The organism is Streptomyces sp. NPDC056480, from assembly GCF_042795405.1.
Taxonomy (GTDB): Bacteria; Actinomycetota; Actinomycetes; order Streptomycetales; family Streptomycetaceae; genus Streptomyces.
In genome coordinates this window covers 1-100,597 of sequence record NZ_JBHTSA010000016.1, presented here as the reverse complement: position 1 = coordinate 100,597, position 100,597 = coordinate 1, and the positions used below count along the sequence as shown (strand labels likewise).

General features: G+C 72.4%; 70 protein-coding genes, 1 pseudogene and 1 riboswitch. Of the genes and pseudogenes, 19 read left to right on the top strand and 52 right to left on the bottom strand.

Features of this window, described 5'->3' with window-relative positions; genetic code table 11:
* The 6 genes from ACFQ79_RS10435 to ACFQ79_RS10410 form a co-directional block, all read right to left on the bottom strand.
* Nucleotides 1–4,376 (bottom strand): amino acid adenylation domain-containing protein (locus ACFQ79_RS10435; protein ID WP_383581114.1); only part of this gene is annotated, 4,376 nt, incomplete at its 3' end.
* Nucleotides 4,373–12,586: an amino acid adenylation domain-containing protein gene (locus ACFQ79_RS10430; protein WP_383581111.1), complete on the bottom strand. Its 8,214-nt coding sequence runs from the start codon at nt 12,584–12,586 to the stop codon at nt 4,373–4,375. The genes ACFQ79_RS10435 and ACFQ79_RS10430, both read right to left, overlap by 4 nt.
* Nucleotides 12,587–12,692: 106 nt before the next feature.
* Complete coding sequence (locus tag ACFQ79_RS10425; RefSeq protein ID WP_383581108.1) at nt 12,693–13,988, bottom strand: glutamate synthase-related protein; 1,296 nt, start codon at nt 13,986–13,988, stop codon at nt 12,693–12,695.
* Nucleotides 13,985–15,007, bottom strand: a complete 1,023-nt coding sequence (locus tag ACFQ79_RS10420; protein WP_383581105.1) for an asparagine synthetase A — start codon at nt 15,005–15,007, stop codon at nt 13,985–13,987. Before ACFQ79_RS10420 ends, ACFQ79_RS10425 begins: the two co-directional genes overlap by 4 nt.
* A complete protein-coding gene (locus ACFQ79_RS10415; RefSeq protein WP_383581102.1) occupies nt 15,004–16,311 on the bottom strand; it encodes a methylaspartate mutase in 1,308 nt (435 codons plus the stop codon). Before ACFQ79_RS10415 ends, ACFQ79_RS10420 begins: the two co-directional genes overlap by 4 nt.
* Complete coding sequence (locus ACFQ79_RS10410; RefSeq protein ID WP_383581100.1) at nt 16,308–16,946, bottom strand: cobalamin-dependent protein; 639 nt, start codon at nt 16,944–16,946, stop codon at nt 16,308–16,310. The genes ACFQ79_RS10415 and ACFQ79_RS10410 overlap by 4 nt, the downstream gene beginning before the upstream one ends.
* A 258-nt stretch (nt 16,947–17,204) precedes the next feature.
* On the opposite strand from ACFQ79_RS10410, the gene ACFQ79_RS10405 reads away from it, so the two are divergent.
* Nucleotides 17,205–17,474, top strand: coding sequence for a hypothetical protein (locus ACFQ79_RS10405; RefSeq protein WP_383581097.1), 270 nt, complete (start codon nt 17,205–17,207; stop codon nt 17,472–17,474).
* A gap of 157 nt (nt 17,475–17,631) precedes the next feature.
* Nucleotides 17,632–17,844 (top strand): MbtH family protein, encoded by a 213-nt coding sequence (locus ACFQ79_RS10400; protein ID WP_383581094.1) that lies wholly within the window; start codon nt 17,632–17,634, stop codon nt 17,842–17,844.
* 90 nt (nt 17,845–17,934) lie between these two features.
* Here ACFQ79_RS10400 and ACFQ79_RS10395 read toward each other — a convergent pair whose 3' ends face one another.
* Both ACFQ79_RS10395 and ACFQ79_RS10390 read right to left on the bottom strand, forming a co-directional pair.
* Nucleotides 17,935–18,858, bottom strand: coding sequence for an ornithine carbamoyltransferase (locus tag ACFQ79_RS10395; RefSeq protein ID WP_073906345.1), 924 nt, complete (start codon nt 18,856–18,858; stop codon nt 17,935–17,937).
* 147 nt (nt 18,859–19,005) lie between these two features.
* Nucleotides 19,006–20,394 carry a helix-turn-helix domain-containing protein gene (locus tag ACFQ79_RS10390; protein ID WP_383581092.1) on the bottom strand — a complete coding sequence of 463 codons (1,389 nt, stop codon included), beginning with the start codon at nt 20,392–20,394 and terminating at the stop codon, nt 19,006–19,008.
* Nucleotides 20,395–20,588: 194 nt separating this feature from the next.
* Between ACFQ79_RS10390 and ACFQ79_RS10385 the strand changes: the two genes are divergently transcribed.
* On the top strand, nt 20,589–23,636 hold the full coding sequence (locus ACFQ79_RS10385) for a BTAD domain-containing putative transcriptional regulator (protein WP_383581089.1): 3,048 nt from the start codon (nt 20,589–20,591) through the stop codon (nt 23,634–23,636).
* A gap of 155 nt (nt 23,637–23,791) precedes the next feature.
* Here the strand turns inward: ACFQ79_RS10385 and ACFQ79_RS10380 are convergent, their stop codons facing one another.
* The 6 genes from ACFQ79_RS10380 to ACFQ79_RS10355 all read right to left on the bottom strand — a co-directional run bounded on the left by ACFQ79_RS10380 (nt 23,792) and on the right by ACFQ79_RS10355 (nt 30,765).
* A complete protein-coding gene (locus ACFQ79_RS10380) occupies nt 23,792–24,265 on the bottom strand; it encodes a hypothetical protein (RefSeq protein ID WP_383581086.1) in 474 nt (157 codons plus the stop codon).
* Between the two features lie 170 nt (nt 24,266–24,435).
* A complete protein-coding gene (locus ACFQ79_RS10375) occupies nt 24,436–24,870 on the bottom strand; it encodes a hypothetical protein (protein WP_383581083.1) in 435 nt (144 codons plus the stop codon).
* A 103-nt stretch (nt 24,871–24,973) separates the two neighbouring features.
* Nucleotides 24,974–25,621, bottom strand: coding sequence for a thymidine kinase (locus tag ACFQ79_RS10370; protein WP_383581080.1), 648 nt, complete (start codon nt 25,619–25,621; stop codon nt 24,974–24,976).
* A 68-nt stretch (nt 25,622–25,689) separates the two neighbouring features.
* Entirely contained in the window at nt 25,690–26,895 is a 1,206-nt protein-coding gene (locus ACFQ79_RS10365; RefSeq protein WP_383581076.1) for an alkaline phosphatase family protein, read from the bottom strand.
* Nucleotides 26,895–27,491, bottom strand: coding sequence for a DUF5998 family protein (locus ACFQ79_RS10360; RefSeq protein WP_030325407.1), 597 nt, complete (start codon nt 27,489–27,491; stop codon nt 26,895–26,897). The genes ACFQ79_RS10365 and ACFQ79_RS10360 overlap by 1 nt, the downstream gene beginning before the upstream one ends.
* 40 nt (nt 27,492–27,531) lie before the next feature.
* On the bottom strand, nt 27,532–30,765 hold the full coding sequence (locus ACFQ79_RS10355) for a GNAT family N-acetyltransferase (RefSeq protein ID WP_383581073.1): 3,234 nt from the start codon (nt 30,763–30,765) through the stop codon (nt 27,532–27,534).
* A 243-nt stretch (nt 30,766–31,008) separates the two neighbouring features.
* On the opposite strand from ACFQ79_RS10355, the gene ACFQ79_RS10350 reads away from it, so the two are divergent.
* Entirely contained in the window at nt 31,009–31,290 is a 282-nt protein-coding gene (locus ACFQ79_RS10350; protein WP_015036698.1) for an HPr family phosphocarrier protein, read from the top strand.
* Nucleotides 31,291–31,433: 143 nt separating this feature from the next.
* On the opposite strand, the gene ACFQ79_RS10345 is transcribed toward ACFQ79_RS10350, so the two are convergent.
* From ACFQ79_RS10345 to ACFQ79_RS10330, 4 genes are all read right to left on the bottom strand, one after another.
* A complete protein-coding gene (locus ACFQ79_RS10345; RefSeq protein ID WP_383581070.1) occupies nt 31,434–32,117 on the bottom strand; it encodes a GntR family transcriptional regulator in 684 nt (227 codons plus the stop codon).
* Nucleotides 32,118–32,346: 229 nt separating this feature from the next.
* Complete coding sequence (locus tag ACFQ79_RS10340) at nt 32,347–33,117, bottom strand: M23 family metallopeptidase (protein ID WP_383581067.1); 771 nt, start codon at nt 33,115–33,117, stop codon at nt 32,347–32,349.
* A gap of 12 nt (nt 33,118–33,129) precedes the next feature.
* A riboswitch (cyclic di-AMP (ydaO/yuaA leader) is annotated at nt 33,130–33,295 on the bottom strand.
* A gap of 200 nt (nt 33,296–33,495) precedes the next feature.
* Nucleotides 33,496–34,863 (bottom strand): M16 family metallopeptidase, encoded by a 1,368-nt coding sequence (locus ACFQ79_RS10335; protein WP_383581129.1) that lies wholly within the window; start codon nt 34,861–34,863, stop codon nt 33,496–33,498.
* A gap of 26 nt (nt 34,864–34,889) precedes the next feature.
* Nucleotides 34,890–36,248, bottom strand: a complete 1,359-nt coding sequence (locus ACFQ79_RS10330; protein ID WP_383581065.1) for a M16 family metallopeptidase — start codon at nt 36,246–36,248, stop codon at nt 34,890–34,892.
* Nucleotides 36,249–36,429: 181 nt separating this feature from the next.
* On the opposite strand from ACFQ79_RS10330, the gene ACFQ79_RS10325 reads away from it, so the two are divergent.
* Entirely contained in the window at nt 36,430–38,889 is a 2,460-nt protein-coding gene (locus tag ACFQ79_RS10325; protein WP_383581062.1) for a DNA topoisomerase (ATP-hydrolyzing) subunit A, read from the top strand.
* A 19-nt stretch (nt 38,890–38,908) separates the two neighbouring features.
* Here ACFQ79_RS10325 and ACFQ79_RS10320 read toward each other — a convergent pair whose 3' ends face one another.
* The gene (locus ACFQ79_RS10320) at nt 38,909–39,970 is read right to left on the bottom strand and encodes a CobW family GTP-binding protein (protein ID WP_383581060.1); all 1,062 of its coding nucleotides are present in this window, start codon (nt 39,968–39,970) and stop codon (nt 38,909–38,911) included.
* A 121-nt stretch (nt 39,971–40,091) separates the two neighbouring features.
* Between ACFQ79_RS10320 and ACFQ79_RS10315 the strand changes: the two genes are divergently transcribed.
* Nucleotides 40,092–41,900, top strand: a complete 1,809-nt coding sequence (locus ACFQ79_RS10315; protein WP_383581058.1) for an ATP-binding protein — start codon at nt 40,092–40,094, stop codon at nt 41,898–41,900.
* Nucleotides 41,897–42,586: a response regulator gene (locus ACFQ79_RS10310; RefSeq protein WP_383581056.1), complete on the top strand. Its 690-nt coding sequence runs from the start codon at nt 41,897–41,899 to the stop codon at nt 42,584–42,586. The genes ACFQ79_RS10315 and ACFQ79_RS10310 overlap by 4 nt, the downstream gene beginning before the upstream one ends.
* A gap of 41 nt (nt 42,587–42,627) precedes the next feature.
* Here ACFQ79_RS10310 and ACFQ79_RS10305 read toward each other — a convergent pair whose 3' ends face one another.
* The 5 genes from ACFQ79_RS10305 to ACFQ79_RS10285 all read right to left on the bottom strand — a co-directional run bounded on the left by ACFQ79_RS10305 (nt 42,628) and on the right by ACFQ79_RS10285 (nt 49,040).
* A complete protein-coding gene (locus ACFQ79_RS10305) occupies nt 42,628–44,220 on the bottom strand; it encodes a cation acetate symporter (protein ID WP_383581055.1) in 1,593 nt (530 codons plus the stop codon).
* Nucleotides 44,217–44,702, bottom strand: a complete 486-nt coding sequence (locus ACFQ79_RS10300) for a DUF485 domain-containing protein (protein WP_383581053.1) — start codon at nt 44,700–44,702, stop codon at nt 44,217–44,219. Before ACFQ79_RS10300 ends, ACFQ79_RS10305 begins: the two co-directional genes overlap by 4 nt.
* Nucleotides 44,703–44,801: 99 nt before the next feature.
* Complete coding sequence (locus ACFQ79_RS10295) at nt 44,802–45,605, bottom strand: response regulator (protein WP_383581051.1); 804 nt, start codon at nt 45,603–45,605, stop codon at nt 44,802–44,804.
* Nucleotides 45,602–46,825, bottom strand: a complete 1,224-nt coding sequence (locus tag ACFQ79_RS10290; RefSeq protein ID WP_383581049.1) for a sensor histidine kinase — start codon at nt 46,823–46,825, stop codon at nt 45,602–45,604. Before ACFQ79_RS10290 ends, ACFQ79_RS10295 begins: the two co-directional genes overlap by 4 nt.
* Nucleotides 46,826–46,922: 97 nt before the next feature.
* Entirely contained in the window at nt 46,923–49,040 is a 2,118-nt protein-coding gene (locus ACFQ79_RS10285; RefSeq protein ID WP_383581046.1) for a type IIA DNA topoisomerase subunit B, read from the bottom strand.
* A gap of 432 nt (nt 49,041–49,472) precedes the next feature.
* Here ACFQ79_RS10285 and ACFQ79_RS10280 point away from each other — a divergent pair, with 432 nt between their 5' ends.
* A complete protein-coding gene (locus ACFQ79_RS10280; RefSeq protein ID WP_015036683.1) occupies nt 49,473–49,703 on the top strand; it encodes a hypothetical protein in 231 nt (76 codons plus the stop codon).
* Between the two features lie 114 nt (nt 49,704–49,817).
* On the opposite strand, the gene ACFQ79_RS10275 is transcribed toward ACFQ79_RS10280, so the two are convergent.
* The 7 genes from ACFQ79_RS10275 to ACFQ79_RS10245 form a co-directional block, all read right to left on the bottom strand.
* Complete coding sequence (locus ACFQ79_RS10275) at nt 49,818–50,636, bottom strand: serine protease (RefSeq protein ID WP_383581043.1); 819 nt, start codon at nt 50,634–50,636, stop codon at nt 49,818–49,820.
* Nucleotides 50,637–50,805: 169 nt separating this feature from the next.
* Nucleotides 50,806–52,353: an RNA polymerase sigma factor gene (locus tag ACFQ79_RS10270; protein WP_383581041.1), complete on the bottom strand. Its 1,548-nt coding sequence runs from the start codon at nt 52,351–52,353 to the stop codon at nt 50,806–50,808.
* A gap of 379 nt (nt 52,354–52,732) precedes the next feature.
* Nucleotides 52,733–53,620: a FadR/GntR family transcriptional regulator gene (locus ACFQ79_RS10265; RefSeq protein WP_383581039.1), complete on the bottom strand. Its 888-nt coding sequence runs from the start codon at nt 53,618–53,620 to the stop codon at nt 52,733–52,735.
* 160 nt (nt 53,621–53,780) lie between these two features.
* The gene (locus ACFQ79_RS10260; RefSeq protein ID WP_383581037.1) at nt 53,781–55,619 is read right to left on the bottom strand and encodes an ATP-binding cassette domain-containing protein; all 1,839 of its coding nucleotides are present in this window, start codon (nt 55,617–55,619) and stop codon (nt 53,781–53,783) included.
* A gap of 122 nt (nt 55,620–55,741) precedes the next feature.
* The gene (locus ACFQ79_RS10255) at nt 55,742–56,590 is read right to left on the bottom strand and encodes an NUDIX domain-containing protein (protein ID WP_383581034.1); all 849 of its coding nucleotides are present in this window, start codon (nt 56,588–56,590) and stop codon (nt 55,742–55,744) included.
* Nucleotides 56,591–56,699: 109 nt separating this feature from the next.
* Nucleotides 56,700–58,796 (bottom strand): glycogen debranching N-terminal domain-containing protein, encoded by a 2,097-nt coding sequence (locus ACFQ79_RS10250; RefSeq protein ID WP_383581031.1) that lies wholly within the window; start codon nt 58,794–58,796, stop codon nt 56,700–56,702.
* A gap of 115 nt (nt 58,797–58,911) precedes the next feature.
* Complete coding sequence (locus tag ACFQ79_RS10245) at nt 58,912–60,342, bottom strand: DUF4192 domain-containing protein (protein WP_383581028.1); 1,431 nt, start codon at nt 60,340–60,342, stop codon at nt 58,912–58,914.
* A 141-nt stretch (nt 60,343–60,483) separates the two neighbouring features.
* Here ACFQ79_RS10245 and ACFQ79_RS10240 point away from each other — a divergent pair, with 141 nt between their 5' ends.
* Both ACFQ79_RS10240 and ACFQ79_RS10235 read left to right on the top strand, forming a co-directional pair.
* The gene (locus tag ACFQ79_RS10240) at nt 60,484–62,667 is read left to right on the top strand and encodes a RecQ family ATP-dependent DNA helicase (RefSeq protein ID WP_383581026.1); all 2,184 of its coding nucleotides are present in this window, start codon (nt 60,484–60,486) and stop codon (nt 62,665–62,667) included.
* Between the two features lie 228 nt (nt 62,668–62,895).
* A complete protein-coding gene (locus ACFQ79_RS10235; RefSeq protein WP_383581023.1) occupies nt 62,896–63,525 on the top strand; it encodes a hypothetical protein in 630 nt (209 codons plus the stop codon).
* A gap of 57 nt (nt 63,526–63,582) precedes the next feature.
* Here the strand turns inward: ACFQ79_RS10235 and ACFQ79_RS10230 are convergent, their stop codons facing one another.
* The 3 genes from ACFQ79_RS10230 to ACFQ79_RS10220 all read right to left on the bottom strand — a co-directional run bounded on the left by ACFQ79_RS10230 (nt 63,583) and on the right by ACFQ79_RS10220 (nt 65,777).
* Nucleotides 63,583–64,215 (bottom strand): hypothetical protein, encoded by a 633-nt coding sequence (locus ACFQ79_RS10230; RefSeq protein WP_383581021.1) that lies wholly within the window; start codon nt 64,213–64,215, stop codon nt 63,583–63,585.
* Nucleotides 64,216–64,321: 106 nt separating this feature from the next.
* The gene (locus ACFQ79_RS10225) at nt 64,322–65,032 is read right to left on the bottom strand and encodes a ribonuclease HII (protein ID WP_383581019.1); all 711 of its coding nucleotides are present in this window, start codon (nt 65,030–65,032) and stop codon (nt 64,322–64,324) included.
* A gap of 127 nt (nt 65,033–65,159) precedes the next feature.
* Nucleotides 65,160–65,777 carry a TetR/AcrR family transcriptional regulator gene (locus tag ACFQ79_RS10220; RefSeq protein WP_383581017.1) on the bottom strand — a complete coding sequence of 206 codons (618 nt, stop codon included), beginning with the start codon at nt 65,775–65,777 and terminating at the stop codon, nt 65,160–65,162.
* Between the two features lie 133 nt (nt 65,778–65,910).
* Here ACFQ79_RS10220 and ACFQ79_RS10215 point away from each other — a divergent pair, with 133 nt between their 5' ends.
* The gene (locus ACFQ79_RS10215; protein WP_383581015.1) at nt 65,911–67,464 is read left to right on the top strand and encodes an MFS transporter; all 1,554 of its coding nucleotides are present in this window, start codon (nt 65,911–65,913) and stop codon (nt 67,462–67,464) included.
* 55 nt (nt 67,465–67,519) lie between these two features.
* On the opposite strand, the gene ACFQ79_RS10210 is transcribed toward ACFQ79_RS10215, so the two are convergent.
* The 3 genes from ACFQ79_RS10210 to ACFQ79_RS10200 are packed head-to-tail and all read right to left on the bottom strand — an operon-like array spanning nt 67,520 to nt 70,744.
* Nucleotides 67,520–68,428 (bottom strand): ADP-ribosylglycohydrolase family protein, encoded by a 909-nt coding sequence (locus ACFQ79_RS10210; protein ID WP_383581013.1) that lies wholly within the window; start codon nt 68,426–68,428, stop codon nt 67,520–67,522.
* A gap of 12 nt (nt 68,429–68,440) precedes the next feature.
* Nucleotides 68,441–69,100 (bottom strand): histidine phosphatase family protein, encoded by a 660-nt coding sequence (locus tag ACFQ79_RS10205; RefSeq protein WP_055601683.1) that lies wholly within the window; start codon nt 69,098–69,100, stop codon nt 68,441–68,443.
* A 33-nt stretch (nt 69,101–69,133) separates the two neighbouring features.
* The gene (locus ACFQ79_RS10200) at nt 69,134–70,744 is read right to left on the bottom strand and encodes an ABC-F family ATP-binding cassette domain-containing protein (RefSeq protein ID WP_383581011.1); all 1,611 of its coding nucleotides are present in this window, start codon (nt 70,742–70,744) and stop codon (nt 69,134–69,136) included.
* Nucleotides 70,745–70,836: 92 nt separating this feature from the next.
* Here ACFQ79_RS10200 and ACFQ79_RS10195 point away from each other — a divergent pair, with 92 nt between their 5' ends.
* Complete coding sequence (locus tag ACFQ79_RS10195) at nt 70,837–71,466, top strand: TetR/AcrR family transcriptional regulator (RefSeq protein WP_383581008.1); 630 nt, start codon at nt 70,837–70,839, stop codon at nt 71,464–71,466.
* Nucleotides 71,467–71,660: 194 nt separating this feature from the next.
* On the opposite strand, the gene ACFQ79_RS10190 is transcribed toward ACFQ79_RS10195, so the two are convergent.
* Nucleotides 71,661–72,266, bottom strand: a complete 606-nt coding sequence (locus ACFQ79_RS10190; protein WP_383581005.1) for a YdbC family protein — start codon at nt 72,264–72,266, stop codon at nt 71,661–71,663.
* A gap of 42 nt (nt 72,267–72,308) precedes the next feature.
* On the bottom strand, nt 72,309–73,169 hold the full coding sequence (locus tag ACFQ79_RS10185) for an arylamine N-acetyltransferase (protein ID WP_383581003.1): 861 nt from the start codon (nt 73,167–73,169) through the stop codon (nt 72,309–72,311).
* Nucleotides 73,170–73,281: 112 nt separating this feature from the next.
* On the opposite strand from ACFQ79_RS10185, the gene ACFQ79_RS10180 reads away from it, so the two are divergent.
* Nucleotides 73,282–73,812: a TerD family protein gene (locus ACFQ79_RS10180; RefSeq protein WP_383581001.1), complete on the top strand. Its 531-nt coding sequence runs from the start codon at nt 73,282–73,284 to the stop codon at nt 73,810–73,812.
* A 115-nt stretch (nt 73,813–73,927) separates the two neighbouring features.
* On the opposite strand, the gene ACFQ79_RS10175 is transcribed toward ACFQ79_RS10180, so the two are convergent.
* Together ACFQ79_RS10175 and nrdR are read right to left on the bottom strand one after the other, a co-directional pair.
* Complete coding sequence (locus ACFQ79_RS10175; protein ID WP_383580999.1) at nt 73,928–76,822, bottom strand: vitamin B12-dependent ribonucleotide reductase; 2,895 nt, start codon at nt 76,820–76,822, stop codon at nt 73,928–73,930.
* A 170-nt stretch (nt 76,823–76,992) separates the two neighbouring features.
* Complete coding sequence (nrdR, locus tag ACFQ79_RS10170; protein ID WP_383580997.1) at nt 76,993–77,502, bottom strand: transcriptional regulator NrdR; 510 nt, start codon at nt 77,500–77,502, stop codon at nt 76,993–76,995.
* Nucleotides 77,503–77,936: 434 nt separating this feature from the next.
* Between nrdR and lexA the strand changes: the two genes are divergently transcribed.
* A complete protein-coding gene (gene lexA, locus ACFQ79_RS10165; RefSeq protein WP_209497163.1) occupies nt 77,937–78,725 on the top strand; it encodes a transcriptional repressor LexA in 789 nt (262 codons plus the stop codon).
* A gap of 110 nt (nt 78,726–78,835) precedes the next feature.
* On the opposite strand, the gene ACFQ79_RS10160 is transcribed toward lexA, so the two are convergent.
* The 5 genes from ACFQ79_RS10160 to ACFQ79_RS10140 form a co-directional block, all read right to left on the bottom strand.
* The gene (locus ACFQ79_RS10160; RefSeq protein ID WP_383580995.1) at nt 78,836–80,809 is read right to left on the bottom strand and encodes an ATP-dependent DNA helicase; all 1,974 of its coding nucleotides are present in this window, start codon (nt 80,807–80,809) and stop codon (nt 78,836–78,838) included.
* A gap of 50 nt (nt 80,810–80,859) precedes the next feature.
* Nucleotides 80,860–82,764 carry an IucA/IucC family protein gene (locus ACFQ79_RS10155; protein WP_383580993.1) on the bottom strand — a complete coding sequence of 635 codons (1,905 nt, stop codon included), beginning with the start codon at nt 82,762–82,764 and terminating at the stop codon, nt 80,860–80,862.
* Nucleotides 82,765–82,831: 67 nt separating this feature from the next.
* Entirely contained in the window at nt 82,832–83,518 is a 687-nt protein-coding gene (locus ACFQ79_RS10150; RefSeq protein ID WP_383580990.1) for a GNAT family N-acetyltransferase, read from the bottom strand.
* Between the two features lie 55 nt (nt 83,519–83,573).
* The gene (locus ACFQ79_RS10145) at nt 83,574–85,577 is read right to left on the bottom strand and encodes an IucA/IucC family protein (protein WP_383581126.1); all 2,004 of its coding nucleotides are present in this window, start codon (nt 85,575–85,577) and stop codon (nt 83,574–83,576) included.
* A gap of 395 nt (nt 85,578–85,972) precedes the next feature.
* Nucleotides 85,973–87,331, bottom strand: coding sequence for a diaminobutyrate--2-oxoglutarate transaminase family protein (locus ACFQ79_RS10140; protein ID WP_383581123.1), 1,359 nt, complete (start codon nt 87,329–87,331; stop codon nt 85,973–85,975).
* On the opposite strand from ACFQ79_RS10140, the gene ACFQ79_RS10135 reads away from it, so the two are divergent.
* From ACFQ79_RS10135 to ACFQ79_RS10125, 3 genes and pseudogenes are all read left to right on the top strand, one after another.
* Nucleotides 87,317–87,769: a pentapeptide repeat-containing protein gene (locus ACFQ79_RS10135; protein WP_383581120.1), complete on the top strand. Its 453-nt coding sequence runs from the start codon at nt 87,317–87,319 to the stop codon at nt 87,767–87,769. The two genes, ACFQ79_RS10140 and ACFQ79_RS10135, sit on opposite strands and share 15 nt — an antisense overlap.
* Nucleotides 87,770–88,100: 331 nt before the next feature.
* On the top strand, nt 88,101–89,279 hold the full coding sequence (locus ACFQ79_RS10130) for a trypsin-like serine peptidase (RefSeq protein ID WP_383580988.1): 1,179 nt from the start codon (nt 88,101–88,103) through the stop codon (nt 89,277–89,279).
* 233 nt (nt 89,280–89,512) lie between these two features.
* Nucleotides 89,513–90,692, top strand: a pseudogene (locus tag ACFQ79_RS10125) (trypsin-like serine peptidase).
* A 194-nt stretch (nt 90,693–90,886) separates the two neighbouring features.
* Here ACFQ79_RS10125 and hflX read toward each other — a convergent pair.
* From hflX to miaA, 6 genes are all read right to left on the bottom strand, one after another.
* The gene (hflX, locus tag ACFQ79_RS10120) at nt 90,887–92,380 is read right to left on the bottom strand and encodes a GTPase HflX (protein WP_383580986.1); all 1,494 of its coding nucleotides are present in this window, start codon (nt 92,378–92,380) and stop codon (nt 90,887–90,889) included.
* Nucleotides 92,381–92,669: 289 nt separating this feature from the next.
* Complete coding sequence (locus tag ACFQ79_RS10115) at nt 92,670–94,160, bottom strand: M1 family metallopeptidase (protein WP_383580984.1); 1,491 nt, start codon at nt 94,158–94,160, stop codon at nt 92,670–92,672.
* Nucleotides 94,161–94,327: 167 nt separating this feature from the next.
* Nucleotides 94,328–96,739 carry a RelA/SpoT family protein gene (locus ACFQ79_RS10110; protein WP_383580982.1) on the bottom strand — a complete coding sequence of 804 codons (2,412 nt, stop codon included), beginning with the start codon at nt 96,737–96,739 and terminating at the stop codon, nt 94,328–94,330.
* 205 nt (nt 96,740–96,944) lie between these two features.
* A complete protein-coding gene (dapF, locus tag ACFQ79_RS10105) occupies nt 96,945–97,823 on the bottom strand; it encodes a diaminopimelate epimerase (protein WP_383580980.1) in 879 nt (292 codons plus the stop codon).
* A gap of 286 nt (nt 97,824–98,109) precedes the next feature.
* Entirely contained in the window at nt 98,110–98,610 is a 501-nt protein-coding gene (locus ACFQ79_RS10100) for a hypothetical protein (protein ID WP_383581117.1), read from the bottom strand.
* A gap of 108 nt (nt 98,611–98,718) precedes the next feature.
* A complete protein-coding gene (miaA, locus tag ACFQ79_RS10095) occupies nt 98,719–99,657 on the bottom strand; it encodes a tRNA (adenosine(37)-N6)-dimethylallyltransferase MiaA (RefSeq protein ID WP_383580978.1) in 939 nt (312 codons plus the stop codon).
* Nucleotides 99,658–99,796: 139 nt separating this feature from the next.
* On the opposite strand from miaA, the gene ACFQ79_RS10090 reads away from it, so the two are divergent.
* Complete coding sequence (locus tag ACFQ79_RS10090) at nt 99,797–100,132, top strand: hypothetical protein (protein ID WP_383580976.1); 336 nt, start codon at nt 99,797–99,799, stop codon at nt 100,130–100,132.
* A 51-nt stretch (nt 100,133–100,183) separates the two neighbouring features.
* Nucleotides 100,184–100,543, top strand: coding sequence for an antitoxin (locus tag ACFQ79_RS10085; protein ID WP_383580974.1), 360 nt, complete (start codon nt 100,184–100,186; stop codon nt 100,541–100,543).
* The last annotated feature ends 54 nt before the right edge of the window (nt 100,544–100,597 follow it).

The window sequence follows — 100,597 nt, the reverse complement described above, 5'->3', positions numbered from 1 at the left end:
ACATCCGTACGCAGAACCAACGTATTGACGAAGAAGCCCACGAGATCGTCGAGAGCCTGATCCGTCCGCCCCGCGACCGGCGAACCGATCGGGACATCTGTGCCGGCACCGCACCGCGAGAGCACGGTGGCCACGGCGGCCTGGGCCACCATGAAGGCGGTGGTGCCGGTCTCCCGTGCGAGCCCGGTCAGCGCCCGGTGGACCGGGGCCGGGCAGGACACGGTGAGGGTGGCGCCCTGGTAGGAGGCGACGGCGGGCCGGGGCCGGTCCGCCGGCAGGGTGGCCTCCTCGGGGAGGTCGGCCAACGCCTGTCGCCAGTGGTCGAGTTGGGGAAGCTGCTCGGCGCCGAGCAGATCGCGCTGCCACAGCGTGTAGTCGGCGTACTGGACGGGGAGCGGAGCCCAGTCGGGGGCGGCGCCCGCGCCGCGCGCCTGGTAGGCGCGGCCGAGGTCGGCGAAGAAGGGGGCGTTCGACCAGCCGTCGGAGGCGATGTGGTGGGTGACGACCATGAGGACGTGCTCCTCGGTCGCCAGCGCGAACAGGGCGGCCCTGATGGGCAGTTCGGTGGTGAGGTCGAAGACCTCGGCGCTCTCGTCGGCGAGCAGTCCCGGGAGGTTCTCTTCCGTCGCCTGCGCCGTCCTCAGGGGTACGGCGATCCCGTCGGCGGCCAGGATGTGCTGGTGGGCCTCGCCGTCGGCGGTCCGGAAGACGGTCCGCAGGGACTCGTGGCGCACGGCGACGTCGGTGAGGGCGAGGCTCAGGGCCTCGGTGTCGAGGGCGCCGGTGAGCCGTACGGCCAGCGGGATGTTGTAGGTGGCCGACGGGCCTTCCATTTGGTCGAGGAACCAGAGGCGTTGCTGGGCCGACGACAGCGGCACCCGTGCGGGCCGGTCCTGGACCGTCAGGGCGGGACGGGCCGGCTCGCCGCTTCCGGCCGCGACCAGCTCGGCGAGCTGGGCCACGGTCGGGTGCTGGAAGATGTCGCGCACGGTGATCCGCGCGCCGAGGGCGGCGCGGATCCGGCTGACCAGCCGGGTGGCGAGCAGGGAGTGCCCGCCGAGGCGCAGGAAGTGGTCGTCGACGGTGACGGACGCCCGGCCGAGCACGTCGGCGAAGAGGCCGCACAGCACCTCCTCGACGGGGTTGCGCGGTGCCCGTCCGTCGCTCTCGCCGGTCAGCACGGGCTGGGGCAGGGCGCGGCGGTCGAGCTTGCCGTTGCCGGTCAGCGGCAGGGCGTCCAGGACGACGAAGGCGGACGGCACCATGTATTCGGGCAGGGCGTCGACGGCGTGCCGGCGCAGGGCGGCGGTGTCGACCTCGCCGCTCGGGGTTCCGGCGTCACCGCCGTCACCGCTGCTGCCTCCGGACCCGACGTTGCCGCGGGCCCATCCGGCCCCTCCGGCCCCTCCGGCCCCTCCAGTGCTTCCGGTGCCTCCGGTGCCTCCGGTGCCTCCGGTGCCTCCGGTGCCTCCGGTGCCGACGACGTAGGCGACGAGTCGCTTGTCCCCCGGCCGGTCCTCGCGGACGATCACGGCGGCCTGGGCCACGGAGTCGTGGGCGACGAGGGCCGACTCGATCTCGCCCGGCTCGATGCGGAAACCGCGCAGCTTCACCTGTTGGTCCGCACGCCCCAGGTACTCGATCTCACCCTCCCTCGACCAGCGCACCAGGTCCCCGGTCCGGTACATCCGCGAGCCCGCGGCGCCGTTCGGGTCGGCGACGAACCGCTCGGCGGTCTGGGCCGGGCGGCCCAGATAGCCGCGGGCGAGCCCGGCGCCCGCGATGTACAGCTCGCCGGGGACCCCGGGCGCGACCAGACCGAGGTGGTCGTCGAGGACGTACAGGCGGGTGTTGTCGAGGGGGCGGCCGATGGGCAGCGCGCCGTCGTAGTCGAAGGGCCGGCGGAGCGGGTGGGAGGTAGCGAACGTCGTGGTCTCCGTCGGGCCGTAGCCGTTGACCACGGTCAGGTCCGGGCAGGCCTCCATCACCCGGCGCACCGCCTCCGGCGGCACCACGTCGCCGCCCGTCCACACCTCCCCGAGCCCCGCGAACGCACCCGGGTCCTCCTCCGCCACCAGCCGGAACAGACCCACGGTCAGCCACAGACCGGTGATCGACTCCTCGGCGAGCACGGCCGCCATGGCGGCCGTGTCGAGGACGCCGGGCGGGGCGACCGCCACGGTGCCGCCGGTCAGCAAGGGCGCCCACAGTTCGTAGGTCGTGGCGTCGAAGGTGTGCGGGGAGTGGAAGAGCACGCGCCCGTGGGCGGGCCTGGTCCAGCGGTGGTCCAGGGCGAGTTCGGCGACGTTGCGGTGGGTGATGGCGACGCCCTTGGGCACGCCCGTCGAGCCCGAGGTGAACATCACGTACAGCCACTGGTCGGGGTGCGTGGCGACGTCGGGGGCGGTCTCCGGGTGGGCGTCGAGCTCCGGGTCCCGGTCGAGCCCGTCGACGAGGACGATCCGTACGCCGGTCGCCTCGGTGAGGATCTCGTGATCGGCGAGGGCCGGGTCGACGAGCAGGACCGGTGCGGCGGTGTCGGCGAGGATGCGGGAGAGCCGGGAGGCCGGGTCGACGGCGTTGAGCGGGGCGTACACACCGCCGGCCTTGGTGATGGCGAGCAGGGACAGGACCAGGTCGACCGAGCGTTCCATGAGCACGGCGACGACGGTCTCGGGTCCCACGCCGAGCGAGCCGAGGCGGTGCGCGAACCGGTTGGCGAGGGCGTCGACCTCGGCGTAGGTGTAGCCGCGGCCGGCCTGGGTGAGCGCCACCGCGTCCGGGGTGCGTACGGCCTGCTCGGCGAAGAGGGCGGCGAGGGAGGCGTCCGGCACGGGGGTGGCGCGGCCCGTCCAGGTGTCCAGGAGCAGGGTGCGCTCGGCCGCGTCGAGCAGGTCGAGCCCGGAGAGGGGCGTGTCGGGGTGGGCGACGGCCTCGGCGAGCAGTCGGCCGAGCCGGGCGAGCAGCGCCTCGACGGTCTCGGGGTCGTACAGGTCGGTGGCGTACTCGGCGGTGATGTCGAGCCCGCCGGGGCGGCCGTCGTCGGTGAGGTGCTCGTCGAATCCGACGGTGAGGTCGAACTTGGCGGTGCTGGTGGGCGAGTACTCGGCGCGCGTCCTGAGGCCGGGGAAGTCGGCGCCCGCGGGCGAGTCGCCCGATGCGGTCGCTCCCGCCTGCACCAGCGTCAGCATCACCTGGAAGAGCGGGTGCCGGTCGCCGGTGCGCTCGGGGTTGAGCGCCTCGACGAGCCGGTCGAAGGGCAGGTCCTGGTGCGCCCAGGCCGCCAGGTCGGTTGTCCGGACCCGCTCCAGGAGCTCCCGGAAGGTCGGGTCGCCGCTCACGTCGGTGCGCAGCACCAGGGTGTTGACGAAGAAGCCCACGAGGTCGTCGAGCGCCTCGTCGGTGCGGCCCGCGACCGGGGAGCCGACGGGGACGTCGGTCCCGGCGCCGGACGCGGCGAGGACGGTCGCGAGTGCCGCCTGTGCCGCCATGAAGAGGGTGGCGCCGCTCCCCCGGGCCAGCTCGACGAGCGCCGCGTGGGTCGTGGGCGGGCAGTGGAGGGTGCGGGTGTCGCCGCGGTAGGAGGCGACGGCCGGGCGCGGCCGGTCCGCCGGGAGGGTGGCCTCGGCGGGGAGTCCGGCCAGCCGCTCGCGCCAGTAGGCGATCTGCTGCGCCATGACGCTGTCCTCGGCGTCGGCCTCGCCGAGCAGTTCGTGCTGCCAGAGGGTGTAGTCGGCGTACTGGATCTCCAGGGGGTCCTGCTCGGGGGCGCGGCCGGCGACGCGGGCCCGGTAGGCGAGGGCGAGGTCGCGGAGCAGCGGGGCGATGGACCAGCCGTCGGAGGCGATGTGGTGCATGACGACGAGGAGGACGTGCTCGTCGATGACCGCGTCGCCGGGCAGGGCTCGGTCGCCGATGACCGCGCCGCCGGGCAGGACGCGCCCGTCGACCGCGTCGCCCTGCCCGGCGTCCAGCCCGGCGTCCAGCCCGGCATCCAGCCCGGCATCCCGCCCGGCATCCTTCGCGAGGCGGATCAGCCGTGCCTCCACCGGCAGGTCGACGGCCAGGTCGAAGACATGGGCCGACTCGGTGGCGAGGACGTCCGCGAGGGTCTCCTCCGTCGCCGTGAGGACGGGCAGGTCGAGCCGTACGTCCCCGGCCTCGCGTATCTCCTGGTACGGCGTGCCGTCGCGCTCCGGGTAGACGGTGCGCAGGCTCTCGTGCCGGGCGATCACGTCGCCGAGGGCCAGGGTCAGCGCCTCGGTGTCGAGGGCGCCGGTGAGGCGGAGGGCCAGCGGGATGTTGTAGGTCGCCGACGGGCCCTCGAGCTGGGCGAGGAACCACAGGCGCTGCTGGGCGTATGACAGGGGAATCACTGGGAGGCTCCCATCCGGCGCATCGGCCGCAGCTTGGGTCGCGCGGTCTCGGCGCGGTCGAGTCGCTCGGCCAGGGCGGCCACGTTCGGGTTCTCGAAGAGGGTGGGGACCGGGAGTTCGGCCCCGAGGGCGGTGCGGATCCGGCTGATCAGCCGGGTGGCGAGCAGCGAGTGCCCGCCGAGGCGGAAGAAGTCGTCGTCGATGGTGACGGCGGGGACGCCGAGGACGTCGGCGAAGAGCCCGCACAGGACCTCCTCGCGCGGGTTGCGCGGCTGCCGTCCGCTGCTGACGGGTGTGGCGGCGGGTTCCGGCAGGGCGCGGCGGTCCAGCTTGCCGTTGGAGGTCAGCGGCAGGGCGTCCAGGACGACGAAGGCGGACGGGACCATGTAGTCGGGCAGGAGGCCGTCGGCGTGGGCGCGGAGCGCGTCAGGGTCCGGGGCGGTGCCGCCGTGGCCGACGAGGTAGGCGACGAGCCGCTTGTCGCCGGGGCGGTCCTCGCGGACGATCACGGCGGCCTGGGCCACGGAGTCGTGGGTGACGAGGGCCGACTCGATCTCGCCCGGCTCGATGCGGAAACCGCGCAGCTTGACCTGCTGGTCCGCACGTCCCTGGTACTCGATCTCGCCCTCCCGCGACCAGCGCACCAGGTCGCCGGTCCGGTACATCCGTGAGCCCGGCGGTCCGTACGGGTCGGCCACGAACCGCTCGGCGGTGAGCGCCGGCCGGTCGAGGTAGCCCTGGGCGAGTCCCGTGCCCGCGATGTACAGCTCGCCCTGGACGCCGGCGGGCAGCAGGCCGAGGTGCTCGTCGAGCACGTAGAGGCGGGTGTTGTCGATGGGGCGGCCGATGGGCAGCGCGCCGTCGTAGTCGAAGGGCCGGTGGATCTCGTGGGAGGTCGCGAACGTCGTCGTCTCCGTCGGGCCGTACGCGTTGACCACGGTCAGGTTCGGGCAGGCCTCCATCACCCGGCGCACCGCCTCCGGCGGCACCACGTCGCCGCCCGTCCACACCTCCCCGAGCCCCGCGAACGCACCCGGGTCCTCCTCCGCCACCAGCCGGAACAGACCCACGGTCAGCCACAGACCGGTGATCGACTCCGTCGCGAGGACCGAGGCCAGCGCCGCCGTGTCGAGCAGGCCGGGCGGTGCCACCACGAGGGTGCCGCCGGACAGCAGGGGCGCCCACAGCTCGTACGTCGTGGCGTCGAAGGCGAGCGGCGAGTGCAGCAGCACACGGCGGTGGGCATCGCCCGTGAACCGGGTGTCGGCGGCCAGCTCGGTGATGTTGCGGTGGGTGACGGCGACGCCCTTCGGCACACCGGTCGAGCCGGAGGTGAACATCGCGTAGGCGAGCTGCTCGGGGTGGACGTCGACCTCGGGGGCGGTGTCGGGCAGGTCCGCCGGGTCCGCCTGAGCGAGCGTCATGATGCGTGCGTCCGAAGGGAGTTCGAGGTCCACGAGGTCGCGGTCGGTGAGGAACAGGGTCCCGCCGGACATCCGCACGATCAGCTCGATGCGGTCCGCCGGGTAGCGGGTGTCCAGCGGTACGTACACCCCGCCCGCCTTCACCACGGCGAGGATCGCCACGACGGCTTCGAGGGAGCGTTCCAGGAAGAGGATCACGCGCGATCCGGGCCGTACGCCCTCGGCGATCAGCCGGTGGGCCAGCCGGTTGGCGCGCCGGTCGAGTTCCGCGTACGTCAGCCGCTCTCCGCCGAGCGTGACGGCGACGGCGTCCGGTGTACGGGCGACCTGCGCGGCGAACAGCTGCGGCAGCGAGGCGGCGGGACGGGACCGCGCGGTGCCGTGCCAGGTGTCGAGGAGCTGGACGCGTTCGTCGGCCGCCAGGACATCGAGGTCTCCGATCGGGACGTCGGGGGCGCCGGCCGCCGCTTCGAGGAGCCGGACCAGCCGTGCGGTGACGGCCGAGACACTGGCCGCCTCGTAGAGGTCGGTGGCGTACTCGACGGTGATGCCCAGGCCGGCCGGGCCGCCGTCGGCCGCCCGGTGCTCGTGGAAGGTGAACGTCAGGTCGAACTTGGCGATGTCCAGCGCCGTGAACTCCGACTCGGCGCGCAGACCGAGGAGTTCGGGCACGGGACCGGCCGCGTCGGTGACCGAGAGCATGACCTGGAAGAGCGGGTGGCGGGCGGCGGAGCGCTCGGGGTTGAGGGTCTCCACGAGCCGGTCGAAGGGCACGTCCTGGTGTGCCCAGGCGGCCAGGTCGGTGGCCCGGACCCGCTCCAGGAGCTCCCGGAAGGTCGGGTTGCCGCTGACGTCGGTGCGCAGCACCAGCGTGTTCACGAAGAAGCCGACCAGGTCTTCGAGGGCCTCGTCGGCCCGTCCGGCGACCGGCGAGCCGAGCGGGATGTCCGCGCCGGCGCCGGAACGCGACAGGAGGACCGCGGTGGCCGCCTGCGCCACCATGAAGAGCGTCGTGCCGTTCTCGCGGGCCAGCCGGGTGAGCGCGGTGTGCAGGTCCGCGGGGCACTGGACCGTGAGGGAGGCGCCCCGGTACGAGGCGGTGGCCGGCCGGGCCCGGTCGGCGGGCAGTGTCACCTCCTCCGGGAGCCGGTCGAGCGCCTTGCGCCAGTGGTCGAGCTGCCGCTCCTCGTCGGCGGCGAGCAGGGCCTGCTGCCAGAGGGCGTAGTCGGCGTACTGGACGGGCAGCGGCTCCCACCCGGGCGCCGCGCCCTGGACGCGGGCGGTGTAGGCGGCGCCGAGGTCCCGCATGAGGGGCGTGTTGGACCAGCCGTCGGAGGCGATGTGGTGGGTCACGAGGAGCAGCACGTGCTCGTCGTCCGCGATCCTCACCAGGTCGGCGCGGACGGGCAGTTCGCGGGCCAGGTCGAAGGTCGTGGCGGACAGGTCGCGCAGCACCGCGGGCAGTGCGTCGCGCGTCGCCGGGATGACCGGCAGGTCGAGCTGTGCCCCGGCGGCCGGCACGACCACCTGGTGGGGGGTGCCCTGATCGGCGGGGAAGACCGTGCGCAGCGCCTCGTGCCGCCCGACGACGTCGGACAGGGCGAGCCGCAGCGCGTCGGCGTCGAGGACGCCGGTGAGGCGTACGGCGAGGGGGATGTTGTACGTGGCCGACGCGCCCTCCATCTGGGCCAGGAACCAGAGCCTGCGCTGGGCGGCGGACAGCGGCACCCGTTCGGGTCGCTCGCCCGCCACGAGGGCCGGCCGCCTCCCCTGCCCGTCGGCACCGGGGTCGGCGAGGAACTCGGCGAATCCGGCGACGGAGGGGCAGCGGAAGAGGTCGCGTACGGACACCTGCGCACCCAGCGTGTGCCGGATGCGGCTGACCAGCCGCGTACCGAGCAGGGAGTGTCCGCCGAGGCGGAAGAAGTCGTCGTCGATGGAGACGGCGGGCAGTCCGAGCGCGTCGGCGAAGAGCCCGCACAGCACCTCCTCGACGGGGGTACGGCCCTGCCTGCCGCCGGGCCCGGTGCCGAGCCTGGGCGCGGGCAGGGCACGGCGGTCGAGCTTGCCGTTGGCGGTCAGGGGGAGGACGTCGAGCTCGACGAGGGCGGAGGGGACCATGTACTCGGCGAGGCGCTGCGCGCAGTGGCGGCGCAGGCCGTCGGTGTCGATGCGGGTGGCCGGGGTGGGGACGACGTAGGCGACGAGGCGCTTGTCGCCGGGCCGGTCCTCCCTGACGATCACCGCGGCCTGCGCCACCGCGTCATGGGCGAGGAGCGCGGTCTCGATCTCACCGAGCTCGATGCGGAAACCACGCAGCTTCACCTGCTGGTCCGCACGCCCCTCGAAGACCACCTCACCGAACTCGTTCCACCGCGCCAGGTCACCCGTCCGGTACATCCGCTCACCGGCGGGACCGAAGGGATCCGCCACGAACCGCTCGGCCGACAGCGCGGACCGGCCCACATAACCCCGGGCCAGATGACTCCCGGCGACGTACAGCTCTCCGACCACCCCGGGCACGACCGGCCGCAGCCCCTCGTCCAGCACGTACATCCGGGTGTTGGCCATCGGCACCCCGAGGTGCAGCCGCTCCACCACCCGCTCACCACCCGGCTCGAAGGCCTGGTAGCTGCAGAACACCGTCGACTCCGTCGGACCGTAGGCGTGCACCACCGACGTGTCCGGGCAGGTGTCGAGCACCCTGCGCAGGGCGGGGGCGGAGAGGACGTCGCCTCCGGTCCAGATCTCCCGCAGACCGGACAGGGACTCCACCGCCTCCGAGGCCATCGCGTCGAAGAGGGCCGTCGTGAAGTACACCGCCGAGATCCGCTGCTCCACGATCGCCCGGGCCAGCTCGCCGATGTCCACCTTCGGCGCGCTCAGCACCACAGCAGTCCCACCGCTCAGGAGCGGCACCCACAGCTCGTACGTGGAGGAGTCGAACGCCAGCGGCGAGTACGCGAGCACCCGACGGTGCCGCTCCCCCGAACCCGACGCCCACCACGGATCGAGCGCCAACTCCACAACGTTCCGATGGGTGTTCGCCACCCCCTTCGGCACACCGCTCGAACCCGACGTGTACATCACGTACGCCGACTGGTCCGGATGCACGGACAGTTCGGGTGCGGCGACATCGGGCTCGGCGAGCAGGGCCCGTACGTCGGGAGCCGGCAGCGTGTCCACGCCCCGGGCGAACCCGACGTCCTGGGCCACGCGATCGGTGACGAGGAGCGGCGCGCCCGTGTCGGCGAGGATGAACGCGAGCCGCTCCTCCGGCTGACGCGGGTCCAGCGGCACGTAGGCGCCACCCGCCTTGAGGACGGCGAGGGCCGCGACCACGAACTCCGCGGAGCGGTCGAGGAAGAGGCCCACGGCGCCACCCGGCCGGACCCCGTGCGCGGCGAGGCGGGCGGCGAAGGCGTCCGACGCGCGGTCGAGTTCGCGGTACGTCGTCTTGTGTGCCCCGCACACCAGCGCCACGGCGTCCGGCGTCCGCGCGGCCTGCGCGGCGAACAGCTCGTGCAGCGCGCCCCCGGGGAGCGGCACGGCGGTGTCGTTGTAGTCGGCGAGCAGCGCGTGACGCTGGGCGTCGGAGAGCAGCTCGATGTCGGCGACCTTGACGTCCGGGTCGGCGATGACGGCATCCAGGACCCGGGTCAGCCGCTCGCCGGCCGCCTCGACGGTGTCGGGGTCGTACAGGTCGGTGGCGTACTCGAGGACGATGTCGAGGCCGTTGGGGTGGCCGACCCGGTCACGGTGCTCGTAGAAGTTGACGGTGAGGTCGAACTTGGCGATGCCAGCGCTCAGTTGCCGGGTCTCGGCGCGGACGCCCGGCAGCCGGGGCGTGGCCTCGGCGGCCTCGGCGAGGGTGAGCATGACCTGGAAGAGGGGGTGGCGGGCGGCGGAGCGCTCGGGGTTGAGGGTCTCCACGAGCCGGTCGAAGGGCAGGTCCTGGTGGGCCCAGGCGCCGAGGTCGGTCTCCCGGACCCGGTCGAGGAGTTCACGGAAGGTCGGGTCGCCGGAGGCGTCGGTGCGCAGGACGAGGGTGTTGACGAAGAACCCGACCAGGTCCTCCAGGGCCTCGTCGGTCCGCCCGGCGACGAGTGAGCCGAGGGGAATGTCGGTGCCCGCCCCGGAACGGGACAGCAGGGCCACGGTGGCCGCCTGCGCCACCATGAACAGGGTCACGCCGTGCTCCCTGGCCAGGGTGCTGAGCGCCTGGTGGGTCTCCGCCGGGCAGTGCACGGTGTGGGTGGCGCCGCGGTAGGAGGCCACGACCGGACGGGGCCGGCTGGTGGGCAGGGTGACCTCGGTGGGCAGCTGGGCGAGCGCCTCCCGCCAGTGGGCGAGCTGGCTCTCCTCGTGGTCGGCGAGCAGGTCCCGCTGCCAGAGGGAGTAGTCGGCGTACTGGGCGGGCAGCGGCTCCCAGTCGGGCGCCGTTCCCAGGGCGCGGGCGGTGTAGGCGGCGCCGAGGTCCCGCATGAGGGGCGTGTGGGACCAGCCGTCGGAGGCGATGTGGTGCACGACCAGGACGAGCACGCTCCGGGTCGGTGCCAGTTCGAGGAGCACCGCGTGCAGGGGGAGTTCGGCGGCGAGGTCGAAGAGGTGCGCGGTCTCCTCCGCGAGCCGGCCGGGCAGCTCGTCCTCGGAGACGGTGGCGACGGTGAGCGGCACGGTGACCTGCTCGGGGTCGGCGATGTGCTGGCGCGGTTCGCCCTCGTGCACCGGATAGCTGGTCCTGAGGACCTCCTGGCGGGCGATCACGTCACCGAGCGCCTGCCGCAGCACCTCCGGGTCGACGGCGCCGGTGAGGTGTACGGCGAGGGGGATGTTGTACGTGGCGGAGGGGCCCTCCATCTGGTCGAGGAACCAGAGGCGGCGCTGGGCGGCGGAGAGCGGGAGGTCGTCGTCGGACCGGCCGGCGGCGGTGAGCGCGGGGCGCGGGGCCTGCCCTGCGCCGGCGGTGATCAGCCGGGCGAGTCCGGCGACGGTCGGGTACAGGAAGAAGTCGCGGAGGGAGAGTTCGGTGGCGAGGGCGGTGCGGACGCGGCCGACGAGGCGGGTGGCGAGGAGCGAGTGTCCGCCGAGGCGGAAGAAGTCGTCGTCGATGGAGACGGCGGGCTCACCGAGTGCGTCGGCGAACAGGCCGCACAGCACCTCCTCGACGGGGTTGCGCGGGGCCCGTCCGTCGCTCTCGCCGTTGAGCACGGGCTGCGGAAGGGCGCGGCGGTCGAGCTTGCCGTTGGCGGTCAGGGGGAGGACGTCGAGTGCGACGAACGCGGAGGGGACCATGTACTCGGCGAGGCGGTCGGCGCTGTGGCCGTGGAGGGCCTCGGTGTCGATGCGGGTGTCGAAGGCGGGGACGACGTAGGCGACGAGACGCTTGTCGCCGGGCCGGTCCTCCCGCACGATCACCGCCGCCTGCGCCACCGCGTCATGGGCGAGCAGCGCGGTCTCGATCTCACCGAGCTCGATGCGGAAACCACGTAGCTTCACCTGCTGGTCCGCACGCCCCTCGAAGACCACCTCACCGAACTCGTTCCACCGCGCCAGGTCACCCGTCCGGTACATCCGCTCACCGGCGGGACCGAACGGGTCCGCCACGAACCGCTCGGCCGACAGCGCGGACCTGCCCACGTACCCCCGGGCCAGATGACTGCCGGCGACGTACAGCTCTCCCACGGTCCCGGGGAGGACATGCCGCAGCTCCTCGTCCAGTACGTACATCCGGGTGTTGGCCATCGGCACCCCGAGGTGCAGCCGCTCCACCACCCGCTCACCACCCGGCTCGAAGGCCTGGTAACTGCAGAACACCGTCGACTCCGTCGGACCGTAGGCGTGCACCACCGACGTGTCCGGGCAGGTGTCCAGGACCCGCTGGAGGGCCGGCGCGGAGAGGACGTCGCCACCCGTCCAGATCTCGGAGAGCCCGGCGAGCGACTCGACCGCCTCCGAGGCCATCGCGTCGAAGAGGGCCGTCGTGAAGTACACCGCGGTGATGCCCTGTCGGGTGATCACCCGGGCCAGCTCGCCGATGTCCACCTTCGGCGCGCTCAGCACCACCGCAGTCCCACCGCTCAGGAGCGGCACCCACAGCTCGTACGTGGAGGAGTCGAACGCCAGCGGCGAGTACGCGAGCACCCGACGGTGCCGCTCCCCCGAACCCGACGCCCACCACGGATCGAGCGCCAACTCCACAACGTTCCGATGGGTGTTCGCCACCCCCTTCGGCACACCACTCGAACCCGACGTGTACATCACGTACGCCGACTGGTCCGGGTGCACGGTCACATCGAGGGCGGCCGCGTCGTCCCGCTCCGGAACCGTCACGTCCTCCGTCAGGCGCAGCACCGGCAGGTCGCCGGCGAAGGCCACGTCCCGCTCGTCGCGGTCGGTGAGGAGGAGTACGGCCCCGGTGTCGGCGAGGATGAACGCCCGCCGCTCCTCCGGCTGACGCGGATCGAGCGGCACGTAGGCGCCGCCCGCCTTGAGGACGGCGAGCATCGCGACGACGTAGGCGAGGGAGCGGTCCTGGAAGAGACCGACGCCGTCGCCGGGCCGGACGCCCCGGTCACGCAGACCGTGCGCCAGGGCCGTGGCGGCCGAGTCCAGCTCGCGGTAGGTGAGTTCGCGTTCCCCGCACACCAGCGCCACGGCGTCCGGCGTCCGTGCGGCCTGGGCGGCGAACAACTCGTGCAGGGCGCCCTCGGGGAGCCGCACGGCGGTGCTGTTGTACGCGTCGATGTCGACGGCGGGAGCCTGGACGGAGTGCTGGTGAGACATCTTCTCGACACCATTCTCGAAGGTTCGGGCGGGTACGGGTCTCGCGGCGTGCCGGACATCCCGTACGGCCACGACTGGGAATCGCGTAGGTGGTGCTGAGGCGGATCTAGGCGGCGCCGGGGGCGGCGGGCGGCCGCTCCCACCGGTCCGGCAGGAGCAGGTCCTCCGGGTCCAGGGCGTTCACGTGGTACTTGCCGACGGCGCTGGTCAGCATCCGCAGTTCGAGGGCGAGGGCCTCGACGAGCCGGGTGAGGCCCGCCTCGCGGTCCTCGTCGACGGCGAGCAGTGCGGCGCGGCCGAGGCCGACGGCGCGGGCGCCGAGGGCGAGGGCCTTGACGGCGCGGGTGCCCTCCCACATGCGTCCGCTGGCGAGGAGGCAGTGGTCGGTGGGTCCGACCCGACGCAGGCAGTCGGCGAGCGGCAGGCCGACGTGGCCGAGGAAGCCGGTGGGGGCCCAGGCGGTGCCGCCCTCCGCGCCGTCGACGGTGACGGAGTCCGCGCCGGCCGCCCAGGCGGTGGCCGCGGCGTGGGCCACGTCCCGGCCGGGGTGGAGCTTCACCCACACCCGGGCGCGGGGGAAGTTGTTGCGCATGAGGCGGATCTGCTGGCGCAGGATCTCCTCGGTGAAGGTGCCGGGGCTGGCGACCCGGAGCACCTGGTCGCTGCCCGCGCCGAACACCTCGTCGAGGGAGTACTGCTCCGCGACCTGGCCGGCGGTCTGCCGGTCGAGCAGGGTGAGCCCGCCGAGGCCGGGCTTGGCGCCCTGGCCGACCTTGAGCTCGAAGGCGAGCCGGCCGGTGGCGAGCAGGGGTTCCGTGACGGGGTCGCTGTAGACGAGGTTCCACACCTCGGCGTCGGCGTCCTCGGTGGACTGCTGGACGACGACGCCGCCGTGCTCGCCGTCGGCCGCCTCTGCGTAGGCGGCGATCCGGCCGAGCAGCGGGGAGGCGCCGGCCTCGCCGGCGCTGCGGTAGCCGTTGACGGGGACGACGTTCTCGCCGATGACCAGCGGGATGCCGAGTGCTCCGGCCTGCCGTCCGGCGACCTCGCCGAGGTCGTGGCTGGCGGCCCGGGTGGACCCGAAGGCCGACACGTACAGCGGCAGCCTGCTGGTGAACCCGCCGATGACGGTGGTGAGTTCGACGTCGCTGTAGAGCGGCTCGCGGGCGAGGTCGATGAGCTTCTTCAGCCGCTCGGGCATGAAGACGGGCGGCACGATCCGGATCCGCTCCAGCACGTCCTCCGGGTCGTACCCGGTCCGTTCCGGGGACGGGGCGGGAAGGGCGCCGAGCAGTCCGGTGCCGTAGCCCGCCTCGGCGGGGAAGACCGCCCCGGCGCCGTGCCGGGCGCGCTGCCGGACCTGCTCCTCGGGGAAGCCGTCCGCGACGAGTGCGGTGCTCACGCCGACACCACCCCGGGGAGCTTCGGGTAGGCGCTGGCCTGCCAGGCGGCCTGCCGTCCGGTGACGTAGCGGGTGAAGCGCTCGAGGCCGATGCCGAAGCCGGAGCTGGCGGGGATGCCGCGGCGGGCCAGATCCAGGTACCAGCCGTACTTGGCGGGGTTCTCGCCGGTCTCCCGCATGCGGGTGACGAGGGTGGCGTAGTCGTGCTCCCGCTCGCTGCCGCTGGCGAGCTCGCCGTAGCCCTCGGGGGCGATGAGGTCGAAGTTCCTCAGGACGCCGGGCTGTTCGGCGTTCTCCTTGTCGTAGAAGCCGCGGGAGCCCTTGGGGTAGTCGGTGATGAAGAAGGGGCGGTCCGCGCGGGCGGAGACGATCTCCTCGCCCTGCCAGTCGATCTCGGCGGCGGGGTCCTGGGGGTGGCCGAGGCCGATCAGCTCCGCGGTGGCCTGCTGGTGGCCGACGCGTCCGAAGGCAGCCGCGAAGATCTCGCGCAGGGCGTCGGTGTCCCGGCCCAGCAGGTCGAGTTCGGCCGGCATGTGGGAGACGACCTCGGCGACGACATGGGTGACGAGCTGCTCGGCGAGGTCCATGGCGTCCTCGCGGCGGGCGTCGCGGATCTCGACGTCGATCTGGTGGAACTCGGCGAGGTGGCGGTGCGTGACGGCCGTCTCGAGGGGTTCGAGCCGGACGTTGGGCGCGATGTAGAAGATCTTGTCGAAGGCGAGGAGCGAGGCCTGCTTGTAGAGGATCGCGCTCGTCATCATCTTGTACTTGTGGCCGTAGAAGTCGACGTCCACCTGCTTGGAGCCGCGGATGCCGGGGTCGGTGACCGGGCCGATGATGGGCGGCAGCAGCTCCTGGAAGCCGCGGGCGGTCAGGAAGGCGCGGGTGGCGGTGAGCATGTGGCTCTGCACGCGCAGGGTGGCCCGGGTGAGCGGATCGGTCAGATGCGCGTCGGGCGAGGACGGGAACGGCAGGAGCGCCTCGTCCACGGCCTCGGCGATGGTGACGGTCATGGTCATACCTCCTGGAGGAGCGGGGCGTCGACGGGGGTGGGGTCGACGTCCTCGGTGCGGGTGTCGAGGTGGTCGTATCGGCGCTGTACGAAGGTCAGCGCGTCGTGGAGTCCGGTCGCGGTGAGCCGGGCGCCGCTGCGTCCGGCGACCCGCCCGATGGGCATGGCCCCGATGTTCGACCAGGTCAGGCGGCCCGCCGCGTCGATGTGGCTGCGGGAGCGGCCGGCGTTGTCGGGGTGCAGGCAGTAGGGGACGTCCAGGTAGCCGCGCTCGAAGGCCTTCAGGAGCGCGCTGCCGAGGTCGGAGTGCAGGTCGAGCACGGCGTCCACGAGGGCGCGGGCCTCCGCGTAGACGGGGTTGCCGGCCTCGTCGTCCCCGTCCTCGGCGCCCGGGGTCGCGGCGGCCCGGCGGGCCGCCTCCGTCGCGATGCGCAGCGCCCGGACGTTCTCGGCGACGGTCGGGATGCGGTGGGCCTCGGCGGCGGTCTTCACGATGAGCCGCTGCCCGCCGGCCCGGACCGCGAGCTCGGCGGAGTCCGCCAGGAGGGCGTGGGCTCCGCGTGTGGTCCTGGGGTAGACGCCCATGTAGGTGTAGACGACGACGTGCCAGTCGGTGTCCGGCAGGAGTTCGGCGGCGAGCCGGCGCAGCGCGCGCACCGCCTGCCGGTCCTGCTCGGGGTTGGTCTGCTGGGCGTAGCTGAGCGAGACGGACCGCAGTCCGGCCCGGTGGAAGAAGACCCCCTCCAGGGCGCTGATGGCCACGAGCAGTCCCGGCGGGCAGAGCTGGCCGAGCATGCAGCCGCCGAAGCTCTCCAGGTGGGGTTCCGCGCCGTCGGCGCGCAGGGCGGCCAACTGCAGGCAGGTCTCCCGCCAGTTGCGGACGGAGTCCTCCAGCGGGGTACGGCCGTAGGGCAGGCAGTACGAGACGGGTCCGCCCTCGGTCGCGGTGAGGCCGAGCCGGGCGAGCGCGGCGACGATCCGCTGGGGCCGTGCCGAGCCGTGCCGGACCTGGACGGGGAAGGTCTCGTCCGCGAGTCCGTCCAGGACCCAGTGCGAGGTGCTCGGGCTGTAGGAGGTGATGGGGTAGCCGTTGAGCGGGATGCCGTCGCCCAGGGCGCGGACGGCCGAGGGCTCGTCGCAGACCCGGGTGTAGCTGTCGATGGTGAGGGTGCCGGCGACGGCGTCCGTGGCGGCCTTGGTGGCCGCCAGCCCGGTCCTCATGCGGGCGGGCTGGGAGAAGCCCATGCGGGGCTGGACCACGAGGGCGCCCCTCGCGTGGGCCGCGGACACGAACCGGCCGAAGGAGGTCACCCTGCCACCCCTTCGAGGGGGGCGGCGGAGGCCACCGGGGCGCGGCCGGCGGGGAAGCGGTCGGTGACCGCGGCGCCGTCGCCCGGGAGCCGGGCGGCCGGTGCGCCGTCGGCCGGGAGCGGGGCGGCCGGGGCGCCGTCGCCGGGGAGCGCGGCGGCCGGGCCTCGCTCTGCGTCCAGTCGGGCGATGAACGCCTCGAAGGCGCCGAGGCCCGCGTCCTGCCCCTGCTCCGGGTCGTCCTGGAACACCGCGTCGAAGCCGGCCTCACGGAGCCGGCGGCCGTGCCCGGCCCGCTGCTCGGCGCCGAGGACGCCCAGCTTGCCGCCGATGACGGCGGGCAGGCCGGCCAGCTCCCAGCGCGAGCGGATCGCCCGGATGAGCTGGTCGGCGTCCTGGAAGCCGTGGCCGTTGACGGTGCTGACCACGAGCAGGTCGGGCTGGTACTTGCCGCAGGATTCGACGATCTCGTCCTGGGGGACGCACGGGCCCAGGTTGATGACGTGGTGTCCCAGGTCCTCGATCAGCAGCTGGATGAATACGAGGTTCCAGGTGTGCGCATCGGACGGCAGTCCGGTGACAACGACGTCCAGCGGCCCGGATCGCTCTCGGGACGCCCATTCCGCAGTCTGCATCATCACTTCTTCGTCCACATCGTGGGATGACAAGTGGGAGAAGGAGGTCCTGGATCGCTCGGAACATCCCTTCGGCATCGATCGTAGGAACGCGGAACACCGTCGACCGGCGCCCCGGGCGGCAGCCGGGCGGCAGTTGCCGGTGCCTGTCGCCGCCGCCCTCCCGGCCCGCCCTACAGTCGAAATCCGCCGCTCCGGAGCCCCGTCGGCCGGAGCGGAACGCGGGAGCACGCGCGTCCGAGAACCCTGAGGAGTGGACCCATGTCCCAGATCGCCCCCGCCGCGGAACTGGCCGCGGCCCTGCGCGACGTCATGACCGATGCCGACCGCCACGAGCCCCTGGGCGAGGCCACGTTCGCCGTACTGGAGGCGGCGGTGCAGTTGATCGACGCCGACCGGCCGGAGCTGGCGGACCAGCCCCAGCTGCGCACGGAGCTGCTGCGCGAGGCGCTCGGCTCGGTGCGGGCCGCCGCGGTGGCCACCGGCATCGCCGTCACACGCGCCAACGACGTGTCCCGCGTCCTCGTATAGGACCCCGCGCGCGGGGCCGGCCGCCGCGCACGAGGCTCGGGCGGGCTGCCGCCCAACTGCCGCCCCGGCTGCCCGAACCGGCGGACACCGTCTCGTAGCGTCGAGGCACCGGTGCGGCACCGGATCCCCGTTCCACGGAACCCACAGAGGTGAAGCCATGGCAACCAATCCGTTCGACGACGCCGACGGCCGTTTCGTCGTCCTGGCCAACGACGAGGGCCAGCACTCGCTGTGGCCCGCCCTGATCCGCCGCCCGGAGGGCTGGCAGCTGGTCCGCGAGGAGGGCAGCAAGCAGGAGTGCGCCGAGTACATCGAGGCCAACTGGACGGATCTGCGGCCTCGTTCGGTGGTCGCCGCGATGGGCGGCTGACGAACGTCGCACAGACGCGGGGGCGGCGTCGGTACCGGGTTCCACGAACCCGTGCCGACGCCGCCCCCGTCCGTTTCAGATCTGTGCCGCTCAGTTCTCGCCGACCACGCACCACTCCAGTACGGCCATCGCCGCGGTCATCTTGTGGTGGGCCTGCCGCCAGGCGAGGCTGCGCTCACCGTCGAGGACCTCGTCGGTGACCTCCTGGCCGCGCACGGCGGGCAGGTCGTGCAGGAAGACGGTGTCCGGGCCGCTGTACCGCTCGAAGAACGCGCGGTCGATGGCGAAGCCCTCGAACGCCGTCAGCCAGTCGGGGTCCGCCTTCGGCACGCCCATGGTCTGCCAGCGGCTCGTGTAGACCGCGTCGACGGGGCCCTCGACCTCGGCCGGATCGGTGATGCGGCGCACCTGGTGGTCGCCGCCGCTGAGTTCGTCGACGAGGTCCATGGTGCTCTTGGGCACCTCGTACCCCTCGGGGCTCAGCAGGGTGATCCGCAGCCCGGGGGTGAGCGCGCCGGCCAGTGCGAGCGCCGCGCCGGAGCTGTTGCCCTCGCCGACGACGAGCACATGGAGCCCGGCGAGCTTCCCGAAGTGCTCGGCGAGCGTGGTCAGGTCGGCGATCGCCTGCGTCGGGTGCTCGTCGAGGCTGAGGGCGTTCACCACGGCGAGGTCGGGGCTGCCGCCGAGGCGGCGCATCTCCGCGACGTCGCCGTTGGTGCGGACGACGAGCGCGTCGAGGTACTGGCCGAGGACGCGGCTGGTGTCCTCGACGGTCTCACCGGTGGTCAGCTGGAGTTCGTCGGGGCCGAAGGTGATGACGTCGGCGCCCAGCCGGGTGGCGCCGCTCCAGAACGAGGTCCGGGTCCGGGTGGACGACTTGCGGAAGTAGACACCGACCTGGCGGCCGGCCAGCGGCTTGTCGTCGACGCCGCCGGTGCCGAACTCGACGGCGCGGGCGACGATACGGGCGAGCTGCTCGGGCTTCAGGTCGGCGAGCGAGATCAGGTTGCGCATGGCGGACGGGCCTTTCTTCGAGGAGGAGGAAGGGAGGGGAAGAGGACAGGAGGGGGAAGGGAAGGGAAGGGAAGGGAAGGGAGCGAACGGAAGGGAACGGGAGGGACGAGGAGCGGGAAGAGGAATCGGGGGGAGCTCGGGGTCCGTTCAGGAGGAGACGAGGGCCGTCGTCGGTACGAGCGAGGCGGCGCGTTCGGCGGCGAGCTGCCGCACCAGGTTGAGCACCCCGAACCGCGGGGCGCCGTCCTCCTCGCCGGGAAGGCGTCGTACGAGGCCGCGCAGCATCAGCGCGTGGACGTCGCGCACCACGGCGGCCGGGGTCGCCGACAGACCGGCGGCGGCCTGGTCGGCGCTCCAGCCGTCGGGAAGGAGACTCAGGTCGCCCAGCAGCGCCGCGGGCCCGTCGTCGAGCCGGGCCACGGCCGCCGCGAGCAGCGCGGCGAGTCCCTCGCCGCCCCCGTCGCCGCCGGTGTCCCCCGCGGTCACGTCGTCCACGACGTCGAGCGGCGTGGTCCGCGCGATCCGCAGCAGCTCCGCGGGCGAACGCAGCAGCAGCCAGGAGGCTGCCGCCTCCATCGCCCGCGGCACGCCGTCGAGGGCCCGGCTGAGCCCCGCCACCGTGCGCACCAGCGAGTCGCCGGGCATCAGGTCGGGGCGCATGTGACCGACGTACGACAGCATGAGCTCGACGGCGGGCCGGCCGGCGGTCAGGGAGGCGCCGAGGGCTTCGGCGCCGTTCGGGGACTCTCCGTGCTCCGGGTCGGGTACCGGCAGCGGGCCGAGCGGCAGCATCCGGTTGCCCGGGGTGCGGTGCGGCTCGCGCGTGGTGATCAGTACCTTGAGCCGCTCGCAGACGTGCAGCAGTTCGAGGAGCGGGGGTGTGAGGTGGGGGCCGGTGTCGTGGCCGTCGAGGACGAGCAGGGTGGCCCGGCCGCGTATCACGGAGGCGAGTTCGTCCAGGCCCCGGCCGCCGAGGGCCAGGGAGCGGGCCCAGCCCGTCAGCGCGGACCGCGGGCTGCGGGTCCCGGCGGGCCCGGCCGCCGGCGGCGCGGTCTCCGCCATGTCGACCCAGACGACGGGCATACGGTCGCGGCCGTGGAGCAACAGGGCCGCCTCCTGGGCCAGTCGGGTCTTGCCCACCCCGGCCAGGCCCACCACGCTGAGGAGCCGCTCGTGCTCGGTGGCCAACAGACCGGTCAGGACGCGGAGTTCCTCGGCGCGGCCGACGAGTCTGCGCAAGGGCTTGGGCGGCGGGGCCAGTTCGGCGCCGTACGCCTCCCGCATCACCGTGCCGGCCTCCGCCCCTTCGACGGCCAGCTCGAGGGCGGCGCGGCGGGCGTCGCTCAGCCGCATGGCACCGGCGAGCAGCCGGAGCGTCTCCCGGCGCGGGTGCCGCACCCGTCCCTGCTCCAGGTCCCGGATGGCGCGCACGCTGACGGTCGACAGGCCGGCCAGCTGCTCCTGGGTGATGCCGGCCCACTGCCGTGCCGCCCGCAGCTGCTCGGCGAGCCCGTCCGGCGATGCCTGTTCGGTCATGACCAGTCTCCTTGCTGCATGGGGGGTCCTCAGTCGCGAGGGCCGTGAAGGAGTCGGCCTCGTGGGTCATACGGTGGCGGGACCGCTTACCGATCCCGTACCGCCTCGTTCCCGGGGGTCACGGGAACGGGCTAGGATCCGCAATCACCGGCGCCGAGGGCGTGGACGGGAGACCTGGGGGGGTGCTCGCGGCAATGACCGCTGCCGAGGAGCAATCGCTGAGATTCAACGTGCTGGGCCCCCTCGAGGGCTGGGCCGACGGTTCCCGGCTGAGGCTGGGGGGTCTCATCCAGGAACGCGTGCTCGGTACGCTGCTCCTGGAGCCGGGACGGGTGCTGACGATCGGCCGGCTGGTGGAGTCGGCCTGGGCCGAGGACCCGCCGGCGACCGCCTCGCACCAGGTCCGCAAGGCGGTCGCGGATCTGCGCCGGCGCATCCCCGCGGGCAGCGAGGTCATCGTCACCGACGGCCCCGGATACCGGGTGGTGCTCGCTCCGGAGCAGCTCGACCTGACGGAGTTCGGGAATCTTGTGAAATCGGCCCGGGACGCCCCGGGCGAGGGCCGGGCGGCCGACGCGGTGGAATCCCTGCGCCGTGCCCTCGGCCTCTGGCGGGGACCGATCCTGTCGGGGGCGGGCGGCCCGGTGATCGAGGCGGCGGCCACCGCGCTCGAGGAGCGCAGGCTCGCCGCCGCGGAGCAGCTCTTCGATCTCCGCCTCGGTCTGGGCGAGACGGCGGAACTCGTCGTCGATCTGCGGGATCTGGTGCAGGCGCATCCCCTGCACGAGTCGCTGCGCGCCCAGTTGATGCTCGCCCTGTACCGCTCGGGGCGGCAGGCCGAGGCGCTCGAGGAGTACAGCCGGGTCCGCGAACTCCTGGTGGAGGAGCTGGGCGTCGACCCGGGCCCCCGGCTCACCAGGGTGTACGAGGGGATCCTCCGCGACAGTCCGGAGCTGGCCGCCCCCGCTCCCCCGCCCGTCGCTGCCCCGGTCGCCGTGCCGGAGGCCGCGCCCGCCGAGGCACCGTGCACCCTGCCGTACGACCTGGCGGACTTCACCGGCCGCGGCGACGAACTGCGGGAGCTGCTCGACTCGGCCGGGCGGGACTGCGCGCGGCATTCCCGGATCGTGGCCCTGGACGGCATGGGCGGCAGCGGCAAGACCTCGCTCGCCGTGCACGCGGCGCACTCGCTGGCCGCCGAGTTCCCCGACGGCCAGCTCTACATCGACCTGCGCGGCTACACGCCCGGCGAGCAGCCGGTGACCGCCGGCGGAGCGCTCGACAGTCTGTTACGCGCCCTGGGCGTGCCGGGCGCGCGCATCCCGGAGGACCTCGCGGGCCGTACGGCACTGTGGCGGTCGACCGTCACCGGGAAGCGGCTGCTGCTGCTCCTCGACAACGCCGCCGACGCCGACGGCGTACGCCCGCTGCTGCCGACCACACCGGGCTGCCTGGTCCTCGTCACCAGCCGGGCCCGGCTGGTGGACCTCGACTCGGCGCAGTGGATCTCGATCGACGTGATGTCGCCGGCGGAGTGCGCGGCCCTGATGGCGGAGACGCTGGGCGAGCGGCGGTACGCGGCGGAGCCGGAGGCGGCGGCCGAGCTGGCCCGGCTGTGCGGCCGTCTTCCCCTGGCGCTGCGGATCGCGACCGCCCGGCTGCGCAACAGGCCCCGCTGGACGCTTCGTTACCTGGCCGACCGGTTGCGGGACGAGACGCGCCGGCTGGACGAGCTGAGTTCGGGGCAGCGCAGCGTCGCCGCCACCCTGCGTCTGTCGTACCAGGCCCTGGAGCAGGACTGCCGTACCGCGTTCCGCAGCCTGGCCCTGCATCCCGGCGGCGACCTCGACGTGTACGCGGCGGCCGCTCTCCTGGAGACCGATCCGGCCGACGCCGAGGACATCCTCGAACTCCTGCTGGACGTCCATCTGTTGCAGCAGCCCGAGATCGGTCTGTACACCTTCCACGATCTGGTGCGCAGCTTCGCGCAGAGCCTCAGGTCGACGGCGACGGAGGAGGACGACTCCGCGTCGACGCGCCGGCTGCTCGACTACTACCTGGCGGCGACGGAGTCGGCCTGTCAGGTGATGTTCCCGGGCCGGCGCCGCATTCCCACCGAGGTGGCGGAGGTGGAGGACGCGGACGCGTGGCTCGCGCGGCTGCCGCGGTTCCCGGGGAGCGAGCAGGCCGAGCAGTGGTTCGCGCGGGAGCAGGGGTCGCTCCTCGGCGCGGTGGGCCTGGCCGACCGGCTCGGACATGATCGCCACACCGTGTTCCTGAGCCGCAACCTGGCCTTCCAGCTCAGCGCGCGGGGCCAGTTGGAGGAGTTCCGCTCGATGGGGCTCCTGGCGGTGGCCGCCGCGCGTCGCCTCGGCGAACTGCCGCTGCTGGGGGTGAGCCTGTCCAATCTGGGCGTGGCGTGCTGGAAGCTGGGCCGCTTCGCCGAGGGCATCGAGGTGGCCACGGAGGGCCGGGACGTCGCCGAACGGCTCGGGGACGTCCAGACGCTGGCCCACAGCGAGGGCGCCCTCGGCCAGCTCAACAGTCTCCTCGGCCGGTTCCCGCAGGCGCTGTCCCATCTGGAGAAGTCGATCGCGCACCAGCGGGAGCTGGGCGCCAGCCGGGCGGAGGCCGAGAGCCTCACCCTGCTCAGCACCCTCTACGAGCAGTGGGGGCGGCACGAGGAGGCGGCGTCGGCGGCCCGTCGGGCGATCGCGCTCTGCGACGAACTGGGGCAGCACGAGAACAAGTTGGTGGCCTTCACGGACCTGGCGTTCGCCCATGCCTGCCTCGGTGACAACGAGGCCGCCGACACGTGTCTCGCACGGGCCAGGGCGCTCTGCACCGAGAACAGCGACCCGGGGCAGGTGGCCCTCGCCCTCGCGCTGCTCGCGGAGGTCGCCCAGCGTCTCGGCCGGGACGATCAGGCCGTCCGGTACGCGGACCGGGCCATGGAAACCATCGGGCCAAACGTTTCTCCACTGCGCCGGGCCAAGGTCGAGAACACCGTCGGCCGCTACCTCTACAAGCGCAAGGAGTACGTGGCGGCGCTCGGTCTGCACGAGAGCGCCCACGTGGTGGCGCACTCCCTCGACTTCCGCATCGAGATGGCCTACGCCCTGTCCGGCATGGCCCGCGCCCAGGCCGCCCTCGGCCTCTCGGAGGAGGCGGCGCGCAACGAACGCTCGGCGGAGGAGCTGTTCGGCGAGATGGGCGTTCCGGCGGAACGCCGTCGTAGCTGACGTCACCGAGCCGGCCGGCAGGGCCGAGGCCGAGACGTGGCCGGCGTACCGGGGGAGTCAGGCACACCGTGGCCTGCGTACCGGCGGGAATCTGGCCGACGTGGCCTGTGTACCGGCGGGAATCGGGCGCGACGTGGCCTGCGTACCGGCGGGAATCAGGCGGCGAGGACGCTCTGACCGCCGGCGACGGGCGCGCCCTTGCCGATCACCGTGGGGCCCTGGTCGTCGGTGGCACCGGCCTGGACGATCCGGGACCCGATGACGGTCGGACCCTGGTCGTCGGTCGCACCGGCCTGGACCACTCCGCCCTTGCCGATGACCGTCGGGCCCTGGTCGTCCGTGGCACCGGCCTGGACGACGCCGCCCTTCCCGATGACGGTCGGCCCCTGGTCGTCGGTGGCACCGGCCCGGACGATCCGGGACCCGATGACGGTCGGCCCCTGGTCGTCGGTCGCACCGGCCCGGACCACCCCGCCCTTGCCGATCACCGTCGGGCCCTGGTCGTCGGCCTGGACCTGCACGCCGACCGGCCGGCTCTGCTCGTGACCCGCCTCGACCGTGACCCCGAGCCCGAGGGCGAGAGCGGCGGCGACGACGATCCCGGCGAATCCAGTCGACTTGCGTCCCATGGCCATATCCCCTTTACGTGGTTTTCTCCGGTTCTGCTTCCCGACACCACGTACTCTCCGGTGACCCGTTCCCGGACCGTTCCCGAGCCGATACCGCCTTCCGGCACGGCACGGGAACGCACCCGGGAACGCCAGGTCAGCCCGGGTACAGCCGTTCTGAGGAATCCCGCTCAGCCAGGCGCCCCCGCCCCCGGCTCCCTTGCGAACACGGTCGCGCCGCCGCCCAGCCGGCAACTGACCACCCGTGGCCCCCGCCGCGTGAGGACCACGGTGGTACACACCCGCCCGGATCCGATGTCCGCCAGATCGAGCAGCGCGCGCACGGTCGCGCGCAGCGCGGCGACCTCTTCCTCGTCGGGCCCGGCACGGTCGGGCGGAGGCTGGCCGGGGCCGCGCAGCGCCCTGATGTCCACCACGGTGTGCATGCTGTTGTCGCTGACGGTCTCGACGGTGAACTCGGGCCCGTCCCAGGACCCCTCTCCGTCCGTACGGGCATCCGGCAGGCCCGCGCGTTCACCCTCGACCGACCGCTCGATGGCGGACAGCTCCTGAAGGATGTGGCGCAGCCCCTCGGCCACGTCGATCCGGTCCGGGGGATGTTTCATCGAAAGACTCCTCCTGCAGAGAACTACTCCGCCAGAGTCGAGCGCCCCGATACCGTTTCTCTCCCGCTCCGGTCCCGCCGTACGGACCGGGCCCCGCGAGGGCTCAGCCGTTGACCGGCAGCACGTCCGGGGAGAGGGCCCCGGCCTGGGCCGAGGCGGAGGTCATCCGGCGCCGGTGATGGCGTCGGCACAGCACCTCGTAACCGATCTCCTCGGCCGGGCGGTTCACGTCGCCGACGACGACCTGCTCGCCCTCCACGACCATCTCGCCGCCCACCGTGCGGGCGTTGTGCGTGGCGCGGGCGCCGCACCAGCACAGCGCCTCGACCTGGAGCTGCTCGAGGCGGTCCGCCAGCTCGATGAGCCGCTGCGAGCCGGGGAAGAGCTTGGTCCTGAAGTCGGTGGTGATGCCGAAGGCGAAGACGTCGAGCCCGAGGTCGTCGACGACCCGGGCGAGCTGGTCGATCTGCTCCGGTGCGAGGAACTGGGCCTCGTCGACGATCACGTAGTCGGCCTTGCCGCCCTGGGAGAGCTGGGTGACGAGGTACGCGTACAGGTCCATGCCCTCCGGCGCCTCGACCGCCTCCGTCACCAGGCCGAGCCGGGAGGAGAGCTTGCCCTCGCCCGCCCGGTCGTCACGGGTGAAGATCACGCCCTGCAGCCCTCGCGCGTCACGGTTGTGGGCGATCTGGAGTGCCAGGGTGCTCTTCCCGCAGTCCATGGTTCCGGAGAAGAAGACCAGCTCGGGCATGACGGGACGGGGACCTTTCAGGGCGTGGAGGGGGGAAGGGTGTCCGGGGGGCCGGAGTTCCGGAGGGTTCAGGAGCGGACTTCGAGCAGCGGGACGAGCTGCTCCGCAGGGGTCATGGACCCGTGCATGCCGGCCATCGCGGACTCGTGGGGCTCGTTCACGGAGGCGGTGATCGCCACGTCGTCGTGGGCCGCGGCGACGACGTCGCCGATCCGCCCGTACACGCGCTCGTCGATCTCGTCCCCGAACCAGCCGAGCGAGATCGCCTCGTCGCGGCTCGCGACCCAGAACTGCTCGCCGATCACCTCGCGCCAGCAGGTGAGGACGTCCGCCTCGGCGCCGGGCACGGCGTAGACGTGCCGGGCGCGCCCCTCGCCGCCGAGGAGGGCGACGCCCGCGCGGAGCTCCCAGTCCTCGTCGAAGTCGATGCGGTGCTGCTCGTCGAAGGGGATGTCGACCATGCCGTGGTCGGCCGTGACGTACAGCGCCGAGCGGGGCGGCAGCTGCTCGGCGAGCCGCTGTACGAGCCGGTCGACGAACATCAGCTGGCCGCGCCAGGCGTCGGAGTCGATGCCGAAGCGGTGTCCGGCGCCGTCGAGCTCGCTGTAGTACGTGTAGACGAGCGAGCGGTCGCCCGCGGCGAGCTGCTCGGCGGCGAAGTCCATCCGCTCCTCGCCGGAGAGCCGGCCGTGGAACGTGCCGCCGCTGAGCGCGACCTTGGTGAGCGGGGTCTGCTCGAAGATCGGGGAGGACACCTGGGCGGTGTGGATCCCGGCCTCGTGGGCGAGCCGGAAGACGGTGGGGTACGGCTGCCAGACGTGCGGCGCGGTCCACGGCTTCCAGCGGAGCTGGTTCATCAGCTCGCCGGTGTCGGGGTTGCGCACGGTGTAGCCGGGCAGCCCGTGCGTACCGGGGTAGCGGCCGGTGCCGACGGAGGCGAGCGAGGTCGCCGTGGTGGCGGGGAAGCCGGCGGTGATCGGGCGGCCGGTGCCGCCGCGCGAGGAGCCGAGGAGCGAGGTCAGATAGGGGGCCTCGTCCGGGTGGGCCTTGATCTGCTCCCAGCCGAGCCCGTCGATGAGGAAGACGCAGTTCCGGTCGGCCGGGGAGAGCTCGGCGATCCGGGCCTCGCACCCGGGCACGCCCTGACCTGCGACGAGCGTGGGCAGCACGTCGCCGAGGGAGCCGAAGGTGTACTCGGGGACCGGCGCGGTGTCCGGGGCGAGCGGAACCGGGTCGTCGGGCCAGCCGTGGGCCACGGCGGTCGGCTGCACCATCAGCGCGTGGGGGCGGCGGTGGCCGCGATGGCTTCGGACAGGGCCTGGGCGAAGACGAGGGTCTGCCGGACGGTGTCCGGGCCGTCCCCGGCCTCGCTCACCCGGAGGCTGAGGTCGTCCGCGGTGGCGTTGCCCGTGTAGCCGTGGTCGGCGTCGCAGTTGGCGTCGCCGCAGGCGGCGGGCTCCAGGTCGATGCGGGAGACGGCACCCCAGCCGATGGTGAGGACCACCTCGCGGGGCAGCGTGCCCGGGGTGTACGACTCCGGGTTGGCGACGACACGACTGACGACGACCGACGAGATCCGGTCGAGCTTCACGGACTCGGTGGACGTCGTGGCGTACGGCGTCGGGGAGCTGGTGTCGGCGGCCTGCTCGTCGGTGTGGCTGACGATGAAGCGGTGCGGCGTCAGGACGAGGACGGTGACGTGGCGCCGGACCTCGTTGGCGTCGAACGTGGTCTCCTGGTGCACGACGTACGACGCGACGGCCTCGCCGCCGACAGCGGCCTCCACCGCCTCGGCCACGAGGGCCGGGTAGTAGCCGCTGCGCTCGATCGCCGCGCGCAGCCCCTGGGTCGTCGTACCGGTCTTCGCCATGGACTCCATCCTACGGGGCTGTGGGCCCCTCTCAGGCCCTTCAGTAGCTCGGCAGGCTGCGCGGGCCGAGGTCGGTGCGGGGCGGCGGCGGGGCCAGCCGGACGGTGGCGCCGAGGACGGACAGTCCGCGCGGTGCCACGACCACCGGCTCCAGGGAGACGGCGACCACCTCGGGGTGGTCGTCGACCAGCCGGGAGACCCGGAGCAGGACCTCTTCGAGGGCCGGGGTGTCCACGGGGGCGGAGCCGCGCCAGCCGAAGAGCAGCGGGGCGGTGCGGAGGGAACGGACCAGCTCGGCGACGTCCCGGTCGGTGGCCGGTACCAGCCGGTGGGCCGTGTCGCCGAGCAGCTCGGACGCGGCGCCCGCGAGGCCGAAGGAGAGGACGGCGCCGACGGCCGGGTCGATCGCGGAACGGACGACGGTGTCGACCCCGCGGGGCACCATCGCCTGGACGACCGGCTGGAGCTCCTCGGGCTTGCCGAGGACCTCGGTCAGCTCGGCGTAGGCCGTGCGGAGCTGTTCCTCGGACGCCAGATCGAGCCGTACGCCCCCGAGGTCGGGGCGGTGGCGGAGGTGGGGCGCGGTCGTCTTGAGGGCGACCGGGTAGCCGAGCCGGCCGGCGGCCTCGACGGCGGCGTCGGGGGTGGGCGCGGGCAGCGTGGGCAGCACGGCGATGCCGTAGCGGGCGAGCAGCTCTCCGGCCTGCGCGGTGTCGAGGGTCACACCGCGCGGGTCGGCGTCGTCGCCGCCGAGCACCCGCTCGATGAGCGCGGCGGCCCCCGGCTCGTCGATGTCCTCGTACTCGGGCACCCGCCCGGGTTCGGCGGCCTGCCGCCGCCACTGCCCGTACCGCACGGCCTCGGCCAGCGCCCGCACCGCCCGCTCGGCGGCGGGGTAGGAGGGGATGGTGGCGGGCGGGACGGGTCCGGGCGAGGGCGCGGGCGCCGGGTCGCCGTCTCCGGCGACGATCCCGGTTCCGGTTCCGGTCCCGGTCCCGGCCCCGACCTCGGCCCCGGTCCCGTACGCGGGGGCCGGTGCCGCCGCGGACGGGGACGCTCCCGGAACGCCGGGGGCGGACACGGCGGGCGCGGACACGGCGCCGCTCGTCCCCGGGCCGGCCGTCCCGTGGCCTGCTGCGCCGGGCTCGGGCCGACGGCCGGCGGCGCCGGACTCGCGCCCGGTCCCGGGGACGGGGGGCTCGGTCCCGGAGACGGCCGCGCGGGTCCCGGGCCGGAGGCCGGTGGGCTCGGCCCCGGGGCCGGTCCCGGGGACGGTCCCAGGGCCGAAGGGCATGGCGGACACGGCGGGCTCGGCCCCCGGTGCGGCCGGGAGTCCGGTCGGCCGGGGTCCCGGGGCGGCGGCCGCGCCCCGTCCCGGTGCCGTCGGGCGCGTGCTCGTGGCCACCGCGAGGGCCTCCGCGAGGCCGCCCATCTCCACGTGGACGACGACGACCGGCTTCGTCGGGGCCTGCGCGGAGGCGACGGCCTCGCGGAGGGAGGCCGCGAGGACCTCTCCGTCGCCGAACTCGGTGGCGCCGTTCTCCCCGACCCACGGGATCGCGTTCACGACGACCGCGTCGGAGGTCTCGTCCGCGAGCGCCGCCACGAGGGCGTCCCGGAAGTCCGCAGGTTCCGCCGCCGTGGTGAGGTCGAGCGGCCGCAGCGGGCGCAGCCCCTCCGTCAGGCAGGCGTCGTACGTGAGGAGGCCGAGGGACTCGGAGTTGCCGAGGATCGCGACCCGGGGCCCGGCGGGCAGCGGCTGGGCGGCGAGCAGCACTCCGGCGTCCACCAGCTCGGTGACGGTGTCGACGCGGATGACGCCGGCCTGGCGGAGCAGCGCGGAGACCGTGGCGTGCGGGATGCGGGTGACCGGCACGCGGTGGCCGGGCGGCGCGCTGCCGCTGTGCCGGGCGCCCTTGACGACGACGACCGGCTTGACGGCGGCGGTGCGGCGCGCGAGCCGGGTGAACTTCCGGGGGTTGCCGATCGACTCCAGGTAGAGCAGGACGACGTCGGTACCGGGATCGTCGTACCAGTGCTGGAGGAAGTCGTTGCCGGAGACGTCGGCGCGGTTGCCCGCCGAGATGAAGGAGGAGAGCCCGGCGCCCCGCCGGTGCAGACCGGCGAGGAGGGCGATGCCGATGGCGCCGGACTGGGTGAAGAGCCCGATCCGCCCGGCGGCCGGCATCTGCGGGGCGAGGGAGGCGTTGAGCCGGACGTCGGCGGCGGTGTTGATGATCCCGAAGGCGTTGGGCCCGATGATCCTCATGCCGTACGAGCGGGCCTGCCGGACCAGCTGGCGCTGCCGCTCGCGCCCGTCGGCCCCGCTCTCGGCGTATCCGGCGGAGAGGACGACCAGGCCCTGGACGCCGTGCTCGCCGCAGTCGGCGACGACTTCCGGCACCCGTTCGGCGGGGACGGCGACGATCGCGAGGTCGACGGGTTCACCGATGGCCGCGACGGAGGCGTGGGCGGGGACGCCGTCGAACTCGGCGGGCCCGTCGCTCCCGGCGAGCGCGGCGTTGACCGCGTACACACGTCCGGTGTACCCGGCCCCGAGGAGGTTGCGGAGAACGGTCCTGCCGACACCGCCGGGTGCCCGCCCCGCGCCCACGACGGCCACGGACCGGGGGGTGAGGAGGCGCTGCACGGAGCGGGCCTCGGCCCGCTGCTCCCGCGCGCGCTGCACGGCGAGGGAGCGGTCGGTGGGTTCGAGGTCGAGGTGGAGCCGTACGGACCCGTCCTCGAAGCTGCGCTTCTGGGTGTAGCCCGCATCCGTGAACACCTTGATCATCTTGGTGTTGGCGGGGAGCACCTCGGCGGCGAAACGCCGGATGTCCCGCTCGCGCGCGACGGCCGCGATGTGTTCGAGCAGGGCGGAGGCGACGCCGCGTCCCTGGTGGGCGTCCTGGACGAGGAAGGCGACCTCGGCCTCGTCGGCCGGGGCGGAGGCGGGCAGGCCACGGTCGTTGATGCGGTCGTAGCGCACGGTGGCGATGAACTCGCCGCCCACCGTCGCCGCGAGGCCGACCCGGTCCACGAAGTCGTGGTGGGTGAAGCGGTGCACGTCCTTGGCGGACAGCCGCGGGTAGGGGGCGAAGAAGCGGTAGTACTTCGACTCGTCCGAGACCTGTTCGTAGAAGCTGACGAGGCGGTCCGCGTCGTCGGCCGTGATGGGCCGGATGCGCGCGGTGCCGCCGTCGCGGAGCACCACGTCCGCTTCCCAGTGGTCGGGGTAGTCGTGCTCCGGCAGCTGGTCCGACGCGCTCTGCATGGGGTCAGCCTACGGCCGCGGCACGGTGGTGGCACGGGTCGCGACACGGTGATGACACCGGCCGCGACACGGCCGCGACACCGCTCGCGCGGCGGGGGTCCGCCGTGCAAGGTAGGGAGCGCACCGCGCACGGTGAGGGAGGGCCGAACGGCGGTCCGATCCGGGCCGAAGGTCGGCGCGAGCACGCAGCATCCCGTGAGAGACTGGTCTAGACAACCCGCTTGAGACTTGAAGGGCAACACCATGGCTGAGCGCCGCGTCAACGTCGGCTGGGCCGAGGGCCTCCACGCCCGCCCCGCGTCCATCTTCGTCCGTGCCGCCACGGCTTCCGGCGTTCCGGTGACGATCGCCAAGTCCGACGGCACCCCGGTGAACGCCGCCTCCATGCTCGCGGTGCTCGGCCTGGGCGCGCAGGGCGGCGAGGAGATCGTGCTCGCTTCGGAGGCCGACGGCGCCGAGGCCGCTCTGGACCGTCTGGCGAAGCTGGTCGCCGAGGGTCTGGACGAGCTTCCCGAGACCGTCTGATCCGGGTCGCCCCCTCTGTACGACGAAAGGCCGCCATCGCCGGAATTCCGGCGGTGGCGGCCTTTCGCTTTTACACTGCCCCTCTTTTCGGGCAGCACGAAGCAGCGGCGCCGAATTGCTATTCCATGTATACGATGCGCGCGTTAATTCCGGGAACTCGCCGTGTTGACTGCATGTTGCGAAACCCTCACACGGCCGCGGTCCGGCCTCTTGAGACGGTGCAACGACTGCGAGCGCTCCGCGTGCAGCGCGGTCAGCGTCCGCGCCCGCTCGGCGTCGCCGCGCGCCACCGCGTCCACGATCGCACCGTGCTCGGCCCAGGCGTCCACCGGCCGCTCGGGCTGCTCGACCGCGTACATCCAGGCGATCTTGTGCCGCAGCTGGGTCAACAGCGCCGTCAGGGCCGGGCTGCCGGAGGCCTGCGCGAGGGTCTCGTGGAACCAGCCGCCGAGTGAGCGCAGATCCTCGCCCTGCCCGCGCCTGGCCCGCTCCTGCCCCAGCCTGACCAGGCCGCGCAGCACCTTGAGATGGGCCTCCGTGCGCCGCTGGGCGGCGCGGGCCGCCCCCAGCGGTTCGAGCAGCGCCCGCATGTCGAGCAGATCGGCGGCCTCCTGGTCGGTGGGCTCGGCGACATGCGCCCCGGCGTGGCGGCGGGAGACGACGAAGCCCTCGGACTCCAGGGTGCGCAGGGCCTCGCGGACCGGGACGCGGGACACCCCGTACCGGCGGGCCAGCTGGTCCTCGGTCAGCCGGCTGCCCCGCTCGAAGACGCCGGAGACGATGTCGTCCCGGATCGCCGTGCATACCGAGTGCGCGGGAATGCGCATGTCCGACCTCCGCCTTTGGTCTGCGCGAGTCAATTCCGACGGCGCCTGTTCTGCGCCCGATCTGCGACTCTATTGCAGCACGCCGGAATTTCCGATGCCCCGGCGGAATATCGATGTCCCGCGGCCGACGAAAAGCCCCGGCTCTGTACGAGCCGGGGCTTTTGCGATGCGGGGGGGGGCGGCGGCGGAACCGCCGGCCCCGCGCGAGGGCGTCCTGGACCGTCCTGGATCAGACGTTGACGCCGCGGGCGCGCAGGTACGAGACCGGGTTGATGTCGGAGCCGTACTCGGACGTCGTCCGCGCCTCGAAGTGGAGGTGCGGGCCGGTCGAGTTCCCGGTCGAGCCCGAGATGCCTATCCGCTCACCCGGCTCGACGGTCTGGCCGACGGAGACCCCGATGGAGGAGAGGTGCCCGTACTGGGTGTACGTGCCGTCGTTCATCCGGATGACGATGTTGTTGCCGTACGCGCCGCCCCAGCCGGCCTCGACGACGGTGCCCGAGCCGACGGAGACGACGCTGCTGCCGTAGGAGGCGTGGAAGTCGATGCCGGAGTGGCTGCCGGAGGACCACAGCGAGCCGCCGGTCTGGTAGCCGGTGGACACGTACGTGCCCTCGACGGGCAGCTGGAAGGAGGCCAGACGACGACGCTCGGCCTCACGGGCCGCACGCTGCTCGGCCTCGCGGATCTCCTTGGCGCGGGCCTCGGCCTTGCGCTTCGCCTCGGCCTTGGCCTTCGCCTTGGCGGCGACCTCGAAGGCCTCCTGCTCCTGGGCGGCGGCCTGGGCGTCGATCCGCTCGGCGAGGGAGTCCTCGGTGATCACCTTGATGAGACCGGTGTCCTCGAGCGAGCGGTTGTCCGTGTCGGCGGCGAGCGCCGGGGAAGCGAGGGTTCCGATGACGCCGGTGGTGGCGAGCGTCGCCGCGCCGGCGATGCCCACGCCGCGGCGCGCCATCCGGCTCGGAGCACGATGCTTCCCGGTGGCACGGGTGAACGCCATGTAGGGGCTGATCCTTTCCTTCCCTCTCGCCTACCGGGTTAGCTGACGGGTTCGGAGCAGGAAGGTCTCCTACGAGCCCCTCCGTACGAGACGAAGGCGCCCGATTCACCCCAGGGACTACGCGTGGGTCCCCGGCTCCCCAGGCTCGCGCCTGACGGGGACTCGGCGATGTCTGTCCGATGCCGCGGGTGCGGCACGTGCAACTGACGAACAGACGCACCGACGCTATGCGGATCGTCTTTCAATCACCAACCGGACACGCATTTTGTAAGACATGCCACAGGGCATACAGCCACCCTTAACCTCAATACGGACAAAGGGGAGGACCCCGACGAACTGCGCCGTCGGGGCCCTCTCTTGCCGTGTCCGCGGTGTGAATCAGCCGGTCACGACGGTCACTTCGCCGATCCCGAGCGCGCGCACCGGCTCCGCGATCTGCGCCGCGTCGCCGACGAGCACGGTGACGAGCCGGTCCACGGGGAAGGCGCTGACCACGGCCGCGGTCGCCTCGACCGTGCCGGTCTCGGCCAGCCGGGCGTACAACTGGGCCTGGTAGTCGTCCGGGAGGTGCTGCTCGACCTGGTCGGAGAGCGTCCCGGCGACGGAGGCGGCGGTCTCGTACTTGAGCGGCGCGACCCCCACCAGGTTCTGCACGGCCGTCTCCCGCTCGGCGTCGGTGAGCCCCTCCGCGGCCAGCTTCCGCAGCACCTTCCACAGGTCGTCAAGAGCGGGACCGGTGTTGGGCGTGTCGACGGAACCGCTGATGGCGAGCATCGAGGCGCCGTTCCCCCGGCCGTCCGAGCGGAGCACCTGCCCGAAGGCGCGCACGCCGTACGTGTAGCCCTTCTCCTCCCGCAGGACCCGGTCGAGCCGCGAGGTGAGCGTGCCGCCGAGGCAGTACGTGCCCAGGACCTGGGCCGGCCAGACGCTGTCGTGGCGGTCGGGTCCGACCCGGCCGATCAGCAACTGGGTCTGGACGGCGCCGGGACGGTCCACGATGACGACCCGTCCGGTGTCGTCGGCGGTGATCGGCGGCATCGGGAGCGGCTCGGCCGGCTCGCCGGTCCAGGCGCCCAGGGTCTCGGCGAGGACCTTGTCCAGGTCGACACCAATGAGGTCGCCGACGACCACGGCGGTGGCCGTGGCCGGCCGGACGTACGCCTCGTAGAAGGCGCGGACCGCGGCGGCGTCGATCGCCTCGACGGTCTCCTCGGTGCCCTGGCGCGGCCGGGACATCCGGGCCTCGGCCGGGAAGAGCTCCTTGGAGAGCTGCTTGGCGGCGCGGCGGGCCGGGTTGGCCGTCTCGTGCGGGATCTCGTCGAGGCGGTTGCGCACCAGGCGCTCGACCTCGGTCTCGAGGAACGCCGGCGCGATCAGGGCCTCGGAGACGAGACCGAGCGCCTTGGGCAGCCGGGAGACGGGAACCTCCAGGGAGACCCGTACGCCCGGGTGGTCGGCGTGCGCGTCGAGCGTGGCGCCGCAGCGCTCCAGCTCGGCCGCGAACTCCTCGGCGCTCTGCTGGTCCGTGCCCTCGAAGAGCGCGCGGGCCATGATGGTGGCGACACCGTCGAGACCGGCGGGCTCGGCGTCCAGCGGGGCCGGCAGGAAGATCTCCACGGCCACGACCTGCTGGCCGGGGCGGTGACTGGTGAGCACCGTCAGGCCGTTGTCCAGGGCGCCGCGGTCCGGGGCCGGGAAGGCCCAGGGCCGGGCGGTGCCGGGCCTCGGCTGCGGGTGGAAGTCCATGCTCGTCAAAGACGCGGCGGCGTCGCTCACTGGTCCGCTCCCTCTTCCTCGTCGTCGCCGTCGGCGTTCTCGCTCTGCTCGGTCGCCAGCGGCTCGTAGACCAGCACCGCGCGGTTGTCGGGGCGCAGCGTGGCCGCGGCGACGTCCCGCACCTCGTCGGCGGTGATCGCCAGGACGCGGTCGACGGCGGTCAGCGCGAGCTGCGGGTCGCCGAACAGCACGGCGAACCGGCACAGTTCGTCGGCGCGGCCCGCGACGGTGCCGAGCCGGTCGAGCCACTCGCGCTCCAACTGGGCCTGCGCGCGCTCCATCTCCTCGGGCGTGGGGCCCTCGGCGGCGAACCGGGCGAGTTCCTCGTCGACGGCCGCCTCGATCTGCGGGACCTCGACCCCGCCGGAGGTCTTGACGTCCAGCCAGCCGAGCGAGGGCGCGCCCGCGAGCCGCAGCATGCCGAAGCCGGCGGCGACGGCCGTGCGGTCGCGGCGGACCAGGCGGTTGTGCAGCCGGGAGGACTCGCCGCCGCCGAGGACCGTCAGGGCCAGGTCGGCGGCGTCGCACGCGCGCGTGCCGTCGTGCGGCAGCCGGTAGGCGGCCATCAGCGCGCGGGCCGGGACCTCCTCCTCGACGACCTCGCGCAGCTGCTCGCCGATGACCTCGGGCAGGTCGCCGGAGCGCGGTGCGGGCTTGCCGTCGTGGCCCGGGATGGATCCGAAGTACTTCTCGACCCAGGCGAGGGTCGTCTCCGGGTCGATGTCCCCGACGACCGAGAGCACGGCGTTGTTCGGGGCGTAGTACGTGCGGAAGAAGTTCCGCGCGTCCTCCAGGGTGGCCGCGTCCAGGTCGGCCATCGACCCGATCGGCGTGTGGTGGTACGGGTGCCCCTCCGGGTAGGCCAGGGCGGTCAGCTTCTCGAAGGCCGTGCCGTACGGCACGTTGTCGTAGCGCTGGCGGCGCTCGTTCTTGACGACGTCCCGCTGGTTCTCCATGGACTCGTCGTCCAGGGCGGCGAGCAGCGAGCCCATGCGGTCGGCCTCCAGCCAGAGCGCGAGCTCCAGCTGGTGCGTGGGCATGGTCTCGAAGTAGTTGGTGCGCTCGAAGCTCGTCGTGCCGTTGAGCGAGCCGCCGGCGCCCTGCACGAGCTCGAAGTGCCCGTTCCCCTGGACCTGCTTCGAGCCCTGGAACATCAGGTGCTCGAAGAGGTGAGCGAGGCCCGTGCGGCCCGGGACCTCGTGCCGCGAGCCGACGTCGTACCAGAGGCAGACCGCGGCGACCGGGGTCAGGTGGTCCTCCGAGAGCACCACGCGCAGGCCGTTCGCCAACCGGTGCTCGGTCGCTGTCAGGCCGCCGGAGCCGGCCTCGGCCGTGGCCGTGTGACCCATGGGCATGTACGTCCCTTCGATCGCGATGTGAAAAAGTCCTGCCACTGTATGCAAGCGCGCCGACACCTGGCGAAGTTCCCGCCCCCGGGAGATGTCCCTCTTCCGGGTCGCGGTCGGCGTTGTCGGTGGCACGGTCCACAATGGTCCGCGTCAGATCAACCTTGTTGGTGAAGGAGCCGCAGCCGCGATGGCCCGCCGCAGCACGAAGACACCGCCGCCGGACGACGCGTTCGAGGAGCGAATCCTCGACATCGACGTTGTCGACGAGATGCAGGGCTCCTTCCTCGAGTACGCGTACTCGGTGATCTATTCGCGTGCCCTCCCGGACGCCCGTGACGGCATGAAGCCCGTCCAGCGACGCATCGTTTTCCAGATGAACGAGATGGGGCTCCGGCCGGACCGGGGCTTCGTCAAGTGCGCCCGTGTCGTCGGCGAGGTGATGGGCAAGCTCCACCCGCACGGCGACGCCTCGATCTACGACGCCATGGTCCGCATGGCACAGCCCTTCTCCATGCGGCTCCCCCTGGTCGACGGCCACGGCAACTTCGGTTCCCTGGGCAACGACGACCCGCCGGCCGCCATGCGGTACACCGAGTCCCGGATGGCCCCGGCCGCCCTGCTCATGACCGAGTCCATCGACGAGGACACGGTCGACTTCTCGCCGAACTACGACGGCCAGGAGCGGGAGCCGGTGGCGCTGCCCGCCGCCTACCCGAACCTGCTGGTCAACGGCGCGTCGGGCATCGCGGTCGGCATGGCGACCAACATGCCCCCGCACAACCTCGGCGAGGTGATCGCGGCCGCCCGCCACCTGATCCGCCACCCGGGCGCCGACCTCGAGACGCTGATGCGTTTCGTGCCCGGCCCCGACCTGCCGACCGGCGGCCGGATCGTCGGCCTCTCCGGCATCAAGGACGCGTACGAGTCGGGTCGCGGCTCGTTCAAGATCCGCGCCACGACGAGCGTGGAGACGGTGACGGCGCGCCGCAAGGGCATCGTCGTGACCGAGCTGCCGTTCACGGTCGGCCCCGAGAAGGTCATCTCCAAGATCAAGGACCTGGTCGGCTCCAAGAAGCTCCAGGGCATCGCGGACGTCAAGGACCTCACCGACCGCAGCCACGGTCTGCGCCTGGTCATCGAGATCAAGAACGGCTTCGTGCCCGAGGCCGTCCTGGAGCAGCTCTACAAGCTGACGCCGATGGAGGAGTCCTTCGGCATCAACAACGTGGCGCTGGTGGACGGCCAGCCGCTGACGCTCGGCCTCAAGGAGCTCCTGGAGGTCTACCTCGACCACCGCTTCGAGGTTGTCCGGCGCCGCTCCGAGTTCCGCCGCACCAAGAAGCGCGACCGGCTCCACCTGGTGGAGGGCCTGCTCGTCGCCCTGCTCGACATCGACGAGGTCATCCGGCTGATCCGGGAGAGCGAGAACTCGGCGCAGGCCAAGGAGCGCCTGATCGAGCGCTTCTCGCTCAGCGAGATCCAGACGCAGTACATCCTGGACACCCCGCTGCGCCGCCTCACCAAGTTCGACCGGATCGAGCTGGAGACCGAGCAGGACCGGCTCAACGGCGAGATCGACGAGCTGACCGGGATCCTCGACTCCGACGCGGAGCTGCGGAAGCTGGTCTCGGCGGAACTGGCCGCGGTCGCGAAGAAGTTCGCCACGGACCGGCGTACGGTCCTGCTGGAGTCGGCGGGCGCGCCCGTCGCGGCCGTCTCCCTGGAGGTCGCGGACGACCCGTGCCGCGTGCTGTTCTCCTCGACCGGACTGCTCGCCCGTACGGCGACGGCGGAGCTGCCCCCGGTCGACCCGGACGCCACCCGCGTCAAGCACGACGTGATCCTGTCGTCGGTGGCCGCCACCCAGCGCGGTGACATCGGCGCGGTGACCTCGGCCGGCCGGCTGCTCCGGATCGCGGTGATCGACCTGCCGCAGCTCCCGGACACCGCGTCCGCGCCGAACCTGGCGGGCGGCGCGCCGCTGTCCGAGTTCCTGTCCCTGGAGGCGGACGAGACCGTGGTCTGCCTGACCACGCTCGACGAGGCCTCGCCGGGGCTCGCCCTGGGCACGCTCCAGGGCGTGGTGAAGCGCGTGGTCCCGGACTACCCGGCGAACAAGGACGAGCTGGAGGTCATCAGCCTCAAGGAGGGCGACCGGATCGTCGGCGCGACCGAGCTGCGGACGGGCGAGGAGGACCTGGTCTTCATCACCTCCGACGCCCAGCTCCTGCGCTACCCGGCCGCGCAGGTACGGCCCCAGGGCCGGCCGGCCGGCGGTATGGCGGGCGTCAAGCTGGCGGACGGGGCGGACGTGATCTCGTTCACGGCGGTCGACCCGGCGGCGGACGCCGTCGTCTTCACCGTCGCGGGCTCCACGGGCACGCTCGACTCCGCGGCGGGTACGTCGGCGAAGCTGACGCCCTTCGACCAGTACCCGCGCAAGGGCCGCGCGACCGGCGGCGTCCGCTGCCAGCGCTTCCTGAAGGGCGAGGACGTCCTGATCCTGGCCTGGGCGGGAACCACCCCGGCCCGCGCCGCCCAGAAGACCGGCACCCCGGTGGAACTCCCGGAGATCGACCCCCGCCGCGACGGCTCGGGCACCCCGCTCGCCCACCCGGTGGACGTGGTGGCGAGCCCGGCGGTCTAGCCGGAGCCCCGGAGGCGCCCTACGGCGCCTCCGGCTCCTCCTCCGTCTGCTGTACGTACCGCAGGACGCCCCACATGCTGTGCTCGTCGGGGGCGTCCTGCGGGCCGTTCTGCTCGCACTCCGCCAGCTCCTTGCGCAGACCGGCCGCGTCGACGCCGGATCCGATCAGGACGAGCTGGGTGAGCCGCTCCTCGCCCTCGGGCCACCGCTCGGGGTAGAAGCGCAGGAAACGGCCGACCGCGTGCACGGCGTAGCGGTTGTCCGGGTCGGCGACGCCGAAGTCGACGAAGCCCTTGATCCGGTAGAGCCCCTCGGGCCGCGCGTCCAGGAAGGCCATCAGCCGACGCGGGTGCAGCGGGGTGGCGGCGGTCAGGGAGACGGTCTCGTACGACGTGTGGGTGTGGGCCCGCGGGTCACCGTCGCCGTCCTCCTCCCCGTACAGGATGTCCTCGATCGACATCTGCCCCTCGATCTCGCCTTCGGGGACCACCCGATCGAAGAGCAGCTCCGGGTCGATCCGCCCATGGGTCGCGTCGACGACCACGGCCTTCCCCGCGAGAGCCCCGACCGTCGCGTGGACGGCGTCCAGCTCGGCCGCGGAGACCCGGTCGGTCTTGTTCACGACCACGAGGTCGGCGATCGGCAGGTGCCGGTCGGTCTCGGGGTGCCGCTCCCGGGTCGCGGAGAACTCGGCCGCGTCGACGACCTGGACGAGCCCGCCGTACACGATCCGCTCGTTCTCGCTGGCGAGGACCATCCGGACCAGCTCCTGCGGCTCGGCCAGGCCGCTCGCCTCGATCACGATCACGTCGAGCCGCGACTCGGGGCGGGTGAGCACCTCCAGGTACTCGTCGAGCTCGCTCGCGTCGACGGCGCAGCACAGGCAGCCGTTGCCGAGGGAGACGGTGGAGCCGACCTGTCCTGCGATTCTCATGGCGTCGATGCCGATGTCGCCGAAGTCGTTGACCATGACGCCGATCCGGGTCCCCCGGGCGCCGCGCAGCAGATGGTTGAGGAGCGTGGTCTTCCCCGCCCCGAGAAACCCGGCCAGGACGACGACTGGGATCTGCTGCGTGGTCAAGGGACGTGCCTCCGGTTCCTTCGGGTCCCACGGCTGTGGGACGTCCAGGATAGGTTTCCGCACGGACACCCCTGCGGGCGCCATTTCCGGTCCCGGGGCGTGGCCCCTTACCGTTTCCGGCATGAGCCCCGCACAGACCAGCCCCCCGCGCCCGCGTGCGCGCCGTCGGCGGTTCGGCTGGCCGCAGCGGGTGTTCTCGCAGGTCCTGCTGATGCAGCTGGCCATCGCGACCGGTGTCACGGTCCTCGCCACCGGGCTCTTCCTGGCCCCGCTCAGCGCCCAGCTGGACGACCAGGCGATGCGGCGCGCCCTGGCCATCGCGGGGACGACGGCGTCGCCCCGGCTGGCCGCCGACCTCACCGGTACGCGGCCGTCGGCGCGGGGGCCGGTGCAGACGGAGGCCGAACGGATCCGGACCTCCACGGGCGCCGAGTACGTCGTCGTCATGGACACGCGGGGGGTGCGCTGGTCGCACACCGATCCCGCCGCGATCGGCGAGCGCGTCTCCACCGATCCGACCGACGTCCTCGCCGGGCGCGAGGTGATGGAGATCGACAGCGGCACCCTGGGCCGCTCGGCGCGCGGCAAGATGCCGCTGCGGGACGCGGACGGGCGGATCGTCGGCGCGGTCTCGGTCGGCATCGAGTACGACAGCGTCCGCGACCGGCTCCTCGCCGCGATTCCCGGCCTCCTCGCCTACGCGGGCGGCGCGCTCGCGGCCGGCGCCCTGGCCGCGTACCTGATCTCCCGGCGTCTTCAGCGGCAGACCCACGACCTGGCCTTCTCCGACATCTCGGCGCTGCTCGCCGAACGCGAGGCCATGCTGCACGGCATCCGCGAGGGGGTCGTGGCCCTGGACCGCAACGGCTCCGTCCGGCTCATGAACGACGAGGCGCAGCGGCTCCTGGGCCTCGGCCCCGAGGCGGCGGGCCAGCCTCTCGACGAGGTCCTCGGCCGGGGCCGTACCGCCGACGTCCTGGCGGGCCGGGTGACGGGCGAGGACCTGCTCACCGTCCGCGGGCACCGGGTGCTCATCGCCAACCGGATGCCGACGGACGACGGCGGCGCCGTGGCGACCCTCCGCGACCGCACCGAGCTGGAGCGGCTCGGGCGCGAGCTGGACTCCACCCGGGGCCTGATCGACGCCCTGCGCGCCCAGGACCACGAGCACGCCAACCGGATGCACACCCTCCTGGGGCTCCTGGAGCTGGAGATGCACGAGGAGGCGGTGGAGTTCGTCACAGAGGTGGTCGGCGTGCACCGGGCCACCGCCGAGCAGGTCACGGAGAAGGTCCACGATCCGCTCCTCGCGGCGCTCCTGGTCGGCAAGGCGACCGTCGCCGCCGAGCGGGGCGCCTCGCTGCGGCTCGCCCCCGACTCGCTGCTGCCGGACCTGCTCGTCGACCCGCGCGAGCTGGTCACCGTCGTCGGCAACCTGGTCGACAACGCCCTGGACGCCGTCGCGGGCACCCCGGGCGCCCGCATCGACGTCTCGTTCCGCACCGAGGGGCGTACGGTCGTGCTGCGGGTCGCGGACAGCGGCCCGGGGGTTCCCGAGGAGCGCCGCGAGCTGATCTTCACCGAGGGCTGGTCGACGAAGGCGCTTCCGTCGCACGGGAAGCGCGGCCTCGGTCTCGCCCTGGTGCGCCGGCTCGCCGAGCGGCGGGGCGGCACCGCGCGGGTGACCGACGGGCTCGACGGGGGCGCGGAGTTCACGGTCGTCCTCCCGGACGCCCTGACCGAGCCGCAGCCGGACGCGGCGGTCCGGGGGCCGGAAACTGACTCGGACGCGGCGGTCCGCGGGGCGGAATCCGAACCGGACGCGGCAATCCGGGGGCCGGAATCCGAACCGGGCACGGTCCGGGGGGCGGAATCCGAACCGGGCACGGTCCGGGGGGCGGTTCCGGGGCCCGTCGAGGAGGCCCGATGATCGACGTCCTGGTCGTCGACGACGACGTGCTGGTCGCCCGGATCAACGCCGCCTACGTCGCCAAGGTGCCCGGCTTCCGTGTCGTCGCCACCGCCCACTCGACCGCCGAGGCGCTCGCCGCCCTGGACGAGCAGCCGGTGGACCTGATCCTCCTGGACCACTACCTGCCCGACGAGAACGGGCTGGCCGCCGTACGGCAGCTCCGCGCGCGCGGCCACCAGTGCGACGTGATCATGGTGACGGCGGCCCGGGACGTGGCCACCGTGCAGGCCGCGATGCGACACGGCGCCCTCCAGTACCTGGTCAAGCCGTTCAACTTCGCCGGGCTGCGCGCCAAGCTGGAGGCCTACGCGACGCTCCGCCACACCCTGGAGAACGGCGGCGAGGCGGAGCAGGCCGAGGTGGACCGGATCTTCGGGGTCCTCTCGGCGGGCTCCGTGGCCCCGGACCTGCCGAAGGGGCACTCCCCCACGACGGCCGAGCTGGTCCGCCAGGTGCTGCTCGCCGCCGCTGGGCCGCTGTCCGCCCAGGAGATCGCCGAGCGGGCCGGCGTCAGCCGCCAGACCGCCCAGCGCTACCTCAAACTCCTCGAACGGACCGGCAGGGTCCGCCTCTCGCTCCGGTACGGCGAGACGGGCCGCCCGGAACACCGCTACGCCTGGGCGACCTCGCCCTCCCCCGGCTGAGACCCGTCCCGCCGGGTGAAGGCCTGGTTTCCCCGGGCGCGTCAGGCGGCCCCGGCGCCGGTCAGGGACCGGACCTCGGCCTCGGCGTGCCGCGCCTCGTCCGGCGGCTCCGTCGACGTCACGGTCCCGATCCACCCGGCGAGGAAGCCCAGCGGAATGGAGACCGCTCCCGGGTTCTGCAGCGGGAAGAGGTGGAAGTCGACACCGGGGAACAGCGATTCGGGACTGCCGGAGACCACCGGCGAGACCAGGACGAGCACCACCGCAGGAATCAGACCGCCGTACACCGACCAGACCGCACCCCGAGTGGTGAACCTCCGCCAGAACAGCGAGTAGAGCAGCACCGGCAGATTGGCGGAGGCCGCGACCGCGAAGGCCAGCCCGACGAGGAAGGCCACGTTGAGGTCGCGGGCGAGCAGCCCCAGACCGATCGCGGCCGCGCCGATCCCCGCCGCCGCGATCCGGGCCACGGTCACCTCGCTGTACTGCTTCGCGTGCCGGCGGCGCAGCGAGGCGTACAGGTCGTGGGCGACGGAGGCCGAGGAGGCGAGGGTGATGCCCGCGACGACGGCGAGGATGGTCGCGAAGGCGACGGCTGCGACGATCGCGAAGAGCACGGTGCCGCCGGTGGAGCCCGCGCCGCCGCCGAGATCGAGGGCGAGCAGCGGTACGGCGGTGTTCCCCGACGCGTTGGACGCACGGACCTCGTCGGGACCGATCAGGGCGGCCGCGCCGAAGCCCAGCACGATGGTCATCAGGTAGAAGCTGCCGATGAGCCCGATGGACCAGACGACCGAGCGGCGGGCGGCCCGGGCGGTCGGCACCGTGTAGAAGCGCGACAGGATGTGGGGCAGTCCTGCCGTGCCGAGCACCAGGGCGAGGCCGAGGCTGATGAAGTCGAGGCGGGCCGTCCAGTCGCCGCCGTAGCGGAGCCCGGGGGCAAGGAAGTCCAGGCCGTGGCCACTGCGTTCGGCCGCCGTGGAGAGCAGGCTGTTGACATCGCCGTGGAACCGCAGCAGGACCAGGACGGTGAGCGCGATCGTGCCCGCCATGAGCAGGACCGCCTTGACGATCTGGATCCAGGTGGTGGCCCGCATGCCGCCGAGCGACACGTAGATCACCATCAGCGCACCGACGCCGATCACCGTCCAGGAGCGGGCCGCCTCGCTGGTACCGCCGAGGAGCAGCGCGACCAGGCTTCCGGCTCCCACCATCTGGGCCACGAGGTACAGCACGGAGACGGCCACCGAGGACGTACCGGCGGCGATCCGCACCGGGCGCTCGGCCATCCGCGCGGCGACGACGTCGGCGAGGGTGAAGCGCCCGCAGTTGCGGACCAGTTCGGCGACGAGCAGCAGCACGACCAGCCAGGCGACCAGGAATCCGACGGAGTACAGCATGCCGTCGTAGCCGTAGAGGGCGATCAGCCCGGAGATGCCGAGGAACGAGGCCGCGGACATGTAGTCGCCTGCGATGGCGAAGCCGTTCTCCAGCGGCGAGAAGAGCCGGCCCCCGGCGTAGAACTCCTCGGCCGAACCACGCCGGTTGCGGCTCACCCAGGTGGTGATCCCCAGGGTGACGGCGATGAAGACGCTGAACAGCACGAGCGCCAGGATCTGGTGGTCGGCGGTCACGACTGCGCCACCCCTCGGGTCATCTCCTGGGTGTCCCAGCGCAGGTCGAGCGCGGCCCGGTCCCTGCGCAGCCGCGCGTGGCGCGCGTACGCCCAGGTCAGCAGGAAGGTGGTGAGGAACTGCCCGAGCCCCGCCACCATCGCCACGTTCACCACCCCGACGACCGGCCGCGCCATGAGTCCGGGAGCGGCGGTCGCCGCCACGACGTAGGCGAGGTACCAGAGGAGGAACGCGAGGGCTGCCGGGAAGACGAACCGGCGGTAGCGGCTGCGCACCTCCTGGAACGCAGGGCTCCGCTGCACTTCCAGATAGATCTCCGCCGCGCTGTGGACCCGCTGTCGCGGCACCGCGTCGGGGCGGCCGCCACCGGGAGCCCCGACCCCCGTCCGCTCGTCCCGGCCGGAGGCCGTCGCGTCGTACCAGGGGTCGTCGAAGGGCTCCGCCGAAGCCTCGAGCCCCTCCTGCTTGTCCACCTGCTCCACCGGCCAACTCTCCTTGTCAAGCGAACCGTTTCGGCCGCGTGCCCAAGGATGGACAGAGCGGGAAGATCCCGGACTCTTCTCCTCCCGCTGTTCACCCCATCAGGTGACTCTCCGCCCAGGTGCCCTGACCAGACCGTGCTGATATGCGTACCGCACGGCCTGCGCCCGGTCGCGCACCCCCGTCTTGGCGAAGAGGTTGTTGATATGGGTCTTCACGGTGGCCGTGGAGATCCGCAGCCGCCCGGCGATCTCCTGGTTGGAGAGCCCGTCGGCCACGAGCACGAGCACCTCCGTCTCCCGCTCGGTGAGCCCGTCGGCCCCCGGAACCACCGGCCCCGCGGTCGCAGCGGTCGCCGGATCCGCCGCCCCCGGTCCGGGCCCGCCCGACGACCCCGCCCCCTCGGGTCCCTCTCCCCGGTCCAACAGCTGCTCCAGCAACCGCCGCTGCACCGCGGGGGCAAGTCCCGCCCGCCCGTCGGTCACGTCCCGCAGCGCCCGTACGATCTCCTCCCCGCTCGCGTCCTTGGTCAGGTACCCACGCGCCCCGGCCCGCAGCGCCGGGAACAGCGAGTCGTCGTCGGCGTAGGTGGTGAGCACCACGACCTCCGTCCCGGGGTGCCGCTCACGGATCCGGCGGGTGGCCTCGACACCGTCGCAGCGCGGCATGCGCAGGTCCATCAGGACCACGTCGGGAGCGAGTTCGGCGGCCAGCGCGACCGCCTCCTCCCCGTCCCGGGCGGACCCGACGACCTCGACCCCGGCAAGCAGCCCGAGCAGCATCACGATCCCCTCACGCACCACGGCCTGATCGTCGGCGACCACCACCGGCACCGCCCGAGCCCCTTCCCAGGAATCGACGTCCTCCGGCCGGGGCAGCCCCTCGGCCCTCTCGTCGGCGTTCATGCCGGCACCCTCAGCCGCACGGCGAACCCCGGCCCGTCCGGCCCCGCGTCCAGACTGCCGCCGAGCAGTTCGGCCCGCTCCCTCATCCCGAGCAGTCCGTACCCGGAGCCGGACGAACCGAGCTCCTGCTCCGCTCCCCCGCCCCCGCCCTCGGCCGTCGGCGGAGGCCCGGAGTCACGTATCTCCAGAGAGATCTCATCGACCTCGTAGGCCAGCCGGATCCGGGTCCGGGCCCCGGGGGCATGCTTGCGCACATTCGTCAGAGCCTCCTGCGCGACCCGTCGCACCGCCTGGGAGGCCTCGGCCGGCAGGTTCCGACGCTCTCCGCTGACATCCACCTCGGCACGGTCCTCCCGGGCCAGCTCCCGTAGGTACTCCTCGACGGGCAGCATGTCGCCGCGCAGCGCCGACAGCGCGTGCCGGGTCTCCGCGAGCCCCTCTCTGGCCATGGAGCGGGCCGAGGTGACGAGCTTGAGGACCTCGCTCCGGTCCGCTCCCGCCTCGATCTGGAGCCGCGCGACCTCCAGGTGCACCATCTGGGCGGAGAGGCTGTGGGCGAGCACGTCATGTATCTCGCGGGCGATCCTGGCTCTCTCGGCGAGCGCGGCCGACTCCGCCTCGGCCTCACGGGCGAGCCGCTCCTGGGCGAGCAGCTGGAAACCGGCCCCGCGGGCGTGGGCGTCCAGCCGGAGCGAGTAGCCGGCGAGCAGCACGGCCCCGGTCGTGAGGCCGGCGCCCAGGATCCCGGTCTCGTCCGCCTCCACGAAACCGGGGACGACCACGGCCACGGTGGCCAGGCCGAGGGGCAGCGGCAGCCGTTCCATCGCCATGATGCAGACGACTATCCACAGGACGGTCGCGGGCGTCGGCGCCCCGGCCGCGTAGGCCCCGAGGCCGCCCAGGGCTATCACCCCGAGCAGCCCCAGCGAGGCCGCGGGCCGGTGGTCGAGGGTCGTGTGGTGGTAGCCGAGCGCCGCCGCCACGCAGAGCCCGTAGCCGAGGGGAGGCAGCGGCGCGTACCAGCCTTCGAACCCTCCCGACGTGTAGCAGCCGGCGAGCACCCAGACACTCAGGGCCGTGATCATGCTGTAGTCCAGGACGATCCGGCCCCGGGGCACCCCCAGGCGGGTGAGCGCCCCCCGCGAGGGCCAGGAACGCCAGGAGCCTTCCCGGACCGTGCCGGTCCCCGTGTGCGCCGCCCGCTCGCGCTTCTCGATCATGCCCGTCCCCCTCCGTCACAAGAATGCTACGGAGGGTCGAAGGCCGTGTGATCAGCCCGCGGGTGGAGCGTGTGGCTCCACCCACGGGTGGAGCGCCTCAGGCGTCGATGCGCGAGCGGTCGAGGGTCGCCGCGGAGCCGGTGATGAACTCCTTGCGGGGCGCCACGTCGTTGCCCATGAGGAGGTCGAAGACCTGCTCCGCCGCGTCCAGGTCGCCGATGTTGATCCGGCGCAGGGTGCGGTGGCGCGGGTCCATCGTGGTCTCCGCCAGCTGGTCGGCGTCCATCTCGCCCAGACCCTTGTAGCGCTGGATGGAGTCCTTGTAGCGGACGCCCTTGCGCTGGTACTCCAGCAGGGTCTGGCGCAGCTCGCTGTCCGAGTACGTGTAGACGTACTTGTCCTGGCCCTTCTTGGGCTGGACGAGTTCGATCCGGTGCAGCGGGGGAACGGCGGCGAAGACCCGCCCCGCCTCGACCATCGGCCGCATGTAGCGCTGGAAGAGCGTCAGCAGCAGGCAGCGGATGTGGGCGCCGTCGACGTCGGCGTCGACCAGGAGGACGATCTTCCCGTAGCGGGCCGCGTCGATGTCGAACGTGCGGCCCGAGCCCGCTCCTATGACCTGGATGATCGCCCCGCACTCGGCGTTCTTCAGCATGTCCGAGACGGACGACTTCTGGACGTTGAGGATCTTGCCGCGGATCGGCAGCAGGGCCTGGAACTCGCTGTTGCGGGCGAGCTTGGCCGTACCGAGGGCCGAGTCGCCCTCGACGATGAAGAGCTCGCTGCGCTCCACGTCGTCGCTGCGGCAGTCGGCCAGCTTCGCCGGCAGCGAGGAGGACTCCAGCGCGGTCTTCCTGCGCTGCGCCTCCTTGTGCTGGCGGGCGGCGATGCGGGTGCGGGCGGCGGCGACGGCCTTGTCGAGGACGGCACGGGCCTGCGCCTTGGCGTCCCGCTTGGTCGAGGTGAGGAAGGCCTTGAGCTCCTTGGCGACCACGTTCGCCACGATCCGGCGGGCCGCGGACGTGCCGAGGACCTCCTTGGTCTGGCCCTCGAACTGCGGCTCGGCGAGGCGGACCGTCACGACGGCCGTGAGCCCCTCCAGGGCGTCGTCCTTGACGATGTCGTCCTCGGCGACGCGCAGCATCTTCGAGGAGCGCAGCACCTCGTTCACCGTCTTGGTGACGGCCTGCTCGAAGCCCGAGACGTGGGTGCCGCCCTTGGGCGTGGCGATGATGTTGACGAAGGACTTGACCGTGCTGTCGTAGCCGGTGCCCCAGCGCAGGGCGACGTCGACGGCGAGCTCACGGGTGACCTCGGTCGGGGTCATGTGGCCGCGCTCGTCGAGGACCGGCACGGTCTCCTTGAAGGTGCCCTGCCCGGTGAGGCGCTGGATGTCGCAGACGGCCTTGTCCTGCGCGAGGTACTCGCAGAACTCGCTGATGCCTCCGTCGAAGCGGAAGGTCTCCTCGCTCTTGCCGATCCCCGCCAGGTCCCGCTCGTCGCGGACGACGATGGTGAGACCGGGCACGAGGAAGGCGGTCTGCCGGGCGCGCTGGTGCAGCGTCTCCAGGGAGAGCTTGGCGTCCTTGAGGAAGATCTGCCGGTCCGCCCAGTAGCGCACGCGGGTGCCGGTGCGGGTCTTGGGGACGCGCTTGCCCTTGCGCAGGCCGTTGCCCGGGTCGAAGGGGCTGTCGGGGCCCTGCTCCGTGAAGATGCCCGGCACACCCCGGCGGAAGCTGATGGTGTGCGTGGCGCTGTTCCGGTCGACCTCGACGTCGAGGCGGGCCGACAGGGCGTTGACCACGGAGGCGCCGACGCCGTGCAGACCGCCGGACGCGGCGTACGATCCGCCGCCGAACTTTCCGCCGGCGTGCAGCTTGGTCATGACGACCTCGACTCCGGAGAGTCCGGTCTTCGGCTCCACGTCGACCGGGATGCCCCGGCCGTTGTCCTGGACCTCGACGGAGCCGTCGTCGTGGAGGACGACCTCGATGTGGTCGCAGTAGCCCCCGAGGGCCTCGTCGACGGAGTTGTCGATGATCTCCCAGATGCAGTGCATCAGGCCGCGGCTGTCGGTGGACCCGATGTACATACCGGGGCGCTTGCGGACCGCTTCGAGCCCTTCGAGTACGAGCAGGTGCCGCGCGGTGTAGTTGGAAGCGTCACGGTCTGCGGTCAGCAGCGCACTGGACGGCACGGACGTTTCGGCGGTCACGCGGTTCGCTCCTCGCTGAATTTGAAATCTGGCCCAGTGGGGTAAGGCCCGGCGTCGGTCACCCGTCAGAGGGTACCGATGCCTGGTAGAGCCGTTGTTACGCCACCCTCCCCGATTCCTCATGCTAGTCCAGGGCCGTATGGATGTTCGATCCCTCGATGGGGTGACGCGAACATCACGTTCCCTTCCGCGCATGAACCATTTAGGCTCCGGGCACGTCCTCATGAACAACCGGCAACCACGCCGGGAGGACTGACCGACACAAGCAACGCGAAATCCGTAGAGCGACGCAATACGGCTCATTCGCCGCCAACCGGCAGCAGACAGCCACCTGCGAAGAAGTTTGAAGGAAAAGCCGCGAGCGGGAACGTTTTCGGCCTGGTTGGATGTTGACCCTGGTACGACAGCTCGTCGAGCTAGAGAAGAGGCGACGTGACTACTGTTCTGACCCCCGCGAGCCCCCTGACGGCCGCTGACCGTTGCGACCGCTGCGGCGCCCAGGCTTACCTGCGTGTCGTCCTGACCAGCGGAGGTGACTTGCTCTTCTGCGCCCACCACGGACGTAAGTTCGAGCCGGAACTCAAGAAGATCGCCGTTGAGATACAGGATGAGACGGACCGCCTGACGGACGTGCCGGCCCGCACGCAGGGCGACGACCACTGACGCCTCGCATCCACGACGAGCACAGATCCGGCCAATGACCGGACGACGGGCGGCCACCCCCGCATTCCCAGGGGGGTGGCCGCTCGTTCTCGTACCGCCACTGTCCGCGGTGGCTCAGAAACTCTCCGGCAGCACCGCCGAGACGCGGGTGTAGACCCCCGGGTTCTCCGCCTGCCCGCAGCCGCTGCCCCAGGACACCAGACCGACGAGCAGCCCCTTCGCCACGAGCGGGCCTCCGCTGTCGCCCTGGCACGCGTCCCTGCCACCACGCGGGTCGCCCGCGCACAGCATCGTGTCGCGCCGGTAGGGGACGCCGAACCCTCCCGGGTACGCCCGCTCGCACGAGCTGTCCGGCAGCACCTGGACCCGTGCCGTCCGCAGCGTGGAGGCATAGCTCCCGCCGCCGGTCGTGTCGCCCCAGCCGAAGACGTCCGCCTCCGTGCCCGGCGCGTACGCCGCGTCTCCCGTGCGGGCGACGCCGATCACGTACGACTGCGGCAGCGCGCTCACCAGCGTCAGCACCGCGAGGTCGCCCGAGTTCGTCGTCGGGTCGTAGTCGGGATTGACCCAGGTGTCCGAGATCCGCACCTCCTGCCCGCCCTGCCCCAGCAGCGCGGCGCGGCCCGCGATGACCACGAAGTCGCGCAGCTCCCACGGTTCGCCCCCGAGGACCTCACGGCCCAGGCAGTGGGCCGCCGTGAGGACCTTGGTCGGCGCCACGAGCACGCCCCCGCAGAACTGCCCCGCGCGCGTACCCCCGAACCGGTCACGGCTGGACAACGCCACGACCCAGGGCGCGTCCGTGATCTGGGCCTGCCGGCCGCCCACCACGACGCTGTCGGCGGCCACGGGTGCGGCCGTGGCCAGCTGCCCCGCCGCCGCCGCGATCAGGCCCAGAGCACCGGTCAATGCTCGGGTGAGGGAACCACGCATGGAGCCTCCTGACTCTCCGGTGATGTCGCTTCACCCAGAGTCCAGCACAGGACCGCACGGTGCACCCCGCGCACAGCCGGAGGGCCCGGCTCCCCCTGGGGGAACCGGGCCCTTCCGCGTACCGCTCCTGTCTCGCGTCCGTCGCTCTCACGGACTGGCGAGACACGGATCAGTCGAGGTAGTCGCGCAGCACCTGCGAGCGCGACGGGTGACGCAGCTTCGACATGGTCTTCGACTCGATCTGACGGATCCGCTCGCGGGTCACGCCGTAGACCTTGCCGATCTCGTCCAGCGTCTTCGGCTGGCCGTCGGTGAGACCGAAGCGCATCGAGACGACGCCGGCCTCACGCTCGGAGAGCGTGTCGAGCACGGAGTGCAGCTGCTCCTGGAGGAGCGTGAAGCTCACCGCGTCGGCCGGAACGACCGCCTCGGAGTCCTCGATCAGGTCGCCGAACTCGCTGTCGCCGTCCTCACCCAGCGGGGTGTGGAGGGAGATCGGCTCACGGCCGTACTTCTGGACCTCGATGACCTTCTCAGGGGTCATGTCGAGCTCCTTCGCCAGCTCCTCCGGGGTGGGCTCGCGGCCCAGGTCCTGGAGCATCTGTCGCTGCACGCGCGCGAGCTTGTTGATGACCTCGACCATGTGCACCGGGATACGGATGGTGCGGGCCTGGTCGGCCATGGCGCGGGTGATCGCCTGACGGATCCACCAGGTGGCGTACGTGGAGAACTTGTAGCCCTTGGTGTAGTCGAACTTCTCGACCGCGCGGATCAGACCCAGGTTGCCCTCCTGGATCAGGTCCAGGAAGAGCATGCCGCGGCCAGTGTAGCGCTTGGCCAGCGAGACCACCAGACGGAGGTTGGCCTCCAGGAGGTGGTTCTTGGCCCGACGGCCGTCCTCGGCGATGATCTCCAGCTCGCGCTTGAGCTTCGGCGCGAGCTTGTCCGAGTTCGCGAGCTTGTCCTCGGCGAACAGGCCGGCCTCGATGCGCTTGGCGAGCTCGACCTCCTGCTCGGCGTTGAGGAGCGGGACCTTGCCGATCTGCTTCAGGTAGTCCTTGACCGGGTCGGCGGTGGCACCGGCGACGGCGACCTGCTGCGCCGGAGCGTCGTCCTCGTCCTCGTCGGACAGGACGAAGCCCTTGCTCTCGCCCTCGGTCTCCTCCTCCTCGCCCTTGCCGGGCGCGACGTCATCGAGCAGCTCTTCGCCCTCGACGGCTTCGTCGGCGTCCTTCTTGGACGTGGTCTTCTTGGCCGCCGTCTTCTTGGCGACGGTCTTCTTGGCCACCGTCTTCTTCGCGACGGTCTTCTTCGCGGCCGCCTTCTTGGCGGCGGATCCGGCCTCGTCGGCCGGGTCGTCGCCCTCTGCCGCGGAGGCCGTGGCGGCCGTGACGGTCGTCTTCGTCACGGTCGTCCTGGCGGTGACGGTCTTGGTGGCGGTGCGCTTGGCCGGGCTCTTCGCGGCGACGCTCTTGCGGGCGCGCTTCGGCGACTCCGCTGCACTGACCATCAGCGTCACACCCTCTTCCTCGAGGATCTGATTGAGGCTGCGCAGAACATTCTTCCACTGGGTTGGCGGAATCTGGTCAGCCTCGAAGGCCCGACGCACGTCATCGCCGGCGATCTGCCCATCAGCCTTTCCCCGCTCGATGAGCGCCATCACAGACTCGGACTCGGCGATCTCCGGCGGGAGCGTACGGGATGTGCTGGCCGACACGAACAACCTCTCGGAACGATGGAAACGGCTTCCGGCCCCGCCCTGGATCGGGCTGGAGCCGACGACCGTCGACGGGGAATGTGCCGACGGCGCGGGCTGGACCGGGGAACTGCACAGCGCCTCCATCGGCTGCTGTATTCCTTCCTCGGCTGTCACCTCTTAGGTCATCGCACGGCTCGGAGGAGTGTTACGCCCAATCTTCGTGGCCCGAGTCACACCTCATGTGCGACAAATCAACGCAGAGGGATATATCAGCGTACATTCACGCCGCCGGAATCCTGGCACCGGCCGGTGAGACCCTTCCGGGCTCCCCGGGCGCCGCTCGGATCCGGCGGCGCGCGATGTCCGCACCTCCGCGCTTCCGGCCACGGCCCGCGGTTCAGTGTTCGCGGGGGGCGGGAACGACCCGCTCCACCTCGGGGTGGACCGTGAGCAGGGCCCGCATGGCCGTCTCGGCGCCGAGTGCGTCGCCCGTGGCGAGCGCGTCCACGATCCGCGCGTGGTGCGCGAGACAGGCCTCACTCGGGCGGTCGCAGCCCGTGACGGGACCGCCGGACACCTGGAGCGCCGAGCCGACGATGCCGGAGAGGTGCTCCAGCATGCGGTTTCCGGCGAGCTGGATGAGGAGCGAGTGGAACTCGGTGTCGGCGCGGGAGAACGTGATGCCGTCCCCCTGGGCGAACGCGTGGCCCATGATCTCGACCATGTCGGCGAGTCGCTGCTGCACGTCCTCGCGACCGTGCCCGGCGGCGAGGCGGGCGGCCAGGGGCTCGATCGTCCAGCGCAGCTCGTTCAGCTCACGGCGCTGGTCGTCGCGCTGCGGGCCGAAGGCACGCCACTCGATGATGTCGGGGTCGAGGAGGTTCCAGTCGCTGACGGGCCTGACGCGGGTGCCGACGTTCGGGCGGGCACTGACGAGCCCCTTGGCCTCGAGCACGCGCAGCGACTCGCGGACGACGGTCCGTGAGACCTCGAACCGCTGGCCGATCTCCTCGGGGACGAGCGGGCGGTCGGCCCCGAGATCGCCGGAGACGATCATCTGGCCGAGCTGCTGGACGAGCTGGCCGTGCAGCCCCCGCCCCCGGTTGCCGGCGCTCCGGCGGCCGACGCGGCCCAGGTCGGTGTCCACCCCCTCCCAGGAGGGCGGGCCCACGCGGCCGGCGGCGGGCGCCTCCGCGTAGGGGTAGCGGTCGAGATCGCCCGGGGCGCCGAGGCCGGAGTCGACGGAGCGGGCGGCGGTCATCATGGTGTGCGCAAGGGTACTCACGCATCCTTTGTCGGCGCTGCTTCCGTGACCCTTGAGGTCTTTGGTGAAAAGCACACGAAAGGGTGATCGGCACCCCCTACACAATTGACGATTATTCGGACATTACCGGCAGTTTTCAAGAGAGTTGAACCCGAACCGGAATCTTTAGGTCCGCAAGTGATCACCAACGCGCCTTACGGCGAAGGCCGGTGAACACATAGGCGCAGAGCAACCCGGTCAACGTCAGCGAGAGCGCCACTCCCGCGGGCTGCCCGAGCACCCTCAGCCCTCCCGCCAGCCAGCGATCGACCGCCGGGGACCACTGCGGACCGGCGAACTCCCTGAGTCGCGAAGGAAGTCCTGCGGCCGACCGCACCGAGGGTCCGGTCAGCACCTTCTGGAGGAGCGGAACGAAGGCGACCGGTACCGCGAGGACCGCCGCCACACCGGCCGCCGCCGCCCGGAACACCCCGGCGCCGAGAACTCCGGCCCAGGCGCAACCGACCATCAGCCCCAGCCAACTCGCGCAGAGGGTAGGCCAGTTCTTCGGTACGGAGATCAACTCCGCGCCGTAGACGAACCGGAGAACCTCAAGATCCACCACGACCACGGCCGCCCCGAGCACCAGGGCGACGACGGCCGCCACGGCCAGCTTGGCCAGCAGCAGTCCGGGTCTGCGCGGCACGGCTCCCCGGCCCGTGGTGAGCGCGGGATAGCGGTACTCCTCACCGAAGGAGAAGGCGCCGAGCAGCCCGGCCCCGAGTGCCGCGGGCGGCAGCGGGGAGAGCGCGGGCCAGCCGGCCAGGACCGCGGGCAGCGCGGCACTCCCGCCCCGCCCGAGGAGCAGGGCGAGGGTCACGGAGCCGAGCAGAACGGCCGCCACGACCAGCGGGGTGGACGGCACACCCAGAAGGCGATGGATCTCGTACCGCAACGGCCGCAGGGGCGAGCGGACGGGCCTCCGAGCCCCACCCCGCTCCTCGGCGACGGAATCGCGGGGCACCGGGCCACTGGACGCGGGGCCACTGGGCACGGGGACACTCGGCACGGGGCCACCGGGTCCGGGGCCGCCGGGTCCGGCCTGCCGTCCGGAGCCGGGCTCCGGGCGGCCCTTTCCCGCCGGAGTACGCCGAACGGGCAGGCTGTCGGCGGTGTCGCCGGTCTCCGCGGTGAGCCGGTGGATCGGTACGCCGTGACGGAACGCCGTGTCGCCGACGGCCGCGCAGTCGCTCCCGTAGACGGACAGCCGGTTGCCGTCCTCGGCGACGACCTCGACCTGCCGCCGGGCGGCCCTCGCCTCCTGGGTCACGACCGCGGCGAGCCGTGCCGCCTGCGGGGTGCGGACCGCGACGCGGGGGCGCAGCCGGGTACGGGCGAACTCGGTGACGTCCTGATCGGCGACGAGGCGCCCACCGCCGAGCGTGACGACCCGGTCGGCGTTGCGGACCGCGTCCTTGGGGTCCGCCGTGGTGTACAGCACGGTTCCCCCGTCGTCCGCGTGCGCCCGGAGCAGCTCGTACAGCCAGGCACTCTCGGGCGCGGAGAGGCCGGCGCCCGGCTCGTCGAGCAGCAGGGTGTGGGGGTCGCCCAACAGGGCTGAGGCGAGACCGAGTCGGCGATCGGCCCCGATCGGCAGGGTGCCGATGCGCCGGCGCTCCAGGCCGTCGAGACCGACGGCCCGGGTGAGTTCCCCGGCCCGCGAGGCGGGAACCCCCGCGGCGGCGCAGAGCATCCGCAGCTGGCCCCCGAGCGTGCGGGAGGGGTGCCCGGGGATGTCGCCGAGGAGGACGCCGACCTCGCGTTGAGGGTGGGCGATGCGGTGCAGCGGCCGGCCCCGGAAGTAGGTGGCCCCGCGGCCCGGCTCGAGTTCGAGCATGAGCCGGAGCGCGGTGGTCTTGCCGGAGCCCGCGCCACCGAGGAGAGCGGTCACGGTGCCCGGCCGCGCCTCGAAGGTCAGATCGTCCACGGCGGGCGGGCGATCGCGGCGGGGAGTGCTGGTCAGTCCGATTGCCTGGAGCATCGCTTCTCTCGCGGTAGGTGACACCGCTCCGCGGCAGGGCGGCGCTACCGCAGCAAGATAACGCTACATTTCGGACTTTCGGCGCAGGATTGACACCCAGGAGCGCCGGAAACACCGGTCTGTCAGACCTCGGGGCGCAACATCGGAGGGTTGAGGAGAGTCGCCCCACCAGCCCTGAAGAGCTGGGCCGGGCGCCCGCCCTGACGGGTCGTGGTCCCGCCGGCCGGAACGAGGAAGCCGGGCGTGCCGGTCACCTTCCGGTGGAAGTTGCGCGGATCCAGGGCCACACCCCAGACGGCCTCGTAGACGCGTCGCAGCTCTCCGACCGTGAACTCCGGCGGGCAGAAGGCCGTGGCCAGGGAGGAGTACTCGATCTTGGAGCGGGCGCGCTCCACTCCGTCGGCGAGGATGCGGGCATGGTCGAAGGCCAGCGCCACCGGGCCGCCTCCCTTACCGTCACCAGCGTCCCCATCGGCGCCACCCGACTCCCCGGCCTCTCCGGAGTCACGGGCCGCTCCGGTGACCACGGCGGTCCCGGCGAGCACGTCCTCGCCGAGCAGCTCCTCGACGGGAGCCCAGCGGGCGCTGTTCGCGTCGCCTCCGGCCCGCGGCGCGGGCAGGTCCGGCGCGAGCGCCAGATGCGCGACGCTGACCACGCGCATGCGGGGGTCACGGTCCGGCGCCCCGTACGTCGCCAGCTGCTCCAGGTGCGCGCCGTTGCTCGGGACGGGCGGCGGGGCGGCCGGATCGTGGGCGCAGAGGCCCGTCTCCTCGACCAACTCGCGCGCGGCGGCACCGCTGAGGTCCTCGTCCTCGCGCACGAAGCCGCCGGGCAGCGCCCAACGCCCCTGGTACGGCGCCTCTCCCCGTCGTACGACCAGGGTGCAGAGCGCATGGCGGCGCACGGTGAGCACGACCAGATCGACGGTCACGGCGAAAGGCGGAAAGGCCGACGGGTCGTAGGGAGGCATGCCGCGATCATAGTCGTCTTCCTGACGATAAGCACGCCCCTCGGGAGCATCCGCGCTGACTTCCGCGCCCTGTCGCGAGGCTTCCGTCGTGTCTGTGCCCGGCATCCCGTCACACCCCCAGTTGAAGGCCCTCTGCGGCCTCCTCGACCATACCGAGACCGAGCCTGCCGACCCGCACGGCGAACGGCTCATTCGCGACCACGATCCCCGAGAACCGGATCGCTCCGAGCGGCGCCGACCGCAGGGGATGCGTCGACACGGACCGGCCCGGCGCGTCCGGCCGGATTCCGGCGAGGGCGAGCAGCGCGTGGACGGCTCCGGCGGCCGCGACGGCCGCCGGCCGGCACGCGGCCGGGTGCGGCACCGGTCGCCCGCCCGCCGTGCGCTGCTCCCCTGCGTACATCTCGGGGAGCCGGTACGTGAAGGCCTCCGCCGCGTCGAGCAGCCCACGGAGCATGGAGGCGGCCTCCTTCTCGTGGCCGAGGGCGGCGAGTCCCGCCACGGCGACCGCCGTCTCGTGCACCCGCACCGCACCCGCACGGTGGCCGAAGGGGTTGTGTCCCGGCTCCTTGGCGCCCAAGCTGCGCAGTCCCCAGCCGGAGTCCAGGGCGGGGGTGCCGAGCAGTCTCGCCACCTGTTCGGTCTCCGTCCTGTCCAGCAGCCCATGGGCGAGTTTGCCGCCGCCCAGCAGACCGGTGTCGAGCAGATGCGCGGCCCAGCCACCCAACTGGGGCGAGGTCCGGCCGTCCGGTCCGCGGGCCACGGCGGGGCGGCCGCCGGCCCGGTCGTCCAGCCAGAACTCCCGCCGGAAGCGCTCGCGCAGGGTCCCTGCGGCAGCGCGCAGTGCGTCTCCCCCGGGCCTGTCGCAGGCGTCGAGCAGGTCCGCTCCGAGCAGCGCCGCGCGATGCGCGTGCGCCTGCGTCTCGGCGCGCCAGGGCCCGGCGGGCCCCGGGTCCGGCACGAGCCCGCTCGCGCCGGCCGTCCGGCGCAGCCAGTCGAGGCAGCGCTCCGCCATGGGCAGCAGTTCTTCCAGGTCCGCTGCCGGCAGCCCCCAGCGGCGGGCCTCGGCGAGCACGACCGGATAGGCGAGGGTGGCCTCGATGCCGGTGCAACGGGGCGGCAGGTGCGGGCCTGCGTCCCTGAGGGGTCCCGGGATGCGGCCGGACTCGGTTCCGCCGCCGGAGATTTGGGTGCGCCCGAGGGCGCGCAGGGTGGTGACGGCGAGCCGGGTGCCGAGGGGCAGGGCCATGCGGGCCGCCCAGAGCGCCTCGGCGGTGACGGGTCCGCAGCGCCAGGGGACGCCTGCGGCGAGATGGACGTCCGCCGGGTGCGCCGGGTCGCGCTGGAGCAGGGCCCGCAGGTCCTCGACGGAGGCCCGCAGCAGCTCCCCGGGGCGGGGGTCGTCGCCCTCGGCGAGGGCTTCGGCGAGGACGTGGCCTCCGGGGCGCCCGGCACCGCCCGGGGTGCTGGCGGGGCGGCCCGGCGAGCCGTCGCGTACCCGCAGCCGGACCGTGAACGTGCCCCCGGGCGCCAGCTCGGCCTCCCAGCGGAGGACCCCCGCCGCCGCCAGCGCGTCCATGGGCGGCGGGTCCGCCGTGACGGTGACGGATCGTCCGCCGTCGCCGGTCCAGCGCAGGCCGGTGCCGTGGACGCTCGCGGTGAGCTCGGGTCCGGGCCTGCCGGATGCCACCGCGCCCAGGTCCGCGAGATCCGACCCCAGAGCGATTTCCACGGGGAGCCGGAGGGGGCGGGCGACGGCGCTGCGCAGGGTGATCCGCTCGCTGCCGTCGGCGCTCCGGGTGCGTTCGACGGTGAGTCCGGGATCGGGGCCCATGTCCCCGGGGACCCGGAGGACTCCGAGGAACACCGCCCGGTCCGCGGCCGCCATACGTCCCTGGAGGGCGACCGGCTCACGCCCGGCCACGCGCAGGACGGAGCGGGAGAGGAGCCGTCGCCCCGCCGCGTACACGCCCTCGGGTCCCTCGCCGGTGAGCTGGCCGTGCTCGGCGCAGACGGCGAGGGCGGGCAGGGCGACGCAGAGGAGCGCGTCGTGCACCGTGGGGAGCTCCGCTGGCCGGGCCGGGCGCGGCGGCGCGGCGCCGGTACCGACGCCGGACACGGGCTGGCGTCCGGTGAGGCGTCCGGGCGCGTGGCCGTTCGGGGGTCCGGTGGGGCGGCCGGGGGCCGGGACAGGACTGAGGGCCATGGCGGGTACGGGGTGCTCTCTGTGCGGACCGGGCGGCCGGCGAAGGGTCGGCGGGACGGTTCGGACGACTCCGCCAGAGAGCTGAACGCGCCGACGGGTGGCCGGGTCACGGTCGTCATCGGCCGCTCCTGGTGCCGCGCTGCCCGCCGCGCCTCGGACTTCCGCTCCCGGGCTTGCTCGCGGCGGGTCCGCCGGGCCGGACTCCGGCCGCGGCACGGCGCTCCGCTCCACCGGTCTGGCGACCGGGCTTCCTCAGTGGCTGCCGGCCGCTCTGCGGGCGGGCCACGCGCGCCCGGACGCTCGGGGATGTGCCCGAAGCGGCCTCGTTCGAGGCGATCCGGCTGTCCCGCTCGCTCCGCAGGCAGGAGCGGAGCGATTCGGGGTCGAGCCCTTCGTTGCACGCCTGGTGCAGCAGCCGGGCGAAGACGTACTCGGGGTCGATGTCGAGCGCGAGTCCGAGGGCGACCCGGGCGGTCGGCTCGTCGCCGGTGGACCAGGCCGTCCAGCCCGCGAGGGTGAGCGGTGCGGCGGCGTGCTCCTGGTAGGGGGCGACGCAGCGCCGGGCAAGGACGCGCCAGAGGCGCAGGGCGGCGGTGCCCTCCCAGCCTTCCATCCATTCGGCGGCGCGGTCCCGGGTGGCCCGGTCCTGGAGACCGAGGATCAGCGCGGCCGCTTCGCCGGTCTCGACCAGGGCGTCGTCGGCCGCGTCACTCTCGTCGGTGCCTGCGGCGCTCCCCCTGACGGTCCTCGGGGCGGTCGATCCGCCGCTCTGGCCGCCGCTTTGGCCGGTCGTGCCGACCTCCCCCGTCGGATTGGCGAATCGGCGGAGAACTTCCCGAGCGAGGCGCAGCGTCGTCTCGCGCACCTCCGCCCGTCCATCGCCCTCGGCGTCCTCGAGGATCCGGGGGACGATCGCGGCGGCGCTCGCGTCGAGTGCCGCGCGCTGTTCCTCCTCTCCGGGACCGCCGGTCGGCTGGAGCCTCCGCTCCATGTCCCGCAGCGTCCCCCGCACCTGGACTCCGGCGTACGCCGCGGTCGCCGCCATCACCGACGTACCGCTGAGGGCGAGCGGGGTGCCGTCGGGCGGGCAGCAGCGGGCGTCGGGGCAGCAGTAGGAGAAGAAGAGACCGTCGGAGATGCAGAGGGCCTCGTAGACCGGGATGTCGAGGGCGCCGCACGCCGTGCGCAGCCGCTGGGCGAACGGGCGCAGCCGCTCCATGACCCTGCGGCCCGTCTCGCCCGGCGCGGGGTCCTGGCACAGGAAGACGACGATGCCGTCGGGTCGGGTGCCGCTCCTCTCGCCTCCCTCGACGAGGCATTCGGCGAGGTGATCGGCAGTGGACGCCCATTCGCGGGGCGATCGGGGAATGCCCAGCCTGACCCGTCCTCCGAAGCGCCCGTGCTCGCCGTGGAGGGCGACCAGGACGACGGAGTCGGTGGGGTGGAAGCCCAGCACGAACGGCAGGGCGTCGGCCAGTTCTGCCGGGCCGCGCAGGGTGATCCGGGTACGGGAGAGGTCACTGGATTCGTGGTGATTCGCGTTCATGGTCAGGACGGTCTCGTGATCTCCCGAAATCCGAAACCCCTGTGGATAACTCCCGGAACGCGGCTTCCGTCGACCTGTCGAGTTGTCCACAGGTTCGGCGCTCGTTCGCGCATTGTCCGAGGCATCGGGTTGCATGGAGTCATGACCCACGCAGACCCCCTGGAAGACCGCGCCGCACTCCGGACCGCCGCCGATGCCGTGCTCGCCCGTCTCGTCTCGGACCCGACCGGCACGGCGAGACTGCGCGAGGACCAGTGGCGGGCCATCGAGGCCCTGGTCGCCGACCGGCGCCGGGCCCTGGTGGTCCAGCGGACGGGCTGGGGCAAGTCGGCCGTGTACTTCGTGGCGACCTCGCTGCTCCGTGAGCGCGGCAGCGGCCCGACCGTGATCGTCTCCCCGCTGCTCGCGCTGATGCGCAACCAGGTGGAGGCGGCCGCTCGGGCGGGCATCCGCGCCCGGACGATCAACTCGTCGAACACGGAGGAGTGGGACACGGTCCAGGAGGAGGTGGCCGCCGGTGAGGTGGATGTGCTCCTGGTGAGCCCCGAGCGGCTCAACAATCCGGACTTTCGCGACCAGGTGCTTCCCCGGCTCGCCGCCGCCACCGGGCTACTCGTGGTCGACGAGGCGCACTGCATCTCCGACTGGGGGCACGACTTCCGGCCCGACTACCGCCGGCTGCGCACGATGCTGGCGGACCTGCCGTCCGGGGTTCCGGTGCTCGCCACCACGGCCACGGCGAACGCCCGCGTGACGGCGGACGTGGCCGAGCAGCTCGGCACGGGCGCGGGTACGGACGCCCTGGTGCTGCGCGGCGCGCTGGACCGGGAGAGCCTGAGCCTGGGCGTGGTCCGGCTGCCGGACGCCGCCCACCGGCTGGCCTGGCTGGCCGACCACATCGGCGAGCTGCCCGGTTCCGGCATCATCTACACGCTGACGGTCGCGGCGGCGGACGAGGTCACGGCCTATCTGCGCCAGTGCGGGCACACGGTCTCCTCGTACACGGGCCGGACGGAGAACGCCGACCGGCAGCAGGCGGAGGACGACCTCCAGGCCAACCGGGTCAAGGCCCTCGTGGCGACCTCCGCCCTCGGGATGGGCTTCGACAAGCCCGACCTGGGTTTCGTGGTGCACCTCGGATCGCCGTCCTCCCCGATCGCGTACTACCAGCAGGTCGGCCGTGCCGGGCGAGGTGTGGAGCACGCCGAGGTGCTGCTGCTGCCCGGGCAGGAGGACGAGGCGATCTGGCGCTACTTCGCCTCGGTCGCCTTCCCGCCGGAGGAGCAGGTGCGCCGCACGATCGACGTGCTCGCGCAGGCGGGCAGGCCCTTGTCCCTGCCCGCGCTGGAGCCCCTGGTGGAGCTGCGCAGGACCCGTCTGGAGACGATGCTCAAGGTCCTCGACGTGGACGGCGCGGTGCGCCGGGTGAAGGGCGGGTGGGAGAGCACGGGCCGCCCCTGGGTGTACGACACCGAGCGGTACGCCTGGGTGGCGCGCCAGAGGGAGGCCGAGCAGCAGGCGATGCGCGACTACGCGGCGTCGTCGGGGTGCCGGATGGAGTTCCTGCGCCGTCAGTTGGACGACGAGGAGGCCGCACCCTGCGGTCGCTGCGACAACTGCGCGGGGAGCCGGTTCGATCCGAAGGTCTCCGACGCGGCGCTCGACGCTGCCAAGGGCGAGCTCGGCCGGCCCGGGGTGGAGGTCGAGCCCCGGAAGATGTGGCCGACCGGACTCGCGGCCGTCGGGGTCGATCTGAAGGGTCGTATCCCGGCGGGCGAGCAGGCTTTCGGCGGCCGGGCCCTGGGGCGGCTCTCGGACATCGGCTGGGGCAACCGGCTGCGTCCGCTGCTCGCCGACAGCGCTGCCGATGGTCAGGTTCCGGACGATGTCGTGCAGGCGGTGGTGCATGTACTGGCCGACTGGGCGAAGGGGCCCGGCGGTTGGGCCTCCGGGGCGTCCGACGCCCCTGCCCGGCCGGCCGGTGTGGTCACGGTCGCCTCCCACCGGAGGCCTCGACTGGTGGGTTCACTCGGACAGCGGATCGCCGAGATCGGCAGAATGCCCCTGCTCGGAGCGGTGGAATACGCGCCCGAGGCGGAGGATGTACGCCTGTCCCGGACCAACAGCGCCCAGCGGGTGGTGGGGCTGCAGCGCACCCTGACGGTCTCCGCCGAACTGGGCGAGCGGCTGGCCGCGGCGGGCGGGCCGGTGCTCCTCGTCGACGATCTGTCCGACAGCGGTTGGACCTTGGCCGTGGCGGCCCGGCTGCTGCGACGGGCCGGAGCGGAAGGGGTGTATCCGCTGGTGCTCGCCGTCCAGGGGTGAAACGGGAGGGCGAACAGGGAGTGAACAATGGGCAACTGGGCAGGGATATGAAAGGCATACCGACGCAATCCCGTCAGCGGCCTCAATTGCTCGTTGCCGCTCGCCCACGGGCCAGCAAGAATTGGGAAACCGCCTCGCACGCCCCGCCAGCGGTCCGGGCGGGCTGTGCTGTGGTGCGCCCTCACCCGACCTTGCCCGCCTAGCGGGCGCGTATCCGAAGGGAGGACCGTGACCCTCGGATTCGCTCCGCCCACAGCCGCCTCGCTCAGATCGTCGTCCGAGTCCGCCAACCGCCTCGCTCGGATACTCGAACCGGCCGAGTGGTCCGCGGCGGGGATCCCCCTGTTGCGCAATCCGCGTGAGGTCGTCGGCGGACTGCACTCGCGCCACACGCCCACGCCCTCGATGGCGGTCCTCGCGGTCCTGGACCACGAGGAACGGATCGCCGCCAGCGCCTCGTTCGTCCGTCGTCCCACGCCGGCGGACGGCTGGGAGTTCCGCAACGCGCTGCTCGCACATCTGCGGAGGGTCATTCCGCACGACCTCCGCAGGCGTACCCCCGTACGGACCGCCGTGTTGATGTACTGCCGTGAGGGCGACGAGCGCTGGACCGAGGAGGACGGCGCCTGGATGTGGGGGCTCCGCGACGCCTGCACCTTGCACGGACTCCGCTGCGGCGCGTACATCACGCTCACCCACACGGGTTGGCAGGTGCTCGGCGAAGGCCGCGGCGGCCGTCACCCGAGCTCCGATTCGCTTCCCCTGCCGCTCGGCGAAGGGCCGGCCGAGCTCGGCCGTCTGACGCCGAGAACAGCGAGCGGCGCGACCGAGCCCCTGCGCCGGGCCGCCGCGCGCTGATCGCGGACGGCGTCGGCCCCCGCCGGACCCGGTGCGGTCCGGCGGAAGGGCAGTCGGTCAGACGCCGGCGCCCGCTCCGAGGAGCGATGTGACGCGCTCCGGGTCACCGCAGACGACGAGCAGGGCTCCAGCGCGCGCCATGGCCGACGGCAGGGCCTTGGCGGCCGTCGCCTCGTCTCCGCCGTTGACGGCAACGATCACCACGGGGCGGGCGGTCGCCCGCTCCACGGCGGCGGCGTGCGCGAAGAACACGTCGTCGCCGGTGTCCTGCTGGGCCCAGTAGGCGGCCTCACCGAAGGACAGCTCGTGCGTGGCCCACGGGTGCGGGTCGCCGGTGGTGAGCACCAGGACCTCACCCGGCGCCCGGCCGCTCTCCAGGAGCAGGTCCAGGGCCTCTTCGGCGGCGTCGAGTGCGCCGACCGCGGGGGCCGGGATCAGCTGGAGCTGCGGCGTGGATCGCTGATCGGAACGATTCTCCGGGGCGTTCGCCGGAGACGGCCCGGGGCCGGGGACCGGACGCGGCGCCGCGGGCCTGGCAGGGCCGGGAACAGGGCGTCCGGGACGCGGGGAGGCCGCGGTACGCGGGCCGGGGACGGGACGGGGGGTCGACGCGGGGCGGCCGGCGGCCGCGGTGGCGCGGGGACCCTGGGCGCTCTCGTGAATCTGAGGCTCCTCGGGGATGAGAGGCATGAGTGGATGTCTATCAAACGCCGCTGCGCGAGGCACCGGCGGGTGGGCACACATGTGCACCCCGGCCACGTGGGAGGCCCTTGAGCAGGGTCCCGCGACCGGAAGTTCAGAAGTCGAAGCCGAGTTGGCCCCCGCTTTCCAGCGCGACCGCCTCGGCGGAGAGGCGGACCTTTTTGAGGTGGCGCCACCTGGGCATCGCGTCCAGGTACGACCAGGAGAGACGGTGGTGCGGGGTGGGCCCCAGCTCTTCGAGCGCCGCTTTGTGGACGGGCGAAGGGTAGCCCGCGTTGGCACCGAAGGCGTACGCAGCGTAGTCCTCGCCGTCGACGCCCAGCTCCGCCATGGCGGCATCGCGCCGGACCTTGGCGATCACGGAGGCGGCGGCCACGGCGATGCAGGACTGGTCGCCCTTGATCACCGTACGGACCTGCCAGGGGCTGCCGAGGTAGTCGTGCTTGCCGTCGAGGATCACCGCGTCGGGCCGCACGGGGAGGCCTTCGAGCGCCCGGACGGCCGCGAGCCGCAGCGCGGCGGTCATGCCGAGCTCGTCTATCTCCTGCGGGGAGGCGTCGCCCAGCGCGTACGCCGTGACCCAGTGCTCCAGCTCCGCGGCAAGCGCGGTACGGCGCTTGGGGGTGAGCAGTTTGGAGTCGGTGAGCCCTTCGGGGGCCCGGCGCAGTCCGGTGACGGCGGCGCACACGGTGACGGGGCCGGCCCACGCCCCGCGTCCGACCTCGTCGACTCCGGCAACGATCTTGGCGCCGGTGGTGGCTCGGAGCGATCGCTCGACGGTGTGGGTGGGTGGTTCGTACGGCATGGCGCCTGACAGGTTACGCCGCTTGGCGCCGGGTGCGATACCCGGTTTCCCGCCGGACCCCCGAGGGGCCGTCGCCGCACCCCCGCGGGTCCGTGCGCATCACCCCTCGGAGGCCGCCCGGCCCCGGTCAGGCGCGTAGCAGCGGCACCATGATCCGGTCGATCAGATCGGCGATCTCACGGTCCGGCCATTCGCTCGCGCACACCTTCGATCGATACATCATCATCGCGGGTACGACGTCGACCACCAGGTCGTTGTTCGCATCCGCACGCACCTCGCCCCTCGTGATTCCGCGGCGCAGGACGTCCCGGAAGAGTCGGGCCGAGGGCTCGACGACCCCGGTGACGATCAGCCCGTGGAACCTCTCGGCGGCCTCGGCGTCGCATTCGTGAAGGACGGCGCGCAGTGCGAAGCCGGGCTTGGAGTACATGACGTCGCGGACGCGGCGGCACAGCTCGTACAGCTCCTCGCGCACACTCCCCAGGTCCGGGGCCTCGTCGAAGGCCGGAAGTCCGGCCTGGAGCGCATCCGCGACGAGGTCTTCCTTCGAAGGCCATCGCCGGTACACCGCCGCTTTGCCCGTCTGCGCGCCGACCGCGACACCTTCCATCGTCAGGCCGTTCCAGCCGACGCTGCTCAGCTGCTCGAGCGCGGCCTCCAGGATGGCCCGTTCGAGCACGGGGCCGCGGCGTCGCAGTACCACCCCGGCCGGCCGGGCGGCGGCCGTGGAGCGCGAAGTAACCATCAGGATCTCTCCGTTGAGCCGGTGTCATGTCATCGGCAGCGCGCAGTGAACGGTTGCGTTCACTGCGGGGGACTCACTACCGTGATGAACAGTGAACGGGTGCGTTCACTAATTCTTCCGTGGGGGATCCATAGTGACAACTTCTCCGGTCGACACACAGACCAAGGACGGACCAGCTCGCGCCGGAGGACGGCCGGGTATCGCCTTGACGGTCATCGCCGCCTGCCAGCTGATGGTCGTCCTGGACGCCACCATCGTGAACATCGCCCTCCCGCACATCCAGGACGCGCTCTCCTTCTCGACCACTGATCTGTCGTGGGTGCTCAGCGCCTACACGCTCACCTTCGGTGGTCTGCTGCTCCTCGGCGGACGGGCCGGGGACATCCTGGGGCGCCGCCGGGTGTTCATGGCCGGCATCCTGCTCTTCACCTTCGCCTCGCTGCTCGGCGGCTTCGCCCAGGAACCCTGGCAGCTGCTCGCCGCGCGGGCCCTGCAGGGCGTCGGCGGCGCCATCGCCTCGCCCACCTCGCTCGCGCTGATCACCACGACGTTCCCCGAAGGTCCTGAACGCAACCGGGCGTTCGGCGTGTTCGCCGCGGTCTCCGCCGGTGGCGGCGCGATCGGTCTGCTCGCCGGCGGCGTCCTCACGGAGTGGCTGGACTGGCGCTGGGTCCTCTTCGTGAACGTCCCCATCGGGCTGCTGATCGCCTTCCTGACCCCGCGCTACATCGCGGAGTCCGAGCGGCACCCCGGCCGGTTCGACATCGCGGGCGCCGCGACCTCGACACTCGGTATGGCGGCGCTGGTCTACGGGTTCATCCGCGCATCCGAGAAGGGCTGGGAAGACGCGCTGACCATCGGTTCCTTCGTCTCGGCGGTCATCCTTCTCCTCGCCTTCGCGATCGTGGAGTCCCGCGCGAAGGAACCGATCACCCCGCTCCGGATGTTCGCAGACCGCAACCGCTCGGGCACGTACGTCATCATGCTCAGCCTGGCGGCCGCCATGTTCGGCATGTTCTTCTTCATCGTGCTCTGGGTGCAGAACGTCCTGGGTTACACCCCGATCCAGTCCGGACTCGCCTTCCTTCCCGTGACCTTCGCGATCGGCGCCGGCGCGGGACTCGCCCAGCGGCTGCTGCCGGTGCTCGGCCCCAAGCCGTTCATGGTGAGCGGTGCGGCGATCACCGGGGCGGGGCTGTTCTGGCTGACGTTCATCAGCTCGGACAGCAGCTACGCGAGCGGCGTCCTCGGCCCGATGATCCTGTTCGGCTTCGGCATGGGCCTCAACTTCGTGACGCTCACGCTGACGGCCGTCTCCGGAGTGGCCCAGCACGAGGCGGGGGCCGCGTCGGGCCTGCTCAACGCCACCCAGCAGGTCGGTGGTTCGCTGGGCCTGTCCATCCTGGTCACGATCTTCGGTACGGCGAGCCGCGAGGAGGGCGAGAAGCAGATGCCCGCCTTCCTCGCGAACTCGACGCCCGAGCAGCAGGCCGAGGCGATGAGGACGCAGGAGCTGCCCCCGCCGTGGGGCCACGAGGTGCTGACCTCCGGCATCTCCTCGGCGTTCACGGCCGCCGTGGCGATGGTGCTGATCGCGCTGGTGACGGCCGTCCTGGTGATCCGGGTCCGTAAGAGCGACCTGGAAGCGCTCAGCGGCCGGGCGGAGGCCGCCGGGCCGGTGGCCTGAGAACGCGCCGACGGCCCCTGAAACCCTTCCGGGGTTCAGGGGCCGTCGTGCCGTCTCAGGCCGTCTGGACCGGAACCCAGTCCGGCAGCTCCTCGGTCTGACGCAGCCACTCCGCCGGCGGCGCACCGGTCGCCGCCGCGGCCACGACGCCTCCGGCGATGGCGCAGGTCGTGTCGACATCACCACCGACCTGGGCGGTCGTCCAGAACACCTGCTCGAAGTCACCGAGACCACGCGCCGCCGACCAGAGCGCGAACGGAACCGTGTCGTGCGCACTCGTCCGCCGGCCGCTGCCGAGGACCGCGGCGACCGTGCCCGCGTCGCCGTAGTCGAGCATGTCGCGCGCCCGGCGCAGCCCCGCTCCGACGGCGCTGCGCGGCACCAGGGCGACGACTCCGTCGAGCAGAGCCTCCGGAGTGGGCGGCCCGGCCGGGTCGGCGGCCAGGGCGGCCGCGGCGGCGACGGCCATGGCACCCACCACGGCCTCACGGTGCTGGTGGGTCGGGTAGGCGGAGATCTCGGCCTGGTGCGTCGCCTGCTCCGGGTCGTCCGCGTACCAGGCTCCGAGCGGCGCGATCCGCATCGCTGCACCGTTGCCCCAGGAGCCCTGCCCCTGGAAGAGCGCAGCGGCCAGCTCCCGCCAGTCGCCCCCTTCCCGGATGAGCCGGAGCATGCGGTTGACCGCGGGGCCGTAGCCCCGGTCGAAGTCGTGGTGCCGAGCGAAGGACATGGCCAGGGCGTCCTGGTCGATCCGTTCGTGGCGCGCGAGGACGGCCAGGACGGAGCAGGCCATCTCGGTGTCGTCGGTCCACTGCCAGGGGCCGTCGGGCAGCTCGCGCCGCTTCAGCAGGGGATAGTTGGCGGGTACGAAGAACTGGGAGCCCAGGGCGTCTCCCACGGACAGCCCGCGCAGGCTGGCCAGGGCGCGGTCGAAGCGCCGGTCGAATGAGGAGTCAGCGGTCATCGGTCTGCCACTCTATCCGGTAGGCCCGTACGGTTCCGGGGTACGCCAGCGTTCGAACGGCCTGTCCAGTCGGTATCGCCCGTCCGCGTCGAGCAGGAGCATGCGGGTCTCGGCGTTGCCGGGGTTCGACAGCGACTCGAAGTCCGCGACCGTCCAGTGGAACCAGCGCATGCAGAACAGCCGCATGGTCAGCCCGTGGGTGACGATCAGGACGTTGGGCGGATGGTCGGGCGCCTCGAAACTGCGGTAGAGGCTCTCCAGGAACGCCCCGACCCTGTCGTACACGTCCGCCCCCGACTCGCCCTGGGCGAAGCGGTAGAAGAAGTGCCCGTACGCGTCCCGATAGGCCTTCTGCAGTCGTACGTCCTCCCGCTCCTGCCAGTTGCCCCAGTCCTGCTCCCGCAGCCGGGGCTCCTCGCGCACCCTGACCTGCTCCGGAGGCAGCCGGAAGGCACGGAGGGTCTCGTGGGTGCGGCGGTACGGCGAGACGTAGACGCTCACCGCCTCGTCCCCGAAGAGTTCCCGCAGCCGCTCCCCCGTCTCCTCGGCCTGCCGCCACCCGGTCTCCGTGAGCCGCAGGGCGTGGTCGGGCTCCCGTTCGTACACCGTGTCATCGACATTGCCCTCGGACTCTCCGTGCCGTACGAGAACGATGCGCCGCGGTCGTGCCATACCTCGACCCTAGATCGCCGGTCCTGAGCGGGCTCAACCGAGGAGGCGTCCGGAGTCCATCCGGCGTATGTGCCCGGTGAAACGGCGGCGCAGCGCACGGTCGTGCGAGACCACGACAAGGGCTCCGGTCCACTGCTCCAGCGCCGCTTCCAGCTCTTCCACGAGCCCCAGGGCCAGGTGGTTGCCCGGCTCGTCGAGCAGAAGGAGGTCGGCGGGCCGGGCCAGCAGCCGTGCGAGCGCCAGCCGGCGGAGCTGGCCCGCGGAGAGACCGCCCACCGGCACGGTCAGGTCGGCCGGGCGGAACAGTCCGTATGAGAGGAGCAGTTCGGCACGCTCGTCCTCGGCGAGGGCGAGCCCGCGTCCGAAGCAGGCCAGCAGCCGCTCCTCCGGGCGCCTGACCTTCACGTCCTGGGCCAGGTGTCCGATCCGTCCGGCGCGCCGGACATCCCCCTCGTCGGCGTCGACCACCCCTGCCATGACCCGCAGCAGCGTGGACTTCCCCGCGCCGTTGCCGCCGTGGACGAGCAGCCTCTCGCCCGCCCGCACGGTGAGCGCGTCCACGGAGAGACGGTCCGCGACCCGCACTCCGGTCAGGGTGACGAGCGCTCCTTCGGCTCCGCCCGCCTGGGGCCTGGCGGAGAAGGAGAGGGGCGGAGGCGGCTGGGGCACGGGCTCCTCGCGGAGTCGTCTCAGGCGCTCCCGGGCGTTGCTGACGCGCCCCGAGACCGAGGCCTGGACACGGCCCGCAGCCCGGTCGAAGGCCATTTTGTTGTTGTCCTTCATCTCCCTCCCGGGTGCGACCCCGTGCGCCGTGGTCGCGGCGTAGGCGTCCAGCCGCGCCGTCTCCTCGCACCACTCCTCGTAGGCCTCCTCCCAGCGTCGGCGCGCGGCCGCTCGTGCCGCGCGGTAGCCGGCGTATCCCTCTCCGTACCGCACGAGCGCGCGCCGGTCGGCGTCCACCTCGACGATCGCGGTGGCGACGCGCTCCAGGAAGGTCCGGTCGTGGGAGACGGCCACGACGGTCCCGCGGTGCGCGAGGAGGGCGCCCTCCAGCCAGTCGAGCGCCTGAGCGTCGAGGTGGTTGGTGGGTTCGTCGAGGAGGAGCACTTCGGGGCCGGCCGCGACCGCGCAGGCGATGCCGAGCCGGGCCAGCTCTCCGCCGGAGAGACTGCCGAGTATCCGCTCGCGACCTGTGTGGGCGAGGCCGAGTCCGTAAAGCGCCTTGTCGACCCGCGCGTCGGCCTCGTACCCGCCGCGCAGTTCGTAGGTGGTGAGGAGCTCGCCGTATGCGTCGAGCACCGTCTCGTCCGCCGCGTCGAGTCGGGATTCCAGTGTGCGAAGGCGCCGTTCCATGGCGCGGAGCTCGGCGAGCGCGGCGTCGATGGCGTCGCCGACGGTGGCGCCGAAAGGCAGGTCAGGCGTCTGGGCGAGCATCCGCAGACCACCTTCGGCGACGGTGACGACACTGCCCTCGTCGGGCTGCTCCGCCCCGGCGAGGAGCCGCAGCAGAGTCGACTTCCCCGCACCGTTCTCCCCCACGATCCCGATCCGCTCCCCGGGGCGCACGGAGAGCGAGACCTGATCGAGAAGCAGTCGTTCACCACGGGACACGACGACGTCGTGCAGTGAGATCTGAGTAGGCAAGGGCGCCTCCAGGAGTGGACCGTCAAACGCAACTTCGATTGCGTTAATTCGAGTGTGGCAGACTCGACCCACTAACGCAACGGGAGTAGCAATTGAACGACTCGATCGAGGAGCGCCCGACCCCGGCGCCCGGCAGCACCCGCCCCGGCGGCCGGACCGCCCGCACCCGGGCGGCCGTCCGCGACGCCGTCCTGACCGGCCTGTCCGAGCACGGCTATCCCGCCCTGACCGTGGAGTACGTCGCGGAGCACTCGGGCGTCCACAAGACGACGCTCTACCGCCGCTGGGGCAGCGTCGAAGGCCTCCTCGCCGACGCTCTCGACCTGGCGAACGAGGACGCCTGGACGCCACCGGACACCGGGAGCCTCTCCGGAGATCTGCGCGCGCTCGCGCACGAGGTCGTCGACGCCTTCGGCGATCCCGCCGCGGGTGCGGCCCCCACCGCGTTCATCGGCGCCGCGTTCCAGTCCCCGCGGGCGGCGGAGGCCCTGCACACCTTCTACGCCGAGCGCTTCCGGCGCTGCGAGGTCGTCGTGACCCGGGGCGTCGCCCGGGGCGAGGCGCCGCCGGGCACCGACGCGGGCGCGGTCGTCCAGGCGGTCTCGGCCCCCCTGTTCATGCGGCTCTTCATCACCCGCGAGCCGATCGACGGCGCGCTCGCGGACCAGGCGGCACGCGCGGTTCTGGCCGGGGTCGAAGCGGGCGCGTACGTCCCGGCCTAGCCCTTCCCGACCTCGACGCGCCAGGCACCTCAGGACCACGCAGGCCATGCGGGCGGCCGACCCGGCTCCGCTCACACCTTTCCAACAGCCGACCCGAGCCCGCTCGCACCGCCCGTACAGCCGACCCTGGCCAGCTCACACCACTCGCACAGCCGACCCGAGCCCCTCAGACCGTCCCGGCCGACCGGGCCCGCTCACACCGTCCAGGCCGGCTCGAGCTGCACCACGTCCCCGGCCAGGGCCGCCACATCGGCCGCGGTCCTGGCCCGGAGTCCGAGCCGCTCGATCCGCTCCGCCCGGTACTTCCCGTGCTCGGCGGCGGACTGCCACATCGACAGCACCAGGAACTCGCTGCCGGGCGCCTCGCCGAACAGCCCTCGCAGCATGCCCGGGGACCCGGCCATCGCCGGGTTCCACACCTTCTCCTGCATCAACGCGAAGTGCTCGGCACGGTCCTCGTGGACACGGCAGTGCGCCACCCTCGCCACGTCGGCGTCGGAGAACTTCGGCTCGAACCCGGTCTTCACGTCGAAGCGGTGGTCGAACAGCTTGACCTGGATGTCTTTGTACGTGCCCATCTGCGCGGCCGCCAGGCGGTCATGCGAGCGCGCCATGAACGAGTCGTAGAAGGCCCGGCTCTCCCAGAAGCCGAAGACATGGGCGACGTCCGGCCGAGCCCGGCTCCACCCGCCGCCCTGTCCCCGGAACCCCGGCTCACCGAGCAGCCCCGCCCATTTCCGCTGCCCCCGCTCGAACCCACGACGGTCCATCACGGTGCAGCGAATCCACTTGACCAGCACCGCGCCATCGTACGGGCCCGGAGACCGCCCCGGCAGACCCTGTCAGGGTCCCGCCGGGTGCATGCGCTCGAGTCCCGCGCGCTCCTCCTCGTCCAGTTCGATTCCGAACCGGCTCTCCAGCGTCGCGACCAACTCGTTCACGGGTACGGCACGTTCCTCGACGACGCCGTCCGTCCGGACCGTCGACAGCGTGTCGCGCACCAGCGCCCTGCGTTCGTCCGCCCCCGGCCGCTGGGCCACGACCTGGCCGAGGAAACGCGACTGCGGATGGCTGGAGCTGTAGTGGTTCATGACGGTGAAATCGCCCGGGTAGAGGGTCTGCGGGGAGAAGGCGTACAGGTCGGTCCACCCCTGTGGACGCAGGGACCGCAGTACGTGGATGCCCTCGTCCTCCACGACCATCCCGAACGTCCAGCCGCTCTGCTCGACGCGCGCCCCGTCCCGCAGGGGCACCGGCTCCAACGGTCCCTGCCAGCCGAACCCCACGTCGGCGAGCCACTGTTCGCCCTCGATCGCGACGACGAGAAGCGCGTGCGTGACGGGTGGCAGCACCGCGCCCCGCGAACGGTTCCGCGCCCCGCGCCCGGTCACCGTGAAACCGATCCGTTCGAGCACGGCGGCGAACAGGGAGTTCTGCTCGTAGCAGTAGCCTCCACGGCGCCGCTCGACGAGCTTGGCCTGAAGGCTCTTCACATCAAGCGGAACAGGTCGCCCCAGGGCGACGTCGAGATTCTCGAAGGGCACCGCTCGGACGTGTGCCCGGTGAAGGGCCGTCAATGTCCGCAGATCGGGCACGAGTTCCCCGTCCCGCTCGGACTCGTATCCGATTCGAGCCAGATATGCGTCGAGATCCAGCTCCTCACCACTCCACAAACCGTTCTCCCCCTCAACCCCCGGGTCCACTGTCGTAGCCCCATGACACCATGAGCAATCGGCCCACGACCAAGGGCTTTTGAGCGGATGGACGGTTCGACGCGAGGCGTGCGCGGGGGCGCACGCGGAGAGGGGAAGCACCATGAGCGGACTCAACAAAGGGGTGGGCCGGGTCGAGGTCACGCTCAGGTGGGACCCTGCCCCGGCCGGCGCACCGGCCCACGACCTGGACATCGTCGCCGGCGTCTTCGACGCGGACGATCCGCACGGAGCCCCGGTCCAGCTGGTGCACTTCGGCAGCCGGTCCCCCGACGGCACGATCACGCTCCACCGGGACAGCCGTACGGGCCAGGGATTCGGCTACGACGAGGCCATGACCCTGGAGCTCGACCGCCTGGCACCGCGGTACGCGCGCGTGGTCGTCGGCGTCGCCATACAGCAGGGCGGCGGGCGCCGCTCCTTCAGCGAAGTGGCGAACACGGGCATACGGGTCCGTGAGGGCTACACGGACCTGCTGGTCCACGACTTCGCGGACGTGCCGGACGCCCTCGCGGCGACGGTCGTGGAGTTCACCCGGTACGGCGCCGACGGCTGGAAGTACCGGCCGATCAGCCACGGCTTCGACGCCGACCCCCAGGAGTTCGGCACCGTGCTGGGTTCCATACGCGTCTGAAGGCTCCGTACGCGCCTGGAGGCTCCGTACGCCCCTGAAGCCCGACGCACTCTCCGGGACACGGCAAAGGGGACCGGCACGAGGCCGGTCCCCTTCATGAAGCACCTACTCGATGTCAGCTGCAGCCGCTGGTCGAGCCGCAGCCCTCGCAGATGTAGCAGGAGCCGGCGCGCTGCATCTTCGTCCCGCAGGAGAAGCAGAGCGGGGCGTCGGCGCTGATGCCGAGCTGCATCTCGACGAGCTCGGCCGAGGTGTGCGCCTGCTTCGGGGCCGGGACCTCGATCTTCGGGGCCGGGGCCGCGACGGCCTTCAGCTCCTGGGCGCGGGGCGCGGACTGGGCCAGCGCCTCGACGTCGACCTCGTCCACCTCGGACTGCTCGTACGAGCCGGTGTCCAGGTGGCGCTGACGCTCCTCGGCCGAGTGGATGCCGAGCGCGGAGCGGGTCTCGAAGGGCAGGAAGTCCAGCGCCAGGCGGCGGAAGATGTAGTCGACGATCGACTGCGCCATCCGCACGTCCGGGTCGTCCGTCATGCCGGCCGGCTCGAAGCGCATGTTGGTGAACTTCGAGACGTACGTCTCCAGCGGGACGCCGTACTGCAGACCGACGGAGACGGCGATGGAGAAGGCGTCCATCATGCCGGCGAGCGTCGAACCCTGCTTGGACATCTTGAGGAAGACCTCGCCGAGACCGTCGTCCGGGTAGGAGTTGGCGGTCATGTAGCCCTCGGCGCCACCGACGGTGAAGGAGGTGGTGATCCCCGGGCGGCCCTTGGGCAGACGCTTGCGGACCGGGCGGTACTCGACGACCTTCTCGACGGCCTCGCGGATCGTCGCCTCGGTCTTCGCGGTGACCTCGACCTTCTCCTCCTCCTTCTTCTTGGCGGAGAGGGGCTGGCCGACCTTGCAGTTGTCGCGGTAGATGGCGAGCGCCTTGACGCCCATCTTCCAGGCCTCGTAGTAGACCTCTTCGACGTCCTCGACCGTGGCCGTCTCCGGCAGGTTCACGGTCTTGGAGAGGGCGCCCGAGATCCACGGCTGGATGGCGGCCATCATGCGGACGTGGCCCATCGCGGAGATGGAGCGCTCGCCCATGGCGCAGTCGAAGACCTCGTAGTGCTCGGCCTTCAGACCGGGGGCGTCGATCACATTGCCGTTCTCGGCGATGTGGGCGACGATCGCCTCGATCTGCTCCTCCTGGTAGCCCAGGCGGCGCAGGGCCTGCGGGACGGTGCCGTTGACGATCTGCATCGAGCCGCCGCCGACGAGCTTCTTGAACTTGACCAGGGCGAGGTCGGGCTCGAGGCCGGTGGTGTCGCAGGACATCGCGAGACCGATGGTGCCGGTCGGGGCGATGACCGAGGCCTGGGCGTTGCGGAAGCCGTTCTTGGCGCCGAGGCGGATCACGTCCTGCCAGGCTTCCGTGGCGGCGGCCCAGATCGGCGAGTCCAGGTCGTCCGTGCGGACGGCCTTGGTGTTCTCGTCGGCGTGCTGCTGCATGACGCGCTGGTGCGGCTCGGCGTTGCGGGCGTAGCCGTCGTACGCGCCGACGACCGCGGCGAGCTCGGCGGAGCGCTTGTACGAGGTGCCGGTCATCAGGGAGGTGATGGCACCGGCGAGGGCGCGGCCGCCGTCGGAGTCGTACGCGTGGCCGGTCGCCATCAGCAGGGCGCCGAGGTTGGCGTAGCCGATGCCGAGCTGACGGTAGGCGCGGGTGTTCTCGCCGATCTTCTGGGTGGGGAAGTCGGCGAAGCAGATGGAGATGTCCATCGCGGTGATGACGAGCTCGACGACCTTGGCGAAGCGCTCGATCTCGAAGGACTGGTTGCCCTTGCCGTCGTCCTTGAGGAACTTCATCAGGTTCAGCGAGGCGAGGTTGCAGGACGTGTTGTCCAGGTGCATGTACTCGCTGCACGGGTTCGAGCCGTTGATGCGGCCGGACTCGGGGCAGGTGTGCCAGTGGTTGATCGTGTCGTCGTACTGGATGCCCGGGTCGGCGCAGGCCCACGCGGCCTCGGCCATCTTGCGGAAGAGCGACTTGGCGTCGACCTCCTCGATGACCTCGCCGGTCATCCGGGAGGTGAGGCCGAACTTCCCGCCGGACTCGACGGCCTTCATGAACGTGTCGTTCACGCGGACGGAGTTGTTGGCGTTCTGGTACTGGACGGACGTGATGTCGTCGCCGCCCAGGTCCATGTCGAAGCCCGCGTCGCGGAGGGCGCGGATCTTCTCCTCCTCCTTGACCTTGGTCTCGATGAAGTCCTCGATGTCGGGGTGGTTGACGTCGAGGATGACCATCTTGGCCGCGCGGCGGGTCGCGCCGCCCGACTTGATCGTTCCGGCGGACGCGTCGGCGCCGCGCATGAACGAGACCGGGCCGGAGGCGTTGCCGCCGGAGGAGAGCAGCTCCTTGGAGGAGCGGATGCGGGAGAGGTTCAGGCCGGCGCCGGAGCCGCCCTTGAAGATCATGCCCTCTTCCTTGTACCAGTCGAGGATGGACTCCATGGAGTCGTCGACGGACAGGATGAAGCAGGCGGAGACCTGCTGAGGCTGGGGCGTGCCGACGTTGAACCAGACCGGCGAGTTGAAGCTGAAGATCTGGTGCAGGAGCGCGTAGGCCAGCTCGTGCTCGAAGATCTCGGCGTCGGCGGGCGAGGCGAAGTAGCCGTACTCCTCGCCGGCCTTCGTGTAGGTCTTCACGATCCGGTCGATGAGCTGCTTGAGACCGGTCTCGCGCTGCGGGGTGCCGACCGCCCCGCGGAAGTACTTGCTGGTGACGATGTTGACCGCGTTCACCGACCAGAAGTCGGGGAACTCGACGCCACGCTGCTCGAAGTTGATCGAGCCGTCGCGCCAGTTGGTCATGACGACGTCACGGCGCTCCCACGCCACCTCGTCGTACGGATGCACGCCGGGGGTGGTGTGGATGCGCTCGATGCGCAGGCCCTTGCTCGTCGCCTTCGCTCCCTTGGAACGAGAACCACGTGCCGGACCGCTCGCCGTCTCTGTCATGCCGCCTCCCATATACGGGCAAAACACACTTTGGCGCCCAGATAGTCCCAGGGCACCGTCTTCTGTACGTCGTTCTGTACTGCTGCCACGAGCGCCACGGGGGGTCGCTCGGGGCACGTCTGCCAGGCCGCTCGGCGGCCGGTCGCCGGGCGCGGGGCCCGGACCGCCGGTCAGTCGGCGGCGGTGGCGGGAACGGGGACCTCGGGGGTCGCACCGGTCCTGCGGTTCTCAGCGGGAGGCCGCACGCGGAGTTCCGCGATGGCGGCCTCGAAGTCTTCGAGGCTGTCGAAAGCCTTGTACACGGACGCGAAGCGCAGGTACGCGACGAGGTCGAGCTCCTGCAACGGGCCGAGAATGGCCAGACCCACGTCATGGGTGGTCAGCTCGGCGCTGCCGGTGGCGCGCACCGCCTCCTCGACCCGCTGGCCGAGCTTGGCGAGGGCGTCCTCGGTGACCGGTCGCCCCTGGCACGCCTTGCGTACGCCGGAGATGACCTTGGTACGGCTGAAGGGCTCGGTGACACCTGACCGCTTCACCACCATGAGCGAGCACGTCTCCACCGTCGTGAAACGACGGGAGCAGTCGGGGCACTGGCGACGACGCCGGATCGACGTCCCGTCGTCGGTGGTGCGACTGTCGACGACACGGCTGTCGGGGTGCCTGCAGAAGGGGCAGTGCATTGGTTCCGACCCTCCCTCACGGCACGACTGGTGAACCTCGCCCGACCGTCAAGGCCCTGCGAAGCGACCACCAGCATAGGCGATGTGGGCACCCCCGGGAGACCGGGGACCACTACCCCTGGGTGGCCGATGCCATCCAACCACTAGATCTTGGGTTGGCGGCGATTCCGGGCGTTCCGCGTGTCGCGGCGCGTCCGCTCCCGCGATTCAGCCCCTCCGGGTGCGACACTGAGAGGGTGCACCGCGCGCGACCCGGCGGCGAAGGCTACCGTGACGTCCGAATCGGGGCGGCGGCGCGAGAGTGCTCATACACCCGCATGCGTACAGGCGTAAGGCAATCTGCGAATTTTCACTCGAACGTGTGTTTGGCGCAACCTTTCGAAAGCCACTACCGTTGTGCCAGCCAGGGAGACCATTCGAGAGGGGCCGACGACGTGACCACCACCGCAGACAGTGCCACCATCACCGCCCAGGACCGCTCCCAGGGCCGACTCGAGCCGGTGCACGCCATGAACGACACAAGCATGAACGGTGAGGAGCCCGGGCGACCCGCCCGCGCCCTCCCCGGGCGACCTCCAGGCATCCGAGCCGACAGCTCCGGGCTCACCGACCGGCAGCGCAGGGTCATCGAAGTCATCCGCGACTCGGTCCAGCGGCGCGGCTACCCGCCGTCGATGCGCGAGATCGGGCAGGCCGTCGGCCTGTCCAGCACGTCCTCCGTGGCGCACCAGCTCATGGCGCTCGAGCGCAAGGGCTTCCTCCGCCGGGACCCGCACCGCCCCCGGGCGTACGAGGTGCGCGGCTCCGACCAGCCCAGCACCCAGCCGACGGACACCACGGGCAAGCCCGCCGCGTCGTACGTGCCGCTGGTCGGCCGGATCGCGGCCGGTGGCCCGATCCTCGCCGAGGAGTCCGTCGAGGACGTCTTCCCTCTCCCCCGGCAGCTTGTCGGTGACGGCGAGCTGTTCGTCCTCAAGGTCGTCGGCGACTCGATGATCGAGGCCGCCATCTGTGACGGCGACTGGGTCACCGTCCGCCGTCAGCCGGTCGCGGAGAACGGCGACATCGTCGCGGCCATGCTGGACGGCGAGGCCACGGTCAAGCGCTTCAAGCGCGAGGACGGCCACGTCTGGCTGCTCCCGCACAACGCGGCGTACCAGCCGATCCCCGGCGACGAGGCGACCATCCTCGGAAAGGTCGTGGCGGTGCTGCGGCGGGTCTGACTCACCTCGCCGGCTCTGACCGGGCCCCGGGACCCACTGCGCCGGTCCCGGGGCCCTGCCGTGCCCTACCGCCGAGCCCCGGCGCGCCCGGGGCTCGGCAGGGTGGAACCTCAGGCCTCCGCCGCCTTGGACACGGCGTCGATCGCCGCCAGCGACTTCCGCACCTGGTTGCGGTCGGTCGTGTACCAGAAGTCGGGCAGCGAGGCCTTCAGATAGCTGCCGTACCGGGCCGTCGCCAGCCGGGGGTCGAGAACCGCCACGACACCCCGATCGCCCGTGGCCCGGACGAGCCGACCTGCACCCTGCGCCATGAGCAGGGCCGCGTGGGTCGCCGCGACCGCCATGAAGCCATTGCCCCCGGCCTCCTCGACGGCCTTCTGCCGGGCGCTCATCAGCGGATCGTCCGGGCGCGGGAACGGGATCTTGTCCATGACGACCAGCTGACAGCTGGCCCCGGGGACGTCCACGCCCTGCCAGAGCGACAGCGTGCCGAAGAGACAGGTCTTCGGGTCGGCCGCGAAGTTCTTGATCAGCTCACCGAGCGTGTCCTCGCCCTGGAGCAGGATCGGCAGCTCCGGGACCCGGATCCGAAGCTCCTCCGCCGCCTGCTGCGCCGCACGCATCGAGGAGAACAGACCGAGGGTCCGGCCGCCGGCCGCCTGCATCAGCTCGGTCAGCTCGTCGAGCATGTCGCCCCGGTCCCCGTCCCGCGCGGGGCGGGAGAGGTGCTTGGCGACGTAGAGGATGCCCTGCCTGGGGTAGTCGAACGGGGAGCCGACGTCGATCCCCTTCCAGACGGGCAGGTCGTCACCGGTGGTGCCCTCCGGCGCGAGACCCAGCGAGGCACCGACGCCGTTGAAGTCGCCGCCCAGCTTGAGCGTCGCGGAGGCCAGGACCACGGACCGCTCCGTGAACAGCTTCTCCCGCAGCAGACCCGAGACGGTGAGCGGGGCGACCCGCACCGAGGCCCCGAAACGGTCGTGACGCTCGTACCAGACGACGTCGTACTCCGAGCCCTGGGTGATGCGCTCCGCGACACCGTGGACGCTCTCCACGGAGGCCATGGCCTGCTTGCGCACCGCGTCCTCGTCCTGCACGGACCGGTCGCGGGTGGAGCCCAGGGCCGTGATCACCGCGCGGGCGGCATCACGCAGCGCCATCAGGGCATACGCGAGGTCCTCAGGGATCTCCTCCAGGCGCCCCGGCAGAGCCAGCTCCATGACCCGCTCGAAGCCCTCGGCGGCGGTCTGCAGCTGATCGGCGACCTTCTCGTCGACCAGCTTCGCGGACCGGCGCACGGCACGGTTGACCTGGCCGGGAGTGAGCTCGCCCGTGGCCACCCCGGTGACCCGGGAGACCAGCTCATGGGCCTCGTCGACGATCAGCACCTCGTGCTGCGGAAGCACCGGGGCACCCTCGATGGCGTCGATCGCGAGGAGGGCGTGGTTGGTCACGACGACATCGGCGAGCTTGGCCCGCTCGCGGGCCGACTCGGCGAAGCACTCCGGACCGTACGCGCACTTGCTCGCTCCGAGGCACTCCCGGGAGGAGACCGAGACCTGCGCCCAGGCCTTGTCGGAGACACCGGGCGTCAGGTCGTCCCGGTCTCCGGTCTCCGTCTCGTCCGACCAGTCCCGGAGCCGCATCAGGTCCTGGCCCAGCTTGCTGGTGGGCGCGGCCGCCTCGAAGGGGTCGAAGAGACCGTCCTCCTCGTCCTGCGGGACCCCTTCGTGGAGCCGGTGCAGACAGAGGTAGTTCGACCGGCCCTTGAGCATGGCGAACTGGGGACGGCGGCGCAGCTGCGGATGCAGCGCGTCGACCGTCCGCGGGAGGTCACGCTCGACGAGCTGGCGCTGGAGCGCCAGGGTGGCCGTGGCCACCACCACCCGCTCGCCCTGGGCCAGCGCCGGCACCAGGTAGCCGAGCGACTTGCCCGTGCCGGTGCCGGCCTGGACGAGGAGGTGGGAATTGTCGTCGATGGCCTCGGCCACGGCCTCGGCCATGGTGACCTGGCCGGGTCGCTCCGTGCCGCCGACGGCGGTGACGGCGGCGTGGAGGAGGTCGGGGAGGGATGGCTTCGTCATAGCCCTTCCACCCTACGGGGCGCCACTGACAGCCGAGGCACGCGCGCGTGTCACGCGAGCGGGTTGGGCACGGTCCCGTGGACGGCCGCGTGGGGTCGCTCGGGGCGGTCCCGGTAGCCGTCCAGGTGCAGACGGTTGCGGTTGAGGCAGAGCCGCTCGATCCGGGGGGTGAGGAGGTCGAAGAGCTCGAACCGTTCCTTCAGCTCGGGGAAGCGGGCCTGGTGACGCAGGATCTCCGCGCGGACGAGGGCCCAGAAGTCCTCTTCCGGCACACCGAGTTGCTGCTCGCAGAGCGGTGCCAGATAGCGGAAGACGCCGACGAAGAGCCCCGAATGGATGAACTGGACGAGGAAGTCGGGCTCCTCGGTCAGGAGGACGGCGCGTACGTCGTCCGGCAGGGTGTCGTGCTCGGGAAGCGGCTGGGCGCTGATGTTCACGTCGTCGACGAAGTCCTTGATCGCCAGGCGTACGGGGACGTCCTCTCCGTCGTAGACGACGATGGCGTTCTCGCCGTGCGGGGAGAAGACCGTGCCGTAGCGGTAGAGGAAGTGCAGCAGCGGGGGCAGCAGCGCGGCGAAGAGGTGCTGGAGCCAGACGGCCGGGGCGAGCCCGGAGCGCTCGACGAGTTCGGCGGCGAAGGCCCGCCCCTGGGGGTCGGTGTGGAGCAGGGAGGCGAGCGTGCGGGCCCGCTCGCCCGGGGGCAGCCGCAGCGGTTCGCGCCAGATCGCGCCGAGGAGTTCCTTGTACTGGTACGGGACTTCGGGCAGCCGGTCGTACAGGGGGTGCTCGACGGTGACGGAGGCGACCTCGCCGAGGAGGATCACCCCGCACTCGTCCCGCAGGAACGGGTCGCCGTCACGGAGGCCGTGCACCCAGGCGGTGACGGCCGGGGCGGCGAGGGTGCGTTCGGTGGGCAGGCCGCGCCAGACAAGGGTGTTGAGCACGGACAGCGGGAGTTTGACGGTGTGCCGGTCGGGGCGGCTGGTGTTGAGGAAGGTACGGACCGACTGCTGCGGCAGCCGGAGGTCGCCGTCCGCGGAGAGCGGGACGACGGTCCCGGCGGCGATGGCCGGGGCGTAGAGCGGAAGCAGGATCTCGTCCCACTGCCAGGGGTGGACGGGCAGCAGGAGATAGCCGTCGGGTTCGTGACCGCGGGCGGTCAGTTCGGCGCGGAACGCCTCGTGGACCTCGGGGTCGAGCTCCTGGGCGTAGAGACGGTCGGGAGTGCCGAGCCCGGACACGCCCCGGTAGGCGGCGAGGCGGTTGCTGACGGCGATCCAGGGCAGCCGGGTGGCCCGGCGGGCCTCGGGGGCCCAGTGTGCGGCGTCGGTGGCGGAGAAACCGATGCGGCCCTTGTTGAGGACGAGCCAGGGGTGGCCGGTCTGGTGCCCTTCGAGCTCGGCGTAGGAGAGGTCGGCGAGCCGGGCGGCGGGGAGGGCGGTGTGGTCGAGGCGGGCGTCGGCGGCGAGGGTGGCGGAGAGCTCGCGGATGAGGTGGCCGAGGGTCGCGCCGTCGAGCTGGAGGAGGCGGCGGGCGCGGACCAGGAAGTCGAGGACGTCGGTCATGGGCCGGCCCTCGTGGGCGATCGAGTCGGCGGCGACGTACCAGCTGCCGTAGGCGCCCCGGCGGGCACGGAAGGTGAGGGTGCTGCCGTCGTCGAGCCGCAGGGCGTGGAGGTCCGGTTCGTCCGCGACCGGCGTGGGTTCGACGATCTCCTCGTAGGCGAACTCGGCGAGGGCCTTGGCGAGGAGCCGGGAGGAGGCCTTGGTCCAGGCGGCGGCGTTCAGCTCGGGCGGTGCGAGCAGCTCAGGTGGTGCGTGCAGCTCAGGCGGTGCGAGCAGCTCGGGGGACGTGGGCGGTGCGGATGCCGGCGCCGGTGCCGCCGCCCCTGGGGCAGGGGCGGGAGCTGTGGCGGAGTGGGTGGGCTGTGCGGAGTCGTGGGGTGCAGGGGACATCGACACGAGGACTCCTCGGAGTGGGAACCGCTGTGGGTCGGGCGGTGTATAGAAGACAGAGGGTTGTTCACAGAACGTGACGGAGGGCGCGGTCACGCATCATGAGCGCCGCTCGCTTGTCAGGGAGGTCGACTTCCGCCGCGAAGCGGAAGCCGCCGCTGAGGAAGGCAGAGACGGAGGGGGTGTTACGGATGTCGGGTTCGGCGACGACGCGGGTACAGCGGGGACGGTGGTCGAGGACGAGATCGGCGACGGCGCGCAGCAGTGTGCTGCCGACGCCGCGGCCCCGGTCGGTGACGCCTCCGATCAGCAGATGGATACCGGTGTCGTGGGGGCGCGCCGGGTAGTGCCGGGCGAGCGGGTCGAGGTCGGCGCGGTAGATCTCGAAGTAGCTCATGGGCGTGGCGTCGAGCACTCCGAGGCAGGGGACGCTGCGGCCGTCGCCCTCAAGTTGGGTACGGATGTGCTCGGCGGTCACGGTCTCGGGTCCGGCCAGTTCCCAGAAGGCGGCGACGGCGGGGTCGTTCATCCATCGGGCGACGACCGGCAGGTCGCGGTCGAGCCGCACGGGGACGAGCTGGAAGACGCCGACGGCCGTGTGGACCGGGTTCCAGGAGGCGACGGAGTCCAGCAGGTCGCCGTCGAGGAGTTCGGCGTCGATGTGACCGCCTTCGAGGAGGGTGACGAGTTCGTCGAGCCTCAGGTCGAGGGTGTCGTCACCGGGCGGGTCGGCCGGTGGGCGGGTGGGTGACACGGTGTCGCTCTCCTCTCGGCGGTGCGGTCGGGGCGTGGGTTCTTCGAAGGCGGGCTCAGGCGCGGAGGGGGTTGGTGACGGTGACGTAGACGGACTGGGTGTCGACGGGTCCGACGAGTTCGTCCATGCCGTGCAGGCGGGTGAGGAGGTTGGCCTTGCTGCGGAGGGTCGCGGCTTCCAGGAGGCGGTGCGGCAGGGGTGAGCCGAGGCTGGTGGCGGAGGTGAGGAAGCTGCGGAGGGCCGCGAGCAGGACGCGCTCGTCGGCGAGGTGCTGGGCGCCGAAGGCGCCGATCAGGCCGAGGATGTTGTTGATGCCCAGGTAGTAGGCGAAGCGCTCGTCGGTGACCTGGTCGGAGACGAAGGTGTCGCTTGCGGCGCCGATGCCGGGGAGGCGGCTCTCCAGCTCGCTCCGGTGGGACTCGCGGAAGTAGTAGCCCTGATTGTCGCGGTAGCGCCCGCCGACGGGCCAGCCGTCGGGGTCGAGGAGCACCAGGGTGTTCTGCTGGTGGGCCTCCAGGGCGATGCCGGCGTGTCCGTCGAGCCAGAGGACGGGGCGGACGACCTGGTCGAGGTAGCGGAGGAACCACTCGGCGGCGACGGCCGTGGTGGGACGGCCGGTACGTGCGGAGAGGCGGCCGATGACATCGGCGAGGCGGGAGCGCATGGCGCCGGTTCCCGGCCAGGGCCGGGGGGCGGTGAGGGAGGCGATGCAGACGGCGTCGTCGCCGGGCCCGAAGGGGTTGTGGCGAATCATGAGGTCGAGGCCGGGGACGGGGGCGCCGTCCGGGGTGTCGACGGCGAGCCATGCGGGGTCGCGCACGATGTCGAAGCCCGGGTGGGCGGCCTGCCATTCGTCGACGAGGCCGGTACGGAGCAGCCGGTGGACCTCGACGCCGCGGTGGAGCTCCTTGCGGAGGTTCTCGCGGCGCGAGTTGGTGATGCGCAGGCCGAGGGAGAGCTTCAGCATGGCCCGGGCGCCGGGGCGGTGCACGGTTCGGACGGAGGAGGTGGGGTGCCACGGGCTGCCGTGGAGGCCGAGATCGTGGAGGAGGCCGGCGTCGATGAGGTCGCGGATGTCGGCGCGGTGCAGCAGCTCGCGGGCCTGCCAGGGGTGGACGGGCAGAGGCGCCGTTCCGGCGGGGAGCGCGAGCCCTTCGGCGAGGCCGATGGCGAGTTGCTCGGCGCTGACGGGACGGCCCTGTTCGGTCCAGCCGGAGTCGGAGGCCAGGACGGAGGAGTCGACGGCGAGCCAGTGGAGGGGGAAGGAGCCGTGCAGTTCGGGTGAGTAGAGCCGGGCCTCGGCGTCGGAGAGGCCTTCGCGGCTCTTGGGCGTGGGGTGGAGGGGGTGGCCGAGCATCAGGGACTGCTCGGCGGCGAGGAAGAGGTCGGCGTCCGGGTGCGGTTGGGGCGAGCGGCGGCGCTCGGTGAGGAAGTCGGCGGTGCGGCGGGCCGAGTCGGCGACCCTGCCGACGAGTTCCGTTCCCTCGGGGCGGCCGGTCTCCCGGCTGAGCAGGGCGGCCACGGTCACGGCGTCGACTGTGGGGGCCGTGGCCGGGAGGCCTTCGAGGGCGGGGGCGCCGAAGCGGTGCCAGCCGGTGGGCGACCAGTAGCGGACGGGGACGAGGAGGGCGGTGCCGCTGGCGTCGAGGGAGATGCGCAGGGTGGTGGAGCCCGGGGCCGGCAGGTTCTTCTCGCGGACCCAGCAGCGGAGGAGGTTCTCGACGGCGGCGGCGTCGGCGGCGCGCTGCGGGTCCGGGTCGTCCAGGGGGTCGGCGCCGGCCGGGTGGTGCGGGTCCGGAGCCGGGGCCGTGTCCCGCTGCGGGGCGGTGGCGCCGGCCGGGCGGTGCGGGTGGGCGTGCGAGTCGCTCAGCAAGTCGGTCCCGGCGGCCGTGCGGTGCGGTCGGGGGTCGTACGGGCCGATGTGCTGGCGCGGGACCGTGGCGTCGGCGGAGCGGGCTGCTGCTGCTGCGGCGGCAGGCTCCGTGGCGGCGGGCTCCGTGGCAGCGCGCTCGCTGGTGCCGAGGCCAGTGGAGCCGGAGGCCGTGGAGCCGACGGCCATGGTGCCGGAGTCCGTGGTGCCGACGGCCGCAGGGCCGCAGGGCGTGATGACGGGGGCCGCAGGGCCGCAGGGCGTGATGACGGGGGCCGTGGTGCCGACGGCCGTGGTGCCTGAGGCCGTGGTGACGGGGGGTGTCGTGTCCGGTTCGGTGCTGTGGAGAGGTTCGGAGCCGGGGAGAGGGGCGGGGGTGAGGAGGTGGGAGGGGGGTTCCGTGGGGGTGAGTCCCTCGGTGGCGAGGGAGTCGGTTGTCAGCAGGGAGGCATCAAGCGCCGTGGAGGCGAGGACCTGGGAGGTGAGTTGCTCGACGGCGAGGGGGGCCTCGGTCTCGGGTGCCGGGGAGGGGGGCGTGGCGTTCACGGGGGCTTCCTTGGGGGGCGGGGCCGGGGCGGCCCGGGTCAGTGGGACGGCCCGGGGGCGGTCCGGGGGGCCGTGGGCCTGCGGGCGGCGGGCAGCTGGGGGATGTGGGCCCGTTCGGCCGCGGCGAGGGCGTCGGCGAAGCGGTCCAGGACGGCGGTGGCCTGCTCGTCGGTGAGCGTGAGCGGGGGCAGGAGCCGGACCACGGCGGAGTGGCGGCCGCCCAGTTCGACGATGAGGCCGCGGGCGAGGCACTCCTGCTGGACGGCGAGGGCCAGGGCGGGGGCGGCGGGCGGTACGGGGTCGTCCGGTCCCGCCGCGTCGGGGTCGACGAGTTCGACGCCGATCATGAGTCCCCGGCCGCGGACGTCGCCGACGCAGGGGTGGGCGGCGGCGAGGCCCCGGAGTTGGCCGAGGATGCGGGCGCCGAGGATGCCGGCCCGCTCGGCGAGTCCGTTCTCGCGGACGTACGCGAGGGTGGCCGTGCCGGCGGCCATGGCGAGCTGGTTGCCGCGGAAGGTGCCGGCGTGGGCGCCGGGTTCCCAGGCGTCGAGTTCGGACCTGTAGACGATGACGGCGAGGGGAAGGGAGCCGCCGATGGCCTTGGAGAGGACCATGACGTCGGGCACAACGCCGCTGTGCTCGACGGCCCAGAAGGCGCCGGTGCGGCCGACGCCGGTCTGGACCTCGTCGACGACGAGCGGAATGGAGCGGTCGGCGGTGATCCGGCGCATCCGGCGCATCCAGTCGTCGGGCGCGGGGATGACCCCGCCCTCGCCCTGGACGGCTTCGAGGATCATTCCGGCGGGGGTGGTGACGCCGCTCTTGGGGTCGTCGAGGAGGCTCTCGGTCCAGCGGGCGGCGAGTTGGGCGCCGCGGGCGCCGCCGACGCCGTAGGGGCAGCGGTACGAGTGCGGGTACGGCAGCCGGGTGACGCGGACGTCGGTGGCTCCGCCCGAGGCGTCGAGGGCGCCGGACGTCATGCCGTGATAGGCGCCGGTGAAGGCGAGGAGTCCGCTGCGGCCGGTGGCGGTGCGGACCAGTTTGAGGGCGGCCTCCACGGCGTCCGTTCCGGCAGGTCCGCAGAACTGGATGCGGGCGTTGTCGGCGAGTTCGCCCGGCAGGGTGGCGAACAGCTCAGAGGTGAAGGCGTCCTTGACGGGGGTGGCGAGGTCGAGGACATGGAGCGGGGCCCCGGAGTCGAGGACCTTCTTGACGGCTTCCAGGACCACGGGGTGGTTGTGGCCGAGGGCGAGCGTCCCTGCGCCCGACAGGCAGTCCAGGTAGCGGCGGCCGTCGGCGCCCTCGATGGTCAGCCCTCGCGCCCGCACGGGGACGATGGGCAGGGAGCGGGCGTAGGTGCGGGCGGCGGACTCGCGCAGGGACTGGCGGCGCAGAATGCCTTCGTACCCGCCACCACCACTCTGGTCCGGGGATCCCTGGGCGGAAGCCGCCCGAACCGCAACCCCCCGATCCGCAACCCCCTGAGCCTGACCCGCCTCGGCCGGACCCGACTGGGCCAGGCCCGACTGTGCCAGGCCCTCCTGAGCCGGACCCGCCGCCTGGGCCAGGCCCCCCTGAGCCGCACCCGTCTGAGCCGCACCCGTCTGAGCCGGACCCGTCTGAGCCGCACCCGTCTGAGCCGGACCCGTCTGGGCCAGGGCCGGCTGTGCCGGAGCCCCCTGGGCCGGTGCCGCTCGGTCCGAGGGGCCTCGGTTCGGGGTGTGCCGGGTCGTCGGCGTGTGCGTCCCTGCGCCGGGCTCGTCGGGCGGTCCGGTGACGGGCCCGTCGGGCGTCCGGGTCTGCGTCCGCGCGGCCGGTGGAACGGCCGGAGCTGATTCGGTCACGGCCACGGCTCGGTGTCCTCCCGCTGTAACAGTTGCGTTGCACATCGGGACGTCGCGGAGCCGCCGCAAGGGCCGCCCTGAACGCCACCGTTGTGTCCCCCGTATGTACCAACGACGCGAACAGCCCAGGATCACGGGCCGGAGGCAAGAACTTGGCGTGTCCCGGATCACGTCACGGCAACGACGGAACGATGGCCGGAACCGCCGACCGGCCGCGTACCGTCCCCTCCGGCACCGGCATAGTGGGGGCCGTCGGCCGCCGCCCGCACGGGCGCGGCCGCTGTCCATGCACAAGTTGACGTAGTCCCAGGGGGATCACGAGATGCGATCGATTCGTCCGTTGCTGACGGCGGCTTCCGCCGTCGCGGCGCTGACGCTCACCGTTACGGCCTGCGGCCCGAGCGAGGAGAACGCGGGAGACAAGCCCAGCTCGCCCGCGACCGCCCAGAACCCGGCCGACAAGATCAAGATTCCGGAGGACCTGAAGGACCGCCTGAAGGAACACGGGATCGACGTCGACAAGTGGCGGGACGGCGAGTGGAAGAACTGGGACCGCGACAAGTGGCTGCGTGAGGCCAAGGACTTCGTCAACCCGATCATCGAGGACCTCTGGGACCCGGACCGGATGCGGGACGCCGAGCGCCCCGACAAGCCGGTCGAGGAGGAGGACATCTCGGGTGACGAGGGCGTGACCGACCCGACGCCGGTCGTGGTGCGGGCGAAGGCCGTGGAGGCGAAGTACCACGACAACGCCCCGGAGTCCGGGAAGGTCTTCTTCGACGGTCCCGAGGGCTCGATGGTCTGCTCGGCCACGGTCGTTCAGGACCCGGCGCACCCCGGCAAGTCCAACATGGTGTGGACGGCCGGCCACTGCGTCCACAAGGGCAAGAAGGGCGGCTGGTACCGCAACATCGCCTTCGTGCCCTCGTACAACGACGCCGCGCTGTCGACGGCCGACCTCGAGAAGGCGCCGCGGGAGCAGATCGCACCGTACGGCGTGTGGTGGGCGGACTGGGTCAAGACCTCCGACCAGTGGATCGCCGAGGGCGCGTCCACGGGCGGTGCGGGTGCTCCCTACGACTTCGCGGTCATCAAGGTGACCCCGGAGAAGGGCGGCACGACCAAGTCCCTGGAGGAGACCGTCGGTTCGGCGCTCCCCGTGAACTTCAACGCGCCCGCGGTACCGAAGATCACGGCCATGAAGGCGACCGGTTACCCGGCGGCGCCGCCGTTCGACGGCCAGCGGATGTTCCAGTGCGAGGACAAGCCGGGCCGGCTGTCCCTGAAGGCGGAGCAGCCGACGATGTACCGCATCGGCTGCTCGATGACCGGTGGTTCGTCCGGTGGCGGCTGGGTCGCCCAGGGCAGTGACGGGAAGCCGGCGCTGGTGTCGAACACCTCGATCGGCCCGTCGACGGCCGGTTGGCTCGCGGGTCCGCGCTTCGGGCCCGAGGCCAAGGCCATGTTCGACGAGGTCAGCAAGAAGTACGCCGGGCAGTAGGCGCGCGGGACGGGAGGCGGGGCCCTCGGGGCCTCGCCTCTCCCCATGTCCGCCCGCCCTCGGGGGCTCCCCCAGGACGCGGAGAGCCCCCGTTCCGCCCCTCGCCCGACCGTTTGTTCCAACAGGCATACTGTGCACCGCAAGTGACGCGTCCATGGCAACGTCAAGGCGAGAACGCGCCGGAAGCGCGGCCGCTCTCCGGGCGCGGAATGATCTCAGGGGGAATTCACCACATGCGTTCCGTACGACTCCTACCCGCCGCTCTCGGCCTGGTCACCGCGCTCGCGCTGACCGCCACGGCCTGCGGCCCCACCGAGACCCCGGCGGCCGACAAGCCTGCCGCCGGAGCGAGCAGTTCCGCGTCGGGCACCGACGGCGCGGCCACCGGGGACGGTGGCGCCGACCTCACGAAGGACCTCGCCGACAAGCTGAAGAAGCACGGCGTCGACCTGGACAAGTGGAAGGACGGCGAGTGGAAGAACTGGGACACGAACACCTGGCTGCGTGAGGCCGAGGACTTCGTCAACCCGGTCATCGACGGCCTCTGGGACCCGGCCCGGATGCAGTCCGCCAAGAGCCCCGACCCCACGATCACGGCGCAGGCCGGAGGCGGCGGCACCGACCCGACGCCCCGCCCCGTCAAGGCGCAGCGCGAGAAGACCCCGTACCACCGCAACGCGGCCCCGGTCGGGAAGATCTTCTTCGACTCGCCGCAGGGCCACATGGTCTGCTCCGGCACCATCGTGAAGGACCCGCGCCGGCCCGGTAGGTCCAACCTGGTCTGGACGGCCGGCCACTGTGTCCACGCGGGCAAGAAGGGCGGCTGGTACCGCAACATCACCTTCGTCCCGGCCTTCAACGACCTGGGCAAGTCCCCCTCCGCGCTCAACAACGCGCAGGCGCACGAGATCTACCCGTACGGCCAGTACTGGGCCGACTGGGCCGTGACCTCGGGTGAGTGGATCAAGGCCGGTGGCACCGGCCAGGCCTGGCCGTACGACTACGCCGTGCTGCACGTGCAGCCGCAGCGGGGCGGCAAGTCCCTGGAGGAGACCGTCGGCGCCGCGCTGCCCGTCGACTTCTCCGCTCCCGCGCCCGCGCAGTCCGGCACGATCGGCGCCTGGGGATACCCGCAGGCCGCCCCGTACAACGGCGTGATCATGCACAAGTGCCTGGACCGGGCGACGCGCGACCACGGCGCCCGCCACCCCGGTGATGTACCGGATCGGCTGCACGATGACCGCGGGTTCGTCCGGCGGCGGCTGGTTCCGGGTGCTGCCGAACGGGAAGACGGCGCTCGTGTCGAACACCTCGATCGGCCCGGCCGGCAGCAACGGCTGGCTCGCCGGACCGCAGTTGGGCCGGGGCGCGAAGGCGGCCCACGAGATGGTCAGCAAGAAGTACGCCCGCTGACCCGTCCCGTCACGGCACCGCCGTCATGACACCGCAGGCATTGACGACGCCACCGTCATGACACCGCAGGCATGACGCCACGCCACGGTCATGACACCGCAGCACGACACCACCGTCACGGCACCGCCGACATGGCAGAAGGCGCCGGTCCCCTCCCTCGCGGGAGGAGGCCGGCGCCTTCGTCGTACGGCAGGTCAGTGCGCCGCGGGAACGTACGGCGCGAGCATCGCCGCCAGTTCCTCGTGCACCCGGGCCTTGAGCAGGGTGCCCTCCGGGGTGTGCTCCTCGGACTGGACCTCGCCCTCGGCGTGCACCCGCGAGACGAGACCACCCTGCGTGTACGGCACGAGGGCTTCGAGCTCGACCTGCGGGCGCGGCAGCTCGGAGTCGATGAGCGCGAGCAGCTCCTGCATGCCCTGGCCCGAACGGGCCGAGACCACGATGGAGTGCTTCTCCATCCGCAGCAGTCGCTGGAGCACCAGCGGGTCCGCCGCGTCCGCCTTGTTGATGACGACGATCTCCGGCACGTTCACCGCGCCGACGTCGCGGAAGACCTCGCGCACGGCGGCCAGCTGCTCCTCCGGCGCCGGGTGCGAGCCGTCCACCACGTGCAGGATGAGGTCGGAGTCGCCGACCTCCTCCATGGTGGAGCGGAACGCCTCGACCAGGTGGTGCGGCAGGTGCCGGACGAAGCCGACGGTGTCGGCCAGGGTGTAGACCCGGCCGGTGGGCGTCTCCGCCCGGCGGACGGTCGGGTCGAGCGTGGCGAACAGCGCGTTCTCCACGAGCACGCCCGCGCCCGTGAGGCGGTTGAGCAGGGAGGACTTTCCGGCGTTCGTGTAGCCGGCGATGGCGACCGACGGCACCTTGTTGCGGCGCCGCTCCTGCCGCTTGATGTCACGGCCGGTCTTCATCTCCGCGATCTCCCGGCGCATCTTCGCCATCTTCTCGCGGATCCGACGCCGGTCGGTCTCGATCTTGGTCTCACCGGGACCACGGGTGGCCATGCCGCCACCGCCGCCGCCACCCATCTGACGGGAGAGCGACTGGCCCCAGCCACGGAGGCGCGGCAGCATGTACTGCATCTGCGCCAGCGCGACCTGCGCCTTGCCCTCTCGGGACTTGGCGTGCTGGGCGAAGATGTCGAGGATCAGGGCGGTCCGGTCGACCACCTTGACCTTGACGACGTCTTCGAGGGCGATGAGCTGGCCGGGGCTGAGCTCGCCGTCGCAGACGACGGTGTCGGCACCGGTCTCGACCACGATGTCGCGCAGTTCGCGCGCCTTGCCGGAGCCGATGAAGGTCGCCGGGTCCGGCTTGTCACGGCGCTGGATCACGCCGTCGAGCACGAGGGCGCCCGCCGTCTCGGCGAGGGCCGCGAGTTCCGCGAGGGAGTTCTCCGCGTCCTGGACGGTCCCGGAGGTCCAGACACCGACCAGCACGACGCGCTCCAGGCGCAGCTGGCGGTACTCGACCTCGGTGACGTCCTCGAGCTCGGTGGAGAGGCCCACGACACGGCGCAGGGCCGCGCGCTCGGAGCGGTCGAACTGGTCGCCGTCCCGCTCTCCGTCGATCTCGTGGCTCCAGGCGACGTCCTCTTCCATCAGGGCATCGGCCCGAAGGCTCTCGGTACGGCTCGTCTCCGCGAAGCTCTGCTCGTCCTGGGAAGGGGAAGAAGAGGAGGTCATTTGATCCTTACGTCGATTGCTTCCGCGGCGGCGCCGGTGTCGGCGGGCCGGGGAGCGATGAGTCTTATGCCGTCACAACGCGTGAGGGAACGGGAAGATTCCCGGTCCGTCGGCCGCGTCGCCGACCTGAAGATGGTGACACGCCCCGGCGGGGCCCGTCATCCGGGTTTCGGGCCTGTCGTCCCAGCCGGTCGGGCCCGCCGCCCCAGCCGGTTTCGGGCCCGCCCGTCCCAGCCGGGCCCACCGTCCCAGCCTGGCTTCGGGGCCTGTCAGCCCGGTTCGGGGGTGGTCATCCGGGCTTCGGGGCGGTCCGCGCGGCGCCGGTCGGGCTGCTGCGCCAGTCCGGGTGACCGGGCATGGCCGGGGTCTTCGCCTCGTACAGCCAGCCACGGAAGAAGGCGGTGAGGTCGCGTCCGGCGATCTCGCCGGCCAGGGCGACGAAGTCGGCGGTGGTGGCGGTGCCGTCCCGGTGGTCGGCGACCCAGCGCCGCTCCAGGCGCTCGAAGGCCTCGGTGCCGATCTCCTCGCGGAGCGCGTACAGGACGAGGGCGCTGCCGTCGTAGACCACGGGCCGGAAGAGACTGATCTTGTGGCCGGGCGAGGGCGGCTCGGGGGCGGCCGGCGGGCCGCCGTCGGCCCTCCACCCGTCGGAGGCCGCGTAGGCGGCCTTCATGCGCCGCTCCAGGGACTTGCCCGCTGTCTCCTCGGCGTACAGCGCCTCGTACCAGCTGGCGTGCCCCTCGTTGAGCCAGAGGTCGGACCAGGTCCGGGGCGAGACGCTGTCGCCGAACCACTGGTGGGCCAGCTCGTGCACCATGACCGAGTCGACGTACCACTCCGGGTAGCCCGGCTCGGTGAAGAGGCGGCGCTCGAAGAGCGAGAGGGTCTGGGTCTCCAGCTCGAAGCCCGTGGTGGCGTCCGCGACGAGCACCCCGTACGTCTCGAAGGGGTACGGGCCGACCTTCCGCTCCATCCACTCCAGGTGCCCGGGGGTCCTGCGGAGCCAGGGCTCCATCAGCTCCCGGTCGGCGGTGCGCACCACGTCCCGCACGGGCAGGCCGTGGGGGCCCGACCGGTGCACGACGGTGGAGCGCCCGATGGACACCTGGGCGAGCTCGGTGGCCATGGGGTGGCTGGTGCGGTACGTCCACGTCGTCGTGCCGCCCCGGGTGACCCGGCCGGTGGGCAGGCCGTTGGCGACGGCGGTGAACTCGCTGGGGGCGGTGACGCGGAAGGTGAAGTACGCCTTGTCCGACGGGTGGTCGTTGGACGGAAAGACCCGGTGAGCGGCGTCGGCCTGGTTGGCCATGGCGAGACCGTCGCGGGTACGGACCCAGCCGCCGGTGTCGGCGGGACCGCTCGGGTCGCTGGTGTGGGTGACGGTGATCTCGATCGACTCGCCCTCGTCGATCGCCACGGCGGGGGTGACGACGAGGTCCTCGCCGCTGGTGGTGTACGTGGCGGCCAGACCGTCGACGGTGACGGCGGAGACCGTGCCGTGGGTGAAGTCGAGGTTGAACCGTTCCAGGTCGTCGGTGGCGAGCGCGTCGATCCGGGTCACGGCGGCCAGCGGCGCGGTGTTGACCCCGGGGTAGGTGAGGTCGACGGCGTACGAGAGGACGTCGTAACCGGGATTGCCGAGGTGAGGGAAGAGGGGGTCCCCGATGCCGAGCGGCGCCGGGGCGGGAAGCGCGGCGGCGACGAGCCCGGCCGAGGCGGCGACCAGGACGGCGGAGCGGAGCCACCGCGGGCGGGGCAGGGGCGTTCGGACGAGCGGCATGGGCCAGGCCTTTCCGGAGGACTGGCCCTACGGCTACCAGGGCCGCGCCCGCTCCCCCGGGCGGCGCGCGCACCCGCCACTCGAAGGGGGACACGACCCGGCCCCGCGCCACACCGGGCCCTCTCCTCGCGGCAGCGCGCCGTCCCCCGCGCATCGGGGCCGGCGCGTCAGGCCCTGCGTGGCTCCGGGGAGCGGTGGCGGGCACGGCTCACGTCGTACACCCCGGGCACGTCCCGCATGGCCCGCATGAGGGCCGCGAGCCGGGCCACGTCGGGCAGGTGGAGGGTGTACGTGTGGCGGACCCGCTGCTCGCTGGGCGGCTCGACGGTCGCGGAGACGACGGCGGCCCCGGCGACGGCGATGGCCTCGGTGAGGTCGGCGAGGAGACCGGGCCGTCCGAAGGACTCCGCGACGAGGGTGACCCGGCCCTGGGTGGTGTCGCCCCAGCGGACGGCGACGGGTTCGCGGCCGAGCCGGCGCATGGTGTCGACGGCAGCGCAACCCGTCCGGTGGACGGTGACGGATCCGCCGCGGACCCGGAAGCCGGTGATCTTGTCCGGCGGTACGGGGGTGCAGCAGCCGGCCGGACGGACGGAGGCGCGGGGCTCGCCCTCCAGGTCGGCGTGGAGTTCCGGACCGGAGCGGTGATCGGCGGTGACGCCGGACTGCGGACGGGGGCCGGTGGTGGCGACGGGCGGAGCGGCGCTCTCCGGATGGGCCTGGAGCCAGCCGGTGATCGCGATCCGGGCCGCGGGGGTACGGGCGTGGTCGAGCCACTCGGGGGACGGTCCGGAGACGGCGTCCTGGGCGAGCAGCAGCTGGACGGTGTCCCCGTCGCCCAGGACGGTGCTGAGGGGTGCGAGGCGCCCGTTGACGCGCGCGCCGAGACAGGCGTGGGCGGCTTCGCCGTGCTGGGCGTAGGCGGCGTCGACGCAGCTCGCTCCGGCCGGGAGGCTGATCGTGCCCGGGGCGCTGCCGTCGGCGCGGAAGACGGTGATCTCGTCGTCCTCGGCGAGGTCGGCGCGGAGCGAGGTCCAGAACGTGTCCGGGTCGGGGGCGGCCTGCTGCCAGTCGAGGAGCCGGGAGAGCCAGCCGGGGCGGGTGGGGTCGACGCGCTCACCGTCCTCGGCGGCGGGGGTGTCGACGGTGGCGGGAGCGTGGGAAGCGTGGGAGGCGTCGGCTGTGGCCGGTGCCTCGGACACGGCCGGGGCACCGGATGCGGCCGATGCGGCTGATGCGGCGCGGGCGGCAGGCGTGGCGGGTGCGGCGTGTGCGGCGGCGTCCCGGGGGGTGGTGTCCCGGGGGGTGGCGGTTCCCTGACGGCCTGTGTTCGCCGGCGCCGACGGAGCCGGGGTGGCCTGGGCGTCGACGTCCGGGGTGCCGCCCGCCTGCCCCGTCGTCTCCTGCCCCACGTGCGGGTTGCCGAGGGCGACGACCCCCGCCTCCGCGACCGTGTGCATCCGATGGGTACGGATGAGGACCTCGGCCACGGCACCGTCGGGGGCCGCGACGGCGGTGTGCAGGGACTGGTACAGGTTGAACTTGGGGGCCGCGATGAAGTCCTTGAACTCGGAGATCACCGGGGTGAAACAGGTGTGGAGCTCGCCGAGGACCGCGTAGCAGTCGGCGTCCTCGGAGACCAGGACGAGGAGCCGCCCGAAGTCGCAGCCGCGCAGCTCGCCGCGCTTGAGGCGGACGCGGTGGACGGAGACGAAGTGCCGGGGACGGACGAGTACTTCGGCGCCGATGCCGGCCTCGCGGAGGACCGCCGACACCTGTTCGGCGACGGCGCCGAGCGCGTCGCCCGCGTGCGGGTTCCCGGCGATGAGCGCGCGGGTGTTCTCGTACTCCTCGGGGTGGAGGATGGCGAAGACGAGGTCCTCCAGCTCGGCCTTGAGGGCCTGGACCCCGAGCCGCTCGGCCAGCGGGATGAGGACGTCCCGGGTCACCTTGGCGATCCTGGCCTGTTTCTCGGGGCGCATCACCCCGAGCGTGCGCATGTTGTGGAGCCGGTCGGCGAGCTTGATCGACATCACCCGGACGTCGTTGCCGGTGGCGACGAGCATCTTGCGGAAGGTCTCCGGCTCGGCGGCGGCGCCGTAGTCGATCTTCTCCACCTTGGTGACGCCGTCGACGAGATAGGCGACCTCGTCGCCGAACTCCCGGCTCACCTGATCGAGCGTCACATCGGTGTCCTCGACGGTGTCGTGGAGGAGGGACGCGGTCAGGGTGGTGGTCTCCGCGCCGAGTTCGGCGAGGATCAGGGTCACCGCGAGCGGATGGGTGATGTACGGCTCGCCGCTCTTGCGGAACTGGCCGCGGTGCGAGGACTCCGCGAGGACGTACGCCCGGCGCAGCACCGAGAGGTCGGCCTCGGGGTGGTGGGCGCGGTGCGCCTCGGCCACATGGCTGATCGCGTCGGGCAGCCGGTCTCGGGGGGCCGGTCCGGCGGTGGCGCCGAGCAGCGCCGCGCGGCCGATCCGGCGCAGGTCGATTCGGGCGCGTCCGCGTCTGCGGGCGGTCGTATCGGTGACGGCGGCTTCCGCCGCGCTCACAGGGTTGGTGGCCTCTGCGCTCATGGGGCACCTCCGGCAACGTCGACCGGCGGTGGGCGGGCCAGGCGTGCCCGGGGGGCCGGTGCTTGATGCTACCGACCCCACCACGTGGCGCAGTCGCCCTCTCGCTCAGCGTGAAACGGATCACCCATTCGAGCGACAAATCAGTCGTTGACTGTTTCGATTCCGTCGCTTCCTTCGATTCCCGCGCCGCTGCGGGCGCTCGGCCTCAGCCGAGCCAGGCGGGGTCGACGGTGCCCTCGGCGACGATCACCGCGGGGCCCGTCATGTCGATCTGCCCGTCGGGGTGCTCGGTGATGACCAGCGTCCCGCCGAGCACGTCGACGGTGTACGTGACGGGGGTGCCGCTCTCGGCGGGGTCGGCGCCGTCCCGGCGGGCGGTGGCGACGGCCACGGCGCACGCGCCGGTGCCGCAGGAGCGGGTCTCGGCGGCGCCGCGCTCGTGGACCCTCATGGCGACGTGACGGGGGCCCCGGTCGGCGACGAACTCGATGTTCACCCCGTCCGGGTAGACCGCGGCCGGCGTGTAGGGCGGCTCGGTGAACAGGTTGCCGGCGTGGTCGAGGTCGTCGACGAAGGCGACCGCGTGCGGGTTGCCCATGTTCACGTTGCGCGCGGGCCAGCTGCGGCCGTCGACGGTGACGGTGACGCCGGCCTCGGCGAGGACCGCGCGCCCCATGGCGACGGTGACGGAGCCGTCCTTGTCGAGGTGGACGCGCTTGATCCCGCCGCGGGTGGCGACGGCGACCTCGCCGGCGGTGACGTGCCCGGCGTGCTCCAGGTAGCGGGCGAAGACCCGGACCCCGTTCCCGCACATCTCGGCGACCGAGCCGTCGGCGTTCCGGTAGTCCATGAACCACTCGGCCTCGTCGGCCATGTGCCGGGCCTCGGGGTGGGCGGCGCTGCGCACGACGTGCAGCAGACCGTCGCCGCCGATGCCGGCCCGTCGGTCGCAGAGGCGCGCGACGGCGGCGGGCGGCAGGTCCACGGCGTTCTCCGCGTCGGGGACGATCACGAAGTCGTTCTCGGTGCCGTGGCCCTTGAGGAACCGGAGGGGCGGGAGTGCTGAGGTCTGCGCGCTGGTCACGAGATCAACTGTACGGGGTGGCCCCGACAGGCCGCCCGGTCGTCCACAGGGCGGTCGGCACAGGACGGTCGGCACGGGGCCAGCGGCACCGGCGCGCGGTCGGCTCCCTACGAGACTGTCCGGGCGTGCCGTCGGCTCCGTACGAGAACCGCCCCGGCGCGCGGTCGGCTCCGTGAGACCGTCCCGCCGCGCCGTCGGCTCCGTGAGACCGTCCCGCCGCGCCGTCGGCTCCGTGAGACCGTCCCGCCGCGCCGTCGGCTCCGTACGAGACCGTCCCGCCGCGCGATCAGCGCAGGCGGGCGACGCGCCAGACCGCGAGGGCGACCAGCGCTGCGATCGTTGTCACGTACAGCGCGAGGTAGCGCCAGTTCGGGCGCTCGCCCGAGCCGCGCTGCGGAAGACCCGGCCAGGTGTAGCCGACCTTGCGGGCGGCCATCATGCCCCAGCCCGCCGCGCAGAAGCTGATCAGCAGACCCAGCATGGCGAGGACGGCGCCGCCGTCCCCCGAACCGAAGGCGAGCGGGAACGCGAACATCAGCGAGCCGACGGCCGCGAGACCGACGATCGGGGCGAGCTGCCAGATCCTCAGCCGGCGCTGCGGACGCAGCTCGACCTCGACCTCGTCGGCGTCCACCTCGACGGCGGTGCCCACCGCGTCGTCGGGGCCGTCCGGGGTCAGCCCCGGGGCACCGACCGGCAGGTCGTCGGTCGGATGGCCCGGTGTGTCACCCGTCGGGTCACCGAGCGCCGATTCGTGCTGTTCTCTGTCGCGAGGGCCGGCCTCCATCGCCACGCGCCCTCCCCACTCGGACTCCACTTGGTCGATCGATGCTCGATGATGGCACGCTCCCGACCGCCGAAATGACGGGCAGGGCGTCCCGATGCCATCACGTGATCAGGCTGTAACCGCTCGTTCGACCAACGCGAGCGCCTGCCCCGGGAGTTCCCCCCGGTGCTCGACGGCTCCGCTGAGCCAGTGGACGCGCGGGTCACGGCGGAACCACGAGTCCTGGCGGCGGGCGAAGCGCTTGGTGGCGCGCACGGTCTCGGCGCGCGCCTCGTCCTCGGTGCACTCGCCCGCGAGCGCGGTGAGGACCTGCTGGTAGCCGAGGGCGCGGGCCGCGGTGCGTCCCTCGCGCAGGCCCTGGGCCTCCAGGGTGCGCACCTCGTCGACGAGGCCGGCCTCCCACATCCGGTCCACGCGCGTGGTGATCCGCTCGTCGAGCTCGGGGCGGCCGACGTCGACGCCGATCTGGACGGTGTCGTAGACGGAGTCGGGACCCGGCAGGTTGGCGGTGAAGGGCTTGCCGGTGATCTCGATCACCTCGAGGGCGCGGACGATCCGGCGCCCGTTGCCGGGCAGGATCGCGCGGGCCGCCTCCGGGTCCGCTTCGGCGAGCCGGGCGTGCAGGACGCCGGGGCCGCGCTCCTCGAGTTCGGCCTCGAGCCGGGCCCGGACGGCGGGGTCGGTGCCGGGGAACTCGAGGGCGTCGACGGCACCCCGTACGTACAGACCGGAGCCGCCGACGAGGACGGGGGTGCGGCCGGCGGCGAGCAGCCGGTCGATCTCGGCGCGGGCGAGCCGCTGGTACTCGGCGACGCTGGCGGCCTCGGTCACGTCCCAGATGTCGAGGAGGTGGTGGGGAACGCCGCCGCGTTCCTCCGGCGTCAGTTTGGCGGTCCCGATGTCCATCCCCCGGTAGAGCTGCATGGAGTCTGCGTTGACGACCTCGCCCCCGAGCTGCTGGGCCAGGAATACACCCAGATCGGACTTTCCGGCCGCTGTGGGGCCGACGACGGCGATGACCCGCGGGGCGGGAGCTGCACTTCTCACCGCACCAGTCTCGCAAACCTCCCGGCCCGTCCCCGAATGAGCTACGTGACGGGGCTCATCCGGCTTCGTTGCCTGTTGCGAGGTTCCGGCCGTCGATCATCACGGAATCCCTCCCATCCGAGTACGCTATGGAGTGAATATGGGCGTTTTTGCAATGTTTCGCCGTAAGAAGAAGGATGCGGCCGCGGTTTCGTCGGAGGAGACGGAGACCGGGGCCGTCGTTCCGGCGGCGGACGGCGGCCCGGAGACGGAGGCCGGGACGGACGCCGTGGAGGCCTCGACCGCGTTCGGGCTCGACACGGAGAAGGCCGCGGCCGCGGAGGGGGACGGCGTCGACGCGGACGAGGCGGACGAGGTGGAGACCGGAGCGGTCGCCTCGGAGGTCGTGGAGGTCGTGGATGTCGTGGAGATCCCGAAGCAGCAGTCCGCCGAGGCCGCCGCGGACAACGAGGCCGGAGAAGGCGCCCGTAAGTAGGCAGCACACGGAACACGGACTCCTCGGGGGTCCTCGGAGGGAAGGTGCCCCATGGGTCTCCTGGATTCGCTGAAGGCCAAGCTCGCCCCGGCCAAGGACAAGGTCGCCGACCTCGCGCAGCAGCACGGCGGCAAGATCGATCACGGCATCGAGAAGGCCGCGAAGCTGGTCGACGAGAAGACCAAGGGCAAGTACAGCGACAAGATCCATTCCGGTACGGACAAGGCCAAGGACGCACTGGACCGGATCGGTCACAAGGACGACGGCACGCCGGGGAGCGGGGGCACGCCCGGAACCGGCCCGACGCCCGGCAGCGGCCCCTTCCCCGGGACCGCCCCCGGCAGCGGGCCCACGCCCGGCAGTGACCCCACGCCCGGCAGTGGCGGCACGACACCGCCGCCGAGCGCCTGACGCCCGGCGTCACCCGGCAGTCCCTCCGCACGGCGGACGGCCGCGGAGCAGCTC

What these genes read in the sequence shown, in the direction of transcription:
- ACFQ79_RS10175 (WP_383580999.1), bottom strand. Translation starts at nt 76,822, where the DNA reads ATGACAGAGACGGCGAGCGGTCCGGCACGTGGTTCTCGTTCCAAGGGA.
- ACFQ79_RS10360 (WP_030325407.1), bottom strand. Translation starts at nt 27,491, where the DNA reads ATGGCGAAGACCGGTACGACGACCCAGGGGCTGCGCGCGGCGATCGAG.
- ACFQ79_RS10395 (WP_073906345.1), bottom strand. Translation starts at nt 18,858, where the DNA reads ATGCGCAACCTGATCTCGCTCGCCGACCTGAAGCCCGAGCAGCTCGCC.
- ACFQ79_RS10130 (WP_383580988.1), top strand. Translation starts at nt 88,101, where the DNA reads ATGCGATCGATTCGTCCGTTGCTGACGGCGGCTTCCGCCGTCGCGGCG.
- ACFQ79_RS10240 (WP_383581026.1), top strand. Translation starts at nt 60,484, where the DNA reads ATGACCCACGCAGACCCCCTGGAAGACCGCGCCGCACTCCGGACCGCC.
- ACFQ79_RS10420 (WP_383581105.1), bottom strand. Translation starts at nt 15,007, where the DNA reads ATGACCATGACCGTCACCATCGCCGAGGCCGTGGACGAGGCGCTCCTG.
- ACFQ79_RS10110 (WP_383580982.1), bottom strand. Translation starts at nt 96,739, where the DNA reads ATGAGCGCAGAGGCCACCAACCCTGTGAGCGCGGCGGAAGCCGCCGTC.
- ACFQ79_RS10160 (WP_383580995.1), bottom strand. Translation starts at nt 80,809, where the DNA reads ATGACGAAGCCATCCCTCCCCGACCTCCTCCACGCCGCCGTCACCGCC.
- ACFQ79_RS10180 (WP_383581001.1), top strand. Translation starts at nt 73,282, where the DNA reads ATGAGCGGACTCAACAAAGGGGTGGGCCGGGTCGAGGTCACGCTCAGG.
- hflX (WP_383580986.1), bottom strand. Translation starts at nt 92,380, where the DNA reads ATGACCTCCTCTTCTTCCCCTTCCCAGGACGAGCAGAGCTTCGCGGAG.
- ACFQ79_RS10100 (WP_383581117.1), bottom strand. Translation starts at nt 98,610, where the DNA reads ATGGAGGCCGGCCCTCGCGACAGAGAACAGCACGAATCGGCGCTCGGT.
- ACFQ79_RS10385 (WP_383581089.1), top strand. Translation starts at nt 20,589, where the DNA reads ATGACCGCTGCCGAGGAGCAATCGCTGAGATTCAACGTGCTGGGCCCC.
- ACFQ79_RS10090 (WP_383580976.1), top strand. Translation starts at nt 99,797, where the DNA reads ATGGGCGTTTTTGCAATGTTTCGCCGTAAGAAGAAGGATGCGGCCGCG.
- ACFQ79_RS10155 (WP_383580993.1), bottom strand. Translation starts at nt 82,764, where the DNA reads ATGTCCCCTGCACCCCACGACTCCGCACAGCCCACCCACTCCGCCACA.
- ACFQ79_RS10220 (WP_383581017.1), bottom strand. Translation starts at nt 65,777, where the DNA reads ATGGTTACTTCGCGCTCCACGGCCGCCGCCCGGCCGGCCGGGGTGGTA.
- ACFQ79_RS10390 (WP_383581092.1), bottom strand. Translation starts at nt 20,394, where the DNA reads ATGACCGAACAGGCATCGCCGGACGGGCTCGCCGAGCAGCTGCGGGCG.
- ACFQ79_RS10335 (WP_383581129.1), bottom strand. Translation starts at nt 34,863, where the DNA reads ATGGACTTCCACCCGCAGCCGAGGCCCGGCACCGCCCGGCCCTGGGCC.
- ACFQ79_RS10340 (WP_383581067.1), bottom strand. Translation starts at nt 33,117, where the DNA reads ATGGCGTTCACCCGTGCCACCGGGAAGCATCGTGCTCCGAGCCGGATG.
- ACFQ79_RS10330 (WP_383581065.1), bottom strand. Translation starts at nt 36,248, where the DNA reads ATGCCCATGGGTCACACGGCCACGGCCGAGGCCGGCTCCGGCGGCCTG.
- ACFQ79_RS10145 (WP_383581126.1), bottom strand. Translation starts at nt 85,577, where the DNA reads ATGGCCGTCGGCTCCACGGCCTCCGGCTCCACTGGCCTCGGCACCAGC.
- ACFQ79_RS10430 (WP_383581111.1), bottom strand. Translation starts at nt 12,586, where the DNA reads ATGTCTCACCAGCACTCCGTCCAGGCTCCCGCCGTCGACATCGACGCG.
- ACFQ79_RS10290 (WP_383581049.1), bottom strand. Translation starts at nt 46,825, where the DNA reads ATGATCGAGAAGCGCGAGCGGGCGGCGCACACGGGGACCGGCACGGTC.
- ACFQ79_RS10370 (WP_383581080.1), bottom strand. Translation starts at nt 25,621, where the DNA reads ATGCCCGAGCTGGTCTTCTTCTCCGGAACCATGGACTGCGGGAAGAGC.
- ACFQ79_RS10225 (WP_383581019.1), bottom strand. Translation starts at nt 65,032, where the DNA reads ATGCCGTACGAACCACCCACCCACACCGTCGAGCGATCGCTCCGAGCC.
- ACFQ79_RS10115 (WP_383580984.1), bottom strand. Translation starts at nt 94,160, where the DNA reads ATGCCGCTCGTCCGAACGCCCCTGCCCCGCCCGCGGTGGCTCCGCTCC.
- ACFQ79_RS10255 (WP_383581034.1), bottom strand. Translation starts at nt 56,590, where the DNA reads ATGCCTCCCTACGACCCGTCGGCCTTTCCGCCTTTCGCCGTGACCGTC.
- ACFQ79_RS10205 (WP_055601683.1), bottom strand. Translation starts at nt 69,100, where the DNA reads ATGGCACGACCGCGGCGCATCGTTCTCGTACGGCACGGAGAGTCCGAG.
- ACFQ79_RS10275 (WP_383581043.1), bottom strand. Translation starts at nt 50,636, where the DNA reads ATGCGTGGTTCCCTCACCCGAGCATTGACCGGTGCTCTGGGCCTGATC.
- ACFQ79_RS10355 (WP_383581073.1), bottom strand. Translation starts at nt 30,765, where the DNA reads ATGCAGAGCGCGTCGGACCAGCTGCCGGAGCACGACTACCCCGACCAC.
- ACFQ79_RS10210 (WP_383581013.1), bottom strand. Translation starts at nt 68,428, where the DNA reads ATGACCGCTGACTCCTCATTCGACCGGCGCTTCGACCGCGCCCTGGCC.
- ACFQ79_RS10085 (WP_383580974.1), top strand. Translation starts at nt 100,184, where the DNA reads ATGGGTCTCCTGGATTCGCTGAAGGCCAAGCTCGCCCCGGCCAAGGAC.
- ACFQ79_RS10230 (WP_383581021.1), bottom strand. Translation starts at nt 64,215, where the DNA reads ATGCCTCTCATCCCCGAGGAGCCTCAGATTCACGAGAGCGCCCAGGGT.
- ACFQ79_RS10400 (WP_383581094.1), top strand. Translation starts at nt 17,632, where the DNA reads ATGGCAACCAATCCGTTCGACGACGCCGACGGCCGTTTCGTCGTCCTG.
- ACFQ79_RS10350 (WP_015036698.1), top strand. Translation starts at nt 31,009, where the DNA reads ATGGCTGAGCGCCGCGTCAACGTCGGCTGGGCCGAGGGCCTCCACGCC.
- ACFQ79_RS10405 (WP_383581097.1), top strand. Translation starts at nt 17,205, where the DNA reads ATGTCCCAGATCGCCCCCGCCGCGGAACTGGCCGCGGCCCTGCGCGAC.
- ACFQ79_RS10310 (WP_383581056.1), top strand. Translation starts at nt 41,897, where the DNA reads ATGATCGACGTCCTGGTCGTCGACGACGACGTGCTGGTCGCCCGGATC.
- ACFQ79_RS10325 (WP_383581062.1), top strand. Translation starts at nt 36,430, where the DNA reads ATGGCCCGCCGCAGCACGAAGACACCGCCGCCGGACGACGCGTTCGAG.
- ACFQ79_RS10245 (WP_383581028.1), bottom strand. Translation starts at nt 60,342, where the DNA reads ATGAACGCGAATCACCACGAATCCAGTGACCTCTCCCGTACCCGGATC.
- ACFQ79_RS10410 (WP_383581100.1), bottom strand. Translation starts at nt 16,946, where the DNA reads ATGATGCAGACTGCGGAATGGGCGTCCCGAGAGCGATCCGGGCCGCTG.
- ACFQ79_RS10345 (WP_383581070.1), bottom strand. Translation starts at nt 32,117, where the DNA reads ATGCGCATTCCCGCGCACTCGGTATGCACGGCGATCCGGGACGACATC.
- ACFQ79_RS10250 (WP_383581031.1), bottom strand. Translation starts at nt 58,796, where the DNA reads ATGGCCCTCAGTCCTGTCCCGGCCCCCGGCCGCCCCACCGGACCCCCG.
- ACFQ79_RS10375 (WP_383581083.1), bottom strand. Translation starts at nt 24,870, where the DNA reads ATGAAACATCCCCCGGACCGGATCGACGTGGCCGAGGGGCTGCGCCAC.
- ACFQ79_RS10315 (WP_383581058.1), top strand. Translation starts at nt 40,092, where the DNA reads ATGAGCCCCGCACAGACCAGCCCCCCGCGCCCGCGTGCGCGCCGTCGG.
- ACFQ79_RS10365 (WP_383581076.1), bottom strand. Translation starts at nt 26,895, where the DNA reads ATGGTGCAGCCGACCGCCGTGGCCCACGGCTGGCCCGACGACCCGGTT.
- ACFQ79_RS10380 (WP_383581086.1), bottom strand. Translation starts at nt 24,265, where the DNA reads ATGGGACGCAAGTCGACTGGATTCGCCGGGATCGTCGTCGCCGCCGCT.
- nrdR (WP_383580997.1), bottom strand. Translation starts at nt 77,502, where the DNA reads ATGCACTGCCCCTTCTGCAGGCACCCCGACAGCCGTGTCGTCGACAGT.
- ACFQ79_RS10260 (WP_383581037.1), bottom strand. Translation starts at nt 55,619, where the DNA reads ATGCTCCAGGCAATCGGACTGACCAGCACTCCCCGCCGCGATCGCCCG.
- ACFQ79_RS10295 (WP_383581051.1), bottom strand. Translation starts at nt 45,605, where the DNA reads ATGAACGCCGACGAGAGGGCCGAGGGGCTGCCCCGGCCGGAGGACGTC.